Annotated in this window: 95 protein-coding genes (1 of these 95 cut by a window edge); 44 read left to right on the forward strand and 51 right to left on the reverse strand. The window is 71.6% G+C overall.

All coding sequences use genetic code 11. The annotated features are described in order from the left end of the window. Window positions 1-557: the 3' portion of a succinate--CoA ligase subunit alpha gene (sucD, locus tag BA062_RS23650; RefSeq protein WP_110340264.1), read on the forward strand. It extends 328 nt beyond the left edge of the window; 557 of the gene's 885 nt are visible here — the last part of the coding sequence; its start codon lies off the left edge, out of view; it ends in the stop codon at window positions 555-557. Between the two features lie 109 nt (window positions 558-666). Here the strand turns inward: sucD and BA062_RS23655 are convergent, their stop codons facing one another. From BA062_RS23655 to miaB, 3 genes are all read right to left on the reverse strand, one after another. Further along, the gene (locus BA062_RS23655) at window positions 667-2,037 is read right to left on the reverse strand and encodes an MFS transporter (protein WP_110340266.1); all 1,371 of its coding nucleotides are present in this window, start codon (window positions 2,035-2,037) and stop codon (window positions 667-669) included. Window positions 2,038-2,190: 153 nt separating this feature from the next. Then, on the reverse strand, window positions 2,191-2,685 hold the full coding sequence (locus BA062_RS23660) for an Rv2732c family membrane protein (RefSeq protein WP_110340268.1): 495 nt from the start codon (window positions 2,683-2,685) through the stop codon (window positions 2,191-2,193). Then, the gene (gene miaB, locus BA062_RS23665; protein WP_110340270.1) at window positions 2,682-4,163 is read right to left on the reverse strand and encodes a tRNA (N6-isopentenyl adenosine(37)-C2)-methylthiotransferase MiaB; all 1,482 of its coding nucleotides are present in this window, start codon (window positions 4,161-4,163) and stop codon (window positions 2,682-2,684) included. The genes BA062_RS23660 and miaB overlap by 4 nt, the downstream gene beginning before the upstream one ends. 270 nt (window positions 4,164-4,433) lie before the next feature. Here miaB and BA062_RS23670 point away from each other — a divergent pair, with 270 nt between their 5' ends. The 4 genes from BA062_RS23670 to BA062_RS23685 all read left to right on the forward strand — a co-directional run bounded on the left by BA062_RS23670 (window position 4,434) and on the right by BA062_RS23685 (window position 7,725). After that, entirely contained in the window at window positions 4,434-5,162 is a 729-nt protein-coding gene (locus tag BA062_RS23670; protein WP_210406981.1) for an amino acid ABC transporter ATP-binding protein, read from the forward strand. A 70-nt stretch (window positions 5,163-5,232) separates the two neighbouring features. Continuing rightward, on the forward strand, window positions 5,233-6,087 hold the full coding sequence (locus BA062_RS23675) for a glutamate ABC transporter substrate-binding protein (RefSeq protein WP_110340274.1): 855 nt from the start codon (window positions 5,233-5,235) through the stop codon (window positions 6,085-6,087). A gap of 85 nt (window positions 6,088-6,172) precedes the next feature. Continuing rightward, window positions 6,173-6,841, forward strand: coding sequence for an amino acid ABC transporter permease (locus BA062_RS23680; protein WP_110340276.1), 669 nt, complete (start codon window positions 6,173-6,175; stop codon window positions 6,839-6,841). After that, entirely contained in the window at window positions 6,838-7,725 is an 888-nt protein-coding gene (locus BA062_RS23685; protein ID WP_110340278.1) for an amino acid ABC transporter permease, read from the forward strand. The genes BA062_RS23680 and BA062_RS23685 overlap by 4 nt, the downstream gene beginning before the upstream one ends. A gap of 62 nt (window positions 7,726-7,787) precedes the next feature. On the opposite strand, the gene BA062_RS23690 is transcribed toward BA062_RS23685, so the two are convergent. Genes BA062_RS23690 through BA062_RS23705 form a run of 4 tightly spaced genes read right to left on the reverse strand, consistent with a single transcriptional unit; the run spans window position 7,788 to window position 11,584 of the window. After that, the gene (locus BA062_RS23690) at window positions 7,788-8,543 is read right to left on the reverse strand and encodes a succinate dehydrogenase/fumarate reductase iron-sulfur subunit (RefSeq protein ID WP_110340280.1); all 756 of its coding nucleotides are present in this window, start codon (window positions 8,541-8,543) and stop codon (window positions 7,788-7,790) included. After that, on the reverse strand, window positions 8,543-10,459 hold the full coding sequence (locus tag BA062_RS23695; protein WP_110340282.1) for a fumarate reductase/succinate dehydrogenase flavoprotein subunit: 1,917 nt from the start codon (window positions 10,457-10,459) through the stop codon (window positions 8,543-8,545). The genes BA062_RS23690 and BA062_RS23695 overlap by 1 nt, the downstream gene beginning before the upstream one ends. A 25-nt stretch (window positions 10,460-10,484) precedes the next feature. Beyond that, the gene (locus BA062_RS23700; protein WP_391359949.1) at window positions 10,485-11,303 is read right to left on the reverse strand and encodes a hypothetical protein; all 819 of its coding nucleotides are present in this window, start codon (window positions 11,301-11,303) and stop codon (window positions 10,485-10,487) included. Beyond that, window positions 11,300-11,584, reverse strand: a complete 285-nt coding sequence (locus tag BA062_RS23705; protein WP_110340286.1) for a hypothetical protein — start codon at window positions 11,582-11,584, stop codon at window positions 11,300-11,302. Before BA062_RS23705 ends, BA062_RS23700 begins: the two co-directional genes overlap by 4 nt. A 233-nt stretch (window positions 11,585-11,817) precedes the next feature. Between BA062_RS23705 and edd the strand changes: the two genes are divergently transcribed. The 3 genes from edd to BA062_RS23720 are packed head-to-tail and all read left to right on the forward strand — an operon-like array spanning window position 11,818 to window position 15,804. Next, window positions 11,818-13,704 (forward strand): phosphogluconate dehydratase, encoded by a 1,887-nt coding sequence (edd, locus tag BA062_RS23710; RefSeq protein WP_110340288.1) that lies wholly within the window; start codon window positions 11,818-11,820, stop codon window positions 13,702-13,704. After that, entirely contained in the window at window positions 13,701-14,327 is a 627-nt protein-coding gene (gene eda / locus BA062_RS23715; RefSeq protein ID WP_110340290.1) for a bifunctional 4-hydroxy-2-oxoglutarate aldolase/2-dehydro-3-deoxy-phosphogluconate aldolase, read from the forward strand. The genes edd and eda overlap by 4 nt, the downstream gene beginning before the upstream one ends. Before the next feature lie 25 nt (window positions 14,328-14,352). Continuing rightward, window positions 14,353-15,804 carry a lipase maturation factor family protein gene (locus BA062_RS23720; protein WP_110340292.1) on the forward strand — a complete coding sequence of 484 codons (1,452 nt, stop codon included), beginning with the start codon at window positions 14,353-14,355 and terminating at the stop codon, window positions 15,802-15,804. Here the strand turns inward: BA062_RS23720 and BA062_RS23725 are convergent. The 4 genes from BA062_RS23725 to BA062_RS23740 form a co-directional block, all read right to left on the reverse strand. Next, window positions 15,801-16,223 (reverse strand): Uma2 family endonuclease, encoded by a 423-nt coding sequence (locus BA062_RS23725; protein ID WP_110340294.1) that lies wholly within the window; start codon window positions 16,221-16,223, stop codon window positions 15,801-15,803. The genes BA062_RS23720 and BA062_RS23725 overlap by 4 nt on opposite strands. A gap of 36 nt (window positions 16,224-16,259) precedes the next feature. Next, entirely contained in the window at window positions 16,260-16,781 is a 522-nt protein-coding gene (locus BA062_RS23730; RefSeq protein ID WP_245959978.1) for a regulatory protein RecX, read from the reverse strand. Window positions 16,782-17,090: 309 nt separating this feature from the next. After that, window positions 17,091-18,131 carry a recombinase RecA gene (gene recA / locus BA062_RS23735; RefSeq protein ID WP_110340298.1) on the reverse strand — a complete coding sequence of 347 codons (1,041 nt, stop codon included), beginning with the start codon at window positions 18,129-18,131 and terminating at the stop codon, window positions 17,091-17,093. Between the two features lie 192 nt (window positions 18,132-18,323). Next, window positions 18,324-18,518, reverse strand: a complete 195-nt coding sequence (locus tag BA062_RS23740) for a DUF3046 domain-containing protein (RefSeq protein WP_110340300.1) — start codon at window positions 18,516-18,518, stop codon at window positions 18,324-18,326. A gap of 70 nt (window positions 18,519-18,588) precedes the next feature. Between BA062_RS23740 and BA062_RS41005 the strand changes: the two genes are divergently transcribed. Beyond that, window positions 18,589-18,711: a hypothetical protein gene (locus tag BA062_RS41005; RefSeq protein ID WP_281271652.1), complete on the forward strand. Its 123-nt coding sequence runs from the start codon at window positions 18,589-18,591 to the stop codon at window positions 18,709-18,711. Between the two features lie 3 nt (window positions 18,712-18,714). Here the strand turns inward: BA062_RS41005 and BA062_RS23745 are convergent, their stop codons facing one another. Beyond that, on the reverse strand, window positions 18,715-20,616 hold the full coding sequence (locus BA062_RS23745; protein WP_110340302.1) for an Hsp70 family protein: 1,902 nt from the start codon (window positions 20,614-20,616) through the stop codon (window positions 18,715-18,717). Between the two features lie 130 nt (window positions 20,617-20,746). Here BA062_RS23745 and BA062_RS23750 point away from each other — a divergent pair, with 130 nt between their 5' ends. The 3 genes from BA062_RS23750 to BA062_RS23760 all read left to right on the forward strand — a co-directional run bounded on the left by BA062_RS23750 (window position 20,747) and on the right by BA062_RS23760 (window position 26,848). Beyond that, the gene (locus tag BA062_RS23750) at window positions 20,747-25,366 is read left to right on the forward strand and encodes an ATP-dependent helicase (protein ID WP_168214082.1); all 4,620 of its coding nucleotides are present in this window, start codon (window positions 20,747-20,749) and stop codon (window positions 25,364-25,366) included. 48 nt (window positions 25,367-25,414) lie between these two features. After that, a complete protein-coding gene (def, locus tag BA062_RS23755) occupies window positions 25,415-25,915 on the forward strand; it encodes a peptide deformylase (RefSeq protein WP_110340306.1) in 501 nt (166 codons plus the stop codon). A gap of 303 nt (window positions 25,916-26,218) precedes the next feature. Beyond that, window positions 26,219-26,848, forward strand: coding sequence for a VldE C-terminal domain-containing protein (locus tag BA062_RS23760; RefSeq protein ID WP_452626080.1), 630 nt, complete (start codon window positions 26,219-26,221; stop codon window positions 26,846-26,848). 70 nt (window positions 26,849-26,918) lie between these two features. Here the strand turns inward: BA062_RS23760 and BA062_RS23765 are convergent, their stop codons facing one another. The 4 genes from BA062_RS23765 to BA062_RS23780 all read right to left on the reverse strand — a co-directional run bounded on the left by BA062_RS23765 (window position 26,919) and on the right by BA062_RS23780 (window position 30,138). After that, window positions 26,919-28,016 carry a GNAT family N-acetyltransferase gene (locus BA062_RS23765; protein ID WP_391359932.1) on the reverse strand — a complete coding sequence of 366 codons (1,098 nt, stop codon included), beginning with the start codon at window positions 28,014-28,016 and terminating at the stop codon, window positions 26,919-26,921. A gap of 116 nt (window positions 28,017-28,132) precedes the next feature. Next, the gene (locus BA062_RS23770; protein WP_110340310.1) at window positions 28,133-28,804 is read right to left on the reverse strand and encodes a VOC family protein; all 672 of its coding nucleotides are present in this window, start codon (window positions 28,802-28,804) and stop codon (window positions 28,133-28,135) included. Between the two features lie 54 nt (window positions 28,805-28,858). Next, complete coding sequence (locus BA062_RS23775) at window positions 28,859-29,623, reverse strand: maleylpyruvate isomerase family mycothiol-dependent enzyme (RefSeq protein ID WP_110340312.1); 765 nt, start codon at window positions 29,621-29,623, stop codon at window positions 28,859-28,861. Further along, on the reverse strand, window positions 29,623-30,138 hold the full coding sequence (locus BA062_RS23780) for an SAV_6107 family HEPN domain-containing protein (RefSeq protein WP_110340314.1): 516 nt from the start codon (window positions 30,136-30,138) through the stop codon (window positions 29,623-29,625). The genes BA062_RS23775 and BA062_RS23780 overlap by 1 nt, the downstream gene beginning before the upstream one ends. Window positions 30,139-30,376: 238 nt before the next feature. Here BA062_RS23780 and BA062_RS23785 point away from each other — a divergent pair, with 238 nt between their 5' ends. The 3 genes from BA062_RS23785 to BA062_RS23795 all read left to right on the forward strand — a co-directional run bounded on the left by BA062_RS23785 (window position 30,377) and on the right by BA062_RS23795 (window position 32,166). Beyond that, window positions 30,377-30,904: a YbaK/EbsC family protein gene (locus BA062_RS23785; protein WP_110340316.1), complete on the forward strand. Its 528-nt coding sequence runs from the start codon at window positions 30,377-30,379 to the stop codon at window positions 30,902-30,904. Then, window positions 30,901-31,467, forward strand: a complete 567-nt coding sequence (locus BA062_RS23790) for a GNAT family N-acetyltransferase (protein WP_110340318.1) — start codon at window positions 30,901-30,903, stop codon at window positions 31,465-31,467. The genes BA062_RS23785 and BA062_RS23790 overlap by 4 nt, the downstream gene beginning before the upstream one ends. 78 nt (window positions 31,468-31,545) lie before the next feature. Beyond that, complete coding sequence (locus BA062_RS23795; RefSeq protein ID WP_110340320.1) at window positions 31,546-32,166, forward strand: AAA family ATPase; 621 nt, start codon at window positions 31,546-31,548, stop codon at window positions 32,164-32,166. Here the strand turns inward: BA062_RS23795 and BA062_RS23800 are convergent. The 3 genes from BA062_RS23800 to BA062_RS23810 all read right to left on the reverse strand — a co-directional run bounded on the left by BA062_RS23800 (window position 32,145) and on the right by BA062_RS23810 (window position 35,871). Next, entirely contained in the window at window positions 32,145-33,047 is a 903-nt protein-coding gene (locus tag BA062_RS23800; RefSeq protein WP_110340322.1) for a DMT family transporter, read from the reverse strand. The genes BA062_RS23795 and BA062_RS23800 overlap by 22 nt on opposite strands. Window positions 33,048-33,300: 253 nt before the next feature. Next, window positions 33,301-34,968, reverse strand: a complete 1,668-nt coding sequence (locus tag BA062_RS23805) for a DUF885 domain-containing protein (RefSeq protein WP_110340324.1) — start codon at window positions 34,966-34,968, stop codon at window positions 33,301-33,303. An 18-nt stretch (window positions 34,969-34,986) separates the two neighbouring features. Continuing rightward, a complete protein-coding gene (locus BA062_RS23810; protein ID WP_110340326.1) occupies window positions 34,987-35,871 on the reverse strand; it encodes a methylenetetrahydrofolate reductase in 885 nt (294 codons plus the stop codon). A gap of 45 nt (window positions 35,872-35,916) precedes the next feature. Here BA062_RS23810 and BA062_RS23815 point away from each other — a divergent pair, with 45 nt between their 5' ends. From BA062_RS23815 to BA062_RS23830, 4 genes are read left to right on the forward strand one after another with little or no spacing between them, the layout of a single operon-like run. Then, window positions 35,917-37,008 carry a polyprenyl synthetase family protein gene (locus BA062_RS23815; protein ID WP_110340328.1) on the forward strand — a complete coding sequence of 364 codons (1,092 nt, stop codon included), beginning with the start codon at window positions 35,917-35,919 and terminating at the stop codon, window positions 37,006-37,008. Continuing rightward, window positions 37,008-38,498, forward strand: coding sequence for a phytoene desaturase family protein (gene crtI, locus BA062_RS23820; RefSeq protein ID WP_110340330.1), 1,491 nt, complete (start codon window positions 37,008-37,010; stop codon window positions 38,496-38,498). Before BA062_RS23815 ends, crtI begins: the two co-directional genes overlap by 1 nt. After that, window positions 38,495-39,373 (forward strand): phytoene/squalene synthase family protein, encoded by an 879-nt coding sequence (locus BA062_RS23825; RefSeq protein ID WP_110340332.1) that lies wholly within the window; start codon window positions 38,495-38,497, stop codon window positions 39,371-39,373. The genes crtI and BA062_RS23825 overlap by 4 nt, the downstream gene beginning before the upstream one ends. Continuing rightward, window positions 39,370-40,155, forward strand: coding sequence for an LLM class F420-dependent oxidoreductase (locus BA062_RS23830; RefSeq protein ID WP_110340334.1), 786 nt, complete (start codon window positions 39,370-39,372; stop codon window positions 40,153-40,155). The genes BA062_RS23825 and BA062_RS23830 overlap by 4 nt, the downstream gene beginning before the upstream one ends. A 489-nt stretch (window positions 40,156-40,644) precedes the next feature. On the opposite strand, the gene BA062_RS23835 is transcribed toward BA062_RS23830, so the two are convergent. Next, a complete protein-coding gene (locus BA062_RS23835) occupies window positions 40,645-41,013 on the reverse strand; it encodes an Rv2175c family DNA-binding protein (protein WP_110340336.1) in 369 nt (122 codons plus the stop codon). 117 nt (window positions 41,014-41,130) lie between these two features. Here BA062_RS23835 and BA062_RS23840 point away from each other — a divergent pair, with 117 nt between their 5' ends. Together BA062_RS23840 and BA062_RS23845 are read left to right on the forward strand one after the other, a co-directional pair. Further along, window positions 41,131-43,098, forward strand: a complete 1,968-nt coding sequence (locus BA062_RS23840; RefSeq protein WP_110340338.1) for a Stk1 family PASTA domain-containing Ser/Thr kinase — start codon at window positions 41,131-41,133, stop codon at window positions 43,096-43,098. 329 nt (window positions 43,099-43,427) lie between these two features. Further along, window positions 43,428-44,747, forward strand: coding sequence for a wax ester/triacylglycerol synthase family O-acyltransferase (locus BA062_RS23845; RefSeq protein ID WP_110340340.1), 1,320 nt, complete (start codon window positions 43,428-43,430; stop codon window positions 44,745-44,747). Window positions 44,748-44,752: 5 nt separating this feature from the next. On the opposite strand, the gene BA062_RS23850 is transcribed toward BA062_RS23845, so the two are convergent. From BA062_RS23850 to gltB, 7 genes are all read right to left on the reverse strand, one after another. Continuing rightward, window positions 44,753-46,156, reverse strand: coding sequence for a class II 3-deoxy-7-phosphoheptulonate synthase (locus BA062_RS23850; RefSeq protein WP_110340342.1), 1,404 nt, complete (start codon window positions 46,154-46,156; stop codon window positions 44,753-44,755). Next, the gene (locus BA062_RS23855; RefSeq protein WP_110340344.1) at window positions 46,128-47,264 is read right to left on the reverse strand and encodes a flavin-containing monooxygenase; all 1,137 of its coding nucleotides are present in this window, start codon (window positions 47,262-47,264) and stop codon (window positions 46,128-46,130) included. The genes BA062_RS23850 and BA062_RS23855 overlap by 29 nt, the downstream gene beginning before the upstream one ends. Before the next feature lie 116 nt (window positions 47,265-47,380). After that, window positions 47,381-49,000, reverse strand: a complete 1,620-nt coding sequence (locus BA062_RS23860; RefSeq protein ID WP_110340346.1) for a helix-turn-helix transcriptional regulator — start codon at window positions 48,998-49,000, stop codon at window positions 47,381-47,383. A gap of 51 nt (window positions 49,001-49,051) precedes the next feature. Beyond that, a complete protein-coding gene (locus BA062_RS23865) occupies window positions 49,052-49,990 on the reverse strand; it encodes a trypsin-like serine peptidase (protein WP_110340515.1) in 939 nt (312 codons plus the stop codon). A gap of 226 nt (window positions 49,991-50,216) precedes the next feature. Beyond that, window positions 50,217-51,401, reverse strand: a complete 1,185-nt coding sequence (locus tag BA062_RS23870) for an integrase core domain-containing protein (RefSeq protein WP_110338440.1) — start codon at window positions 51,399-51,401, stop codon at window positions 50,217-50,219. Window positions 51,402-51,554: 153 nt separating this feature from the next. Continuing rightward, window positions 51,555-53,063 (reverse strand): glutamate synthase subunit beta, encoded by a 1,509-nt coding sequence (locus tag BA062_RS23875; RefSeq protein WP_110340348.1) that lies wholly within the window; start codon window positions 53,061-53,063, stop codon window positions 51,555-51,557. Next, window positions 53,056-57,627: a glutamate synthase large subunit gene (gltB, locus tag BA062_RS23880; RefSeq protein ID WP_110340350.1), complete on the reverse strand. Its 4,572-nt coding sequence runs from the start codon at window positions 57,625-57,627 to the stop codon at window positions 53,056-53,058. The genes BA062_RS23875 and gltB overlap by 8 nt, the downstream gene beginning before the upstream one ends. A gap of 475 nt (window positions 57,628-58,102) precedes the next feature. Between gltB and BA062_RS23885 the strand changes: the two genes are divergently transcribed. The 5 genes from BA062_RS23885 to BA062_RS23905 all read left to right on the forward strand — a co-directional run bounded on the left by BA062_RS23885 (window position 58,103) and on the right by BA062_RS23905 (window position 62,910). Continuing rightward, on the forward strand, window positions 58,103-59,059 hold the full coding sequence (locus tag BA062_RS23885; protein ID WP_110340352.1) for an ABC transporter substrate-binding protein: 957 nt from the start codon (window positions 58,103-58,105) through the stop codon (window positions 59,057-59,059). A 6-nt stretch (window positions 59,060-59,065) separates the two neighbouring features. After that, window positions 59,066-60,112 carry a FecCD family ABC transporter permease gene (locus tag BA062_RS23890; protein ID WP_110340353.1) on the forward strand — a complete coding sequence of 349 codons (1,047 nt, stop codon included), beginning with the start codon at window positions 59,066-59,068 and terminating at the stop codon, window positions 60,110-60,112. Continuing rightward, on the forward strand, window positions 60,109-60,879 hold the full coding sequence (locus BA062_RS23895; RefSeq protein WP_110340355.1) for an ABC transporter ATP-binding protein: 771 nt from the start codon (window positions 60,109-60,111) through the stop codon (window positions 60,877-60,879). Before BA062_RS23890 ends, BA062_RS23895 begins: the two co-directional genes overlap by 4 nt. Before the next feature lie 172 nt (window positions 60,880-61,051). Further along, window positions 61,052-61,843: an SDR family oxidoreductase gene (locus BA062_RS23900; protein ID WP_110340357.1), complete on the forward strand. Its 792-nt coding sequence runs from the start codon at window positions 61,052-61,054 to the stop codon at window positions 61,841-61,843. Continuing rightward, window positions 61,840-62,910, forward strand: a complete 1,071-nt coding sequence (locus BA062_RS23905; RefSeq protein WP_110340359.1) for an NAD(P)H-dependent amine dehydrogenase family protein — start codon at window positions 61,840-61,842, stop codon at window positions 62,908-62,910. The genes BA062_RS23900 and BA062_RS23905 overlap by 4 nt, the downstream gene beginning before the upstream one ends. Here the strand turns inward: BA062_RS23905 and lgt are convergent. The 7 genes from lgt to BA062_RS23935 form a co-directional block, all read right to left on the reverse strand. Continuing rightward, a complete protein-coding gene (gene lgt / locus BA062_RS23910; protein WP_110340361.1) occupies window positions 62,854-63,882 on the reverse strand; it encodes a prolipoprotein diacylglyceryl transferase in 1,029 nt (342 codons plus the stop codon). The two genes, BA062_RS23905 and lgt, sit on opposite strands and share 57 nt — an antisense overlap. Window positions 63,883-63,911: 29 nt before the next feature. Beyond that, the gene (locus tag BA062_RS41010; protein ID WP_281271653.1) at window positions 63,912-64,046 is read right to left on the reverse strand and encodes a hypothetical protein; all 135 of its coding nucleotides are present in this window, start codon (window positions 64,044-64,046) and stop codon (window positions 63,912-63,914) included. Between the two features lie 31 nt (window positions 64,047-64,077). Then, complete coding sequence (trpA, locus tag BA062_RS23915; RefSeq protein ID WP_110340363.1) at window positions 64,078-64,869, reverse strand: tryptophan synthase subunit alpha; 792 nt, start codon at window positions 64,867-64,869, stop codon at window positions 64,078-64,080. After that, on the reverse strand, window positions 64,866-66,113 hold the full coding sequence (trpB, locus tag BA062_RS23920; protein WP_110340365.1) for a tryptophan synthase subunit beta: 1,248 nt from the start codon (window positions 66,111-66,113) through the stop codon (window positions 64,866-64,868). Before trpB ends, trpA begins: the two co-directional genes overlap by 4 nt. Next, a complete protein-coding gene (gene trpC / locus BA062_RS23925; protein WP_110340367.1) occupies window positions 66,092-66,901 on the reverse strand; it encodes an indole-3-glycerol phosphate synthase TrpC in 810 nt (269 codons plus the stop codon). Before trpC ends, trpB begins: the two co-directional genes overlap by 22 nt. A 145-nt stretch (window positions 66,902-67,046) precedes the next feature. After that, window positions 67,047-67,622 (reverse strand): Trp biosynthesis-associated membrane protein, encoded by a 576-nt coding sequence (locus BA062_RS23930; protein WP_110340369.1) that lies wholly within the window; start codon window positions 67,620-67,622, stop codon window positions 67,047-67,049. Then, window positions 67,615-69,171 (reverse strand): anthranilate synthase component I, encoded by a 1,557-nt coding sequence (locus tag BA062_RS23935; RefSeq protein ID WP_110340371.1) that lies wholly within the window; start codon window positions 69,169-69,171, stop codon window positions 67,615-67,617. The genes BA062_RS23930 and BA062_RS23935 overlap by 8 nt, the downstream gene beginning before the upstream one ends. Before the next feature lie 94 nt (window positions 69,172-69,265). Here BA062_RS23935 and BA062_RS23940 point away from each other — a divergent pair, with 94 nt between their 5' ends. Beyond that, window positions 69,266-69,883, forward strand: coding sequence for a TetR/AcrR family transcriptional regulator (locus tag BA062_RS23940; RefSeq protein WP_245959970.1), 618 nt, complete (start codon window positions 69,266-69,268; stop codon window positions 69,881-69,883). On the opposite strand, the gene hisI is transcribed toward BA062_RS23940, so the two are convergent. Then, window positions 69,850-70,230: a phosphoribosyl-AMP cyclohydrolase gene (gene hisI / locus BA062_RS23945; protein ID WP_110340375.1), complete on the reverse strand. Its 381-nt coding sequence runs from the start codon at window positions 70,228-70,230 to the stop codon at window positions 69,850-69,852. The genes BA062_RS23940 and hisI overlap by 34 nt on opposite strands. Then, on the reverse strand, window positions 70,227-71,000 hold the full coding sequence (gene hisF / locus BA062_RS23950) for an imidazole glycerol phosphate synthase subunit HisF (protein ID WP_110340377.1): 774 nt from the start codon (window positions 70,998-71,000) through the stop codon (window positions 70,227-70,229). Before hisF ends, hisI begins: the two co-directional genes overlap by 4 nt. A gap of 555 nt (window positions 71,001-71,555) precedes the next feature. Between hisF and BA062_RS23960 the strand changes: the two genes are divergently transcribed. From BA062_RS23960 to BA062_RS23975, 4 genes are all read left to right on the forward strand, one after another. After that, a complete protein-coding gene (locus BA062_RS23960) occupies window positions 71,556-73,295 on the forward strand; it encodes a hypothetical protein (RefSeq protein WP_110340381.1) in 1,740 nt (579 codons plus the stop codon). Window positions 73,296-73,489: 194 nt separating this feature from the next. Further along, on the forward strand, window positions 73,490-74,209 hold the full coding sequence (locus BA062_RS23965; protein ID WP_110340383.1) for an ABC transporter ATP-binding protein: 720 nt from the start codon (window positions 73,490-73,492) through the stop codon (window positions 74,207-74,209). Further along, window positions 74,206-74,940: an ABC transporter permease gene (locus BA062_RS23970; protein WP_110340385.1), complete on the forward strand. Its 735-nt coding sequence runs from the start codon at window positions 74,206-74,208 to the stop codon at window positions 74,938-74,940. The genes BA062_RS23965 and BA062_RS23970 overlap by 4 nt, the downstream gene beginning before the upstream one ends. Before the next feature lie 34 nt (window positions 74,941-74,974). Continuing rightward, complete coding sequence (locus BA062_RS23975) at window positions 74,975-75,361, forward strand: PPOX class F420-dependent oxidoreductase (RefSeq protein WP_110340387.1); 387 nt, start codon at window positions 74,975-74,977, stop codon at window positions 75,359-75,361. A gap of 6 nt (window positions 75,362-75,367) precedes the next feature. On the opposite strand, the gene priA is transcribed toward BA062_RS23975, so the two are convergent. The 6 genes from priA to BA062_RS24005 form a co-directional block, all read right to left on the reverse strand. Continuing rightward, window positions 75,368-76,105, reverse strand: a complete 738-nt coding sequence (gene priA / locus BA062_RS23980; protein WP_110340389.1) for a bifunctional 1-(5-phosphoribosyl)-5-((5-phosphoribosylamino)methylideneamino)imidazole-4-carboxamide isomerase/phosphoribosylanthranilate isomerase PriA — start codon at window positions 76,103-76,105, stop codon at window positions 75,368-75,370. Window positions 76,106-76,139: 34 nt separating this feature from the next. Beyond that, window positions 76,140-76,769 carry an imidazole glycerol phosphate synthase subunit HisH gene (hisH, locus tag BA062_RS23985; RefSeq protein WP_168214072.1) on the reverse strand — a complete coding sequence of 210 codons (630 nt, stop codon included), beginning with the start codon at window positions 76,767-76,769 and terminating at the stop codon, window positions 76,140-76,142. Window positions 76,770-76,778: 9 nt separating this feature from the next. Then, a complete protein-coding gene (locus BA062_RS23990) occupies window positions 76,779-77,900 on the reverse strand; it encodes an MFS transporter (protein WP_245959971.1) in 1,122 nt (373 codons plus the stop codon). 115 nt (window positions 77,901-78,015) lie between these two features. Next, the gene (locus BA062_RS23995) at window positions 78,016-79,023 is read right to left on the reverse strand and encodes a PHP domain-containing protein (RefSeq protein WP_110340393.1); all 1,008 of its coding nucleotides are present in this window, start codon (window positions 79,021-79,023) and stop codon (window positions 78,016-78,018) included. Between the two features lie 2 nt (window positions 79,024-79,025). Beyond that, the gene (locus BA062_RS24000; RefSeq protein WP_110340395.1) at window positions 79,026-79,526 is read right to left on the reverse strand and encodes a metallophosphoesterase family protein; all 501 of its coding nucleotides are present in this window, start codon (window positions 79,524-79,526) and stop codon (window positions 79,026-79,028) included. Window positions 79,527-79,547: 21 nt separating this feature from the next. Continuing rightward, window positions 79,548-79,799: a hypothetical protein gene (locus BA062_RS24005; RefSeq protein WP_110340397.1), complete on the reverse strand. Its 252-nt coding sequence runs from the start codon at window positions 79,797-79,799 to the stop codon at window positions 79,548-79,550. Window positions 79,800-80,035: 236 nt separating this feature from the next. On the opposite strand from BA062_RS24005, the gene BA062_RS24010 reads away from it, so the two are divergent. Further along, window positions 80,036-82,018, forward strand: a complete 1,983-nt coding sequence (locus BA062_RS24010; protein WP_110340399.1) for a VanW family protein — start codon at window positions 80,036-80,038, stop codon at window positions 82,016-82,018. Window positions 82,019-82,106: 88 nt separating this feature from the next. Then, window positions 82,107-82,298 (forward strand): DUF5302 domain-containing protein, encoded by a 192-nt coding sequence (locus BA062_RS24015; protein ID WP_110340401.1) that lies wholly within the window; start codon window positions 82,107-82,109, stop codon window positions 82,296-82,298. 133 nt (window positions 82,299-82,431) lie between these two features. Here the strand turns inward: BA062_RS24015 and BA062_RS24020 are convergent, their stop codons facing one another. After that, complete coding sequence (locus BA062_RS24020) at window positions 82,432-83,505, reverse strand: Glu/Leu/Phe/Val dehydrogenase dimerization domain-containing protein (RefSeq protein ID WP_110340403.1); 1,074 nt, start codon at window positions 83,503-83,505, stop codon at window positions 82,432-82,434. 170 nt (window positions 83,506-83,675) lie between these two features. Here BA062_RS24020 and BA062_RS24025 point away from each other — a divergent pair, with 170 nt between their 5' ends. Further along, a complete protein-coding gene (locus BA062_RS24025) occupies window positions 83,676-84,425 on the forward strand; it encodes an alpha/beta fold hydrolase (protein WP_110340405.1) in 750 nt (249 codons plus the stop codon). Here BA062_RS24025 and BA062_RS24030 read toward each other — a convergent pair. Then, complete coding sequence (locus BA062_RS24030) at window positions 84,422-85,210, reverse strand: tryptophan 2,3-dioxygenase (protein ID WP_110340407.1); 789 nt, start codon at window positions 85,208-85,210, stop codon at window positions 84,422-84,424. The genes BA062_RS24025 and BA062_RS24030 overlap by 4 nt on opposite strands. 18 nt (window positions 85,211-85,228) lie before the next feature. Here BA062_RS24030 and BA062_RS24035 point away from each other — a divergent pair, with 18 nt between their 5' ends. Continuing rightward, complete coding sequence (locus BA062_RS24035) at window positions 85,229-85,837, forward strand: creatininase family protein (protein ID WP_110340409.1); 609 nt, start codon at window positions 85,229-85,231, stop codon at window positions 85,835-85,837. 358 nt (window positions 85,838-86,195) lie between these two features. Here BA062_RS24035 and BA062_RS24045 read toward each other — a convergent pair whose 3' ends face one another. Further along, window positions 86,196-87,152 carry a helix-turn-helix transcriptional regulator gene (locus BA062_RS24045; RefSeq protein ID WP_110340411.1) on the reverse strand — a complete coding sequence of 319 codons (957 nt, stop codon included), beginning with the start codon at window positions 87,150-87,152 and terminating at the stop codon, window positions 86,196-86,198. Window positions 87,153-87,213: 61 nt separating this feature from the next. On the opposite strand from BA062_RS24045, the gene BA062_RS24050 reads away from it, so the two are divergent. Both BA062_RS24050 and BA062_RS24055 read left to right on the forward strand, forming a co-directional pair. Continuing rightward, on the forward strand, window positions 87,214-87,789 hold the full coding sequence (locus tag BA062_RS24050; RefSeq protein WP_110340413.1) for a DinB family protein: 576 nt from the start codon (window positions 87,214-87,216) through the stop codon (window positions 87,787-87,789). Between the two features lies 1 nt (window position 87,790). Continuing rightward, a complete protein-coding gene (locus tag BA062_RS24055; protein ID WP_110340415.1) occupies window positions 87,791-88,228 on the forward strand; it encodes a VOC family protein in 438 nt (145 codons plus the stop codon). Between the two features lie 49 nt (window positions 88,229-88,277). On the opposite strand, the gene BA062_RS24060 is transcribed toward BA062_RS24055, so the two are convergent. Beyond that, complete coding sequence (locus BA062_RS24060; RefSeq protein WP_110340417.1) at window positions 88,278-89,021, reverse strand: helix-turn-helix transcriptional regulator; 744 nt, start codon at window positions 89,019-89,021, stop codon at window positions 88,278-88,280. Between the two features lie 168 nt (window positions 89,022-89,189). Here BA062_RS24060 and BA062_RS24065 point away from each other — a divergent pair, with 168 nt between their 5' ends. Next, entirely contained in the window at window positions 89,190-89,669 is a 480-nt protein-coding gene (locus BA062_RS24065) for a COG4315 family predicted lipoprotein (protein WP_210406970.1), read from the forward strand. A gap of 48 nt (window positions 89,670-89,717) precedes the next feature. On the opposite strand, the gene BA062_RS24070 is transcribed toward BA062_RS24065, so the two are convergent. The 4 genes from BA062_RS24070 to BA062_RS24085 form a co-directional block, all read right to left on the reverse strand. Further along, a complete protein-coding gene (locus BA062_RS24070) occupies window positions 89,718-90,608 on the reverse strand; it encodes a lysophospholipid acyltransferase family protein (RefSeq protein WP_110340419.1) in 891 nt (296 codons plus the stop codon). Further along, window positions 90,605-91,375, reverse strand: coding sequence for a GNAT family N-acetyltransferase (locus BA062_RS24075; RefSeq protein ID WP_110340421.1), 771 nt, complete (start codon window positions 91,373-91,375; stop codon window positions 90,605-90,607). Before BA062_RS24075 ends, BA062_RS24070 begins: the two co-directional genes overlap by 4 nt. A 190-nt stretch (window positions 91,376-91,565) precedes the next feature. Next, the gene (locus BA062_RS24080; protein WP_110340423.1) at window positions 91,566-92,525 is read right to left on the reverse strand and encodes an electron transfer flavoprotein subunit alpha/FixB family protein; all 960 of its coding nucleotides are present in this window, start codon (window positions 92,523-92,525) and stop codon (window positions 91,566-91,568) included. Between the two features lie 20 nt (window positions 92,526-92,545). Next, window positions 92,546-93,328, reverse strand: coding sequence for an electron transfer flavoprotein subunit beta/FixA family protein (locus tag BA062_RS24085; protein WP_110340425.1), 783 nt, complete (start codon window positions 93,326-93,328; stop codon window positions 92,546-92,548). 225 nt (window positions 93,329-93,553) lie between these two features. Between BA062_RS24085 and BA062_RS24090 the strand changes: the two genes are divergently transcribed. The 5 genes from BA062_RS24090 (at window position 93,554) to BA062_RS24110 (ending at window position 97,440) form a co-directional block, all read left to right on the forward strand. Then, window positions 93,554-94,393: a DegV family protein gene (locus BA062_RS24090; RefSeq protein WP_110340427.1), complete on the forward strand. Its 840-nt coding sequence runs from the start codon at window positions 93,554-93,556 to the stop codon at window positions 94,391-94,393. Window positions 94,394-94,469: 76 nt separating this feature from the next. Beyond that, a complete protein-coding gene (locus BA062_RS24095; RefSeq protein WP_110340429.1) occupies window positions 94,470-94,652 on the forward strand; it encodes a hypothetical protein in 183 nt (60 codons plus the stop codon). A gap of 22 nt (window positions 94,653-94,674) precedes the next feature. Next, window positions 94,675-95,442 (forward strand): class I SAM-dependent methyltransferase, encoded by a 768-nt coding sequence (locus tag BA062_RS24100; protein WP_110340431.1) that lies wholly within the window; start codon window positions 94,675-94,677, stop codon window positions 95,440-95,442. Then, window positions 95,439-96,932, forward strand: a complete 1,494-nt coding sequence (locus tag BA062_RS24105) for a 1,4-alpha-glucan branching protein domain-containing protein (RefSeq protein WP_110340433.1) — start codon at window positions 95,439-95,441, stop codon at window positions 96,930-96,932. The genes BA062_RS24100 and BA062_RS24105 overlap by 4 nt, the downstream gene beginning before the upstream one ends. A gap of 79 nt (window positions 96,933-97,011) precedes the next feature. Beyond that, entirely contained in the window at window positions 97,012-97,440 is a 429-nt protein-coding gene (locus BA062_RS24110) for a hypothetical protein (protein ID WP_110340435.1), read from the forward strand. Here BA062_RS24110 and BA062_RS24115 read toward each other — a convergent pair. Then, window positions 97,407-99,194: a glycoside hydrolase family 2 protein gene (locus tag BA062_RS24115; RefSeq protein WP_110340437.1), complete on the reverse strand. Its 1,788-nt coding sequence runs from the start codon at window positions 99,192-99,194 to the stop codon at window positions 97,407-97,409. The genes BA062_RS24110 and BA062_RS24115 overlap by 34 nt on opposite strands. A gap of 71 nt (window positions 99,195-99,265) precedes the next feature. On the opposite strand from BA062_RS24115, the gene BA062_RS24120 reads away from it, so the two are divergent. Next, window positions 99,266-100,515: glycosyltransferase family 4 protein (locus tag BA062_RS24120; protein WP_110340439.1), on the forward strand; the 1,250-nt coding region annotated here is incomplete at its 3' end.

Consider the following 100,515-nt stretch of genomic DNA (forward strand, 5'->3'; position numbering starts at 1 on the left):
CCTACTTCTGGGCCCACGCCGTGGCCAAGGGAAACAAAACCCGGATCATCGGCCCGAACTGCCCCGGGGTGATCTCCCCGGGCAAGTCCAACGCGGGCATCATCCCCGCCAACATCACCGGCCCCGGCCACATCGGCCTGGTGTCCAAGTCCGGCACCCTGACCTACCAGATGATGTACGAACTGCGCGACATCGGCTTCACCACCGCGGTCGGCATCGGCGGGGACCCGGTCATCGGCACCACCCACATCGACGCCCTCCAAGCGTTCGAAGCCGACCCCGACACCAAGGTCATCGTGATGATCGGCGAGATCGGCGGCGACGCCGAAGAACGCGCCGCCGACTACATCAAGGCCAACGTCACCAAACCCGTCGTCGGCTACGTCGCCGGCTTCACCGCCCCCGAAGGCAAAACCATGGGCCACGCCGGCGCCATCGTCTCCGGCTCCTCCGGCACCGCCCAAGCCAAAAAAGAAGCCCTCGAAGCCGCAGGCGTCAAGGTCGGCAAAACCCCCACCGAAACCGCCGAGCTGGCGCGCAAGGAGATCCTGCGCTGACCCACCACAGTGGACTCACGTGCAGTGAAGGCCACCATCACTGCGTTGAACGCAGTGATGGTGGCCTTCACTGCGGTCGGGGCAGTCACCGCAGCAGGGGTTCGCGGCGTCAGCGGGTCAGCAGCGGCTCCGCCAGGCCCGGCAGGGGCAGCCTGGGGCGGCCGGGCTGGCGCAGGAACCGCACCAGGCCCGCACCGGTCAGGCTCAGCACCGCCGCCACCACGAACATCACCGGGTAGCCGTCGCTGCTCACGGCGTAGCCCGCGAATGCGACACCGATCAGCCCGCCGACCGACTTGGCCCCGTAGAAGATCCCGAAGTTCGGCAGGCCGGGCTGCTCGCCGAAGTGCCCCTCGACGAGGCCGGGCAGCAGCCCGTAGCAGGCGCCCGCGGCCCCTCCGGCGAGCGCGGCGCCGAGCAACAGCAGCGGAGCGTTGCCCTGCTGACCGGAGAAGAGCAGCAGCAACTGCGCCACTCCCCCCGCGTACAACGCGACGCGCACCACGCGGCGCCGTCCGAAACGGTCGCCGGCCCAGCCCTCCGCGGTACGCGTCGCACCGCTGGCCGCGGCGAGCACGGCGAGCGCGGCGGCGCCGAACTCCGCGCTCCAGCCGCTGGCCGTCGCGAACACCGCGAGGTAGGCGATGTCGAACAGGATCACCGCGGCCAGGCACGTCACCGCGAGGTACAGCAGGCCCGACTCGGGGCAGCGGACCATCTCGGCGGCCGAGTACCGGCGGATGGGCGGGCGGTTGTTGCGCAGCCCGGGGTTCACGGACTTGTCGAGTGCCCACGCCCTCGGGTCGACGTGCGCGGGCCACCAGTACCGCGGCGGGTCGCGCAGGATCAGCGCGGCGGCCCCCACGAGGAGCACCACGGCGAGGCCCGCCACGCCGAGGAACGCCTCGATGGACCCCGGGCGCGCGAACTGGCCCGCCAGCACCACGAACGGGATCGAGCCGTACGCGAACGCGCCGCTCACGAAAGCCGTGCGGGCAGGCCGCTCGGGGTACCACTTGGCGACCACGCCGAGGCACGTGCCGTACACGAGCCCGGCGCCGATACCGCCCAGCACGCCGTGGTTGAGCAGCACCACGACGAAACTCGTCGAACCCCCGAGCGTCACCAGTCCCGCGGCGCACAGCGAGGCGCCGACGAACATCGTGGCGGCCGGCGCGAGCCCGAGCCTGCTGCGCAGCCGTGCCGCGGGGTAGACGGTGCCGCTCTGGCAGAGGATCCACACCGCGAGCACCCAGCCGCCCTGCGCGAGCGTCCAGCCGTGAGTGGTGCCGAGCACGGGCATGAGCGCGCCGAAGCCGTACTGGCCGACGCTGGCGACCAGCATGGCCGTCCACGCCGCCCACAGCATCCAGCGACGAGAACGGCCCAGCAGGTCGCGATCGGTCTCGCCGACGCGATACCGCCGGCCGTAGAAGTCGCGGATCTCCCTCACCGGGGGAACGAAAGACACGCCGGACATACACCCACCCGCCATTGTGCATACAGTATGTAGTAGCCAGTATGGCAGCCTCAGGGTGTGATGTCGATAACATCGCGCACACCCAAGGGCACCTTGGTCGCATTCAAGGAGACCAAGGTGCCCTTGGGGGAGAGAGCCTCTTTCTCGCGGTACTCAGTTCCGCGACCAGGCGACGCGAACCCACTGCACGCCGAGCACGACCATGCAGACGACCGCGATGATCATGCCGACGCCGGGGCCGTCGCCCGGTGCGCCGCTGGCCGAGGACGACTGCTGCGACCAGATCGCCAGCAGCCCGTCGACGGCGGCGATCCAGCTGCCGATCGCGCAGACCCACGTCAGCCACCACCGCCGGGTCGCCAGAGCCAGCGCCGAGGCCGCGACGCCGAACACCGTCGACGTCGTCGCGAACAGCCGGGGAATGGCGCCGCCCTCACCGGCCAGCACCTCCCAGCCGAAGTGCTCGCCAACCCACGGCAGCACGAGTCCCACCACGAGACCGAACACGGCGACGGCGATCGCGAAGCCGCGCCTGCCGAGTTCGACGGTCCTGACGGCCTTGCTGACGGCCGCGTCCACGTCCGCACCCAGCTCCTCGAGGCCGGCGCCGTTGCCCTCGCGCGGCTCGTCGGGGTCCTTGTCGCTCACAGCGAGCACCCTCCCTGGACGGAGGCGGGCGCGGGCGGCGGGGCGCCGAACGAGGGCAGCCCGAGGCTCACGCCGTTGGTCGTGGGCCGCAGCCCGGCCTCGGCGTTGTCCCCCGCCCTCGTGCGGCGGTGCGACAGCAGGTCGCCGTCGGCCACCAGATGGTGGGGCGCCGCGTACGTCACGGTGGTCTCGACGACGTCACCGGGCCGGACGGCGCGGTCCACTGCCAAGCCTGCCGGCGTGAAGTGCACGAGCCTGCCGTCGCGGGCCCTGCCGCTCATCCGGTGGGTCTCGGCGTCCTTGCGGCCCTCCCCCGCGGCGACGAGCAGCTCGACCGTGCGCCCGACGAGCTTCTTGTTCTCCTGCCAGGCGATCTCGTCCTGCAGTGCGACCAGCCGGTCGTAGCGCTCCTGTACGACCTCCTTCGGCACCTGGCCCGCCATCCCGGCGGCCGGGGTGCCGGGGCGCTTGGAGTACTGAAAGGTGAACGCACTGGAGAACCGGGCCTGCCGCACGACCTCCAGCGTCGCCTGGAAATCCTCCTCGGTCTCGCCGGGGAAACCGACGATGATGTCCGTGGTGATCGCGGCGTCCGGCATCGCGGCGCGCACCTTGTCCAGGATGGACAGGAACCGGGACGAGCGGTACGAGCGGCGCATGTCCTTGAGTACCCGGTCGGAGCCCGACTGCAACGGCATGTGCAGCTGGTGGCACACGTTCGGCGTCTCCGCCATCGCGTCGATGACGTCGTCGGTGAAAGCCGCGGGGTGCGGCGAGGTGAACCGCACGCGCTCCAGCCCGTCGATCGAGCCGCACGAGCGCAGCAGCTTGCCGAAGGCCAGCCGGTCGCCGAACTCGACGCCGTAGGAGTTGACGTTCTGGCCGAGCAGCGTCACCTCCAGCACGCCCTCCGCGACCAGCGCCTCCACCTCGGCGAGCACCTCGCCTGGCCTGCGGTCACGTTCCTTGCCGCGCAGCGACGGGACGATGCAGAAGGTGCACGTGTTGTTGCAGCCGACCGACACCGACACCCAGCCCGAGTAGGCCGACTCCCTCCGCGCGGGCAGGGTGGAGGGGAACGTCTCGAGCGACTCCAGGATCTCCACCTGGGCCTCGGCGTTGTGCCGGGCGCGCTCCAGCAGGGTGGGCAGCGAGCCGATGTTGTGGGTGCCGAAGACGACGTCCACCCACGGCGCCCGCCTAACGATTTCGCCACGATCCTTCTGCGCGAGGCAGCCGCCGACGGCGATCTGCATTCCCGGCCGGTCCTGCTTGCGGGGCCGGAGGTGGCCCAGGTGGCCGTATAGTTTGTTCTCCGCGTTCTCGCGCACCGCACAGGTGTTGAGCACGACGAGGTCGGCGGCGCTCCCGTCCTCGGCCGCCACGTAGCCCGCGCTCTCCAGCTGCCCCGCGAGCCGCTCGGAGTCGTGCACGTTCATCTGGCAGCCGAAGGTGCGGATGTGATAGGTCCTGCTCACCCGATCTCCTGCTCACGCCGGTGGTACTGCACCCATCAGGGTAGGTCAGGCCGGTGTGAACACCTCACCAAGCCTGGTGAACGCGAAGTGGCTAAGGTTCGGAAACAGTGTCCCGCCTGCCCACCACGAGGGGTGGCCGGACACATAAGGTTGCGTTTTGGTTCGAATGTCATGCCGGGATTGCCCCAACGGTGTTGAATCCGGTTGTCCGCGACCCGAACAGCTCGCCGTGATGGAGGTTAGATGAGCACCGCGACATCCGCGCCGCCCATGATCAAGGCGAGCGGGGTGAACAAGTACTTCGGCGACCTGCACGTCCTGAAGGAGATCGACTTCGAGGTCCCGAGGGGCCAGGTGGTCGTCGTGCTGGGCCCGTCGGGTTCGGGCAAGTCGACCCTCTGCAGGGCCATCAACCGCCTGGAGCCGATCAACTCCGGCGAGATCCAGGTGGACGGCAAGCCACTGCCCGCCGAGGGCAAGGCGCTCGCCGCGCTGCGCGCGGACGTGGGCATGGTGTTCCAGCAGTTCAACCTCTTCGCGCACAAGACGATCCTCGACAACGTGACGCTCGCGCCGCAGAAGGTCCGCAAGGTCTCCTCCGGCGACGCGCGCAAGACGGCGATGGAGCTGCTGGAGCGCGTGGGCATCGCCGACCAGGCGCAGAAGTACCCCGCCCAGCTGTCGGGTGGCCAGCAGCAGCGCGCGGCGATCGCCAGGGCGCTGGCCATGCGGCCCAAGGTGATGCTGTTCGACGAGCCCACCTCCGCGCTGGACCCCGAGATGGTCCAGGAGGTGCTCGACACCATGACCTCGCTGGCCGACGAGGGCATGACCATGCTCGTGGTCACCCACGAGATGGGTTTCGCCCGGCGGGCCGCGCACCGCGTCGTGTTCATGTCCGATGGTGAGATCGTCGAGGACTCGACGCCGAGCGACTTTTTCACGGCTCCGAAATCCGAGCGCGCCAAGGACTTCCTTGGCAAGATTCTGACCCACTAGTCCCCCGCCCGTGGCCTGTCGGGCACCCCGACACGCGCGGGGAGATACAGATGGAAGGAACACGAGACAAATGCGGTTCAGCCGAGTATTACGTGTTGGCGCCGTGGTGGCGGCCACGAGCCTCGCCCTCGCCGCCTGCGGTGGCGGGAACGGCGGCGGCGGTGGCGACGAGGGCGGCAACGAGTCGCTGGTGCAGCGCGCCGAGTCCGGCCGGCTGACAGTCGGCATCAAGATCGACCAGCCGGGTCTCGGCCTGCAGACTCCGGACGGCGGCTACGAGGGCTTCGACGTCGACGTCGCCAAGTACATCGCCAAGGAACTCGGTGTCGAGGAAGGGGACATCGAGTTCAAGGAGACGCCGTCGGCCCAGCGCGAGAACGCGATCGAGAAGGGCGACGTCGACTTCATCGTCGCCTCCTACTCGATCACCGACGAGCGCAAGCAGAAGGTGGACTTCGCGGGCCCGTACTTCCTGGCCCACCAGGACCTGCTCGTCCGCGCCGACGACAACTCGATCAAGGGCGCCGAGGACCTCAACGGCAAGAAGCTCTGCTCGGTGAAGGGCTCGACCTCCGCGCAGAACGTCAAGGAGGACTTCGCCAAGGACGCGGACCTGCAGGAGTACGCCGGCTACTCCGAGTGCCTCACGGGCCTCGAGAGCGGTGCGGTGGACGCGCTGACCACGGACGACACGATCCTGGCCGGCTACGCGGCGCAGAACCCCGGCAAGTTCAAGCTCGTCGGCGCCAACCTGAGCGACGAGAACTACGGCGTCGGCCTGAAGAAGGGTGACACCGAGGGCCGCGAGGCGATCAACAACGCCATCAAGAAGATGCAGGACTCGGGCGAGTGGAAGAAGTCGGCCGAGAAGTGGTTCGGCCCGTCCGGCTACCAGGTCGGCGAGCCCCCTGCCATCGAGCAGTGATCCAGTAACAGCAACGCCGAACTAGTCCTGGGCCGGCCGGCGACGGCCGGCCCAGGTCGTTCGGGCAGCCTGAGGAGCACAGACAGTGTTCGATTTCCTGAGCGAGTACGACGTGCTCGGCGCGTTCTGGTTGACCGTACAGCTCACCTTCTTCTCCGCCATCGGCGCGCTCATCTGGGGCACGATCCTCGCCGGGATGCGGGTGAGCCCCGTGCCGCTCATGCGCGGGTTCGCCACCGCGTACATCAACCTGATGCGCAACACGCCGCTGACGCTGATCATCCTGGCGTGCTCGCTGGGCCTGAACCAGACGCTGGGCATGACGCTCGCGGGCCAGAACTTCGAGCAGCAGAACTACCGGCTGGCCATTCTCGGCTTCATCGCCTACACCGCCACGTTCGTCTGTGAGTCCATCCGCTCCGGTATCAACACCGTGCCGGTGGGCCAGGCCGAGGCGGCCCGCGCGCTGGGCCTCGGGTTCACCCAGGTGCTGGGCATCGTGGTGCTCCCGCAGGCGTTCCGTTCGGTGATCGGCCCGCTGACCAGCGTGCTGATCGCCCTCACCAAGAACACCACGATCGCCAGCACGATCGGCGTCGCCGAAGCGTCGCTGCTGATGAGCGAGATGATCGAGAACGAGAGCGACAAGATCTTCCTCGTGTTCGCCATCTTCGCACTCGGCTTCGTGATCCTGACCCTGCCCACCGGCCTGATACTCGGCTGGGTCGCCAAGAAAGCGGCGGTGAAGCGATGAGCGCCCCCTCTGTTCTCTACGACGCGCCGGGCCCCAAGGCGAAGGCCCGCAACGTCGGCTACACGATCGCCTTCCTCGCGGTACTGGCCGCGGTGCTCTGGTGGGTGCTGGCCACGATGGGCGAGAAGGGCCAGCTCGACTGGGACAAGTGGAGCCCGTTCTTCACCGACGCCAGGGTCTGGACCACGTTCATCCTGCCCGGCCTGCAGAACACGCTGATCGCGGCGGCGCTGTCGATCGTCATCGCCCTGCCGATCGGCGCGCTGTTCGGAATCCTGCGGCTCTCGGACCACGTCTTCGTCCGCTGGCCCGCGGCGACGATCGTCGAGTTCTTCCGCGCCGTGCCGGTGCTGATCCTGATGTTCTTCGCCAACGAGTTCTATTTCAACTTCACCGACGTCGACTCCGAGCAGCGGCCGCTCTACGCGGTGGTGACCGGCCTGGTGCTGTACAACGGCTCGGTGCTCGCCGAGGTGGTCCGCGCCGGCATCCTGTCGCTGCCGAGGGGCCAGACAGAGGCGGCGCAGGCGCTCGGGCTGCGCAAGACGCAGACGATGACCAACGTCCTGCTGCCGCAGGCCGTCACGGCGATGCTGCCCGCCATCGTCAGCCAGATCGTGGTCATCGTGAAGGACACCGCGCTCGGTGGCGCGGCGCTCGGCTTCGCGGAACTGCTCAGCCGCACACGCCCGATCTCCAACAACTACGGCGCCAACACCATCGCGACGCTCGTCATCGTCGCCGTGGTCTACATCGTCGTGAACTTCATCATCACCTCGATCGCGAGCTGGCTGGAGCAGTGGTCGAGGCAGCGCAAGAAGGGCGCGGGTGCCGTGGTGCCGGTCACCGCGGTCGACGACCAGGCCACCGGCCCGGCCGTCTAGCACCTCTCCGCGACGAAGGCCACCTTCCCCGGGCGGGGAAGGTGGCCTTCGTCGTGTCGGGCTCAGTTGTCGCCGCGGCGGAAGAGCTTGTTGCCGAGCCAGACGATCGGGTCGTAGCGGCGGTCGGCGACGCGCTCCTTCATCGGGATCAGGGCGTTGTCGGTGATGTGGATGTTCTCCGGGCACACCTCGGTGCAGCACTTGGTGATGTTGCAAAAGCCGAGCCCGTGGTCGGTCTGTGCCTCGTTGCGCCGGTCGGCCACGTCCAGCGGGTGCATCTCCAGCTCGGCGATGCGCATGAGGAACCTCGGCCCGGAGAACGCGGGCTTGTTCTCCTCGTGGTCACGCACGACGTGACAGGTGTTCTGGCACAGGAAGCACTCGATGCACTTGCGGAACTCCTGCGAGCGCTCCACGTCCACCTGCTGCATCCGGTACTCGCCCGGCGCCAGCCCCGCGGGTGGCGTGAACGACGGAACCTCGCGTGCCTTGGTGTAGTTGTACGACACGTCGGTGACCAGGTCCCGGATCACGGGGAACGTGCGCATCGGCGTCACGGTGATCACCTCGTCCTCGGCGAACACCGACATCCGCGTCATGCACAACAGCCGAGGCCTGCCGTTGACCTCCGCCGAGCACGAGCCGCACTTGCCCGCCTTGCAGTTCCACCGCACGGCGAGATCGGGCGCCTGCGTGGCCTGGAGCCGGTGGATGAGGTCGAGCACCACCTCGCCCTCGTTGGCCTCCACGGTGAAGTCCTGCAGCGCGCCGGAGCCGTTGTCGCCGCGCCAGACCCGGAGTTTCGCTTCGTAGCCCATCAGGCCGTCCTTTCCGGGTGGTCGGCGAGCTCGTCCTCGGTGTAGTACTTCTCCAGCTCGGAGAGCTCGAACAGCTCCAGCAGGTCCTGCCGCATCGGCTCCTGCGGTTTCGCCTCGACGGAGACGTCCGGTGCCAGCGGATCACCGCCCGGCGAGGTGCACACGAGCAGGGTGTTGCGCCACTGCGCGTCCATCTGCGGGTGGTCGTCGCGCGTGTGCCCGCCCCTGCTCTCGGTGCGCCGCAGCGCCGCCTGCGCCACGCACTCGCTGACCACGAGCATGTTCCGCAGGTCGAGCGCGAGGTGCCAGCCGGGGTTGTACTGCCGGTGGCCCTCGACGGTCACGCCGCGGATGCGCTGGCGGATCTCGGCGAGCTTGTCGATCGCCTTGGCGATCTCGTCGGCCTTGCGGATGATGCCGACCAGGTCGTTCATGCTCTGCTGCAGCTCGGTGTGCAGGGTGTACGGGTTCTCCTCGGCGACGCCGTCGGCCGGCGGATCGAACGGCGCCAGCGCGAGCTTCGCGGCGGCGGTGACGTCCGCGTCGTCCACCGCGGGCCGCCGGGTCAGCGACTCCACATAGGACGCCGCACCGAGACCGGCCCTGCGGCCGAACACGAGCAGGTCCGACAGCGAGTTGCCGCCGAGCCGGTTGGAGCCGTGCATGCCGCCGGAGCACTCTCCCGCGGCGAACAGGCCCGGCACGCTGGACGACGCGGTGTCGGGGTCGACCTCGATCCCGCCCATCACGTAGTGGCAGGTGGGTCCGACCTCCATCGGCTCCTTGGTGATGTCCACATCGGCCAGTTCCTTGAACTGGTGGTACATCGACGGAAGCCTGCGCTTGATCTCCTCGGCGGGCAGGCGGCTCGCGATGTCGAGGAACACGCCGCCGTGCGGGGAGCCACGGCCCTCCTTGACCTCCGCGTTGATGGCGCGGGCCACCTCGTCGCGGGGCAGCAGGTCCGGTGTCCTGCGGTTGTTGTCCGCGTCGTCGTACCAGCGGTCGGCCTCGTCCTCGCTGTCGGCGTACTGGCCCTTGAAGACGTCGGGGATGTAGCGGAACATGAACCGCTCGCCCTGGGAGTTCTTCAGCACGCCGCCGTCACCGCGCACGCCCTCGGTGACGAGGATGCCCTTGACGCTGGGCGGCCAGACCATCCCGGTGGGGTGGAACTGGACGAACTCCATGTTGATCAGGCTCGCCCCCGCCCGCAGCGCGAGGGCGTGGCCGTCGCCGGTGTACTCCCACGAGTTCGACGTGACCTTGAAGGACTTGCCGATGCCGCCCGTCGCGAGCACCACGGCCGGTGTCTCGAAGAGCACGAAACGCCCGGACTCGCGCCAGTAGCCGAACGCGCCGGAGATGCGGCCGTCGTCCTTGAGCAGCTCGGTGATCGTGCACTCGGCGAAGACCTTGACCCTGGCCTCGTAGTCGCCGAACTCCTTGTAGTCCTCCTGCTGCAGCGACACGATCTTCTGCTGCATGGTGCGGATCAGCTCGAGCCCGGTGCGGTCACCGACGTGCGCGAGACGGGGGTAAGTGTGCCCGCCGAAGTTGCGCTGGCTGATCCGGCCGTCCTTGGTGCGGTCGAAGAGCGCGCCGTAGGTCTCCAGCTCCCACACGCGGTCGGGCGCTTCCTTCGCGTGCAGCTCGGCCATGCGCCAGTTGTTGAGGAACTTGCCGCCACGCATGGTGTCGCGGAAGTGCACCTGCCAGTTGTCGTTGGGGTTCGCGTTGCCCATCGACGCCGCGCACCCGCCCTCGGCCATCACGGTGTGCGCCTTGCCGAACAACGACTTGCACACCACCGCGACACTCAGGCCCCGCTGCCGGGCTTCGATCACCGCGCGCAGGCCCGCGCCGCCGGCACCGATCACCACGACGTCGTAGCTGTGCCGTTCGACCTCGGTCATGAAATTGCCACCTCGGAAAACCTGTTCAGTTGATGAAACGCAGATCGGAGATCACGTCGGTGGACACGAGCCAGACGTAGAGGTCGGTGAGCACCAGCGTGCCCAGCGTCAGCCAGGCGAACTGCATGTGCCGCGTGTTGAGCCTGCTGACCTGTGTCCAGATCCAGTAGCGGACCGGGTTCTTCGAGAAGTGCTTGAGCCTGCCGCCGGTGACGTGTCTGCACGAGTGACACGAGAGCGTGTAGCACCAGAGCAGGACCACGTTGCCGACCAGGATCAGGTTCCCGAGCCCGAAGCCGCCCCTGAAGGCGACGATGGCGTCGTAGGTGTTGATCAGCGTGATCAGGAACGCGACGTAGAAGAAGTACCGGTGCGCGTTCTGCACGATGAGCGGCAGGCGCGTCTCGCCGGTGTACTTGGCGTGTGGTTCCGCGACCGCGCACGCGGGCGGCGAGAACCAGATCGAGCGGTAGTAGGCCTTGCGGTAGTAGTAGCAGGTGAGCCGGAAGCCGAGCAGGAACGGCAGCGACAGGAAGGCGAGCGGGATGAACCCCGGCAGCTCGCCGATCGGCGTGCCGAAGTGGGCCGAGCCCGGCAGGCACGAGTCGCTCAGGCAGGGCGAGTAGAACGGCGTCAGGTAGTGGTACTCGGCGTCCCAGTAGCCCGTGCGCATGAACGAGCGGATGCCGGCGTAGATGACGAACGTCGCGAGCCCGAGCGTGGTGAGCAGTGGTGGTACCCACCAGCGGTCGGTGCGCAGGGTTCGGGCGGCGATGCTCGCGCGCGAGCGGACGGGAGTGCGGGTTTCGGCGGGGCTTGCCACGTTGCCAGCCGCCGCCTTCAGCGCTGGTGGCGCTGGTAGCCGCCGACGCCCTCGTCGTCCGCGCCCTCCCACAGGGCGGGGTCGTACGGGGTGTCGGGCACCGGCACGACGTCCACGGGCCGGGCCTGTGAGGGCACGGGAGCCATCTGGTCGAGGTCGATGGCGTCGATGTCGAGCCGTTCGACGTCGTTGACGAGCCTGCGGACCGCGGGGGCCTCTCCGTAGCGCGCTCGCAGCGCACCGACGCACTGCCTCAGCTGCCCTATGGTCCTGCGGAGCTCGCTCATCTCTGTGGTGGACATCTTCCGTGACCTCCGAATCAGTCCGGTCGGGCTTATGGCCGACTCTGCCTTTCAGCGTTGAGTGTGACAAGTAGCACACCGGTAGTTTCGGGCGTGATCGGGGTCACTAATCGTGATCTTCTTAATCGATTTTGGTTCCTGCTGCGCTCATCTGTATCGTGTCAGTTGCCACGCCAGGCCGAGACGTCAGCGCCGTCGTCCGCCGCCTCCTATTACCAGTGCAGCGACCGGAGATGCTCGTGAGATCAAACACCGTCCATCCCGTCCTCGCCGACGTCACCGCCCGGATCACCGAACGCAGCGCGCGGACCAGGGCCGCCTACCTGTCCCGGGTCGCGGCCGCCGCGGGCGAGGGCCCCGCACGCAGCGGGCTCGGCTGCGGCAATCTCGCCCACGGCTTCGCCGCGTGCTCGCCGTCCGACAAGCGCGCGATCCGCGGGCTGCGCAAGCCGGGCATCGCGATCGTCTCCGCCTACAACGACCTGCTCTCCGCCCATCAGCCGCTTGACGAGTTCCCCGCCTGGATCAAGGACGCCGCCCGCGAGGCGGGCGGCGTCGCCCAGTTCGCGGGAGGCGTTCCCGCCATGTGCGACGGCATCACCCAGGGCCGACCCGGCATGGAGCTGTCCCTGTTCAGCCGCGACGTGATCGCCATGGCCACCGGTGTCGCGCTCTCCCACGAGATGTTCGACGGCGCACTGCTGCTCGGCGTGTGCGACAAGATCGTGCCCGGCCTGCTCATCGGCGCGCTCTCCTTCGGGCACCTGCCCGCGATCCTCGTACCCGCCGGGCCCATGACGTCGGGCCTGCCCAACAAGGAGAAGGTGCGCGTGCGCCAGCTCTACGCCGAGGGCAGGGCGACACGCGAGGACCTGCTCGACGCCGAGGCCGCCTCGTACCACTCGCCCGGCACCTGCACCTTCTACGGCACCGCCAACTCCAACCAGCTCGTGGTCGAGGTGATGGGCCTGCACCTGCCGGGGGCGAGCTTCGTGCACCCCGGCACGCCGCTGCGCCGGGCGCTGACCGAGGAGGCCGCCCGGCGCGTGGTCGCCATCTCGCGCGGCGAGGAGTACACGCCGCTCGCCGAGGTGGTCGACGAGCGGTCGGTCGTGAACGGGCTCGTCGCGCTGCTCGCGACGGGCGGCTCGACCAACCACACGCTGCACCTCGTCGCGATCGCCGCCGCGGCGGGCATCCAGCTGACGTGGGACGATTTCGCCGACCTCTCCGCCGTCGTGCCCCTGCTGGCGAGCGTCTATCCGAACGGCAGCGCCGACATCAACCACTTCCACGCCGCGGGCGGCGTGCAGTTCCTCGTCGGCACGCTGCTCGAGGCCGGACTGCTGCACGAGGACGTCCGCACGGTCGCCGGCACCGGCCTGCACCACTACCGGCGGGAGCCCATCCTCGACGGCGGCTCGCTGACGTGGCGCGAGGTGCCCGCCCACAGCCTGGACGAGGCCGTGCTCCGGCCGGCCGGCCGGCCGTTCGCGCAGGACGGCGGGCTGCGCATGGTGTCGGGCAACCTGGGCCGGGCGGTGATCAAGGTGTCGGCCGTGGCGCCGGAGCACCGCGTGGTGCGTGCGCCCGCCCGCGTGTTCGGCACGCAGGCGGAATTCGACCAGGCCTTCCGCGCCGGGGAGCTCGACCGGGACGTCGTGGTGGTCATCCGCAACCAGGGCCCCCGGGCCAACGGGATGCCGGAGCTGCACGGACTCACGCCCGCGCTCGGTGTGCTCCTGGATCGCGGCCACCGGGTCGCGCTCGTCACCGACGGCCGGATGTCCGGCGCGTCGGGCAAGATCCCGGCGGTGATCCACGTGTCGCCGGAGGCCGCGGCGGGCGGCCCGCTGGCCAAGGTCGCCGACGGCGACCTCGTTAGGCTGGACGCCGACGCCGGGGAACTGGACGTGCTGGTGGACACGGCCGAACTGGCCGGGCGGACGCCGCAGGACGGCCCTCCCAGCGAGGCGGACTGGACCGGAACCGGCCGGGAGCTGTTCGCCGCGCTCCGCCGCGCGGTCGGCCCCGCGGAGACCGGAGCGAGCGTGTTCGGCCCGGTGACACCAGGGCACTTCGGTGCCGTGACGGAGGTCGGTGTGGGAGGTACGAGGTGACGACCGGACGTGAACTGCTCGACCTGTCGCCGGTGCTGCCGGTGGTGGTGCTCGACCGCGCCGAGGACGCCGTCCCGGTGGCCGAGGCGCTGCTCGCAGGCGGCATCCGGGCGATCGAGCTGACACTGCGCACCCCGGTCGCGCTCGACGCGATCACGCGGGTGGCGTCGGCCGTGCCGGACATCGTGGTGGGCGCGGGCACGGTCACGCGGCCCGAGCACGCGCGGCAGGCGGCCGACGCGGGCGCCGCGTTCCTCGTGACCCCCGGCGCGACCGACTCCGTGCTGGACGGCGCGTTCGCCACCGGGCTGCCGTTCCTGCCCGGCGCGGCCACGGTGTCGGAGGCGATGCGCCTGGCCGAACGGGGCCTGGACACCCTCAAGTTCTTCCCCGCCGAGGCCAGCGGCGGCGCGCCCGCGCTGAGCGCGATCGCCGGCCCGCTGCCCGGCCTGCGCTTCTGCCCCACGGGCGGCATCACTGTCGCGAGCGCGCCGCGCTATCTCGCGCTGCCGAACGTAGGCTGTGTGGGTGGCACGTGGTTGACCCCCAAGGATGCTGTGGCCGCTCGGGACTACGCGCGGATCGAGGCACTGGCGAAGGAGGCGTCCGCGCTCGAGCGGTGAGGCTCCGTCAGGAGACGCACTCGCGGTGAGCTGGGATTGGTTCGGCGACCAGGACTACTGGGCCTCGCGCCTGGTGTTCCAGCGGATGCTGGCGGCGATCTACCTGCTGGCGTTCCTCGTGGCGCTCAACCAGTTCCGGGCATTGCTTGGAGAGCGCGGGCTGCTGCCGGTTCCGCGGTTTCTGAGCAGGACACGGTTGCGCGAGTCGCCGAGCGTGTTCCACGCGCACTACTCGGACCGGTTCTTCGTCGCGGTCGCCGGCACGGGCGCGCTCGTGTCGGCGGTGCTCGTGTCCGGACTCGCCGACGGCCTGCCGGTGTGGGCGCACCTGCTGTTGTGGGCGGTGCCGTGGGTGCTGTACCTGTCGATCGTCAACGTCGGGCAGGTGTGGTACTCGTTCGGCTGGGAGTCGCTGCTGCTCGAGACGGGTTTCCTGGCGATCTTCCTCGGCCCCGCGCACGTGGAGCCGCCGGTGCTGGTGCTGTGGTTGCTGCTCTGGCTGCTTTTCCGGGTCGAGTTCGGCGCCGGGATGATCAAGGTGCGCGGTGACCGGTGCTGGCGCGACCTGACGTGTCTGTACTACCACCACGAGACGCAGCCGATGCCCGGGCCGCTCAGCTGGTACTTCCATCACCTGCCGAGACCACTGCACAAAGTGGAGGTCGCGGCGAACCACGTGGCGCAGCTGGTGGTGCCGTTCGTGTTGTTCGCCCCGCAACCCGCCGCGACGGTCGCCGCCGGGGTCGTCATCGTCACCCAGGGCTGGCTGGTACTGAGCGGGAACTTCGCGTGGCTCAACGTCATCACGATCACCCTCGCGGTGTCCGCTGTGGACGGTGGCCTGTTCCCGCTGGCGCCGCCGGAGCCCGGCGAGACGCCGGGCTGGTACCGGGCGGTGGTGCTCGCGCTGACCGCGGCCGTGGTCGTGCTGAGCTACTGGCCGATCCGGAACCTGCTGGGGCGCGGGCAGATCATGAACTACAGCTTCAACCGCCTGCACCTGGTGAACACCTACGGCGCGTTCGGCACGGTGACCCGTGACCGGCACGAGGTGATCATCGAGGGCACCGACGAACCGGCCGTGACCCCGGAGACGACGTGGCGCGAGTACGAGCTCAAGGGCAAGCCGGGCGATCCGCGGCGCCGCCCGCCGCAGATCGCGCCCTACCACCTTCGGCTGGACTGGCAGCTCTGGTTCGTGTCGTTGTCGTCGCGCTACGGCGCCCGGTGGCTGCCCGAGCTGGCGACGAAGCTGCTGACCGCGGACCCACGCACCCTGAAACTGTTCCGCCGCAACCCCTTCCCCGGCTCGGCGCCCACGTTCGTCCGTGCCCGCCTGTTCCACTACCGCTACACCACCCGCCGGGAACGCCGTGAGACGGGCGCGTGGTGGGTCCGCGAGCCGGTGGGCATGGTGATCCGCACGTGCCGGCTCGCCGACGACGGCACGGCCGTGCCCGTGGGGTATCCCGACTAAAGCAGGGCGATGAGGTCGATCCGCACGGGCAACGGCTCGGTGGCGGTGAACGTCCCCGTCACGGCACCGTCGTCCTGGTAGCCGATGTCTCCGGCCAGGTGGCAGGCCACGAGCGAGACGGGTTCGGTGATGTCGACGATCCAGTGGTGCGGGATGCCGGCATCGGCGTACTCGCCGCGCTTCGCCACAGAGTCGGTGCGCTGAGAACCCGGAGCCACGATCTCGACCACCAGAAGTGCCTCCGACGCCCTGAGCAGGCCGCGCTCAGCGTGAACTCGCTCGACGGCCGACCGGTGCACCACCACGAGGTCTGGCCGACGTGAGTGGCCTGGTTGGTCGGCGGGCACCAGTTCCAGATCGAGATCGACGTGCTGGATTGCCTCGACGCTCCCCGGCAACTGCCGGTCGAGCTCCCGCATCGGCTCCTCACGCCCGGGCCGAGTGTCTCACGGAGGCTAGTCCAAGGTGACGTCGTCGAGCATGGTGGACTCGGCGCCCAGGTCGCGGAGCTCCTCGCGGACCACCGTGTAGGACAGGCCCTGCGGGTAACCCTTGCGGGCGAGCATGCCGAGCAGCCGCCGGGTCGCGGTCTGCTCGTCGACCTCGGTCATGGTGCGCAGCTTCTTGCGCACCAGCTGCCTCGCCCGGTCCTCCTCGGCGTCGCGGTCGATCTCGCCGGCCGCCTCCGCCGCCACCTCGCTGTCGACGCCCTTGCGCCTCAGCTCGGCCACGAGCGCGCGCTTCGCCAGCCCCTGGTAGGCGTGGCGGGACCGCACCCACATCTCCGCGAAGGCGGCGTCGTCCACGAGTCCCGCGTGGTCGAGCTTGCCCAGCAGCGTCTCGCTGAGCTCGTCGTCGAACCCCTTGCGGCGCAGCGCCTTGCGCAGCTCGTCCTTCGTGCGCGGCCGGGCGGCCAGGAGATCGAAACAGACCTCCTTGGCCTTCTTCCTGGCCTCCTCGGGGGCCAGCTCGGACACCGGGCGTGCCCGGGGCCGCCGTGCCCCGCCGGAGCTCGGCTCACTCACCGGCCGTGCCCCCAGAACGTGCCTCAGAAGCGACGAAGCCGCTTGGGGTGGCCGACAACCGGCACCGCAGCGGGTTCTCAGCCGCCTCCTCGCGGGGACAGCGACGACGTGGTGAATTGGCATTCATGAGGAGAAGCTCCCGGAGCCGCAGACGCTGTGGCGCGAAGCGCCTCGATGAGGGGCGGTGGTCGGGCTGGCGGGTGGGCGGCTGAGGTTCCGCCACCCGCACCGCCACGCAAACCCCACTTTGAAACACTCTCCCTAGAAGTCGACCGGCGCCGGAGCGGTGTCGTCGGCGTCGAGCTGGGCGCCGATACCGAGCTTCTCCTTGATGCGCTTCTCGACCTCGTTGGCGATGTCGGGGTTGTCGCGCAGGAACTTCCTGGCGTTCTCCTTGCCCTGGCCGAGCTGATCGCCCTCGTACGTGTACCAGGCACCGGACTTGCGCAGGATGCCCTGGTCGACGCCCATGTCGATGAGCGAGCCCTCGCGGGAGACGCCGTGGCCGTAGAGGATGTCGAACTCGGCCTGCTTGAAGGGCGGCGCCACCTTGTTCTTGACGACCTTCACACGGGTGCGGTTGCCGACGGCCTCACCGCCGTCCTTCAGCGTCTCGATGCGGCGCACGTCGAGGCGGACCGAGGCGTAGAACTTCAGCGCCTTACCACCGGTGGTGGTTTCGGGCGAGCCGAACATCACGCCGACCTTCTCGCGCAGCTGGTTGATGAAGATCGCCGTGGTGCCGGAGTTGTGCAGCGCACCGGTGATCTTGCGCAGCGCCTGGCTCATCAGGCGGGCCTGCAGGCCGACGTGGGAGTCACCCATCTCGCCCTCGATCTCGGCGCGCGGCACGAGCGCGGCGACCGAGTCGATCACCAGGATGTCGAGCGCGCCGGAGCGGATCAGCATGTCCGCGATCTCCAGCGCCTGCTCACCGGTGTCCGGCTGGGAGACCAGCAGCGCGTCGGTGTCGACGCCCAGCACCTTGGCGTACTCCGGGTCGAGCGCGTGCTCCGCGTCGATGAACGCGGCGATGCCACCCGCCTTCTGCGCGTTGGCCACGGCGTGCAGCGCGACGGTGGTCTTACCCGACGACTCAGGGCCGTAGACCTCGACGATGCGGCCGCGCGGCAGGCCGCCGATGCCCAGCGCGATGTCGAGCGCGATGGCGCCGGTGGGAATGACCTCGATCGGAGGGCGGGTGTCCTCACCGAGCCGCATCACCGACCCCTTGCCGAACTGCTTGTCGATCTGGGCAAGGGCTAGATCGAGCGCCTTGCCCTTGTCCGGTGCTGCTGGCATGGAATCCACCTCATTGGCTGTCGCGGTTGTGATCTGTTGGGCTCGACGTTACGGGCGGGGTCCGACAGTTCCCGGGCTCGGCGGAAATCTGTGGACAGACGACCCCGATGTGAACAACACGATAGACGAACACCTGTTCGAGGTCGAAGGTGACACACCCATCCCGTAGGATTTCCCGGCTCGTCCGGGCCGTCAGCGGCGCTCGGCGGGAATCTCGAACTCGGCGCAAACCTGCTGCCAGATCTCCTTCGCGGGCACCCCGGCCTCGAGCGCCTCGTCAACCGTGCGCCCGCCGAGGCCGCTGAGCACGTGGTCCTTGGCCAGCGTCTCCGAGCGCGCCGCGCCGAACTCGTCCGCCATCAGCCGTCGAAAAACCGTGATTCGCATCGGGACAAGGCTAACCACGGCGACGGTCCGGCCACGGTGCGGGACCGGCGTGCTCCCGTACCGTGGAGGCATGCAGCTCGCACAGACCTTCTCCGGGTTCGAGTCGACGGCGCTGGCGCTCGCCTCGATCGTGGCCGTGAGTGCGACACTGGTCGTGCTGGTGGTCAACTACCGCCGCAACCGGCGGAAGTGACGGCTACTCGCCCGGCTGCACGTTCCGCTCGAAGTAGTCGGCCAAGGCACCCGGCTTGGTCGACTCGCCCTCTCCCGTGGCGTTGACCTGGTAGATGAACCCGGACAGCGGGCGGTCGTCGACCGTGAACACCAGCACGGAGGAGTTCCGCCCCGCCGAGGCCGAGTAGCTGCCCTCGAGCGCGTTGCCACCCCAGTCGGCCTCCACCCGGTCGCCGCCGCCCGTGCGGTTCAGCAGCCCGTCGGTGTACTGCTTCAGCACGTCACGCGACGAGCCGTGCAGGTAGGTGACCTGCGCCCCCGCGAGGCCCGGCGCGGAGCAGGTCACGGTGACCCCCAGCTCCTCCTCGTTCGCCGCCGCGGCCGGGCCGGTCCCGGTGCCGGGGCCGCACTGGCTGGTGTCGGCGAGGTCGCCCGCGAGCTGCCGCAGGCAGCCCGTGAAGCCCTGCTGGTCGGTCTGGCCCGGCTCGCGGCACTCCTCCGCCGTGTAGGTCGTGACCGACGACGAGGGCCACAGGAAGAAGGCCGTCCCGGCCGCGATCAGCACCACGGCCGCGATCGCGGCCCCGATGAGCACCTTCCTCCGGTTCTTCCCTGCCTTGCCGTCGGGCGCCGCCGGGTACGACGGGAAGTTCGCCTGCGGCGCGTGCTGGGTGGCCAGCGCGGGCTGCGGGCCGCTGTTCGGGTACGCGGCCTGCTGCTGGTAGGGCGCGTATCCGGGCACCGCGGCGACCTGCGGCGGACGGTGCGGGCCGGTGGCGGCGGGGGCGGGCTGGGGCGGTGCCACGCCCGCCGAGGCGACCTGTCCCTCGACGTTCTGGGTGCGCATGCTGATGCCGTCGGAGGCCACGTGGTGCGCGCCGAGCGCCACGGCGGTCTCGGGCTGGTCGAGGCTGGAGGGCACCACGCCGAGCTTCTCCGCGAGGAGCGTGCCCACCAGCGGCAGCCTGCTCGACCCGCCGACCAGGTAGATGCCGGCCAGCCGGTCGGGGCTCAGCCCCGCCGCGCGGACCGTCCTGGCGAGCAGCTCGACACTGCGGAGCATGGCCGGCCGGACGAGCGCCTCCAGCTCCGCCCTGGTGACGAGCACGTCGGTGAACGGCTCCGGCATCGGGACCTCGGTCTGCGGCAGCCTCGACAGTGCCTCCTTGGCGGCCTTGACGTCCTCCTGGAGCGTGCGCCGGGTGCGCCGGTCGGCCGTGGACTCCGGGCGCAGAAGCCGCTGCCAGTGCTGCGGGTCGCGGTGGGAGACCTCGCGCCCGACGTGGACGAGCAATGCCTGGTCGACGTCCAGACCGCCGAGGTCGGGGAGCCCGTCCTCGGCCAGCACGGTGTAACCGTTCTGCGTGGCGCCGACGACGGCGACGTCGAACGTGCCCGCGCCCAGGTCGTAGACGGCGAGTGTCTGCCCGGGGCCGAGTGCCTTGCCGGGGAACGACGCGAAGTGCGCGGCGGCCGCCACGGGCTCGGGCACGAGCGAGACGGAGCCCGTCATGCCGGCCAGCCGCGCGGCCGAGAGCAGGACGTTGCGGCGGACGGGGCCCCACTGCGCGGGATGGGTCAGCCGGATCTCGTCGGGCTGCTCGCCGCCGAGCTGCCGGGAGGTCTCGTCGAGCACGCGCCGCAGGACCGCGGCCAGCGCCTCGTTCACCGGGACGACGTCGGTGCCGAGCAGCAGGGTCTGCTCGTCGACCCTGCGCTTCGGGTTGGGTTCGAACCGGGTCGGGTCCAGCCGGGCGCGCCGCTCGGCGTCCCTGCCCACGACGAGAGTGCCGTCCTCCTCGGCGAAGACCGCGGAGGGCATCGTGGCGGAACCGTCGACCTCGACGACGCGGGGCGGGCGACCGTGTGCGGACAGGACGGCGACGGTGTTGGACGTACCGAGATCCACGGACAGAATCCGCACAGTTCTCCCCTTGTTGATGTCGCGAAGCTCGCGGTGATGCTCCCACGTCCGCGCTCACGGCGTGGACCGACCCGGCGATTTCCCTGCTCAGGACGGGTACGCGCGGAAACTGTCGGTGGCCGGGCGCATCATGGGGAACGTGGGCACCGATGTTCTGGACCTCTTCTCCCCCGCGACCAGGGACTGGTTCGCGGGGGCCTTCGCCGAGCCCACACGCGCGCAGGCGGGAGCGTGGCGCGCCGCGCACGCGGGCGAGCACGCACTGGTGGTGGCGCCGACGGGCTCGGGCAAGACGCTGGCCGCGTTCCTGTGGGCGCTGGACCGGCTGGCGGTCGAGGGGCCACCTCGCACGCCGGAGAACCGGTGCCGGGTCCTCTACGTCTCGCCGTTGAAGGCACTCGCCGTGGACGTCCAGCGCAACCTGAGGGCGCCGCTCGCGGGGATCTCGCAGGCGTCGCACCGGCTGGGCCTGCCGGTGCCGGACATCACGGTCGGCATGCGCACCGGCGACACCACGGCGGCCGAGCGCCGCTCGTTCGCCCGCACGCCGCCCGACGTGCTGGTGACCACGCCGGAGTCGCTGTTCCTGATCCTGACCTCGTCGGCGAGGGAGGCGCTGCGCGGGGTCGAGACGGTGATCGTGGACGAGGTGCACGCCGTCGCGGGCGGCAAGCGCGGCGCCCACCTCGCGCTCTCGCTGGAGCGGCTCGACGACCTGCTGCCCGAGCCGGCCCAGCGCATCGGGCTTTCGGCCACGGTCCGGCCCGTCGACGAGGTGAGCTCGTTCCTGGCGGGCGGCAGGCCGGTGCGCGTGGTGCAGCCGAAGCTCGCCAAGACGATCGAGGTCAGCGTCGAGGTGCCGGTCGAGGACATGGGCGAGCTCGACGCGCCGGCGAGCCCGCCCACCGAGCCACTGCCGTTGCCCTCGGAGGGCGGGATCGGCACACAGGAGGAGATCTCGGGCGCCGCGGTGCGCAGGCCGTCGATCTGGCCCGCCGTCGAGGAACGCGTGCTGGAGCTGATCCGGCAGCACCGGTCCACCATCGTGTTCGCGAACTCGCGGCGGCTCGCCGAGCGGCTCACGGCGCGGCTCAACGAGCTCGTGGCCGAGCACACCGAGCTGGAACCGGGCCAGCGCTATCCCGCGGAGGCGATCGGCGAGTCCGGGCTCACGGTGGGAGCGGAGGCGACGGTCGCGAAGGCCCACCACGGCTCGATGTCGCGCGAGCAGCGCACCCACGTCGAGGAGGAGCTGAAGTCGGGACGGCTGCCGTGCGTGGTCGCCACGTCCTCGCTGGAGCTCGGCATCGACATGGGCGCGGTCGATCTGGTGGTGCAGATCGAGGCGCCGCCCACGGTCGCGTCCGGCCTGCAGCGGGTTGGCAGGGCCGGGCACCACGTCGGCGCGGTGTCGAGCGGGGTGATGTTCCCGAAGTTCCGGGGCGACCTGGTGTCGTGCGCGGTCGTGGCCGAGCGGATGACGAGCGGCGCCATCGAGGCGATCCGGTATCCCCGCAACCCGCTCGACGTGCTGGCACAGCAGATCGTCGCGATGGTCGCGCTCGAACCGAGGACGGTGGAGGAGATCGCCGCGACGGTGCGCAGGGCGGCCCCGTTCACGGCGCTGCCGGATGACGCGCTGCACGCCGTGCTCGACATGCTCGCCGGCCGATATCCCAGCGAGGAGTTCGGCGAGCTGCGGGCCCGCATCACCTGGGACCGGGTGACCGGGGAGCTGCGCGGCAGGCCGGGCGCGCAGCGGCTCGCCGTCACCTCGGGCGGCACGATCCCCGACCGCGGCCTCTTCACGGTGATGACGCCGGGCGATGGCGAACGGCCGGGTTCGCGTGTCGGCGAGCTGGACGAGGAAATGGTGTACGAGTCCAGGGTCGGGGACACGATCCTGCTGGGCACCTCGTCGTGGCGGATCACCGACATCACCCACGACCGCGTGATCGTGGTGCCCGCGCCGGGCGAGCCCGCGCGGATGCCGTTCTGGAAGGGCGACGCGCCGGGCAGGCCGCTGGAGCTGGGCAGGGCGCTTGGGAAGTTCCTGCGTGAGCTGTCCACATCGGACGACGAGAACGCCCGGCGACGGGCCGCCTCGGCGGGCCTCGACGAACGGGCCAGCACGAACCTGCTGGCGTACCTGGGCGAGCAGCGCGAGGCGACCCGGCACGTGCCGAGTGACCGCACGATGCTGCTGGAGCGGTTCCGCGACGAGCTCGGCGACTGGCGTGTGGTGGTGCACTCGCCGTTCGGGGCACAGGTGAACGCGCCGTGGGCGCTGGCGATCGCGGCGCGGCTGCGGGAGACGCGCGGCGTGGACGCGCAGGTGGCGCACTCCGACGACGGGATCGTGCTGCGGCTGCCGGAGGCGCTCGACGCCGACGGCAGGGAGATCATGCTCACCGCGGAGGACGTGCTCGTCGATCCCGACGAGGTCGAGTCGCTGATCGTCACCGAGGTCGGCGGCTCGGCGTTGTTCGCGGCGCGGTTTCGGGAGTGCGCGGCACGCTCGCTGCTGCTGCCGCGCCGGGATCCCCGCCGCCGCACGCCGTTGTGGCAGCAGCGGCAGCGGGCGGCGCAGCTGCTCGGGGTGGCCGCCAAGTACGAGCGGTTCCCGGTGGTGCTCGAGGCCATGCGGGAATGCCTGCAGGACGTGTACGACGTGGGCGGGCTGCGTGAGCTGATGGCCGACGTCAGGGCGCGGAGGGTGAAGGTCGTCGAGGTGGAGACGCCGTCGGCGTCGCCGTTCGCGCGGAGTCTGCTGTTCGGCTACGTCGGCATGTTCCTGTACGAGACGGACGCCCCGCTGGCGGAGCGGCGGGCCGCGGCGCTGTCGCTCGACTCGGCACTGCTCGCCGAGCTGCTCGGCACCGAGGCGATCCGGGAGCTGCTCGACGCCGACGTGGTGGCGTCGGTGGAGCGCTCGCTGCAGCGGCTCGACGACGACCGGCACGCCCGCGGCGTCGAGGACACGGCGGACCTGCTGCGCTTCCTCGGTGACCTGACCCTCGAGGAGGCCGCCGAACGCGGGGTGCAGGCCGGCTGGCTGACCGAGCTGGTCGCCGCACGGCGGGCGATCCAGGTGCGCATCGGGGGCGAGGAACGGTACCTCGCGATCGAGGACGCCGGGAGGGTGCGGGACGCGCTCGGCGTCGCGCTGCCGATCGGCGTTCCCGAGGTGTTCACGGAGCCGGTGGCCGACCCGCTGGGCGATCTGCTGATCCGCTACGCCCGCAGCCGAGGGCCGTTCGCGGCGGCACAGGCGGCGCGGCGGTTCGGGCTCGGTCCCGCGGTGGTCACCGGGATCCTCGACCGGCTGACGTCGGAGGGCAGGCTGGTCAGGGGCGAGCTGCGGCCGCAGCCGTACGAGCCTGGCGGCGTCGAGTACTGCGACGCGGCGGTGCTGCGCAGGCTCCGGCGCGCGTCGCTGGCGCGGCTGCGGGCCGAGGTCGAGCCGGTCGAACCGGCGGCGCTGGGCCGGTTCCTGCCCGGCTGGCACGGCATCGGTGGGCGCGTGCGCTCGGCACCGACGGCGGACGACGTGCTGTCCGTGGTCGAGCAGCTGGCCGGTGCTCCACTGCCTGCGAGCGCGCTGGAGTCGCTGATCCTGCCGAGCAGGCTGCCCGGCTACTACCCGGCGCTCATGGACGAGCTGACCACGGCGGGCGAGGTGACGTGGTGCGGCTGCGGCGCGCTGTCCGGAGGGGACGGCTGGGTCGCGCTGGCACCGTCCGATGTGGCCGATCTGCTGCTGCCCGATGTCGAGGAGAGCGCGCCGGAGAGCCCGCTGCACACCGCGATCGTGTCCACTTTGGAGCACGGGGCGCTGTTCTTCCGGCAGCTCGTCGACCGTGTGACACCGTTGGTCGACAAACCTCCGGACGACGGCGACGTGGTCGCCGCGCTGTGGGACCTGGTGTGGGCCGGGCTGGTCACGGGCGACACGCTCGGCCCGTTACGGGCGCAGGTGTCCGGGAAGGGCGCGGCGCACAAGCCGCGCCGCTCGCCGCCGAGGGGCCGCTACGCGCGGCTGCGCGCGGGCAGGCCCGCGATGCCGTCGCGCACCGGGCCGCCGACGGTCGCGGGCCGCTGGGGGCTGACGCCGGACCGGGAGGCCGACCCGACGCGGCGGACCCACGCGAGGACGGAGTCGTTCCTGGAGCGGCACGGGGTGCTCACGCGCGGAGCGCTGGACACCGAACGGGTCACCGGCGGTTTCTCCGGGATCTACAAGGTGCTGCGCGGCATGGAGGACTCTGGGCAGGTCATCCGCGGGTACGTGGTGGAGGGCCTCGGCGCGGCGCAGTTCGCGGCCCGTGGCGCGGTCGACCGGCTGCGGGCGCTGTCCGACGCGGGCGGGCCGCGCGCGCCGCAGGGCGCCGTGGTGCTGGCGGCCGCCGACCCGGCGCAGCCGTACGGCGCCGCCCTGCCCTGGCCCGTTCCGCTGGGCGCCACCAGGCACCGGCCCGCCCGCAAGGCGGGGGCGCTGACGGTGCTGGCCGACGGTGTGCCCGCGCTCTACGTGGAACGGGGCGGGCGATCCCTGCTGTCGTTCACCGAGGACGGATCGGTGCTGCGCACGGCGGCTCACGCGCTGTCCACGGCGGTCAAGGAGGGATGGCTCGGGCAACTGCAGGTGCAACGGGCGGACGGCGAGGAGGCACTGACCTCCGAGCTCGCGGACGTCCTGCGGGAGGCCGGTTTCCGGGCGACCCCGAAGGGGCTGCGGCTCCGGGCCTGACCACCCGCGTCCTAAGCTGCACGGCGACGTGTGGAAAGGACCCCGACGATGGCCATGCGCGACCTGCGCTACTTCGGTGACCCGGTGCTGAAGACCGTGGCGGACCCGGTGACCCGGTTCGACGCCTCGGTGAAGGCCCTGGTCGACGACCTCCTCGAGACCGTCGACCTGCCCGGCAGGGCGGGGCTCGCCGCGCCGCAGATCGGCGTGAGCCTGCGGGCGTTCAGCTACAACGTGAAGGGCGAGCTCGGCTACGTGCTGAACCCGGAGATCGTGGAGCTCTCCGAGGAGACGCAGGAGGTCACGGAGGGCTGTCTGTCGGTGCCCGAACTGTGGTTCACCACCGTGCGGGCGCGGCACGCGGTCGTCCGCGGCGTCGACCTGCGCAACGAGCCGGTGACCGTGGAGGGCAGCGGGCTCATGGCGCAGTGCCTGCAGCACGAGACCGATCACCTCGACGGCAAGCTCTACCTCGACCGGCTCGACAAGGACCAGCGACGGCAGGCACTGCGCGAAGCGCGCCAGCGCGACTGGTTCTGGTCCCGCTGACAAATCGCTCGACAACGCTCTGGAATAGTGATCTGACGGTGTGCGACCAGCGCACTTTATGAGTGCGTCGTGATCTGCCGGTTATACCGCCGAACGGCGTAACTCACTCGGGTAAAGTCCCAGGTTGCTTCGCCTGCCCTGTGGCCATCACCACTCGTTCGTGACTTCGCCGTTGTCAGTTCGTAATCTGGCCGAGCTCTTGCCGTAATCGATTTTTCGAGGACAGAAATGGCCGGCCGACATCGTGCGAAAAGATCGCCCTCCTGGGCAAAACCGACCGCGCTGGGCGTAGGCGCGGCGAGCATGCTCGCCTTCACAGTCTGGTTCACCAGTGGGCTGTGGGGCAACGACACCGAGAACGGCGGAGGCGGCGCGGCCGCGCTCGCCGCCTCCGCGGGACCGACCGAACAGCACCGGCTCGTGAAACCATCCCCCACCACGAGCCGGAAGCCGGTTCCGACCAGCACGACGACTACACCCCCGCCCTCCCCCTCCCCGACCCCGACAACGACCACGGAGAGCTCCAGCGAAGAGCCTCCGCCCCCGCCTCCTCCGCCACCACCGCCCCCGCCCGAGTCCTGCTCGACCGAGCTCGAGGGCACGCAGCCTCACGTCGCGCAGGTGGGCAACCACGTGCTGACGAAGTTCGAGGTCGACTCCGTCGGCGGCGTCGGCAGCCGGTCCGGCGCGAGCGACCACCCCTCCGGGCTGGCGCTCGACTTCATGGTCGACTCGGCCACCGGTGACCAGATCGCCGACTACGTCCTGGCTCACCAGGAGGAGTTCGGCGTGACCTACGTGATCTGGGAACAGCAGTACAACGACGGCAGCGGCTGGTCGATGATGGAGGACCGCGGCAGCGCGACCGCGAACCACTACGACCACGTCCACGTCTCCTTCGAGGAGAGCGCCGACGTGTCCGTCACCTGCTGACGAGCGGCGAGGAGCGCGCTGACCAACCGCTGCCCCTGCTGCGCGACGGGCGGGGTCGTTCAGCACGCTCCTAGAGGACGATCCGCAGGACACCTCTCTCATCGGGGGCGGGTGCAGGCGAGAGCCCTGCCCGGAGAGCTGTCCTGCGGATTCCGTCTTCCCCGGGCAGGCACAGCGCGACGAGCTCGCGGTGCCCTCGCGCGGCGGCGAGCACGGCCAGCCTGCGCAGGAGCGCGGTGCCGAGCCCGTTGCGCTGCCACGCGTCCTCCACGAGCAGTGAGATCTCCGCCGGGCCACCGCCCGGCTCGGGAATCAGCTGGCCGAGCGCGACCACGTCCCGTCCGCAAACGGCCACGACGCTGACCCCGCGCGGCGGGACCAGCAGCCGGTGCAGCCAGCGGCGCGGCACGGTGCGCAGGCCGGTGTGGTAGCGGTGGAACAGGGTCCGTGTCGAGCACCGGCCGTGCAGCGCCAAAAGTGCGTCGGCGTCACCGGGCCTGGCCTCGCGCAGCACGACGGTCGCACCGTCGGTGCAGGTCTCGACCGTGGGCCCGGAGACGTTGGCGCGCACGGCCGCCAGCAGTCCGAGCAGCGCGCCCGCCCTCGCCAGCTCCTGCTGCAGGAACGGCGCCCACAGCCTGCGGGCGACAAGCGCGTCACCCTCTCCCGCGGGGAAGACCGCGCGGTGCCCGCCCTCGGTCCGGCCCGGGTTGGCCTCGGCGGACGGCACCACGGTGACCAGATCCGCCGCGAGGACCTCCCGCACCGCATCGGCGAGGCCCGCCGGATCGGCGACGACACGGCCCGCCGCGGCCAGCCCGGCCGCCGACGAGTCGACCAGCTCCCGCACGTCGGCGTCGGTGATGCCGAGGCATTCGCAGTCCTCGTTCTCGATGGCCTCGACCAGGTGCGCGCGCGTCAGGCCCACGGCCGGCCTGATGACGATCTCGTCGAGCACCCCTTCCGGTACCGCCAGCACGGCGAGACCGAGGATGTTGCACTCCAGGTCCGCGAGCCGGATCGCGACCCGGGCCAGCGTGCCGGGCCGGTCGTCCATGCGGACGCGCAGCCTCCACGTGACCGAGGTCCGGTCGGCCTCCCGCACTTCGTCGAGCCAGGCACGGGGAATCTCCGAACGCGCGGTGGTCCGGGCACGGCGGATGTCCATGCCATCCACGCTCCCCGGACGTTGTTGCTGGTCGGCGGCAGAGGTGTTTCGCGCGTGTCAGCGTTGCCGCGGGTGCGCAACGCAACGGAAACACGCTCCGTGAGCAGATCCGAGGTTCAGACCGGAGCCACGACCGGGATCTCGTTACCCTCCGGATCGGTGACCCCCGCACCCGGCGACTCACCGGGCTCTGCGGACACGGCGAGGCGCCACCTCGACCCCGTGTGCTCGGCGTCCTCGTTGCGCAGCAGCTCCAGCCACGGTCCGCGACGGCCGGGCTCCCGCAGGCTCACAAACTGAGAATGACGCCGCACCACGTCCCAGCCGCTGACCGAGGACCAGAACTCCCCGAGCACCGCCGGTTCGCGCACGTCCACGACAACGGCCGCCAGCGCACCGGTGCCGGCGTACTCCTCACGCGGTTCGAGCACGCAGAACTCGTTGCCCTCGGGGTCGGCGAGCACCACCCACGGCACGGCGGTCTGCCCGATGTCGGCAGTGGTGGCGCCACGGGCAAGCGCATCGTCCACGATGGACCGTTGCCGCTCCGGGCTCGCACTGGCCAGATCGAGGTGAACCCGGTTCTTGGCCGTCTTGGGTCCCGGTGCGGGCACGAAGACCAGCGACAGCCCGCAGCCATCCGCCTTCGGCGCCCGCACCGTGACCGCACCCTCAACGTCCGCCTCGTCCTCAGGCACCACCTCCCAACCCAGGAGCCCGGACCAGAACGCGGCGAGCACCGGCGGCTGTCGCGCGTCCACCACGAGATGCGCCAGACGAGTTGCCATACGGGCAATCTAGCGACCGGCCACGACAACGGATGTTGCTTCCCCACAAACCCGTCATCGCGTCGCCAGCCTCATCAGCGCCCACAACTGCCCGACCGCGTCGTCGTCACCGTCCACGTGCACCGCGCCCAGCCGCTGCCTGCCCCACAGCCACAGGTAGACCGTGACCGGTGACTCGGAGACGACCGCGTCGGCCCGCGATGCTTCGGCATCGGAGCAGCGCCACGCGACCGTGTCCGTGGGCCCCGCCCTGGCGATCCAGCTGTACCCGCCGGTGCACACGCCCACCGAGCTCTCCCTGGTGCCGCTGAGGCCCAGCATCCCGAGCCGGTGGCCGAACCACACGGCGAGCGCCTCGTCGATCCCGTCGAGCGCGATGTCGTCGGCGATCTGACCGAGGTCGAACCCCGCCGCGTCCTCGACGTCGACGCGGTGGATCGTGGACTCGTGTGCCATGCGGCGGCACCAGAACCCGTATGTCGGATCCGCGGGCCACCACGTGGCCGCCCGTTCACCGGGACCGTGCCAGCGCAGCACCTCGTCCAGATCCACGAACCCCTGCCGCAGGTAGCTTTCGACCGTCTGGCCCGGCGCGGGATCCCGCTGCCACTCCGTGGGCCTGCGTCCCTCGACCAGCCACGCCAGCGCGACGCGGTAGACACTGCCCACGTGGCGGACCACCTCGCCGACCGTCCAACCCGGACTCATCGGCACCGGCACGTCGTGCGGCACCGCGCGCGCCGCCTCGATCAGCAGGTCGACCTCGTACCCCATCGCGTCCAGCAGCCTGCCGTGGTCGATCAGCGCCTGTCCCCGCATCATCCGCTCCGGCGCCGGTGAACGTGCGGCCGCGCACCGCAGTGGGCGGCCCGTTCCACGGGATGACCGTGCACCACGCGGCCCGCGATCGACACGAACTGACCCGCCCGCGCGGACAGCTCGTCCGCGGCCTCGGCGGTGATGCGCCGGGTGACGCCGGCCTGCGCCGCCGCCCGCCTCGCCGAATGCGCCGCGAAGAACCCAGCCCACTGCCGCAGCTCCGGCACGGCGCCCTCCAGCAGCGTCCACACGCTCTCCGGCTTCGCGCGGCCCCGGTGCGGGCGCCCGCGCGCGGCGAGGATCGCCGCCGCGGCCCGCAGCGCCGACAGGTACGCGGCGATGAACCGCTTGACCGGATCGGGCTCCCGGGCCGCCTCCGCCAGCCCGTGTTTCGCCTGGGTGAGCAGTGACACGGCGGCGGGCACCGCCGGCGGCCGCACCTCGAACGGCAGCGCGGGCTGCGTGGAGCCCTTGCGCGACCCCGGGCCACCGCGCGACGCGAACGCGACGGACATGGCCCACCTCCCTCTCTCGAACCGGAGATGGAGCGCGACGGCCGACAATGGTCCCGGCGCGCAGATGCTTCCCCCATCCACGCGCCGGGGACCGACCGGAGAGCGCTCCACCGGGTGTCGAACGTATGTTCGAACACCTCCAGATTAGCTCGCGGGCGGCGAGTGCTCAAGCCCAGGTGGGGTGGTCGACGGGCGATCTGCGTCGCACCCGACCGCCGTCCCGTGATCTCATACGTGTATGAGCACCCTCGACCACCCCGCGGTCGCCAAGGTCGCGGCTGCCCTCACCGAGGCCGGCCAGCACGCCGCCGCCGACGGCATCCGGATCCTGCCCGCCGACGCGCGCACGGCGGCACTGGCGGCCGAGGCACTGGGCGTCGAGGTGGGCGCGATCGCCAACAGCCTCGTGTTCCGCGCCTCGTTCGACGGCGAGCCCGACGCCCCGCTGCTCGCGCTGACCTCCGGCGCGCACCGCGCCGACCCGCGCACGCTCGCCGCGCTGACCGGGGCCACCGCGGTCGGCAAGGCCGACCCCGCGTTCGTCAAGGAGCACACCGGGCAGACCATCGGCGGCGTCGCGCCGGTCGGGCATCCCAGCAGGCTGATCACGCTGGTCGACACCGCGCTGCGGGCCTACGACGTGGTGTGGGCGGCGGCCGGGCACCCGAAGTCGGTGTACCCCACGACGTTCGAGGGTCTGCTCTCCGTCACCGTCGGCCGCGCGGCCGACGTCGCGGCCTCGCCCCCGGGGGACGGGCCGGCATGACCGCGATGTCCTCCGGCTACGCCAAGCTCGCCCACCTCTCCGGCGACGAGTTCCGCGCCCGCCTGCCCGAGGCGCTGTCGCTCTACGTCGCCGCCATGAACTACCCCGAGGGCACCGCCGAGCAGCGCGCGCCGATGTGGCTCACCCACGCGCTGCGGGACGGCTGGCGCTGCGTCGCCGCGCTCGACACCGACGACCGCCTCGTCGGCCTCGCCTACGGCTACCGCGGCACGCCCGGCCAGTGGTGGCACGAGCAGGTGCGCAGGGGCCTGTCGGGCCGCGAGGGCGACCAGGCCGCCGACGCGTGGCTCGGTGACTACTTCGAGCTGACCGAGATCCACGTCCGGCCCAGCAGCCAGGGCCGGGGTACCGGCGAGGACCTGCTGCGCACGCTCGTCGACGGCGTGCGGCAGCGGTACGTGCTGCTCTCCACGCCCGAGGGGACGAGCCGCGCGTGGAAGCTGTACCGCAGGCTCGGCTTCACCGACGTGCTCCGCGACTACTATTTCGCGGGCGATCCGCGCCCGTTCGCGATCCTCGGGCGCACGCTTCCCCTCGAGTAGCCTGTGCGTTTCCCGAGAATGTCCCGATCCGCTGGGTTTTCCGGAACGCGGGGTCACCCTCGGCGCGTTGGGCGGGGCATGAGCCTTACCGCATCCGGCCGTTTTCCCCTGCACGTCGAGCCCCACGCGCTGGTGGTGGTGGCGGGCCTGCCGGGTGCGGGCAAGAGCACACTACTGCGCGACATCGAGAGCGTCCCGCCCGTCACCGTGCTCGACACCGACCAGCTGCGCTCCCTGCTCCGCCGTGTCCTCCCGGCCGGGACGCCGTACGCCTGGTACCGGCCGCTCGTCCACGTGCTGCACCTGCTCCGGCTCGTCGTCGTGGCCGCAAGGGCACGGACCACGATCGTCGTGCACGATCCCGCGACGGGTGCGTTCGCCCGGTTCGCCTTCGTCGCGCTGGGTGTGCTGACGGGGCGGCCGAGGCATCTGCTGTGGATCGACTGCACCGTCGAGGAGGCACTGAAGGGCCAGCACCGGCGAGGCCGCGTGCTGCTCGGCTGGTCGTTCTCCCGGCACGCACGCCAGGCGCCCCGCACGCGTGACCGGCTGGTAGCGGGCGTGGTGCCCGCAGGGTGGCGCAGCGCGACGGTGACCGACCGCTCCGTCACCCGGCGGGGCCTGCTCGTGCTCGCGGAACCGGGTGGCGCGGCCACGGGGACACGCCATCCGGCCGGTCAGCGCTCGGGCCGCCAGTAGCTGACGCCGATCGCGGCGACCAGCAGCGCCGCGCCGCACCAGCCGGCCACGCCGAGCCGCTCGCCAAGCAGCACCGCCGCCAGCACGGCGGCCGTCAGCGGTTCCAGCAACGCCGACAGCGCGGCGAGCACCGGATGCGAGTTCGCGAGACCGCGGAAGTACGCCGCGTACGCCAGCGCCGTCGGCACGGCTCCCAGGTACACCGCGAGCGCGAGCACGTCAGCATTGAGCGGAACGGCCGCGCCGAACCACAACGCGGCCGGCAGCAGCGCCACGCCGCCGAGGAGACAGCCGAACGCGGTGGTACGCAAGGGATCCAGGCCCTCGACGGGCTTGCCGGTGGCGAGCGTCAGGGTGGCGAACCCGGCTCCCGCGCCGAGCGCGAACGCGAGACCGGCGATCGTCTCCCAGCCCTCACCCGCGCCGTCGGGGGACCACCTGAGCAGTACGAGGCCGAGCAGCGCGCCCGCGATGGACACCACGGTCGGCAACCGCGGGGCGCGCCGCAGGGCGACCGCCGTCGCGAGCGCCACGAACACCGGGACGCTGCCGATCGTGGTCATCGTGGCGATGCTCACCGACGTGAGCGACACCGCGGCGAAGTAGCACGCCTGGAACAGGCCGAGCAGGACACCGGCGAGCAGCAGCCGCACCACCGCGGCCCGCGTGCGCGGCAGTGCGCGCAGCCTGCCGGTGGCCCACAGGAACAGCACGGCGAAGGCGCCGCCGAGCAGCAGCCGGTACGCGGCCACGGCCAGCGGATGCAGCCCCGCCCGCTCGGACAGGAGGGAGCCGGCGAGGCCACCGGTGCCCCACAGCACCCCGGCGACGACCAGACTCACCGAGCCAGCGCGGGCGCGCGCGGCAACGGAAACGGACATGTGAACGCTCCAACGTCGAAGGGAAAGGGAAAGCCGACGACGCGGGGCGTGATCCGGATGGATGCAGAAAGAAACCGTGCGGCGACGAGACGGCCGCACGGCGTGGCTTCGTGCCTACGCCCCGCTCAGGAGCGCGGGGGCGGGGTGCTGCGGAAGACCCGGTGAATCATGGAGCCGATCATACAGGCGCCCACCGCACCCAAGGCCACCTTTGTTGCGTTCAACGCAACCAAGGTGGCCTTGGGGGACGGTGTCAGAGGAGGGCGAGCTGTTCGCGGAGCGTGTCGAGGCCCATGCCGCCCATGCGCAGTGCCCGCATGTGGAAGTCACGCATGTCGAACGCGGAGCCCTGGCGCGCCCTGACCTCCTCGCGCGCCTCCAGCCACAGCTTCTCGCCGAGCTTGTACGACGGCGCCTGGCCCGGCCAGCCGAGGTAGCGGTCGATCTCGTCCCGCACGTGGTCGGCGTCGGTGATGGTCCTGGTGAGCATGAACTCCAGCCCCAGTTCCGGCGTCCAGCGCTCGCCCTCGTGGAACCCGGTGCCCGCCGGGATCTCCAGTTCCAGGTGCATGCCGATGTCCACCACCACGCGCGCGGCGCGGAAGAGGTGCGCATCGAGCATGCCGAGCAGGTTGCCGTCGTCCTCCAGGTAGCCGAGGTCGCGCATCAGCCGTTCCGCGTACAGCGCCCAGCCCTCGGCGTGGCCCGAGGTGAACGCCAGCATCCGCTGGAACCGGTTCAGCGACGCGGCCTGGTGCACGGCGGTCGCGATCTGCAGGTGGTGGCCGGGAACGCCCTCGTGGTAGACGGTGGTGACCTCGCGCCACGTGGAGAAGTCCTCGCGGTCCTGCGGCACCGACCACCACATGGTGCCCGGCCGCGAGAAGTCCTCGTTGGGCCCGCTGTAGTACGCGCCGACCCCGCCGCCGGGCGGCGCGATGCGGCAGTCGAGCGCCATGAGCGCGTCGGGGATGTCGAAATGCTTGCCCCGCAATGAGTTCAGCGCGTCGTCGGAAAGCTTCTGCATCCACTCCTGGAAGCCGCGCTGCCCCCGCACGCGGTAACGCTCGTCCTCGTCGAGCGCCCGTGCGGCCCCGGCCAGTGACGCGCCCGGCGCGATCCGCGCGGCGACCTCCGTGGCCTCCCGCTCGACGCGGGCGAACTCCTCCCAGCCCCAGTCGTAGGCGGCCCGCGGGTCCAGGTTCGCGCCCACGAAGTACCGCGACCACAGGCGGTAGACGTCCTCGCCGACCGCGTCCTTCGTGGGTGCCTCCGGCGCCAGCTCGGCGCGCAGGAACCCGGCCAGCTCGGCGTAGGCCTCCTGCGCGGCGTGCGCGGCCCGGCCCAGTTCGGCGCGCAACGAGTCCGGCACGTCCCTGGCGCTGTCGGCGAAGGGCACGAAGAAGCCCGCGCCGCCGCTCAGCCCCGCCCACACCTCGGCCTGCTCGGCGACCTTGCTGATCTGCCGCAGCGCGGGCGCGTTGCCCGCGTCGGCCGCGGTGAGCAGCGACGTGCGCACGCCGTCGAGCGCGGCGGGGACCCGGGCCATCCTCGCGGCGATGTTCTCCCAGTGCTCGGTGGTCTCGGCCGGCATGAGGTCGAAGACCTGGCGCACGTTCTGGACGGGGCTCTCGATCACGTTCAGCGACGCCACGTCCAGGCCCGCGTCGTGGATCTCCGCCTCGAGGCCGATCCGTTCGAGGAACACGGCTTTCGCCACGCGCTCGCCGTCGTCCTCCGGCGTCGCCGCCTCGATCTCCCGCAGCGCCCGCTTCGCGAGCGAGGCGCGGGCGGCATGCCCCTCCGGGGAGTAGTCGGTGAGCTGGTCGTCGTAGCTCGCCACGCCGGACATCGTCGCCGCGACGGGGTCGGCCGCGGCGATGTCGTCGACGAACTTGTCGCAGATCTCGTGCACACGCATGGGCGGCACGCTACCGCGTCACGCGCGCGCCGGGACCAGCCCGAGCCTGCCCACCAGCTCGCGTGTCGCCTTGGAGCGGTTGAACGTGTAGAAGTGCAGCGCGGGAACGCCCTCGGCGAGCAGCCGCTCGCACAGCTCGGTGACGGCGTCGAGACCCTCGGCGCGGAACGCCTTCGCGTCGCCGGACAGCGGTTCGAGCCGGTCGAGCAGCGCGCGCGGGGCGTCGACACCGGACAGCTCGATGGTCTTGTGCAACGTCCTCGGCGTGGTCAGCGGCATGATGCCAGGGATGAGCAGCTTGTCGCAGCCCGCGGCGGCCACGCGGTCGCGCAGGCGGAGGAAGTCGTCGGCCTCGAAGAACAGCTGCGCGATGCCGAAGTCCGCGCCCGCGTTGAACTTCCGCACCAGGTAGCGCGTGTCGGTGTCGAGGTCGGGCGAACGGGGATGGCCGTAGGGAAAGGCCGACACCCCGACGCAGAAGTCGCCGAGCGAGCGCACGAGGTCGACGAGCTCCTCGGCGAAGCCGAGCCCCTCCGGGTGCGGGATCCACTCGCCGTAGGGATCACCGGGCGGGTCGCCGCGCAGAGCGAGAATGTTGCGCACCCCGACGGCGGCGTACCAGCCGATGACGTTGCGCAGCTCGGCGACGGAGTGGTTGACGGCCGTGAGGTGCGCCATCGGCACGAGCGTGGTCTCGGTCGCGACCCTGGCGATGCTGCGGATGGTGCCGTCGCGGCTCGATCCGCCGGCACCGTAGGTGATCGACATGTAGGCGGGGTCGAGCTGTTCCAGCTCGCGGATCGCGCGCCACAACACCGCCTCGTCGGCCTCGTCGCGGGGCGGGAAGAACTCCACTGAGAAAACGGGAGTGTCGCCCCGCAGCCGCTCGATCACCGACGTCATGCCGCACATGCTACTGGCGGAGTATCGACCTGCGACGATAGAGGCATGAGTGAGCCCGACTTCGACGCAGACCTGCCCGCGCACGTCAACGCCGCGCTGGCCGACTTCCTCCGGGACGCGAGCGAGGCCATCGGGCACACCGAGCCCACGTTCCGTCCCGCCACGGAGGCGCTGAGTGACTTCGTGCTCGGCGGGGGCAAGCGGTTGCGCCCCACGTTCGCGTGGTGGAGCTGGCGCGGCGCGGGCGGGGACCCCGCGGGCGACCACGCCGAGGGCGTGCTGCGGGTGGTGGCGAGCCTCGAGCTGATCCAGGCGTGTGCGCTGATCCACGACGACGTGCTGGACTCCTCCGACTCCCGCCGCGGCTCGCCCACCGTGCACGTCGCCTTCGCGGGCACGCACGCCGAGTCGGGCTGGCTCGGCTCGCCGGACAGCTTCGGGCTCGCCGCCGCCGTGCTCATCGGCGACCTCGCGCTCGCGTGGGCCGACGACATGTTCGCCGAGGCGCCGCTGCCCGCGCCGGTGCTGCGCGCCGCGCGGCCCGCGTGGCGCGCCATGCGCACCGAGGTGCTCGCGGGCCAGTACCTCGACGTCCACACGCAGGCCACCGGTGACGCGTCGGTGGAGGCGGCGCTGCGGATCGACCGGCTCAAGACCGCCGCCTACACCGTGCAGCGGCCGCTGCACCTCGGTGCCGCGCTCGCCGGTGCCGGGCCAGGGCTGATCGACCCGCTGATGGCGTTCGGCCGCGACCTCGGCGTCGCGTTCCAGCTGCGCGACGACATGCTCGGCGTCTTCGGGGACCCGTCCGTCACCGGCAAGCCCGCCGGTGACGACCTGCGCGAGGGCAAGCGCACCCTGCTGCTCGCACTGGGCCTGCGGTTTGCGGCGGAGCAGGAGCGGGAACAGGAGCACAAGGCGATCACCGCGGCGGTGGGCAACCCCGGCCTCACGCGTGCGGACGTGGACACCGTGCGGCAGGCACTGACCGACGTCGGTGCGGTCGCCGAGGTCGAGCGCCGCATCGACGAGCTGACCGACGCCGCGCTGACCACGTTGCGCGGCATCGAACTGGCCGAGCCGGCGGCGACGAGGCTGACCGAGCTGACGGCTGTGGCGACGCAAAGGAAGTACTAGTGCGGAGGGTTGCCGGGCGGACCGACCGGGTCGTCGTGGTGGGCGCCGGGCTCGCCGGTCTCTCCGCGACACTGCACCTGCTCGGCGAGGGCAGGCAGGTGACACTGCTGGAACGCGACCCGCGGCCCGGCGGGCGCGCGGGCGGGCACCGCGACCACGGCTACACGATCGACACCGGTGCGAGCGTGCTCACGATGCCGCAGCTGCTCGACGAGGCGTTCGCCGCCGTCGGCCGCGACACCGCCGACCTGCTCACGCTCGACCGGCTCGACCCGGCCTACCGTGCGCATTTCGCCGACGGCAGCACCATCCACCTGCACACCGACGCCGACGCGATGGAGGCCGAGATCCGCGCCGTGGCCGGTGCCGGGGAGGCTGAGGGGTACCGGAGGCTCCGGCGCTGGCTCACCGAGCTGTACGCGGTGCAGAAGGACCACTTCATCGGCGGCAACTTCGACTCGCCGCTGAACCTGGTGCGCCCGGAACTGGCGAAGCTGGCCGCGCTCGGCGGGTTCGGCAGGCTGGGACCGCGGATCGGCGGGTTCCTCCGGGACGAGCGCGTGCGCAGGCTGTTCTCGTTCCAGTCGCTGTACGCGGGGCTCGACCCGGGACACGCGCTGGGCGCCTACGGCGTCATCTCTTACATGGACACCGTGGGCGGTGTGTACTACCCGCGCGGTGGCATGGGCGCCATCGGCCGGGCGCTCGCCGCGGCCGCGGAGCAGGCCGGTGCGACGGTGCGGTTCGGTACGCAGGCGGCGTGGCTGGAGCGCGTCGGCTCCCGCGTGCGCGCGGTGCGGACCGGCCACGGCGAGCGCGTCGAGTGCGACGCGGTGGTGCTCGCCACGGAGCTGACCACGGCGTACGGCCTGCTCGGCATCCGCCCCCGCCGGGCGCTGCCGCTGCGGTTCTCACCGTCGGCGGTGGTGCTGCACGGGCGCAGCGGGCGCGCCTGGCCGTCCCGGCTGGCCCACCACACGATCTTCTTCGGCGAGCAGTGGGAGCGGACGTTCGCCGAGATCATCCGTGAGGGCAGGCTGATGAGCGACCCCTCGCTGCTCGTCACCCGCCCCACCGCGACCGATCCCGGGCTCGCGGCCGGCGGTGAGCAGGTGATCTCGGTGCTGGCACCGGCACCGAACCTGCACACGGGAACGCTCGACTGGGCGCGGCTCGGCCCCGCCTACCGCGACGAGCTGCTGCGCACGCTGGAGGCGCGGGGACTCGACGGCATCGCCGGCGAGCTGGAGGTCGCCGAGCTGGTCACGCCCGCCGGCTGGGCCGAGCGGGGGCTCGCCGCCGGTACGCCGTTCTCGCTGGCGCACACGTTCGCGCAGACCGGCCCGTTCCGGCCCGCGAACCTGGTGCGGGGCGCGGACAACGTCGTGCTCGCGGGGTGCGGAACGACGCCGGGCGTCGGCATTCCCCCGGTGCTGATCTCGGGCAGGCTCGCCGCCGCACGGATCGCGCCGCCGAGGGGCGCGCCATGACCACGCAGCTGCGCGGCGCGTACGCCGAGTGCCGCCGGATCAACGCCCGCCACGGGCGTACCTACTACCTGGCGACCCGCCTGCTGCCGCCGGACGCGCGGCCGGGCACGCACGCGTTGTACGGCTTCGCCCGCTGCGCCGACGAGATGGTGGACAACCCGCCGCGCGGCAGCGACCCGGAGTCCGGGCTCGAGGATCTCGGCGCCCGGCTGGACCGGGCGTTCGCCGGGGAGCGGCCCAGCGGCCCGGTGCTGCTGGCTCTCACCGACACGGTGCGCCGCTACGACATCGACCGGTCCCTGTTCGGCGCGTTCCTGCGCTCGATGCGGATGGACCTGCATGTGCGCGAGTACGCGACGTACGAGGCGCTGCACGAGTACATGTACGGCTCGGCCTGCGTGATCGGGCTGCAGATGCTGCCCGTGCTGGGCACCGTGGCGCCCCGCGAGGAGGCCGCGCCGTACGCCGCCGCGCTCGGGGAGGCGTTCCAGCTCACCAACTTCCTGCGCGATGTCGGCGAGGACCTCGCCCGTGGCCGGATCTACCTGCCACTGGCCGAGCTGAGCGCGTTCGATGTGGACCGTCACCTACTCGAATGGTCAGCGCGCACGGGCGGCACCGACCGCCGGATCCGCCGCGCGCTGGCCGCGCTCGTGGCCCGCAACCGTGCCGTCTACCGCCGCGCCCGGCCCGGGATCGCGTTGCTCCGCAAGGAGTCCCGGGCCTGCGTCGCCACCGCGTGCACGTTGTACGAGGGCATTCTGGACGAGATCGTCGCCGCGGGGTACGACGTGCTGCGCCGCCGCGTGGCGGTGCCGCGGTGGCGGCGCATCGCGGTCGCGGGCGGCGCGTTCCTGACTAGGGTGAGGGTATGACCACAGCCAACAGGCCCATCCGGATCGGACTGCAACTCCAGCCGCAGCACGCCGACTACGCCACCATCCGGCGCACGGCTTCCGAGGCCGAGGAGCTCGGCGTCGACATCGTCTTCAACTGGGACCACTTCTACCCGCTGTACGGGGCTCCCGACGGCAAGCACTTCGAGTGCTGGACGATGCTGGGCGCCTGGGCGGAGTCCACGTCCCGCGTCGAGATCGGCGCACTCGTGACGTGCAACAGCTACCGCAACCCCGAGCTGCTCGCCGACATGGCCCGCACGGTGGACCACATCAGCGACGGCAGGCTGATCCTCGGCATCGGCGCCGGCTGGTTCGAAAAGGACTACACCGAGTACGGCTACGAGTTCGGCACCGCGGGCAGCAGGCTCGCCGACCTCGCCGACGCGCTGCCGCGCATCGAGAGCAGGCTCGCCAAGCTCAACCCGGCGCCGACCCGCAAGATCCCGGTGCTGATCGGTGGCGGCGGCGAGAAGAAGACCCTGCGCATGGTGGCGAAGCACGCCGACATCTGGCACGGCTTCGGAGACGTCGAGGTCGCGGGGCGCAAGCTGAAGATCCTGGACCAGCACTGCGCCGACGTGGGCCGCGACCCGGCCGAGATCGAGCGGTCGGTCGGCGTACAGGGCGACCCGGAGGACTCCGGCGCCAAGCTGCACGAGCTGGGCATCACGATGTTCACCGTCGGCGTGGGCGGCCCCGACTACGACCTGAGCGCGCTGCGCAAGTGGATCGCCTGGCGCGACGCCCAGAACGGCTGAGCACCCCTCGTAGGCGGACGAAGCTCCTCACGGCCGACCGCAGTGAAGGCCACCCTCACTGCGTTGGTTGAACACAGCGGCGCGCAGCGTCTCCGTGTGGGCGGTGGTGGGAGACGGGTGGGCGCAGGCAAGGTGGCCTTCACTGCAGCCGCCCAGCGATCCGGCACCGCGAGGCGCCCGACGGCCCGCGGGCGCGGAGCTTCACCACCGGTGCCAGTCTCGAGATCACCGGCCTGGCGGCGGGTTCCGCGTGCGCGGAACCCGTGGCCGCGGCGTCACCGACGGCATGCCTGCTGGCCGCGGCGGGGTCCCAGGCCCTGGCCGCGGTGGTTCACCTGTCGGTACGGCTGAGGAGCGTGCTGAACAACCGCTGCCCTACTGCGCGACGCCCAGACGGCGCCTCGCTGCGTTGTCGGATCACCCAGGTACGGTCCAGTACGAGGGCGATCCTCCGCCTCGCGGGGTCACCGTCTGGATCGCCGCTCGCTCCTAGAACGCCATCGCCTGCGCGCGCCGTTTGACCTCGGTGCCGTGGCTGGTGCGCAGCGCGTTGATAGGGGTCACCCCGGGCAGGGACTCGTCCTCCGAGAACAGCCACCGCAGCATCTCCGTGCGGGTGAACCCGGCGTCCGAGAGCACCGTGATGGTCCCGGCGAGGCCCTTGATGACGCCGTCCTTGCCGAGGAAGTCGGCGGGGACGACCAGCTCGCCATCTCTGCGGACAGCGATCAGCTGCCCGTCCCGCAACATCTGCCGCACCTTGTTCAGCGACAGCCCGAGCACGCCTGCGACCTCCGCCACGGGGAGTACGGCCACTTCGGCATCGAGCACGTCGTCAGCGATAGGGATCGCACTCACGCCTACTACCTTGCCACATGCGGCAAGAGACACAGCGCCGGTGAGCAGGTCCAATCTAATGGCGTAACGGGGGCGCCGTAGCCGGAGCCAACGCCACCGACCGTAGGATCCAGCCCTGTGACACCCACGGAAACCGGCCTCACCGGCACGCTGCTCGATCGGCGGTACCGCGTCGACGGGCTGCTGGCCAGAGGCGGCATGTCCTCGGTGTACCGGGGTGTCGACACGCGGCTGGACCGGCCGGTCGCGATCAAGATCATGGACTCCCGGTTCGCCGACGACCGCACGTTCGTGGACCGGTTCGAGCGTGAGGCCCGCTCGGCCGCGCGGCTGCATCACCCGCACGTGGTCGCCGTGCACGACCAGGGCTTCGACACCTCCGCGGGACCGGAGGACCGGCGCGCGTTCCTCGTGATGGAGCTCGTCGACGGCGGCACGCTGCGTGACCTGCTCGACCAGCACGGCGCTCTCGACCTGCCGCTGGCCCTCACGATCGCCGAGCACGTGCTCTCGGCGCTCGCCGCCGCGCACGCGGCCGGGCTGGTGCACCGCGACGTGAAGCCGGAGAACGTGCTCATCGGCAAGGGCGGCAACGCGGGCGGGGTCGTGAAGGTCGGCGATTTCGGCCTGGTGCGCGCGGTCGCCAGCGCGGGCACCACGAGCACGAGCGTCATCCTCGGCACGGTCGCCTACCTTTCCCCCGAGCAGGTCACGGACGGGTCGGCGAGCGAGCGCGGCGACGTCTACTCGGCCGGGATCCTGCTGTACGAGATGCTCGCCGGCCGCGTGCCCTACACCGCGGACACGGCGCTGTCGGTGGCCTACCGGCACGTCAACGACGACGTGCCCGCTCCGAGCCAGGCGAGGGCCGACCTGCCGCCCGCGCTCGACGACCTCGTGCTGCGGGCCACGCGCCGCGACCCCGGGGCCCGGCCGCAGGACGCGGGCGTGTTCCTCGCCGAGTTGACCGAGGTCCGCAAGCAGCTGGGAATCCCCGTGGTGCCCGTTCCCGTGCCGGCGTCCCCGCGCGAGCAGGAGGAAGTGCCGGACACGGAGAAGACGCTGCCCGCGTTCCGGGCCGTGACCGTCCAGGCACCGGCGGGCGGCGGCCCGCGCGGCACACAGGCGCTGCCGCGCATGGCGCACCAGGCCGACACGCAGCAGCCGGTGCCGCCGCCGGGCGCGCCGGAGGAGGGCAGGCCGAGGCGCCGCGGTGTGTGGGTGACGCTGTGGGTGCTGGTGGGCCTGCTCGTCGCGGGCGGGATCGGCGCGGGCGTCTGGTGGTTCACCGGCGGCCGCTACGTGGACGTGCCGAAGGTCGCGGGCATGGACCAGGCCAGGGCCGAGCAGGTGCTGCGCCAGGCCGAGCTGACGCCGCGGTTCACCGAGGAGCGGCACAACACCGTGCCCAGCGGAACGGTGATCCGCAGCGACCCGGAGCAGGGCTCGCGCGCGCTGCTGGGCGACGAGGTGACCGTGGTGCTCTCACTCGGCAGGCCGGTGGTGCCGGACATCCCGCCCGGCTCGTCGGTGCGGCAGGCCGAGCAGGCGATCAAGGCGGTTCAGCTGGAGCCGAAACGCGACCAGGCGGCCGACCAGTACAGCGCCGAGGTGCCGGAGGGTGCCGTGGTGACGGTGTCGCCGCAGCCCGGCAGCCAGGCCAACATCGGTGACGCCGTGACGATCGTGGTCTCGAAGGGGCCGCCTCCGACCCCGGTGCCGTCGGTGGCGGGCATGAGCAGGGACCAGGCGTTCCAGACGCTCACCGCGGCCGGTTTCCAGCCCTACGACGCGGGCGAGGAGTTCTCCGGTGACGTGCCCGCGGGTCACGTGACCCGCACCGACCCGGCTGGCGGCGCGACGATCGAGGCCGGGAACCGTGTGGGCGTGTACGTCTCCAACGCGGTCGAGGTGCCGTCGGTGCTCGGCCGCTCCGGCGAGGAGGCCGTGCAGATCCTCTCCCAGGCCGGGCTCGCGGCGAGCGACGGCGGCCGGGGTGGGTTCAGTTTCGTGATCGGGCAGGATCCCGCTCCGGGAACCCTCGTGCCGAAGGGCACCACCATCAACCTCACGATCGTGCCGTGACACCCGATCTGAAATATGTGTGAAAGTTCGCGTTCGCGCGCGGAACTCCCACCCACCCGGATACTGGAACTTGTTGTCGTGCTTGAATGATCGTGGTACCCGAAGGTTTGTATTCGTTGCCGTAATGGCCTGAAAATTGCGGCGGCCTCTCGACATCTTGGTGAAATTCGCCGTACATTCTGTGGCCGTTGCAGGGGGGCGCGGGCGCCAGGCGACGTCACCGAAGGGTTAGCGGGTCGGTAACACTTCGACCACGCCGACGACATGTACGACTGGTGAACTACTCAACGGCAACCGACAAGCGAGCTACTCGCGGGGAGAGACCGCCGATGCCAGTGGACCGGCTCAGCGCACTCGATGTCGCCTTCCTCTGCCTGGAGGGTGAGAACACGCCCATGCACATGGGCGCGGTAGCGACTTTCCGACCACGACGTGAGCTCGAACCGCAGAAGATCGTCGCCCTGCTGGCCGAACGGGCGGCGGGGATTCCCAAGCTGCGCAGGCGGGTCCGGTCGGGACTGCCCCTGCTCGGCGGCGCGCAGTGGGAGGACGACCCGCGGTTCGACGCCGTGAACCACATCGGTGTGAGCAAGCTCTGCGACCTCTACGAGCCGGACCCGCTCGCCGAGTTCGCCTCGCACTGGATGGCCGAGCCACTCGACCTCGACGCTCCACTGTGGAATCTTCAACTGGTGACAGGGCTGCCGGACGGCGAGTTCGCGTTGCTCGTGAAGTTCCACCACGCGCTGACGGACGGCGCGGGCGCTGTCGAACTCGCCTTCCGCCTGCTCGACGAGGTGTCGGTGCCCGCGCAGCGCGACCACGGGCGGCGCGTTCCCGGGCCGAGGTCGCCGCTGCGGGAGCTGCGCGACGGCGCCACGGCGGCGATCAGCCAGGCGGCGGCCTCGGCGGGCATCGCGAGCGCGGTGCTGCGCGCGGCCCGCCCGTACCCGATCTCGCCCACGGTGACCATGAACTCGGCGACCCGCCGCCTCGGGCTGGTGCGCATCGACCTCGCCGACGTCAGGGCGATCCGCAAGGCACACGGCGGCACCACCAACGACGTCGTGCTGGCGGTGCTGGCCGGCGCGCTGCGGGACTGGATGATCAACCGCGGCCAGCGCGCCGACGCCCGCTCCCTGCGTGCACTGATCCCGGTGAGCCTGCGCGGGCGGGAGGCCGAGCGCGCGGGCGGCAACGTGCTCTCCGGTTACCTGTGCGACCTGCCGGTCGAGCTGGACGACCCCCTCGACCGGCTGCGGGCGGTCCGGACGGCGATGGAACGCAACAAGCAGGCAGGCCCCTCCCGGGGGGCGGGCGCGATCCCGATCCTCGCCAACCAGGTGCCCCCCGGCGTGCACCGCCTCGCGACGAAGGTGGCGAGCAGGGCCGCGCCCCTGCTGTTCGACACCGTCGTCACCAATGTGCCGCTGCCCGGCATCCCCCTGTCGCTGGGCGGAGCGCGGCTGCGGGAGGTCTACCCGTTCGTCCCGCTCGCCCCGCACCAGTCGGTGGGCATCGCGGTGAGCACCTACCGCAACTCGCTCCACATCGGACTACAGGCCAACGGGCAGGCGGTGCCCGACGTCGGCTCGCTCGCCGACGCCGTCACCAAGTCACTGGCCGGCCTGTACCAGCGCAGTCTGTAGCGCCGCTAGGCGCGGAGCATCTCCGCGACCAGGAAGGCCAGCTCCAGTGACTGCTGGGTGTTGAGCCTCGGGTCGCACGCGGTCTCGTACCGTCCGGAAAGGTCCAGGTCGGAGATCTCCTGGGCGCCGCCGAGGCACTCGGTGACGTCCTCGCCGGTCAGCTCGACGTGGATGCCGCCGGGGTAGGTGCCCAGCCGGTGGTGCACCTCGAAGAAGCCCTGGACCTCGTCGACGATGCGGTCGAAGTGCCTGGTCTTGTACCCGTTGGACGACTCGTGGGTGTTGCCGTGCATCGGGTCGCACTGCCAGATGACCTTGTGCCCCGAGCTCTCGACCTTCTCCACGATCGCCGGGAGCACCTCGCGGACCTTGCCGTTGCCCATGCGCGAGATGAGCGTGAGCCTGCCCGGCTCGTTGCGCGGGTCGAGCCGCTCCACGTACTCGACGGCCTGCTCGGGCGTGGTGGTCGGGCCGATCTTGAGCCCGATCGGGTTGGCCAGCAGCTCCGCGAAGGCGATGTGCGCGCCGTCGAGCTGGCGCGTGCGCTCCCCGATCCACAGGAAGTGGGAGGAGAGGTTGTACAGCTTCGCGTCGGGCGAGCCGGGGTTGTCGAGCCGCAGCATCGCCCGCTCGTAGTCGAGCAGGAGCGCCTCGTGGCTGGCGAAGATCTCGGTGGAATGCAGCGAACTGTCGCTCACCCCGCACGCCGACATGAACCGGAGACCGCGGTCGATCTCGGACGCCAGCGCCTCGTACCGCTCGCCCGCGGGCGAGGTGCGCACGAAGTCCTTGTTCCAGTCGTGCACCTGCGCGAGGTCGGCCATGCCCGCCCCCGTCAGCGCGCGCATGAGGTTCATCGCGGCACCCGAGTTGGCGTAGGCCCTGATCATGCGGCCGGGGTCGGGCACGCGCAGCTCCGGCTCCGCGACCAGGGAGTTGACGATGTCGCCCCGGTACACCGGCAGGCCCAGCGCGTCGGTGGAGTTGGACCTCGGCTTGGCGTACTGGCCCGCGATGCGCCCGACCTTCACCACCGGCAGGCTCGCGCCGTAGGTCAGCACCACGGCCATCTGCAGCAGCGTGCGCAGGTTGGCCCTGATGTGCGGCTCGGTGTTGGACTCGAACGTCTCCGCGCAGTCCCCGCCCTGGAGCAGGAACGCCTCGCCGCGCGCGACCATCGCGAGCCGGCCGCGCAGCCGGTCGATCTCGGCGGGCACGGTGATGGGCGGCACGCTCTCGAGCACGGCCCTGACCCTGCCGAGGATGTCACGGTCGGGCCAGTCGGGCTGCTGCGCCGCCGGGCGGGCCAGCGCGTCGTCGAGGCGGGCGCGCAGGTCCGCGGGCAGCGGCGGCAGCGAGGGCAGGGTGTCGATGGGGACGTCAACTGTCCAGTTCACGGCTTCCAGCATACGAAGCGGCCAGCGGCGCCCTCTTCCGGGACAGCATGTGCCTGACCACGTACTCACCGTCGCGGCCCGCGCCGCCGACCAGCATGGACGAGAACGCGTACTGGAACGCCAGACCCGTGAAGTACAGGCCCGGCGCCGCGGACACCACGCCCCGCTGTTCGAGCGGCCAGCCGTCCTCGCCGATCACGGGCAGGTCGATCCACGAGAAGTCCTGCCGGAAGCCCGTGCACCACACCACGTTGGTGACGTCGAGCACACGCCCGTCGGCGAGCATGGGCCTGCCGTCGCGCACGCCGATCGTGCGCTCCTCGGCGAGCTCGGCCCCGGCCGCGAGGAGGTCCGCTCGCTTCACCCGGATCAGCGGCCCGCCGTGGTGCCTGATCTCCTCGCGCAGCTTGCGCCCGATCGGCGTGCGCAGGGTGAGCACGTGCTGGGCGAGGAAGAACAGCACGGGCGCGATCGCGTACGCCGGCTTCTTGTTGATGTTGAACGGCAGCTCGCCGTTGATGTGGCCGCTGAGCACCGTGGGATGCCCCGCCTTCGCGACCTCGTACGCGATGTCGCCGCCCGAGTGGGACGCCCCGACCACGAGCACGCCGCCCGGCAGCAGCCCGGACGGGTTCTTGTATTCGCTGGAGTGCAGCTGCCGGATCTCCGGGTCCAGCCCGCCCGCGAAGTCCGGCACGTACGGCGTCCTGCCGAAGGTGCCCGAGGCCACGACCACGTTGTCGCACACGTACGACGCCCCGTCGGTGCGCACGACGTACTCGCCGTCCACACGCGACAGACCGGTCACGGTGACGCCGGTCCGCACGGGCAGGCCGAACGTCGTGGCGTAGGACTCCAGATAGTCGGCCATCTCGTCCTTGGTCGGAAAGGCCATTCTCGGCGCGGGGAACCGCATGCCGGGCAGGCCCTCCATGCGTGCGGGGCTGTAGAGCCGCAGCGTGTCCCAGTGGCAGCGCCAGTTGTCGCCGACGCGCGCGTTGGCGTCCAGGATCATGAAGTCGCGCTTGCGCTTCGCCAGGTGGTATCCCGTGGAGAGCCCGGCCTGGCCCGCGCCGATGATCACCGTCTCGGTGCGCTGGGTGCCGTTCGTCTCGGTCATGATGTCCTCCTCACCCCGTTCCGATCGCCTGACGCTACGGACGGCGGGACCCGCGCGGCATCGCACGCGTGTACCAAAACGGGCTGGTGCGGGCGTGGTCCGTTCGTGCCATCCGGTCACACGAGATGGTGCTGGACCACGTAGGTCGTGGCGGCGGCGCGGGAGGACACCCCGATCTTCGCGAAGGCGTTCTGCAGGTGCCGCCGCACCGTGTGCTCGCTGATGACCAGCTCCCCCGCGATCTCGCGGTTGGAACGGCCCGCCGCGACCAGTGCGAGCACCTGGAGCTCACGGCCGGTGAGCTCGCAGGCCGCCGACGCGAGGTCCCTCAGCCCCGCGACGCCTGGGGCGGCCCCGAGCTGAAGCAGTGTGCGCCGCGCGGCGTCCAGTTCGAACCGCGCGGTGTCGTCGTCGCCGAGCCCGCGGAACGCAAGGCCCAGCAGGATGTGCGAACGGGCGCCCTCGTAGGGCGCGCCGACCTCGGCCCAGAGCCGGCACGCGGCGCGTAGCGCCCCGATGGCGGCCACCGGATCGCCCTCCGCGAGCCGCAGCGCCCCCTCGGCGTGTGCCGACAGCGCGCGCAGCAGCGGTGCGTCGTGGGTGGTGGTGAGGCCGGCCAGTTCCTCGCCGGCCGCGCCCGCCGCCGCGGTGTCACCGGCCGCGAGCATGATCTCGACCCGCGCCGCGAGCGTGACGGCCCGCTGCTGCGGGGGCAGCGTCCCATCGGCGTGCCGGATCGCGGCCGCCGCCGCGGCGGTGCGGCCCTGCGCCAGGCGCAGCAGCGCGAGACCGGGCTGCGGCGGGTAGCCGCGCTCGCTCGCCTCGCCGTACCGCTGCTCGGCCAGCTGGAGCTCGCCACGCAGCCGGTGCAGCTCGGCCTGCTGGTAGAGGGCGACGCCGAGCGCGGGCTGTCCCGGCGGATCCGCGAGCCGCAGGCACGCGCGCTCGATCTCGGCCAGCGCGTCGGCCCACTCGCCTCGCAGGCGGAGCACCTCGGTGCGGTGCACGAGACACTGCCCGCGGAACGGCACGAGACCGGGCTGCTCCGCGCACCACGCGCTGAGCGCCGCCGTCCACTCCTGCGCCCTGGGCAGGTCCGCGACCTCCTGGCAGGCCTCGATGACGCTGCAGTAGATCATCCCGGACGGGATCGGGGACAGCTCGCCCGCGGTCACCTCCGCCATCACCTCGTCGAGCAGCGACAGGCCCGCGGCGGCGTCCCCCATGCCGATCATGGCGCGGCCCTGACCCTGGCGCGCCATCCCCACCAGGTCGGCGTCGCCGAACCGGTCGCCGATCTCCACGGCGGCGGTGAACAGATCGTAGGCCGTGAGGAAGTCCTTGCCCTGCGCGGACCGGATCCCGGTCGCGGTGAGCAGGTAACCGCGGGTGACACAGTCGAGGTCGCCGTCGTCGACGATCCGCTGGGCCCGCGCGAACCACCCGCCGCTGCGGGCCAGCTCACCGCGCAGCAGCAACCGCAGCGCGAGCCAGAACGCACTCGACGCCGCCCGCTCCGCGTCGCCGAGACGCAGATACTCGTGGAACGCCCGCTCGCCTGCCCGGTAGCTCTCGGCGTCGTGGCCGAGCAGGAACGCGGCGGCCGCGAGCCGCGCCAGGTCCTCAGGTTCGAGGGGCTCCTCCGCGTCGGCGGTCGACAGCCGCGTGAAGGCGTCCCGCCAGTCGTGCCGCTCGAAGCACTGCCGGGCGCGTCCGAGTTCCGTGGCCGTCGCCATTGGGGCCTCCCGCCGTCTATTGCACCTCACGGCGGGAGGCTTGGGAAGGCGCTAGGCGACCTGCGCGGTGTCGTAGAGTGCCTGTGCGTCGCTGCCGAAGTACGGGCCGAACATGTAGCCGGGCAGGAACGTGTACCCGAAGCTGTTCACCGACGCCTGCACGCCGAGGCCGGTCGCCTCGTCGAAGCCGAGGAACCACGGCCCGCCGCTGGAGCCGCCGGTCATGTCGCAGCGGAGGCCGTAGTCCTCACTGAAGAACGGGTCGGTGAACGTGGCCCCGCTGCAGTAGGTCAACGACTCCCCGTCGTAGGGGTCGGCCGCCGGGTAGCCGAAGGCGTACATGTCCTGGCCACGTTCGGTATTGAAGGCGACGCCCTGCGCGCCCACCACGTCGGTGAGGTGGTTACCGCCCAGCGGCTCGACGACGGCCGCGCCCACGTCGTAGTCGATGTCCTCGCTCGCCTCCCACTGCGGCGTGGTCAGCGTCCGGCTCGCCGTCCACTCGCCGAAGGGCGCGTTGCCGTTGTCGTAGCCGGGCACGAAGATCCAGTTGGTGTGCCAGGAACCCTCGTACTTCACGCAGTGGCCCGCCGTCAGCACCACGCTGCGGTTGGCACTCGTGACGGCGTTCCCGCTGCACGACGCGGGTGAGCCGTTGAAGTCGAAGAAGACCCGTCCCGCGGTCTCGGTGACCTCGCCGCCGCCGGTCCACGGATCCCCGGTGCTGTTCGCGGCCTGCGGGCGGATCACCGTCGGCGCGCCGCGCGCGACGTCACCGGCCGCCGGGACCGTCCTGTCGAGCAGGTCGTCCATGGGGATCGCCGCCCGCATGCGGTCGGCGGTCCAGTGTTCGGTCGTCTCGCTCGCCGCGCCGTCGAGCAGGTGCACCGCGACGTCCGGTTCCTGCGCGCCCGCGGGAGCGGCGAAGGCCGCCACCGCCGCCGCGCTCGCCGCCACCACCATCGCCGACCGCGCCAACCCTCGCCTCATGACGCCCTCCCACATCCTCCGTCATCACGGATCGTGAATTGGCAACCACAGCTGCGTAGGCCAGGTTCGCCCGAGCGGGCCCATGTGTGTACCGCCGCTTGGCCCAATCCGGAGGGGTGTCGTGAAGGGGTGACCAGATGCAGTGAAGGCCACCTTCACTGCGGTGACCGCAGTGTGTTGTCTCGGTAGATCTGTCGCAGGGTTGTCTCGGTTGTTGTGACACAGGTTAGGCGGCTGGGGTGAGTGTGCCCTGGTAGGTCTTGGTGTGGTCGAGGTGGATGTAGCCGATTGGGTCGCCGTTGCTGGTGTAGGCGGTGGCCCGGTCGTGGTCGGCGACGATGGTGATGGTCTGTGTGGCGTGGGCGGTGCCGACGCGGATGCGGTGGCGACGGCCGAGGTTGATGGTGCCTTGGGCGCTGACTTTGAGCTGGTGGATGGTGGCGTCGTCTTGGACGGGCAGGTGCTGGGGTCCGCCGAGGTGGGTGGCGGTGCTCCAGGTGTCGTGCGGGGTGCGGCGGCCCAGCGCGCTGTGGCGGCGGGTGTTGTAGTGCTCGCGGTAGGTGTCGAGCAGGGTCTGTAGCTCGGCCAGGGTTCTGGGCTGGGCGGGTTGGTGGGCGAGCCAGCGTTTGAGGGTCTGGTGGTGGCGTTCGACTTTGCCGCAGGTTTGCGGGTGATAGGGGCTGGAGTGGATGAGCCTGCTGCCCCAGCCGGTGACGGTGGTGGTGAACACTGAGGGCTTGGCGTTGAGGCGGTGCCGTGAGGTGAAGGCGGTTCCGTTGTCGGACAGCACGATCCCCGGTGCCCCGAACTCGGCGACGGCGGCGCTGATCGCGGCGACCGCGGCTGCGGCGGTCTCGGCCGGCGCGGCGTGGCAGGCCAGCAGCAGCCGGGTGCAGTCATCCAGCACCTCGAAGACCACCACCGTGGGGCCCCCGGCGAGGGTGATCTCGGTGGCGTCGATCTGGTAGCAGTCCCGCGGCCGGGCATAGGCGAAGCGGCGCAGGGATGCCTTGGGCCGTTTACGGGGATTGGTGTCCAGCAGACCGGCGCGGGCCAGGATCCGGTTGATCGTGGCCCGCGCGGGCACCCGCCAGCCCCGCTTGTCCCAGTCCTGCTCGACGGCCAGCACCTGCAGCGCGTCACCGATCGGGTCAGCGCCGTTGTCCGGGGCCAGCTCAGCGCGCAGCCGCACGATCTCGGCCACCACCGGTTCCGGCGTGGCCTGCGGGGAGGTCTTCGGCCGCCGGGACCGCTCCCGCCACTGCCCCTCGGCCAGGATCCGGGCACGGTGCCGATAAAACGTGCGCCGATCGACACCGTTGACCCGGCACCACTCCGACACGTTCTCCAGCTTCGGCTGGACCACCAACGTCGCGTCCATCAGCAGCATCTTCGCCCGCTTCCGCATCATGGTCAGCAACCACAACGCTGCTCAAGCGACAGACCCCGAAGATCACCCAACCCGGGTGTGTCACATGCCGAGAGACACAAACTGTGTCATATCAGCTGAGACTCAACACTGCGGTGACCGCAGTGAAGGTGGCCTTCACTGCGGTCAGCCGGGTCAGACCACCGCGAGTGGCAGCGCCGTCGGGTGGACCGGGCTCGGGAGGTCCGAGGCGCCCGTCAGGTAGGTGTCCACCGCGTTGGCCACGGACCGGCCCTCCGCGATCGCCCACACCACGAGCGAGGCGCCGCGGTGGGCGTCGCCGCAGACGAACACGCCCGGCGCCTCGGTCTGCCAGTCGGAGCCGCACGAGAGCGTGCCGCGCCTGGTCAGCTTCAGGCCCAGGTCGTCGACCAGCCGCATGTGCTCGACGCCCTCGAACCCGATCGCGAAGAGCACGAGGTCCGCGGGCAGCTCCTCGACCTCCTCGGACGTCGGCACCACCTCGCGGCGCCCGGTCTCCGGGTCCTTCTCCACGCGCACCTTGTGCAGTTCGATGGCCCGCACGTTGCCGTCGTCGTCGCCGATGAACCGCTTCACCGCCACGGCGAACCGGCGCTCACCGGTCTCCTCGTGCACCGGGTAGGTGCGCAGGATGTACGGCCACGTCGGCCACGGTGAACGGTCGTCGTCGCGTGTGGACGGTGGCTGCGGGTACTGGTCGAGCTGCGTCACCGACAGCGCGCCCTGGCGGATCGCGGTGCCGTAGCTGTCGGCGCCGGTGTCGCCGCCACCGATGATCACGACGTGCTTGCCGGCCGCGTCGATCGCGGGCGGGCCGTCGCCCTCACACTGCCGGTTGGCGGGCACCAGGTGCTCCATCGCCAGGTGGATGCCCCTGAGGTCCCGGCCCGGCGTGGTCGTGTCGTCCCGGCCCCGCAGCGCGCCGACGGCGAGCACCACGGCGTCGTAGCGCTCCCGCAGCTCCTCGACGGTGAGGTCGACGCCGACCTCGCAGCCCGTCACGAACGTGGTGCCCTCCTTCCGCAGCTGCGCGAGCCTGCGGTCGAGCACCTTCTTCTCCATCTTGAACTCGGGGATGCCGTAGCGGAGCAGGCCGCCGAGGCGGTCGTCGCGCTCGAACACGGTCACCTCGTGCCCGGCGCGCGTCAGCTGCTGCGCCGCCGCCAGCCCGGCCGGGCCCGAACCGACGACCGCCACGCGCTGCCCGGTCGACACCGTCGCCTGCTCCGGCTGCACGTAGCCGGATTCCCACGCCTGCGCGGAAATCGTCTCCTCGACCCGCTTGATCGCCACCGGCCCGCCGGACGCGGGCGAGATCGACAGCACGCAGCCCGCCTCACACGGCGCGGGGCACAACTTCCCGGTGAACTCCGGGAAGTTGTTGGTCGCGTGCAGCCGCTCGCTCGCCTCCGCCCAGTCGCCCCGGCGGACGAGGTCGTTCCACTCGGGAATGAGGTTACCGAGCGGGCAGCCCGCGCTACCGGAGTGGCAGAACGGGATGCCGCAGTCCATGCAGCGGCTCGCCTGCGTGCGCACCGCCCGGTTGCGCTCCTCCTGGCCGAGATCGGCGTAGACCTCCTGCCAGTCGTGGACCCGCTCGTCCTTCGGCCGCTTCGGCGGCTCGGCGCGCTCATACTTCAGAAAGCCCGTCGGGTCAGCCACGAGCCGCCTCCATGATCGCCTCGTCCACGTCCCGGCCCGCGGCGCGCGCGGCCTTGGTGGCCTCCAGAACTCGTTTGTAGTCGCGCGGCATCACCTTGGTGAACGACGCCGAGCGGCGCGGCCAGTCGCCCAGCAGCGACGCCGCCACCGCCGAGCGCGTCAGCTCGTGGTGCCTCGTGACGATCCGTTTGAGCCACGCCAGCTCGTCGGCCTCGGGCGTCAGCAGCTCCACCATGCCGACGTTCACCTGCCGCTCGTCGAGGTCGAGCACGTAGGCGAGCCCGCCCGACATTCCGGCCGCGAGGTTGCGGCCCGTGCGGCCGAGCACCACGGCACGGCCGCCGGTCATGTACTCGAACGCGTGGTCGCCGACGCCCTCGGCGACGATCAGGGCGCCCGAGTTGCGGACGCCGAAGCGCTCACCCACCTGCCCTCGGATGAACAGCTCACCGCTCGTCGCGCCGTAGGCGATCGTGTTGCCCGCGATGACCTGGCCCTCCGCCGCGAACGGCGACTCCGGATGCGGGCGGACGATCACCCGCCCGCCGGAGAGGCCCTTGCCGACGTAGTCGTTGGCGTCGCCCACCATGTCGAGCGTGACGCCCGGCGGCAGGAACGCGCCCAGCGACTGACCCGCCGAACCGGTCAGCAGCACGTGGATCGTGTCGTCCGGCAGCCCCGCGCTGCCGTAGCGGCGCGTGATCTCCGAGCCGAGCAGCGTGCCCACCGTGCGATTGACGTTGCGCACCGGGAGCTCCAGGCGCACGGGGTGCGCGTCCTCCAGCGACGCCTCGGCGAGCTGGATCAGCGTGCGGTCCAGCGCGTGCTCCAGCCCGTGGTCCTGCTCGCGCACCTTGCGCCTCGAACCGCCGTACGGGGACTCCGTGGGCACCGTGAACACCGGCGTGAGGTCGAGCCCCCGCGCCTTCCAGTGGTCCACGGCCTCGTCGACGTCGAGCACGTCCGCACGGCCGATCGCCTCGTCGAGTGTGCGGAAGCCCAGCTCCGCCAGCAGTTCCCGCACCTCCTGCGCCACGAAGTGGAAGTAGTTCACCACGTGCTCGGCCTGGCCGGTGTAGCGCTTGCGCAGGTCCGGGTTCTGCGTGGCGACACCCACGGGGCACGTGTCGAGGTGGCAGACGCGCATCATGACGCAGCCCGCGACCACGAGCGGGGCGGTGGCGAAGCCGTACTCCTCGGCGCCGAGCAGCGCGGCGACCACCACGTCGCGGCCGGTCTTCATCGCGCCGTCCACCTGCACGGTGATGCGGTCCCGCAGCCCGTTGAGCAGCAGCGTCTGCTGCGTCTCGGCCAGCCCGATCTCCCACGGAGTGCCCGCGTGCTTGAGCGAGTTCATCGGCGAGGCACCGGTGCCGCCGTCGTGCCCGGAGATCAGCACCACGTCCGCGTGGGCCTTCGAGACACCGGCGGCGACCGTGCCGACACCGAGCGAGCTGACCAGCTTCACGTGGATGCGGGCCCGCTCGTTGGCGTTCTTCAGGTCGTGGATCAGCTGCGCCAGGTCCTCGATCGAGTAGATGTCGTGGTGCGGCGGCGGGGAGATCAGCCCCACGCCCGGCGTCGAGTGCCGGGTCCGCGCGATCCACGGGTACACCTTGTTCGGCGGGAGCTGGCCGCCCTCACCGGGCTTGGCGCCCTGCGCCATCTTGATCTGGATGTCGTCGGCGTTGACGAGGTACTCGCTCGTCACCCCGAACCGTCCACTCGCGACCTGCTTGATCGCGCTGCGGCGCTCGGGGTCGTAGAGCCGCTCCGGGTCCTCACCGCCCTCACCGGTGTTGGACCGGCCGCCGATGCGGTTCATCGCGATCGCCAGCGTCTGGTGCGCCTCGGCCGAGATGGAGCCGTAGGACATGGCACCGGTGTTGAACCGCTTGCAGATCGACTCCACCGACTCGACCTCGTCGATGGGCACCGGCTGCCGGTTCTCGTCGCGGAACGCGAACATCCCGCGCAGCGCACCGCCCTCGCGGTTGAGCCGGTTCACCTCGTCCGCGTAGGCGCGGTACGCCTCGGTCCTGCGGGTCTTGCTCGCGTGCTGGAGCAGGAACACGGTCTCGGGCGTGAACAGGTGCAGCTCGCCCTCGCGGCGGTAGGCGTACTCGCCGCCGGTCTCCAGGCCGCGGTGCACGCGCTCGGTCGGGTTGTCCGGGTAGGCGCGCCGGTGCCGCATGGCGACCTCCTCCGCGAGCACGTCGAGCCCGACGCCGCCCAGCTTGGAGACCGTGCCGGTGAAGTACTCGTCGAGCACCTCCTGCGACAGGCCAAGCGACTCGAAGACCTGCGCGGCCGTGTAGGCGCCGACCGTCGAGATGCCCATCTTCGACATGATCTTGAGGACGCCCTTGGCGAGGGCCTGCACGTAGTTGCGGACGGCCTTCGCCGGCTCGATGCCGGTGATGGCGCCCTGCGCGATCATGTCCTCGATCGTCTCGAACGCGAGGTAGGGGTTCACCGCCGCGGCGCCGTAGCCCAGCAGCAGCGCGACGTGGTGCACCTCGCGGGCGTCGCCCGTCTCCACGACGAGCGCGACACGCAGCCGCTCCTTGGTGCGCACCAGGTGGTGGTGCACCGCGGAGACCAGCAGCAGCGACGGGATCGGCGCCATGCGGTGGTCGGCGTCGCGGTCGGAGAGCACGAGGGTGCGCGCACCGGCGGCGATCGCCTCCGACGCCTCGCGGCGCACGCGCTCGATCGCCTCGGCGAGCGCGGCGCCCCCGCCGTCCACTTCGTACAGTCCGGAGAGGACGGTACAGGCGAAGCCGGGCAGGTCCCCGTCGTCGTTGACGTGGATGAGCTTGGCGAGCTCGTCGTTGTCGATCACCGGGCACGTCAGCTGGATGTGCCTGCACGACGCGGGTCCCGGCTCCAGCAGGTTCTGCTCGGGCCCCATGATCCGGCTCATCGAGGTGACCAGCTCCTCGCGGATCGCGTCCAGCGGCGGGTTGGTCACCTGCGCGAAGCCCTGCTTGAAGTACTCGTACAGCGAGCGGGACCGCTGCGACAGCACCGCGGGCGGGGTGTCGGTGCCCATCGAGCCCACCGGCTCGGCACCGTTCGCGGCCATCGGGCCGAGCAGGATCTTCAGCTCCTCCTCGGTGTAGCCGAACGCGAGCTGGCGACGCAGCACCGAGGCGTGGGTCTGGGTGATGTGGTCGCGGTCGGGCAGCTCCGACAGCGTCAGCAGCCCCGCGTGCAGCCACTCCTCGTAGGGCGCCTCCGCGGCGAGCCCGGCCTTGATCTCGTCGTCGTTGACGATCCGGCCGGCCACGGTGTCCACGAGGAACATGCGGCCCGGCTTGAGCCTGCCCTTGGCGATCACGTCACCGGGCGGGACGTCGAGCACCCCGGCCTCGCTGGCCAGCACCACGCGGTCGTCGGCGGTCTGCCACCACCGCGCGGGCCGTAGGCCGTTGCGGTCGAGCACCGCGCCGACGAGCGTGCCGTCGGTGAACGTCACGCACGCCGGGCCGTCCCACGGCTCCATCAGGCTCGCGTGGAACTGGTAGAACGCGCGGCGCTGCTCGTCCATCGTGGTGTGGTTCTCCCACGCCTCCGGGATCATCATCAGCACCGCGTGCGGCAGGCTGCGCCCGCCGAGGTGCAGCAGCTCCAGCACCTCGTCGAACGACGCCGAGTCCGACGCCTCCGGCGAGCACACCGGGAACAGCCGCGTCAGGTCACCGGGCAGCAGGTCCGACTCCAGCAGCGCCTCGCGGGCGCGCATGCGGTTGCGGTTGCCGCGGATCGTGTTGATCTCGCCGTTGTGGGCCACGAACCGGAACGGGTGGGCCAGCGGCCACGAAGGGAACGTGTTGGTGGAAAACCGGCTGTGGACGAGCGCGATGGCGCTCACCAGCCGCTCGTCGCGCAGGTCGGGGAAGAAGGCGGGCAGCTGCCCGGGCGTGAGCATCCCCTTGTAGACCATCGTCCGCGCGGACAGCGACGGGAAGTACACCCCGCAACCGGACGACTCGCTCTCGTGCTCGGCCCGCTTGCGCAGGCAGAACGCGAGCCGGTCGAGCTCGATGCCGCTGGGCAGCTCGCCGTCGGCGTCGGCCTTGCCCGTGACGAACAGCATCGCGAAGTGCGGCATCACCGAGCGGGCCGTGGGCCCGATGTCGGCGCCGTCGGCGTCGGTCGGCACGTCCCGCCAGCCGAGCACGGTGAGGCCTTCCTCGTCGGCGATCCGCTCGACGAGCTCGACGGCCTTGCGGCGCTGCTCGGCATCGGTGGGCAGGAAGGCGATGCCGGCCGCGTAGTGGTGGTTGCCGAACGCGTCGGGTCTCGGCAGGTCGAACTCCCCCTCCGCCCGCAGCAGGGCGTCGGGCAGCTGCACCAGGATTCCCGCACCGTCGCCACTCGTGGGCTCGGCGCCGGCGGCGCCACGGTGGTCCAGGTTCGTGAGTGCGTTGAGACCGTCGGTGACGATGCTGTGGGAGCGGACACCACGGACGTGCGCGACCATGGCTACACCGCAGGAATCCTGTTCCGTCGCAGGGTCGTAGAGACCCTGTGGAGACGGAATCGCGGAGAAGATCAAGGGGACCTCCTGCGTCGTCTTCGTGCTCGATAAGTGCTGGGCACGGGACGACAATGGCCCGCTTATTAGCGCGACCTTAACATCTGGGAAACGTCAGGGCACCGGTTCGGAGTGGCCATTTCAGCTGTCGACTGTAACGATCTGGCAGCTCTGAACGACGTCGTTTCTGATGGGCACTGAGCTCTTGGCTCGCCCACCGAGTCTACCCGACGTCCGGGTTCCCGGGACTCACCTCGGTTTCGCCTGGTAGCGTCCTCCTTCGACGCGAGCGGCAGCGAAGTCCGGTGCGAATCCGGCGCTGTGCCGCAACTGTGATGCCCAGCCGTACCGGACCGAGCACGGGCCGTGACGGCGGGGCCGAGTCAGGTCGCCTGCACTCGCGCCGACGCCATCCACCTCCGGTCCAGGGGTTGCGGCGTCCAGGACCGCTCGCCGGCCGGGCGCGGCCAGGGCCGGCCGAACAGTCGAGGTCCTCATGTCCCGTGTCCCCCGCCAGCGGCGCAGGCCGTTCGCGCTGCTCGGTGTGCTCTCCGCGGTCTCGGTGCTCGCGCTCGCGGGCTGCGCAGACCGCGCGCCCGAGGAGCCCGCGCCGTCGTCGGCCGCCGGCGACTTCCCCGTGGAGGTGCGCCCGGAGGGCGCCCCCGCGGTGACGATCGATCAGCGCCCCGAGCGGATCGTCTCGCTGTCGCCGTCGACGACGGAGACCCTGTTCGCGGTGGGCGCCGGTGACCAGGTGGTGGCCGTCGACTCGGCCTCGACCTACCCGGAGGAGGCGCCGAAGACGTCGCTGTCGGGCATCAACGCCGACCCGGTGGCGATCGCGGGCCACAACCCCGACCTCGTCATCGTCGAGTCGGACCTCGACGGCAAGCTCGCCGAGACGCTCAGCAAGACCGGCACCAAGACCCTCGTGCTCCCCGCCCCGGCCACGCTCGACGCCGCGTACGAGCAGTTCGAGCTCGTCGGCAAGGCCACCGGCCACGCCGCCGAGGGCGCCGACCTCGCCCGGCGCACCAGGGAGGACATCGGCAAGCTCGTCGCCGACGCCCCGAAGCCGGAGGAGCCGCTGCGCTACTACCACGAGCTGGACCCGACGTTCTACAGCGTGACCTCGGCGACGTTCATCGGCCAGGTCTACGGCCTGTTCGGGCTCACCAACATCGCCGACCAGGGCGATCCCCACGCGCTCGGCGGCTACCCGCAGCTGTCCGCGGAGACCATCCTGCGGGAGGACCCGGACCTGATCTTCCTCGCGGACACCAAGTGCTGCGGGCAGAACGCGGACACCGTCGCGGCCCGGCCCGGCTGGGACACGCTCTCGGCCGTCAAACGGGACCGCGTCGTCGCGCTGAACGACGACATCGCGTCCCGGTGGAGCCCGCGCCTGGTGGAGCTCGTGCGCGCCGTCGCCGACGCCGTCTCCGGCACGTAGGTCCTGATGCTCCGCACCCGCTCCCGCCCGCCGACGACCCGCCTGCGCCCGCGCACGGTGGTGCTCGCGCTGCTCGTGCTGCTGGCCGCGATGGTGTTCGCGCTCGTGGCCGGGTCGGGCGCGCTGGGCTGGCAGCGGGTGCTCGGCGAGCTCGTCGCCCAGGTGACGGGCGGCACCTCGCCGCTGTCGGAGCGTGAGGCGGCGATCGTGTGGGAGCTGCGGGCGCCGCGCGTGCTGCTCGCCGGTCTCGTCGGCGCCGCGCTCGCCAGCGCGGGAGCGGCGTTCCAGGGCGTGTTCCGCAACCCGCTCGCCGACCCGTACCTGCTCGGCGCCGCCGCGGGCGCGGGCATGGCCGCGACGATCGTGGTGGTGTTCGTCCCGGCGGTGACGGGCTGGCTGATCGGCCCGCTGCCGCTCGCCGCGTTCGCGGGCGCGCTCGGCGGGGTGGGGCTGAGCTGGCTGCTCGGCCGCTCGGCGGGCGGCTCCGGGACGGCGACGCTGTTGCTGGCGGGCGTGGCGGTCACGGCGTTCCTCACGGCGATCCAGACGTTCGTGCAGCAGCTCAACACCGACACCATCAAGCAGGTCTACACGTGGACGCTCGGCGGGCTGAACGTGACGGGCTGGCGGGACCTGTGGCTCGCGCTGCCCTACGTCGCGGTGGCCGCCGTGGTGCTGTGCGGCTGTGCGCGGCTGCTCGACGTGCTGACGCTCGGCGACGCCGAGGCCGCCTCGCTCGGCATCCGGCCGGGCCGGGTCCGGCTGGTGCTGCTCGCCGCCGCGTCCCTCGCGACGGCAGCGGCCGTCGCGGTGAGCGGGCTGATCGGCTTCGTCGGCATCGTCGTGCCGCACATCGTGCGCCTGCTCGCGGGCGCGAGCTATCGCGTGATCCTGCCGCTGTCGCTGATCGGCGGCGCCGTGTTCCTGGTGCTGGCCGACTTCGTGGCCCGCACGGCGCTGCCGGGTGAGCTGCCCCTCGGGGTGGTGACGGCGTTCGCGGGCGCGCCGTTCTTCGCGGTGGTGCTGCGCACGAGCAGGGGGCGGACGCCGTGACGGAACTGCGGTTGCGGGGCGTGAGCGCGGGCTACGGCGCGACACCGGTGGTGCGCGGTGTGTCCGCGGAGGTGTCCAGCGGCGGGTGGTTCGCGATCGTGGGCCCCAACGGGGCGGGCAAGTCGACACTGCTGAAGGCCATCGCCGGGCTGGTGCCCTGTCAGGGCAGGGTGGAGCTGAACGGAAAGGCCCCGTCCCGCAAGGAGAAGGCCCGCGTGCTCGGGTACGCGCCGCAGAACCCGGTGCTGCCGGACGGGCTCACCGTCACCGACTACGTCCTCTTGGGACGGACGCCACACCTCGGCCTGCTGGCACGGGAGAGCGCCGCCGATGTGTCCATTGTGGAGGAAACGCTGGAACGGCTCGACCTGACCGCGCTGGCGGGCCGGAAGCTGCGCACGCTCTCGGGCGGCGAGCAGCAGCGCACGGTGCTGGCCAGGGTGCTCGCGCAGCGGACGTCGTTGCTGCTGCTGGACGAACCGACCACGGGCCTGGACGTCGGGCACGCGCAGGCCCTGCTCGAACGGCTCGACCTGCTGCGCCGCGAGGACGGCACGACAGTGGTCTCGACCCTGCACGACCTCACCTTCGCCGCCCAGTACGCCGATGAGCTCCTGCTGCTCGACGGCGGCGAGGTGGCCGCGTCGGGGAAGCCGGCGGAAGTGCTGACCCCGCAACGGCTCCGCGACCACTACGCCGCCGAGACCGAGGTCCTGCACACCGCGGACGGCCACCCGGTGGTGGCGCCGGTCCGCCGCCCCACATAACCCCGCGAGTCGTGCACTCAGAACCGCGAGTCGTGCACTCAGGACCGCGAGTCGTGCACTCCGGACCGCGAGTCGTGCACTCAGGACCGCGAGTCGTGCGCTCCGGACCGCGAGTCGTGCGTTCCGGGCGTAACCGCGCCCGCACCGAGGTAGAACGTGTTACAGTTTCGGCGTGATCCTCGATCGTTTCCGGCTGACCGGCAAGGTCGCCGTCGTGACCGGCTCGGGGCGCGGGATCGGCGCGGCCACCGCCTTGGCACTCGCCGAGGCCGGCGCCGACGTGGTGCTCTCCGCCCGTACCAGGGAACAGCTCGACGAGGTCGCCGCGCGGATCGCCGACGCGGGCCGCAAGGCGCACGTGGTGCCGGCGGACCTCACCGGCCCCGCCGCCGCGGGCATGCTCGCCGACGCCGCCGTCGAGACGTTCGGCAGGCTGGACGTCGTGGTGAACAACGTCGGCGGCACCTTCCCCCGCCCGCTGGCCGACACCTCCACGGAGTTCCTCGAGGAGGCGTTTCGCTTCAACGTCGGTACGGCGCACGCGCTCACCCGCGCGGCCGTGCCCGCGCTGCTCGAAGCGGGTGGCGGCGCGATCGTCAACGTCTCCTCGGTGATGGGCCGCGTCAGCGGCCGCGGCTTCCTCGCCTACGGCACCGCGAAGGGAGCGCTCGCGCAGTACACGCGGCTGGCCGCGGCGGATCTCGCGCCGAAGATCCGCGTCAACGCGGTCGCGGTGGGCTCGGTCGCCACCTCGGCACTCCAGGTGGTGGTGGACAACCCCGCACTGCGCGAACGCATGGAGGCCGCCACCCCCCTGCGCCGCATCGGCGACCCCGAGGACATCGCCGCCGCCATCCTCTACCTCACGTCGCCCGCGGGCTCGTACGTCACCGGCAAGGTGCTGCAGGTCGACGGCGGACAGCAGGCACCCAACCTCGAACTCGGACTCCCGGACCTGACATGACCCTTCGCGTGGTGCAGTGGAGCACCGGAAACGTCGGCCGCCACGCCATCGCCGGCATCGACGCCCGCCCCGACCTGGAGCTGGCGGGTGTGTGGGTCTCCGACCCCGCGAAGGCGGGCAGGGACGCCGGGGCGCTCGCCGGGCTCGGCCGCGACCTCGGGGTCACCGCGACGACCGACGCCGACGCGCTCCTGTCCCTGCGTCCCGACTGCGTGGTCTACACGGCGATGGCCGACGACCGCATCACCGAGGCGCTCGACGACCTGTGCCGCATCCTGCGCGCCGGCGTCAACGTGGTCTCCAGCAGTCCCGTCTTCCTCCAGTACCCCGACGGCGTGGTGCCGAAAGAGCTGTCGGACCCCGTGCGCGAGGCGGCGGCCGAGGGCGGCGTGTCCCTGTGGGTCAACGGAATCGACCCCGGGTTCGCCAACGACTGGCTGCCGCTCGTGCTCACCGGCGTGTGCGAGCGCATCGACGAGGTCCGCTGCCTGGAGATCCTCGACTACTCGACCTACGACAACCGCAAGGTCCTCTTCGACATCATGGGCTTCGGCTCGCCGATCGACGAGAAACCCCTGCTGCTGCAACCGGGTGTGCTGACGCTCGCGTGGGGCAGCGTCGTGCGCCAGCTCGCGGCCGGGCTCGGCGTGGAGCTCGACGCCGTGGAGGAGCACCACGAGCGGCTCCCCGCGCCGGAGACGTTCCACATCCCGTCCGGCACGATCGAACGCGGCACCGCCGCCGCGCTGCGGTTCGAGATCAGGGGCATGCTCGGCGGCAGGCCCGCCTGCGTGCTGGAGCACGTGACCCGGCTGCGGCCCGACCTCGGCCCCGACTGGCCCCAGCCCTCCGGCCAGGGGTGCTACCGCGTCGAGGTGACCGGCGAGCCGGACTACACGCTGGACCTGCGCCTGCTCGGCACCGACGGCGACCACAACACGGCGGGGCTCAAGGCGACCGCCATGCGGCTGGTGAACGCCGTGCCCGCCGTCGTGGCCGCCGGGCCCGGCCTACTGACCGGGCTCGACCTTCCGCTCGTCACCGGCAGGGGACTCCTCCGCCGCTGAGTCGGCGTTTTTCTCGTCCCCGTCCTTGCCGTCGGGGGCGTCCTGGTCCGACGGCGGTTCCGCGGCGGCACCCGTGTCGTCGTCCGGCTCGTCGGTGTTGAGCGTCTCCGGATCCTCGCGGGAGCCGAGCTTGCGGGCGTAGAGGAAGTAGGCCACGGCGCCGACGAAGAGGATCATCGAGGTCCACACGTTGACGCGCAGGCCCAGGATCTCGTTGGCCTGGTCGGTGCGCATGAGCTCGATCCAGAACCGGCCCGCCGTGTACCCGGCGACGTAGAGCGCGAACACCCGGCCGTGCCCGAGCCGGAACCTGCGGTCCGCCCACACGATCAGCAGCGCGACCCCGAGGTTCCACAGCAGCTCGTAGAGGAACGTCGGGTGCACGACCTCCACGGGCACGTCACTGATGGCGACACCGTTCAGCGGGTCGTCGACGAGCGGGTTGTCGGGGTCGACGCGCCGGTAGATCTCCAGGCCCCACGGCAGGTCCGTCGGCCCGCCGTACAGTTCCTGGTTGAAGTAGTTGCCGAGCCTGCCGATCGCCTGCGCGACGACGATCCCGGGCGCGATGGCGTCGGCGACGGCCGGCAGCGGGATGCCCCTGCGGCGGCACGCGATCCACGCGCCCACGCCGCCGAGCGCGATCGCGCCCCAGATGCCGAGCCCGCCGTCCCAGATGTAGAGCGCCCTGATCGGGTCCTTGCCCTCACCGAAGTACAGCTGGTTGTCGGTGATGACGTGATAGAGCCGCCCGCCGACGAGGCCGAAGGGCACCGCGAACACCGCGATGTCGACGATCGTGCCCTTGCTGCCACCGCGTTGCACCCACCGGCGATCGCCCCACCAGATGGCCACGATGATGCCGACGATGATGCACAGCGCGTACATCCGCAGCGGAATCGGACCGAGGTGGTACACCCCACGGTCCGGGCTCGGGATGTTCGCGAGGATGAATGCCGACGCGGTGTTCACGGGGCAACCGTAGCGTGAGCGCCGACGCCTCAGCCGTCGAGGCTCACCTCGGCGGGACACGGCCTCGACACCACCGGCTTGCCGCCCTCACTCTTGGCGATCCGCGGGCACGCACCGTCCGCGAGCCCGAACAACGACGCCTGCGCCCCGGTCCAGCCGAACACGGAGGTCAGGCCGCCACGACCTTCGACGGTGTCAGGCGGGCACGGCGGGGCGGCGGACGCCCTCGGCCAGCTCGGCGGCCAGCGCGCCCAGCGCGGCGGTGCCGTCGGCCGCCTTGGTCACCAGCGCCGAGCCGACGATCACCGCGTCGGCGAACGCGGCCACCTCGGCGGCCTGGTCACCGGAGCGCACGCCGAGGCCGACGCCGATCGGCAGGTCGGTGTGCTTACGGGTGCGTCCCACCAGGTCGGCCGCGCTCGCGCCGACCGACTCGCGGGCACCGGTCACGCCCATCACCGCGGTCGCGTAGACGAAACCGGTGGTCGCCTTGGCCGTCAGCGCGATGCGCTCCTCCGACGACGAGGGCGCCACCAGGAAGATCCGGTCCAGCCCGTGCTGGTCGGACGCGGCGAGCCAGTCGCCGGCCTCGTCCGGCGTCAGGTCCGGCGTGATGAGGCCGAGGCCGCCCGCGGCGGCGAGGTCCCTCGCGAACCGGTCGACGCCGTAGTGGAACACCGGGTTCCAGTAGGTCATCACCACGGCGCGCCCGCCGCGCGAGGCGACCGACTCGACCACCTCGAACACGTGCCTGAGGCGGAAGCCGTTGCGCAGCGCGGTGTCGGCGGCGGCCTGGATCGTGGGGCCGTCCATCACCGGGTCGGAGTAGGGCACGCCCACCTCGACCAGGTCGGCGCCCGCGTCGATGGTGGCGGCCAGCAGGTCCTTCGACTCGCCGACGGTCGGGTACCCGGCCGGCAGGTAGCCGACCAGCGCGGCCCGCTTCTCCGCGCGGGTCCCCTCGAACAGCTGGGCCAGCCGGCTCACACGTCCTCCACGAGCTTGAAGTACCGCGCCGCGGTGTCCACGTCCTTGTCGCCCCTGCCGGAGAGGCTCACGAGGATGTGGCCGTCCTCGCCGAGCTCGTGGCCGAGCTTGAGCGCACCGGCCAGCGCGTGGGCCGACTCGATGGCGGGAATGATGCCCTCGGTGCGCGAGAGCAGCTGGAACGCCTCCATCGCCTCGGCGTCGGTGACCGCGCGATACTCCGCCCGCCCGGTGTCCTTGAGCCACGAGTGCTCGGGGCCGACGCCGGGGTAGTCGAGACCCGCGGAGATCGAGTACGCCTCGATGGTCTGCCCGTCCTCGTCCTGCAGCAGGTACGACAGCGCGCCGTGCAGCGTGCCGGGCGTGCCCTCGGTCAGGGTCGCGCCGTGCTCGCCGGTCTCGATGCCCTTGCCGCCCGGCTCCAGTCCCACCAGGCGCACGCCCGGGTCGTCGATGAAGCCGTGAAAGATGCCGATCGCGTTGGACCCGCCGCCGACGCACGCGGCGACCGCGTCGGGCAGCCGCCCGGTCAGCTCGAGGATCTGCTTGCGCGCCTCCTCGCCGATGACCTTGTGGAAGTTGCGCACCATGACCGGGAACGGGTGCGCGCCCGCGGCCGTGCCCAGCAGGTAGTGCGTGGTGTCCACATTGGTCACCCAGTCGCGCAACGCCTCGTTGATGGCGTCCTTGAGCGTGCGGGAGCCCGTTTTCACCGGGATCACCTCGGCGCCGAGCAGCCGCATTCTGGCGACGTTGAGCGCCTGCCGCTCGGTGTCGACCTCGCCCATGTAGACCACGCACTCGAGGTCGAGCAGGGCGCACGCGGTGGCCGTGGCCACGCCGTGCTGACCGGCACCGGTCTCGGCGATCACGCGCTTCTTGCCCATGCGCTTGGTGAGCAGCGCCTGGCCCAGCACGTTGTTGATCTTGTGGGAGCCGGTGTGGTTCAGATCCTCGCGCTTGAGGAAGATCCGCGCTCCCCCGGCGTGCTCGGCGAACCGCGGCGCCTCGGTGAGCAGCGACGGCCTGCCCGCGTAGCCCGAGAGCAGCCGGGCGAACTCGCCGGTGAACTCGGGGTCGAGCCTGGCCTTGTCGTACTCGGCCGACAGCTCGTCGAGCGCGCCCATGAGCGCCTCCGGCAGGAACCGGCCGCCGTAGGGGCCGAAGTGGCCCCGCTCGTCCGGATCGTGGCTGGTGCGCTGCTGTTTGGGGTCCTTCTCGGTCACCGGCTCGGCCTCGGGCATGCCGGGTGCGATCCCGCGGTCACCAGCTTGACGAGCGCGCCCTTCGGGTCGTCCGTGGCGACCAGGCCCTCACCGACGAGCACGGCGTCCGCGCCGTGGCCCGCATAGGCCATCAGGTCGCCGGGACCGCGCACGCCCGACTCGGCGACCTTGTACGTGTCCATCGGCAGCCCGGGGGCGAGCCTGCCGAACACGTCGCGATCGACCTCGAGGGTGTGCAGGTTCCGCGCGTTGATGCCGATCACCGACGCACCCGCCTCGAGCGCGCGGTCGGCCTCCTCCGCGTTGTGGACCTCGACGAGCGCGGTCATCCCGAGCGACTCGACGCGGTCGAGCAGCGCGACGAGCGCGTTCTGCTCCAGCGCGGCCACGATCAGCAGCACCAGGTCGGCGCCGTGCAGCCGCGCCTCGTGCACCTGGTAGGGGCTGACGATGAAGTCCTTGCGCAGGACCGGCACGTCCACCGCGGCGCGCACGGCGTCCAGGTCGGCGAGCGAGCCGCCGAACCGGCGCTGCTCGGTGAGCACGCTGATGACCCGCGCTCCGGCGTCCTCGTAGTCCTTCGCCAGCGACGCCGGGTCGGCGATCGCGGCCAGGTCGCCCTTCGACGGGCTCCGGCGCTTGACCTCGGCGATCACGCCGATGCCCGACTCGCGCAGGGCCGCCATCACGTCCCGCGGCGGGGCCGCGGCCGCGGCACGCCGCTTCAGCTCGTCGAACGGCAGTGCCGCCTCACGCTCGGCGAGGTCGGCCCGCACGCCCGCGACGATGTCCTCGAGAATGCTCACCGGGCAACCTCACCGGCTGTGTGTTCACTCGCAAGGTGGCTCACAAAAACCTTCCCCTTCCCGCCGAAATGATGCTAACCCTCGCGGTTCGCCACACCGGCTCCGGGTCGGAATTGCCTTGTCCACCAGTGGGAAAGAGCCGGAGCTAACTCCGCGTGGTCGGATCCTCGCCGTCGGAGAGGGCGTCCCACAGTTCCTTTTCGGTGTCCTTCTCGGCCCGCCGGCCGCCCGGAGCGGAGTATTTGGCGCCCATGCGGGGCATGCGGTGACCACGCCACGTGAGCAGGGCACCGGCGAGCAGCACGAGCACCCCACCCGCGACGGCCGCCGCGGGGCCCCAGAACGTCCGCTCCGGGCTTCCCGCCGACTCGTCGTAGCCGGGGGCCCAGCCCGACCAGGCCACGTCGTAGGCGTCGCCGTTGAGCGCGAGGTAGAGGATCAGCGCGCCCACGACCACGAGCAGCACGCCCAGGATCCGCCTGGCCACGCCCCGGACGGCGAGCACGGCGGCCACGGCCGCGAGCGCGAGCAGCGCCAGCGGCACCGGCCACGTCATGAGGTCGCCGCCGGAAAGGTCGTCGGCGAGCCTGCCGTCGATCGTGAGCCCGCGCGGCACGTCGATCCACGTCAGCCCCGACGCGCCCCAGAGTGCGGCGGCGCCGAGCAACAGCGCGACCACCACTATCCACAGTGGACGCTTGCTGGCCTGGCTCTCAGACACGGGTGGTGTCCAGGGAGGTCGCGGGGGCCAGCGTGTTGGCGGCGGCGACGGCGGAGAGCACGGTGCGGGCCTTGTTGAGCGACTCGTTGTCCTCGTACCCGGCGTCCGAGTCGGCGACCACGCCGCCGCCCGCCTGCACGTAGGCCACGCCGTCCTTCATGAGCGCGGTGCGGATCGCGATCGCGGTGTCGGCGTCGCCCGCGAAGTCCAGGTAGCCGACCACGCCGCCGTAGAGACCCCGCCGCGTGGGCTCCAGCTGTTCGATCAGCTCCATCGCGCGCACCTTGGGCGCGCCGGAGAGCGTGCCCGCCGGGAAGCACGCGAGCACCGCGTCGAACGCCGTCGTGTCCTCGGCGAGCTCGCCCGTGACGGTGGAGACGATGTGCATCACGTGGCTGTACCGCTCGATCGCGAAGAAGTCGACGACGTGCACCGAACCGGGGCGGCAGACCTTGCCGAGGTCGTTGCGCCCGAGGTCGACGAGCATGAGGTGCTCGGCGCGCTCCTTCTCGTCGGCGAGCAGGTCCTTGGCGAGCTGCGCGTCCTCCTCGGGGTCGACACCGCGCCAGCGCGTGCCCGCGATCGGGTGAGTGGTCGCCCTGCCATCGCGCACGGTGACCAGCGACTCCGGACTGGAGCCGACGATGTCGAAGCCCTCCAGCCGCAGGAGGTACATGTACGGGCTCGGGTTCGACGTGCGCAGCACCCGGTAGACGTCCAGCGCGTCGGCACCCGTGCGCATCTCGAACCGCTGCGAGGGCACCACCTGGAACGCCTCGCCCGCGTGGATCGCCTCGCGGGCCGCCTCGACGGCCGCGTGGAAGTCCTCCTTCGCCCGTCGCCGCGTGAACTCGGGCGCGGGCCGCTCGAACACCGCGTTGGTCGCGGGCGCGGGCGCGGCGAGCAGCCGGGTCATCTCCTCGATCCGGCGGACGGCGTCGTCGTAGGCGGCGTCCACGCGCTCGGGCGAGTTGTCCCAGTTCACAGCGTTGGCGATGAGCGTGACGGTGCCCTCGTGGTGGTCGAACGCCGCGAGGTCCGTCGCCAGGAGCATCGTCAGCTCGGGGATGTCGATGTCCTTCTCGGCCAGCTCGGGCAGCCGCTCCAGCCAGCGAACCGTGTCGTAGCCGATGTAACCGACCATGCCGCCGGTGAGCGGGGGCATGCCGGGCAGCGGCTCGGTGTGCAGGGTCGCGAGGGTCTCGCGCAGGACCGTCAGCGGGTCGCCCTCGGTGGGCAGGCCGACGACGGGCGTGCCGGTCCAGACGGCCTTGCCGTCACGCACGGTGAGCGCGGCGGGGCTGCGCACGCCGATGAACGACCAGCGCGACCAGGACTCCCCGTTCTCCGCCGATTCGAGCAGAAACGTGCCGGGGCGGTCCCCGGCCAGCTTGCGGTAGAGCGCGACCGGGGTGTCCGCGTCGGCGAGCAGCCGACGGACCACCGGGATGACGCGCCGGTCCTCCGCGAAGGCACGGAAGTCCTCCCGGCTCGGGCTGATCGCCCCGAGCCCGGAGCCACCGGTGTCGACAGAACGGGCAGTTACCATGCGGTTATTGTGCCGCCGCGGCTTTCGGCGCCACCCACCGGGGATTAATTCACTATTCGTTGAATTCCTGACCTCGGTGGTTCATGATGACGGTGTGACCACCGCAGAGGAGCCCGCCCGGCGCAGGGGCCGCCGCCCCGCGGGCGAGGACACGAAGACCGCGCTGCTCGAGGCGGCGAGGGCCGTGTTCGCCGAGAGCGGCTACGACGGCGCCACCGTCAGGACCATCGCGGGTCGCGCCGGCGTCGACCCCGCGATGGTCAACCACTGGTTCGGCGGCAAGGAGGGCCTGTTCGCCAAGGCCGTGCTGCACGTGCCGTTCGACCTCAACGAGGTGGTCGAGACGGTGACGGCAGGCGGCCCCGACAAGCTCGGCGAGAACATCGTGCGCACGTTCCTCACCCGCTGGGACGGCGCGGGCGGCGAGTCGTTCGTCGCCCTCATCCGCAGCGTCACCACCAAGCCCGAGGCCATGCAGACGCTGCGGACCATCCTGGTCAACAGGATCTTCACCGACGTCGTCAGGACCGCCGACAGCGACCGCCCCGAGCTGCGCGCCGGCCTGGGCGCGACCCAGATGATCGGCCTCGGCATGGCCCGCTACGTCGCGCGGATCGATCCGGTGGCCTCGGCCGACATCGAGACGCTCGTGGCCGCCGTCGCCCCGAACCTGCAGCGCTACCTCACCGGCGAGCTGGACCTTCCTGGCTGATCGTCGGCGAGCAGCAGGCGCTCGTCGGTGTCGAAGCACGTGTGAGTGCCCGTGTGGCAGGCGGGGCCCGTCTGGTCCACGCGCACCAGCAGGGTGTCGGCGTCGCAGTCGAGGCGCACCTCGCGCACGTGCTGGGTGTGCCCCGACGTCTCGCCCTTCACCCACAGCCGCTGCCTGCTGCGCGAGTAGTACGTCGCGCGCCGCGTGGTGAGCGTGCGCTCCAGCGCTTCGTCGTTCATCCACGCCACCATGAGCACCTGGGACGTGCTGTGCTCCTGCACGACGGCGCACACGAGGCCGTCGGGGGTGCGCGTGAGCCGGTCGGCGATGGCGGGATCGAGCGTCACCGGACCACGACCCCCGCCCCGCGCAGGGCGTCCTTGACCTCGCCGATCTTGAGCTGGCCGAAGTGGAAGACGCTCGCGGCGAGCACCGCGTCGGCGCCGGCCTCGACGGCGGGCGGGAAGTGCTCGACCGCCCCTGCGCCGCCGCTCGCGATCACCGGCACGCGCACCGCCGCGCGGGCGAGACGGATCAGCTCCAGGTCGAAACCCGCCTTCGTGCCGTCGGCGTCCATCGAGTTGAGCAGGATCTCGCCGACGCCCAGCTCCTCGCCCCGCGCGGCCCACTCGACCGCGTCGATCCCGGTGCCGTTGCGGCCACCGTGCGTGGTCACCTCGAAGCCGGACGCCGTGGGCTCGCGCCCCTCCGGCACCCGGCGCGCGTCGACCGACAGCACGACGCATTGCGCGCCGAAGCGGTGCGACGCCTCGCGCAGCAACTCGGGCCTGGCGATCGCGGCGGTGTTGACGCTGACCTTGTCGGCGCCCGCGCGGAGCAGCCGGTTCACGTCGTCCGTGGTCCGCACGCCGCCGCCGACGGTCAGCGGGATGAACACCTGCTCGGCGGTGCGGCGCACGACGTCATAGGTGGTCTCGCGGTTGCCCGACGACGCGGTGACGTCGAGGAAGGTCAGCTCGTCGGCACCCTCCGCGTCGTACGCGCGCGCCAGCTCCACCGGGTCGCCGGCGTCCCGCAGATCCGCGAAGTTCACACCTTTGACGACCCGTCCCGCGTCCACGTCGAGACACGGGATCACCCTCACCGCAACGGACATGTGCCCAGCTTAAGGTCCGTCGCCGACAGCGGGCCCGGCAGCCGTGCGGGGCCCCCGGACATATCTACTCGGTAACGGTTTCATGGTGCCCGCCTTCACCGGGCGATGGCGGCCGAGCCAGGCGGGAACCCGCGCCGCCGCACCGTTTCCCCGGCACGAAACGGTAACTCTTCGCCGCGGCGAAAAATGCTCCGCTCGCCTCGGCGGACGGAAACCCGCAGGTCCTGAATGGACCCGGAGCGGAGGGAGCCCGTCCCGTGCGTATGATTCCGCGATTATGGGCAGAACCGGACACCAGGGCACCGTTCGTCGCCCTCCTCCGGTTCCTGACGTCGGCGGCGGCCCGGATGATGAGGGCCGCCCTGTTGCGCTACGTTTTCGAGGTACCGCCGACGGCGACCGAGGACGAGACCGTCGCACTGGTCGGCCCGGCGATTCGGTACTACCTCGATGGCGGGCAACCGCCTGCGGCTTCGCAGCGTTAGCTTCACACGGGTTGGGGAAACCTTTCATGGTGCGAGACTGGTCGGCACGAAGACTCCTTAGGGTGCCCGCATGACAACGGTCGCGATGGGGGAACAGACCGCCTCCGAGACGCCGGACGCCGAACCGGCCGCCGCGAAGCCGAAACGGGCCGCGCGGCTGCTTCCGGTCGCCTCCGTGGCGGGCGGCACCGCCCTCATCGGCGCGCACGCGTCCCTCTACGGCAACTGGATCATCGACGACGCCGCGATCACGTTCGCGTACGCGCGCAGCTTCGCGGAGGGCCTCGGCCCGGTGGTCCAGCCCGGCGCCGAGCCCGTCGAGGGCTACTCGAACCCGACGTGGACGGCGCTGCTCGTGCTCGGCAGGCTCGTCGGCCTTTTCGACCGCGGAACGATCTTCGGCATCCCCGACTACGTCCTCTTCCCCAAGGCGCTGTCCCTGCTGCTCGTCGCGGGCATCCTGTGGGCGTGCCACCTGGCTGCGGCCAGGGTCACGAAGCGGCCGTGGCTGGCGACCCTCGCGGTCGGCGTGCTGCTCGCGGTCACGCCGTCGTTCGTCATCTGGACCTTCTCCGGCCTGGAGAACCCGCTCTACGCGCTGATCATCACGTGGATGGCGGTGCTGTCGTTCCGGGCGGTACTCGACGACCGGCTACTACGGGTCAAGCTCGCGGTGGGCATGGGCCTGCTGGCGGCGGCCGCCGCGCTCACGCGTCCGGAAGGACTCATCTACGCGGGCGTCTACCCGCTCGTGGTGCTCGGCACGCTGCGCAAGCCCAGGATCGCGGCGAGCGTCAGGCACGTCCTGCTGTCCGTCGCCGCGTTCGCCGTGCCCGTCGGGGCGTACTTCGTGTGGCGGCACGCGACGTTCGGCCTCTGGCTGTCGAGCCCGTCGATCGCGAAGCGGCAGGACCTGCCGACCCTGCAGGAGCTGACCAGGCCCGGTGAGCTGGTCGGCTACGCGGGCGCCCCGGCCGTGCTCGTGGCCGTCCTGTTCGTGGGCATGGTGCTGGCCAGGCCGGCGTGGTGGCGGCGGGGGCTGCTCGCGCTGCTGGTGCCGCTGGGCCTCGCCGTGGTGGCGTTCTCGGTGCTGGAGCCGGACTGGATGTCGCAGCTGCGCTTCGCCACCCCGGTGTGGGTGCTGGGCTCGCTGGTCGCGACGCTCGCCGCGGCCGACGTGCTGCGCCACGCCAAGCTGCGTGGCCGGGTCTGGATCGTCGTCGGGCTCGTGGCCGTGCTGCTGCCGACCGGCGCCGCGTTCGGCGCGGTGGCCAAGGACTTCCGCACGGAGCCGGACATCTCGGCGTGCTACGTCGCCGACCGCTTCGGGCGCATCTTCAACGGCTACGCCGACGTGATGGGCGTCCAGAACGCGTCGCTGCTCATCCCCGACCTCGGCGGCTCGGCGCTGACCAGCAGGCTGCACCTGGTGGACATGGCGGGTCTGACCAACCACCGATTCGCCGAGCTGGTGCGCGACCACGACCTGCGCGGCCAGCAGGACTACGTCTACGACGAGGTCAAGCCGACCTTCATCCACACGAGGGAACCGTGGAGCACGGGCAACGGGCTCGGCTACGACCCGCGCCTGGCCCGCGACTACTACCCGATCCACTACGACATCTACCAGGGCGCGCCGCACGGCGACTGGGTCCGCAAGGACGCGGTGCGCGACGAGCGGATGCTGGAGAACCTGCGCGCCTACGCCCGCGTGCACACGGTCCAGGTGGAGCGGGACATCCCGAACTGGCCCCGCAGGCACTGCGGCGACACGCTTCGCGCCGGCCAGACCGAAACCGGCGAGGCGTAACCACCCAACCCCACCCCACCCAACCCAACCCGCCCGCAGTGAAGGCCACCATGCCTGCGCCCACCCGTCTCCCACCACCGCCCAAACGGAGACGCTGCGCGCCACTGCGTTGGTTCAACGCAGTGAAGGTGGCCTTCACTGCGTTCGGGGAGCGGTCTTGACGGCGGAAACTCAACGCTCGCAGAATTAAGCGCATGGCCAGTTCAGCGGTCTCGATCCAGGGCCTGCGCGTGCGCCGGGGTGGCCGGGAGGTGCTGCGCGAAGTCAGCTGCGAGATCGCGCCCGGCACCGTCACCGGCCTGCTCGGCCCCAGCGGCTGCGGCAAGACCACACTCCTGCGCTCGATCGTGGGCGTGCAGCTGGTCGAGGCTGGCACCGTCACCGTGCTCGGCAGGCCGGCGGGCAGCCGGGAACTGCGCGACCGGCTCGGCTACGCCACGCAGAACCCGGCGATCTACCCGGATCTCACGGTCGCCGAGGCACTGCGCTACTTCGCGGCCGTGCTCCGCGCACCGAAGTCCGATGTGGACAGAGTGATCGCGGAGGTGGACCTCACCGACCACGCCGACGTGCTCATCGGCAGGCTCTCCGGGGGACAGCGCAGCAGGGCCAACCTCGCCGTCGCGCTACTCGGCGAGCCCGAGCTGCTCGTGCTCGACGAGCCGACCGTCGGCCTCGACCCCGTGCTGCGCGACGAGCTGTGGGGCCTCTTCGGCAGGCTCGCCGCGCACGGCTCGACGCTGCTGGTCTCCAGTCACGTCATGGACGAGGCCGCCCGCTGCGGGCAGCTGCTGCTCATGCGGCAGGGCAGGCTGCTCGCCCACGACGAGCCGGACGGGCTGCTGCGCCGCACCGGCACCCCCGACCTCGAACAGGCCTTCCTGCGGTTGATCAGGGAAGGAGCGCTGCTGTGAGCCTCCCCGTCACGCTGGCCACCAACCGGCGCATCCTCACCCAGCTGCGGCACGACCCGCGCACGGTCGTGCTCATGCTCGTGATGCCGACGCTGCTCATGGTGCTCCTGCGTTACGTCTTCAACTCCACGGCCCAGTTCAGCGCCATCGCCCCGGCCCTGCTCGGCATCTTCCCGTTCACGATCATGTTCCTGATCACCTCGGTCACGACGCTGCGCGAGCGGACCTCGGCGACGCTGGAACGGCTGATGACGCTGCCGATCGCCAAACCCGACCTGCTGTTCGGCTACGCGCTCGCGTTCGGGCTCATCGCCGTGGCGCAGGTCTCGATCGCGGCACTGGTGTCGGTGACGTGGCTCGGGCTCGACGTCGCGAGCTCGGTCTGGCTGCTGCTGCTCGTCGCGGTGCTCGACGCACTGCTCGGCACGGCACTCGGCCTGTTCGTGAGCGCCTTCGCCCGCACCGAGTTCCAGGCCATCCAGTTCATGCCGGTGATCGTGCTACCGCAGTTCCTGCTGTGCGGACTGCTCCAGCCGAGGGACGAGATGGGCTGGCTGCTCAGCTGGGTCTCCGACGTGCTGCCGCTGTCGTACGCGGTGGACGCGCTCAACCACGTGACCCACTCGGCCGAGGTCGACGGCACGCTCGTGCGCAACATGGCCATCGTGGCGGGCAGCGCGCTGCTCGCGCTGCTGCTCGGCGCCGCGACGCTGCGCCGCCGCACACCGTAGAAACCTCTCAGCCCGCACCGGATACGTTGATCGGATGGGAGCAGAACTGCAGCGGCTGGCCGCCGAGAAGTACGTACTGCTGACGACGTTCCGCACGTCGGGCGACGCCGTGCCCACCCCGGTGTGGATCGCGGCCGACGACGGCGAGCTGGTGCTGTTCAGCGTCCGCACGGCGGGCAAGGTCAAGCGGATCCGGCGCGAGCCGCACGTCGAGGTGGTGGCGTGCGACTTCCGGGGCAGGGCCACGCACGGCCGCACGGTCACCGGCATGGCGCGCATCCTCGACGACGACGCGACCGAGCGCATCCGTCGCGTGATCGCCCGCAAGTACGGCATCACGGGCCGCGTCACGATGTTCTTCAGCCGCCTGCGCGGCGGCCCTCAGCGCACCGTGGGCATCGCGGTGAAGCTCGACGAGTGACGGAGATCAGACCCGCGCGACGGCGGCGAGCGCCTCGGGCAGCGTGAACGCGCCCGCGTACAGCGCCTTGCCGACGATGGAGCCCTCGACGCCGTCGCGCTCCAGCCGCGCCAATGCCTTCAGGTCGTCCACACTGGACACTCCACCGGAGGCGATCACCGGCGCGTCGGTGCGGGCGGTGACCTCACGCAGCAGGTCGAGGTTCGGACCACGCAGCGTGCCGTCCTTGCTGACATCGGTGACGACGTAGCGCTGGGCACCGTCGCGGTCGAGCCGCTCGAGCACCTCCCACAGGTCGCCGCCGTCCTGCGTCCAGCCGCGCGCGGCGAGCCGGTGCCCGGCCTCGGTGATCCGCACGTCGAGGCCGATCGCGACGCGGTCGCCGTGGGTGGCCACCACCTTGGCGGCCCACGCGGGGTCCTCCAGCGCGGCCGTGCCGAGGTTCACCCTGCGCGCACCCGTGGCGAGCGCCGCGGCGAGCGACTCGTCGTCCCTGATGCCGCCGGAGAGCTCCACCTGCACGTCGAGCTTGCCCACCACCTCGGCGAGCAGCTCGCGGTTGGAGCCCTTGCCGAACGCGGCGTCGAGGTCGACGAGATGGATCCACTCCGCGCCGTCGCGCTGCCACTGCAGCGCCGCGTCCAGCGGCGAACCGTAGGAGGTCTCGGTGCCGGCCTCGCCCTGGACGAGGCGGACCGCCTGGCCATCGGCCACGTCGACGGCGGGAAGGAGGGTGAAGGTCACCGGGCCACTATAAAAACCGGCGGCGCGCCGGGGCTCAGAGGGTGCGCAGCCAGTTCCGCAGCAGCTGTGCTCCGGCGTCGCCGGACTTCTCCGGGTGGAACTGCGTGGCCCACAGCGGGCCGTTCTCGACGGCCGCGACGAAGTCCTCACCGTGGTGGGCCCACGTGACCTTCGGCTGCCTGCCCGCGAGCTCGGAGTCCAGCTCCCACGAGCGTGCCGCGTAGGAGTGCACGAAGTAGAACCGCGCGTTCTCGTCCAGCCCGGCGAACAGCTCGGAGCCCTCCGGCGCGCGCACGGTGTTCCAGCCCATGTGGGGCAGCACGTCGGCGCCCAGGCGGTCGACGGTGCCCGGCCATTCGCCGGTGCCCTTGGCCTCCACCCCGTGTTCGACGCCACGCTCGAACAGGATCTGCATGCCGACGCAGATGCCCAGCACCGGCCTGCCGCCGGCGAGCCGGGTGCCGATGATCTTGTCGCCGCCCACCGAGAGCAGGCCCTCGATGCACGCGGCGAACGCGCCGACCCCGGGCACCACCAGCCCGTCGGCCTCCCTCGCCGCATGCGGGTCGGCGGTGACCTCCACGTCGGCACCGGCTCGCTGTACGGCGCGTTCGGCGGAGCGGAGGTTGCCGGACCCGTAGTCCAGGATCACTACTCGAGGCACGGCTCCAGGTTAACCGTTGCGCCGTGCCAGCAGCGCGACCGGCAGCAGTGCCGCGGCCGCGGCGGCAAGCAGGCCGAACGCCGAGCCGAAGCTCGTCCACGACACGATCGCTCCCACGGCGACCGCGCCGAGTCCCTGGCCCGCGTCGAACGCGACGTTCCAGGCGACGCTCGCCGAGCCCGCCCGCGCCCGCGCGAACATCGCGACCAGCGCGTCGTTCTGCACCACGCCGAAGCCGAGCCCGAACACGGCCACGGCCACCACCGCCGGAACCGGGTGGTCGGCGAGCAGCGCGAACCCGGCGAGCCCGGCGGCGGAGACCGCGAGCCCGCCCGGCAGCATCCGGCCCGGCCCCGCCAGCCGGTGGCCGAGGTGCCCCGCCGCCCAGCGCGAGAGCATCGCCACAGCCGGCGTGACGAACAACGCGACCGCCGAGGCCGGGGACGACACCACGATCGGCAGGAAGGTCGCGAGCGCGCCGAAGCCGGTGGAGACGGCGAGCATCGGCAGCCACGGCTTCCACGTGGCGCGCACGAGCGCGCGCGGCCCCGAGCCGGTGCCCGGCTCGTGCCGTGGCAGGAGCCTCGGCAGCAGCAGGATCGGCACGAGCGCGCACAGCGGCAGCGCCGTGGCGAGCACGAAGACGTGCGGGAAGCCCCAGTGCTCGGCGACCCACGTGCCGACAGGGAGCCCGGCCAGCTGCGGCACACCGGCGGCGAGGCCGTAGAGCCCCGAGCCGCGCGCGAGGGACCCCGTGGGCAGCAGTTCGGCGATGAGCGCGCTGCCGCACACGGTGAGCAGCCCGAAGCCGATGCCGCGCAGCAACGAGATGCCGAGGATCTCCCACGCACCGGCCGAGGCGATCAGCAGCGGCGTGGGAGCGCCGAGGAACAGCGCGCCCAGCAGCATCGCCGCGCGGTAGCCGTGGCGGCGGACGAACGCCGACGTGGCGAACTGAGTGAGCACCGTGCTGGCCATGAACACGCCGGTGGAGGCACCGGCCGCGAACGTCCCCGCCTCCTGCCGCACGGCCCACAGCGGCACGACGGGCAACAGCAGCGCGTAGCCGGAGAACGCGGCGGTGGAGGCGAGCAACGTGAGCCGGAAGTTGCGGTGCCGCAACGGGGACACCGGCCTCTCCGGGACCACCGCCGACCGCGTCACACCCACCGTTCTAGTACGCGCGTACCTGTTTTGTCCACCACTGCGGTGAAGGCCACCTTCACTGCGGCTCGGCGGATGATGGTCACCTGCGGGCGGCCCACGCGACGAGGTCGTCGGCGCTCATCGTGTTGATCACGTCGTCCTCGGTGACGCCGCATTCGGTGGCCCGCACGCAGCCGAACGGCAGCCAGCCGAGCTGGCCCGGCGCGTGCGCGTCGCTGTCGATCGAGAACCGGCAGCCGATCTCCCTGGCCAGCCGCAGCAGCCGCCTCGGCGGGTCGAGCCGCTCGGGCCGCGAGTTGATCTCCACGGCGACATCGTGCTCACGGCACGCCGTGAACACGGCCTCGGCGTCGAACTGCGACTCCGGCCTGCCCCGGCCGGTGACGAGCCGCCCCGTGCAGTGCCCCAGCACGTTCACGCGGGGGTTCTCGATGGCCCTGAGCATGCGCGGGGTCATCTCCGCGGCGGGCTGGCGCAGCAGCGAATGGACGCTCGCCACCACGACGTCGAGCTCCTCCAGCAGCTCCGGGTCCTGGTCGAGGGTGCCGTCGGCGTGGATATCGACCTCGATGCCGGTGAGGACGCGAAAGGGCGCGAGCTCGGCGTTGATCTCGCGCACCACGTCGAGCTGCCTGCGCAGGCGTTCCGCGCTGAGCCCGTTCGCGACGGTCAGCCGGGGCGAATGGTCCGTGAGCACGAGGTACTCGTGGCCGAGCGCCCGTGCCGCCTCGGCCATCTCCGCGATGGGGCTGCCGCCGTCGGACCAGTCCGAGTGGGTGTGGCAGTCCCCGCGCAGCGCCGCGTGCAGCGCCCCGCCGTCCGGGATGCCCGGCGCGCCCCGCGACTCCAGATCGGTGAGGTAGGCGGGCTCGCGGCCCTCGACCGCGTCCACGATCACCGCGGCGGTGGTCTTGCCGATGCCGGGCAGCGCCGTCAGCGTGCCGCCGCGGATCCGCTCGGCCAGCTCGCCCTCGGGCAGCTCGTCCACCACCGCGGCGGCCTTGCGGAACGCCCGCACGCGATAGCTGGGCTCCCCCGCCCGTTCCAGGTGGAGCGCGATCTGCCGGAGAACCTTGACCGGATCCATCCTCACCTCGGTGGCAGTGTGTGCAGTTCGACGCCGGAGAGCTCGCCATCCGCGACCGTCGCCGTCAGGTACGTGCAGTGCGGCTGCCTGCGGCGGTCGGTGGGCGAGCCGGGGTTGAGCAGGCGCAGACCGGTGTCCGCGACGGTGTCCCATGGGATGTGGCTGTGCCCGAACACGAGCACGTCCGTGCCGGAGAAGTCCCGCGCGCACCGCTGCTCGCGGCCCGTGGCCGCGCCCGTCTCGTGCACCACGGCCAGGCGCAGGCCCTCCAGCTCGGCGCGCGCGACCTCGGGCAGCCGCGCGCGCAGCGCGGCGCCGTCGTTGTTGCCGTAGACGCCGATGAGGCGGCGCGAACGGGACTCCAGCTCGTCGAGCAGGCCGACAGTCACCCAGTCACCGGCATGTACCACCACGTCGGCCTGACCGACCTCGGCCCAGACCTCGGCCGGCAGGTCCTTGGCGCGCTTCGGGACGTGTGTGTCGGCGATGATCAGCAAGCGCATGCCGCGAGCCCTCCTCTCGCCTCAGCCGCCCAGGTTGCTCACCCCGGCCTCGATCCCGGCCGCCAGCTCCTCGAGCTCCCGCTGCGACGGCCTGTGGTCCCCCAGCTGCCCGCGCAGGCCCGCGGCGGTGGCCACGACCAGCGCCCCAGCGTAACGCGGGGATTCCAGGTCGGCGCCCGCCAGCAGCAGGATCTCGCCCTCCCGCAGGGCGAGCGCCGCTCCTTGCAGCTCCGAGTCCAGCAGGGAACGAACGTGTTCGGCGGTGATCCGCATCGGTGCTCCTCTCGCTCGTCCACCCGGGGTACCCGCACGGCACGGAAGCGATCGAGATCGAATCGGTACCTCGGCCCGCACGGGCGTCACACCGTCACCCGAACGGCCCAGAAGTTGTTGATCACCAGGGGAAACACGGTCACGAGCAGGCGGGGGGCCGAGTGCGGGCCTGCCGTGAGCGGCAACTATCTTGACGCGAGTCCTGGCCCGTCACCGCCGGACGTGGAGGGGTTGTCTTGCCACAGGATCGCCAGTGGCCCGAGTCGCACGCCGAGCAGACCGATGTGCTGCCGGCCGTGCCCGCACATCCCGGACCTGCCCGTGGCGGGCACGGCGCCGGGGAGGTCACGCAGCACATCGCGACGGCCAACGAGGTCACCCAGCACCTCGCGACCGGCAACGAGGTCACGCAGCACATCGCCGCGCAGAGCAGCGGCGACCTTCCCACGCAGCAGATCTCGGTGCCGCCCCCGCCGCGCGGTGACGAGCCGCCCGCCGGCGCCGGGGACGGCGACGGGAACGGCAAGGCGGGGCGGTTCCGCAAGCCCGCGCTCATCGCGGGTGCCGTGTTCGGGGTGCTCGCGGTCGCCTACTTCGCCGATCTGCTGGTGACCAGCGGTGACGTCCCGCGCGGCGTGGTCGTCGCAGGAGTCGAGGTCGGCGGGCTCAGCCACTCGCAGGCCGAGGAGAAGCTGCGCGCCGAGCTCGAACCGCGCCTGACCCAGCCGGTGAAGTACACGGCGGGCGAGGTGCGGGACTCCTTCCACCCGAAGGACGCCGGCCTGCGCCTCAACTGGTCCTCGACGCTCGACCAGGCCGGTGACCAGCCGCTGAACCCCTTCACGCGCATCGCGTCGTTCTTCAGCGACCGCGAGGTCGGCGTGGTCACCGAGGCCGAGCCCAACCAGCTCGAGAACGCGATGGCCGGGCTCGAGCAGCGGATCAACCAGGCGCCGGTGGAGGGCAACGTCGTCTTCGAGGGCGCCGTGGCCAAGGCCGTGGAGCCGAAGAACGGCCAGGAGCTCGAGGTCGAGGCCGCGCAGGCGCGGATCCTCGCCCAGTGGGCGTCCGGCAAGCAGCTCAACCTCCCGGTGCACAGCACGCCGGTGACGGTCACGGCCGAGGCCGTGCAGGCCGCGCTGAAGAACATCGCCGAGCCCGCCGTGTCCGGGCCGGTGATCGTGCACGGCGAGGGCGCCGACGGCACGCTCGAGCCCGAGGAGATCGCCGCCGGGCTCTCCTTCGCCGCCGAGAACGGCAGGCTCGTGCCGAAGGTCGACCAGAAGAAGATCATCGAGGGCGTCGGCCCCGAGCTCGCCCACACGGAGAGGGAGGGCAAGGACGCCCAGATCGTCTTCGACAGCGGCGCGCCGACGGTGGTGCCCTCCGAAGACGGCAACAAGATCAAGTGGGACACCACGCTGCAGCCGCTGCTGGAGACCCTCAAGAAGCGCGACGGCCGTGAGCTGACCGCGAACTACGAGAAGCAGCCCGCCAAGGTCACCACGGAGGCCGCCAACCAGCTCGGCATCAAGGAGGTCATCGGCGAGTTCACCACCGGTGGCTTCAAGCCCGACTCCGGCGTGAACATCCGGAGGGTGGCCGAGGAGGTCAACGGCGCGATCGTCAAGCCGGGCGAGACGTTCAGCCTCAACACCCACACCGGGCCGCGCACCGCCGCGGAGGGCTACGTCCCCGCGGGCATCATCCAGGACGGGGCGCCCGGCGAGGCCGTCGGCGGCGGCATCTCGCAGTTCGCGACCACGCTCTACAACGCCTACTACTTCGCAGGCATGAAGGACGCGGGGCACCAGGAGCACAGCTACTACATCAGCCGCTACCCCGAGGGCCGCGAGGCCACGGTGTTCCAGAACCCGGACGGCTCCAGCGTCATCGACCTGGCGTTCACCAACGACGCGCCGACCGGTGTCGCGATCCAGACGATCTGGACCGAGTCGAGCATCACGGTGCGGCTGTGGGGCACGAAGCGCTACGACGTCGAATCGGTGACCGGTGAGCGGACCAACTTCGTGGAGCCGCAGGTGAAGGAGGGTCCGGCCGAGAACTGCCACCCCAGCAGCGGTTCACCGGGCTTCACGGTCACCGACACGCGGGTCCTGCGCGACGTCTCGACGGGCGCGGTGGTGAGCGAGGAGTCCAGGACGGTCAAGTACAACCCGCAGAACACGATCGTCTGCGGGCGCAAGAACGGTCACTGAGCACCGCGCCGCGGGAAATGCGGTGGCCGTGCGCGCCGCGGCCTGCCAGGCTGAGAGTGCACGGCAACGTCGTACCCCGGGAGGTTCCATGACCGAATCAGCACCGTCGAAGGACAACAGCGGCCCGGAGGACGACGTCAAGCGCCGGTTCCGCGAGGCGCTGGAACGCAAGCAGGCCAAGGCGAAGGCGGGAGCCGCCCACGAGGACCTGGGCTCCAAGGTCAACCACGCCCACGGCCCCGCCTCGCACAAGCGCACCTTCCGCCGCAAGAGCGGCTGACCTCTCGCGGCGACCCTTCGGCCCCCAAGGCCACTTTGTCGTCACAGCGACGCGCAGCGTCTCCGTCTGGGTGGTGGCGGGAGACGGGCGGGCGCGTTGAACGCAACAAAGGTGGCCTTGGGGGCCGGTTGCGTCAGGGGGTGAGGATGCTCTTCAGGCGGGAGATCTCGGCGATGCGGCGCTCGGCGAGCCGGTCGGCGGCGGTCACCGGCGGCACTCCTTCGTCGGCCGCGAGCGCGAACACAGACCTCGCCGTGTCGTAGAGCGCGGTCACCTTGCGCTTGGCCCGCTCGAAGTCGAAGCCGTGCAGCTCGTCGCTGACCTGGATCACGCCGCCCGCGTTGACGAGGTAGTCGGGCGCGAACAGGATCCCGCGCTCCTGCAGCAGCTTCTCGACGCCGGGATGCGCGAGCTGGTTGTTGGCCGCGCCGCACACCACCTTCGCCCGCAGCACGGCGACGGTGTCGTCGTCGAGCACCCCGCCCAGCGCGCACGGGGCGAAGACGTCCAGGTCGGCGCCCACCAGCGCGGCGGCGCCGGGGACGACCTCCACACTCGGATGCGCCGCGACGACCCGCTCGATCGCGCGCTCGTCGACGTCGGTGACCACGACGTCGCAGCCAGCCTCCACGAGGTGACCGACGAGCAGGTGCCCGACCTTGCCGACGCCCTCGACACCGACCCGCTTGCCGCGCAGCTCGGGGCTGCCCCACACGTGCTCGGCCGAGGCCCGCATGCCCTGGTAGACGCCGTAGGCGGTGAGGACGGAGGAGTCACCCGCCCCGCCGTCGTCGCGGGAGCGGCCGGTGACGAACCGCGTCTCCCGTGCGATCACGTCCATGTCGCGCACGTAGGTGCCCACGTCGCACGCGGTGATGTACCGCCCGCCGAGCGACTGCACGAAGCGGCCGTAGGCGCGCAGCAGCGCCTCGGACTTGACGGTCTCGGGGTCGCCGATGATCACGGCCTTGCCGCCACCCAGGTCGAGCCCGGCGAGCGCGTTCTTGTAGGTCATACCCCTGGACAGGGCGAGCACGTCGTCGAGTGCGTCGCTCTCGGAGGCGTAGGCGTGGAACCGGGTCCCGCCGAGCGCGGGCCCGAGTGCGGTGGAGTGAACCGCGATGACGGCCTTGAGCCCGGTGTGGGCATCGTGGCAGAAGACGACCTGTTCATGACCGCTGTCGCGGCCGAATACACCTTCGGTCACGGTGGTGACTCCCTTGTCAGCCCCCGGCTCACGACTTGTGGACGCGGCCGGCGGTGTTGTCGGTTGCTGGCGGCTCCCGGCCGGAGAGGTCGTCTCCCGCTGATCACCGCTGTGGCTCAACCTATGCTCGCCGCCGCCGAAAAGCCACCGGTTGCGGCAGGATCGGCAGGATGACCGACGAAAGCCCGCTTCTCCTGCTGTTGCACGGTCTCGGCGCCAACCGCCACGTCTGGCGGGGCCTCGAGGAGCAGCTCCCCGGGCGCTGGCCCGGTGACTGGCTCGCCCCCGATCTGCCCGGCCACGGCGAGGCGCCGCCGCTGCGCACGTACTCGTTCGGCTCACTCGCGGCTGAGGTCGCCGAGGTCGCCGAGGCCGCGGCGGGCGGGCGGCGCGTGGTGGTGCTCGGCCATTCGCTCGGCGGGGTGGTCGCGCTGACACTCGCGTCGGGCTGGTTCCGGGTACCGGTCGCGGCGGCCTGCGGGCTGGGCATCAAGCTGCGCTGGTCGCCGGGTGAGCTGGCCAAGGCCGCCGAGGTGGCCGCGCGCCCGGCGCGCGTGTTCGGCACCCGCGCCGAGGCGGTACAGCGCTGGCTGCGCGGCGCGGGCCTCGACGGGCTCGTCGGCGAGGACTCCCCCGCGGTCGGCGCGGGCGTCGCCGAGACCGCGGACGGCTGGCGGATCACCGTCGACCAGCGGGCATTCGCCGTCGGCGCGCCCGACCCGGCCGGGCTGCTCGCGGCGAGCCGGGCCGAGGTGGTGCTGGCCGCCGGGGAGCACGACCCGATGTGCCCCGCCGAGCACCTCGGCGACGTCACGGCGGATCCGGTGGTGCTGCGGGGCCTCGGGCACAACGCCCACGTCGAGGATCCGGCCGCGCTGTGGCCCCTGCTCGACCGCCTCGCCGAAGCCGCGCACGCCTAGAGTTCGCTGCGCACGGCCCACAGGTCCGGGAACACCGGCGCGGACAGGGTCGTGCGCAGGTACGCGGCGCCCGAGGAGCCGCCGGTCCCCGGCTTGTCGCCAATGGTCCGCTCCACCATCTTCACGTGGCGGTACCGCCATTCCTGCACGCCCTCGTCGAGATCCACCAGGTGCTCGCACACCGATGCCGGTCCCGAATCGTCCCGGTACACGCGCAGCAGAATGGCCTGGACCTCCCGTGAGGGCTCGACGGCCAGGGTGACGTCGGGCCGCGCGGGCACGTCGTAGCCGTGTGCCCGCAGGTAGGCGAGGAAGGAGTCGAACAGTGAGGGCCGCGCCATCGCGGCGGCGATCCGCGCGCGTGCCTCGCTGCCCTCGGGGTAGTGCTCGGCCACCGCGGCCTCACGCCTGCCGAGCACGGCCTCCAGCTCGCGGAACTGGCCGGACTGGAAACCGCTCGCCGCGTCGAGCCGCGCGCGGAAGCTCGCGAACTGGCTCGGGGTCATGGTCTCCAGCACGTCGATCTGGGCCACCACCACCTTGAGGATCGTGAGGATCCGGCGCAGCGTGCGCACCGCGTGCGGGGTGTCGCCGTCCTCCAGCCTCCGCTGCAGGAACTCCAGCTCGTGCAGCAGTTGTTTGAACCACAGCTCGTACACCTGGTGGATGACGATGAACAGCAGCTCGTCGTGTTCGGCCGAGCGCGGTCGCTGCGCGCCGAGCACCTCGTCGAGCGCGAGGTAGGAGGTGTAGGTCAGCGCCGCGTGCTGGTCGCCCTCGCTCATGCTGAGTAGCTTAAGCCCGTGTACTTCGCCGAGCTCTCGTCTCCGCAGGTGGCAGCGTTACGAGAGAGCGGGCGGGTGCCGGTGCTGCTGTTGCCGGTCGGTGCGGTGGAGGCCCCGGGCCCGCACGCCCCGCTCGGCACCGGCCCGCTGATCGCGCGGGGCGTGTGCGAGCGGGCTGCGGCCCGCCTCGCCGGTGACGAGCGGGTGCGTGCGCTGATCCTGCCGATGCTGTCCTACGGCGTCACCGGGACCGCGGAGCCGGGCACGCTGCCGATCGGCGCGGAGACGCTGCACGGTCTCGTCGTGGACGTCTGCACGGCGCTCGCCCGCCAGGACCTGCCGCGCGTCGTGGTGGTCAACAGCCATCCCGGTTCCGCTCACCGCGCGGCCTTGCGCAGGGCCGTGGACACGGTGGAGAGCCGGTGCGGGCGGCGGATCGCCCACGTCGACCTCGACGGTGGCCCGGCGGGCGGCTGTTCCGTGGCCTCGCTCGTGCTCGCGGAGCGGCCTGAGCTCGTGGACACCGAACGCACCGGGGCGAGGGGCACCGACGGTGTCGCCGCGTTCGAGGCGCTGACGGTGCGGCTGGTGGACGTGATCCGCGACCTCGCGCTGACCGCCGGTTGAGACTGTCGAGGTCCCGTCGTCTCACTGTCCGACCCCGAGACTTCGTGACGGAGTCGACCGAGCTGCTCCGCAACGACCTGTTCGCCCGGCCGGCCGGGCACGGCTCCGCTCCATCGCACTGGAACCGACCACGGGGCGGCGCTCGCCGTGCACGACTTCGTCCACAATGGAACCGGGACGCCCGGGAACGCGATGCGGGAAGGCTTCTCCCACGCCTCGGTTCGACACGCCCACCGAGCGCGCCCAGCCCGGCCATATCTGGAACACGCCCGTGACTACCTCGGACTCGATCTCGACATCGCCGGCCTCGCCGGGGACGACGAACGGTGGAGCCGGACGGCGGCGGTGCTGCACGTCGTCAGCCAGCGGCCATCGCGGCGACGCGGCGGGCGAGCCGGGCGGCGGCCTCGCGCAGCTCCGGCGGGTCCAGCACCCGCGCCTCGACACCGAGGCGCGCCACGTGCATCGCCAGCCAGTCGAGGTCGTCGCCGCCGACGGCGAGCACGCACCACCCGTCGCGGTCCTCCTCGACGCGGCCCACCTGGGGCGGCACCAGCGCGCGCACCTCGTCGGCACCCGCGCGCAGGCGCACGCGCACGAGATGGCGGTACGGCGCCGCGGTGACGGCTCGCTGCACATAGGTCACCGGGTCCGGGTGATCCCTGGGCCGGAATCGCCAGGTCGTCGCCACCGGCTCCCGCATCCGGTCCAGGCGGAAGGTGCGCCAGTCGCCACGGTCGACATCCCACGCCATGAGGTACCAACGGCGGCCGGTGGCGACCATCCGCACCGGCTCCACCGTGCGTTCCGTCCGCTCGCCGTCGCGGCCCGCGTAGGCGAACCGTACCCGCACGGCGTCGCGGCAGGCCCGCGCGAGCGTCACCAGCACCTCGGCATCGATCTCGACGCCGGGGCCGACGAGGGTCTCGGTCGCGCCGTGGACCGCCCGCACCTCGGCGCGCAGGCGGGGCGGCATCACCTGGTCGAGCTTGGCGAGCGCCCGCAGTGCCGCCTCGCCCGCTCCGGCGACCGTGCCGCCCGACGCGAGCCGCAGCGACACCGCCGTCGCGATCGCCTCGTCGTCATCGAGCAGCAGTGGCGGCAGGCGGGTGCCCGCGCCGAGCTGGTAGCCGCCGCCGACACCCGCCGTCGCGTGCACGGGATAGCCAAGCGCGCGCAGCCGTTCCACGTCGCGGCGCACCGAGCGGTCGGTGACCCGCAGCTCGGCGGCGAGCTCGGCGGCGGTCCAGGACGGCCGCCGCTGGAGCAGCGCCAGCAGCCGCAGTACCCGTTCGGTGGTCGCCTCGACGGTCATTCTCCGATCGTTCCACAGATCACGGAACGAAACTGTCCGCTATTCACGGCAGGCTGTGCTCATGACCTGGAACGCCCTCCTGCGAGACCAGACCGACTGGCACTGGACCCACCAGCTGCGCGGCCGCCTCGACGGGCTCACCGACGACGAGTACTTCTGGGAGCCGGCACCCGGATGCTGGAACGTGCGCCCGCGCGGCACGAGCACCGCACCGGTACAGGCCGGATCCGGCGCGATGACCATCGACTTCGCGATGCCGCAACCGGACCCGCCGCCGTTCACGACGATCGCCTGGCGGCTCGGGCACGTGATCGTCGGCGTGCTCGCGATGCGCAACGCCTCCCACTTCGGCCGCCCGCCCACGGACTACGGCTCGTTCGCCTACGCCGCGACCGCCGCGGGGGCGCTGGCCCAGCTCGACGCGGAGTACGCCACGTGGCTGGCCGGGGTCGAGTCACTCGGCGAGGACCGCCTGTCCGAGCCGTGCGGCGAGGCGGAGGGCCCGTACGCCGACCATCCGCTGGCGGCACTCGTCTTGCACATCAACCGAGAGCTCATCCACCATCTGGCCGAGGTGTGCCTGCTCCGCGACCTCTACGCGCACACCCACCAGCTGACCCGGCAGGAGGCGAGCTGACATGGCCCGCGACGTCCAGTTCACGATCGACTGCGCCGACCCGGCCGCGCTCGCCGCCTTCTGGGCCGAGGCGCTCGGCTACCGGGTGCAGGCCCCGCCGCCCGGCTTCGGCTCGTGGGACGAGGCGCTGGAGGCGTGGGGCGTGCCGCCCGAGCGCCGCAACGACGCCTCCGCGGCCGTCGACCCCGACGGCAACGGGCCGAGGCTGTTCTTCCAGCGCGTCCCGGAGGGCAAGCAGGTCAAGAACCGCGTGCACCTCGACGTCCGCGCGGCTCCGGGATTGCAGGGCGACGAGCGGATGGCGGCACTGGAGGCCGAGGCCGAGCGGCTGATCGCCCTGGGCGCCAAGCGGCTCGGACGGCACGAACCCGCTCCCCCGCTCGCGTTCGGTCACCTCGTGCTGGCCGACCCCGAGGGCAACGAGTTCTGTTTGGACTGACCCGTGGCGGCGCGGGAGCGCTTCCGAGCCCTGCCGACGCCGACCGGGGTCAGGCAGGGGCCTCGAGCGGACCTTCCGCCGTGACCCTCACACAGCAGCCATCCGGGTTCGGTTCGAGGCTCGTCACGAGTCCGCCGGCGTGGATGCCACGCAGTACGCCGTCGATGAAGGCCTCGTTGATGGCGCAGACGAGGCCCGGGTTGCGGGACGCCAGTGAGCGAAACGGGCAGTTGGTGAGGGTGAGGCTGCCGGGGCCGTCGAAGTGCGGCGCGTACCCGTAGCCGGACAGGACCGCGGCCGCGGGATGGAGAGCGGCGAGGTCGCGGGACGACGCCGAGCCCGAGTCCCACTCGGCGCCGAGCCGCTCCCCGAGCCTGCGGGCCACGGCCCGGGCGCGCGCGTTCAGCGCGCCGGGATCCGGGGTGTGGTGCTCGTCGAGGGCGTCGACGAGGATGCGGCCGATGAGGTCGTAACGTCGTTCGGGGATCGAGACGTCGATCTCCACGCCGGAGGGCCGGTAGTACTTCGAACTGCGCCCCGCACCCGGCCCCGAGCGTCCCGGCTTGCGGGCGTAGTGAGCCCGCAACAGCCCCTTGTCGACGAGCTTGTCGAGGTGGACGGCGGCGAGGCGGCTGGACACTCCGACGGCGGCGGCCGCCTCATCGCGAGTCGTCGGATGCGCCTGCCCGGTCACGTACTCGTACAGCTGCCTGCGGACCCTGTCGTCGAGCACCGCCAGGTGACCGACCGCCTGGTTCAGCCACCGCACCACTCCGTCGCCGGGTTCGGGCATCGACCGTGCCTTTCCTCTTCCGCCCTCCGTTGCCGCGTCCTATTCTAATGGAAACAAGCAATGTCGTTAGAACCTACCGGCTATCTGGCTCCGTTGCTCCCTGGATCGGCGGTTACGTGGTCGCGGCATGGCCGGCCGGCATCATGAGACCCGACGGGGATGATGACCGTGAACAGATTGCTCCCACTGGTACTGGCGGCGGGGTTGCTGCTCGGGGCATGTGGTGGCGACGGTGGAGACGAGGAGGCCCCTCAGCCGGGTGGCGGCCCCACTGTGTCCACAGCAGACACGGACCTCGGTGAGATCCTGGTGGACGGCAAAGGGATGACCGTGTACCTGTTCGAGAAGGACGGGCCGGGCACGAGCCGCTGCGACGGGGCGTGCGCGCGGGTCTGGCCGCCGCTGCTGACGAAGGGCGAGCCGCGGGCGGGCGGCGACGCCGACGAGGCCCTGCTGGGCACCACCAAGCGCGGTGACGGTTCCGCCCAGGTCACCTATGACGGACATCCCCTCTACCGGTTCGTCAAGGACTCCGCTCCCGGAGACGTCAACGGCAACGAGGTCGAGGGGTTCGGGGCCGAGTGGTACGCCGTGACTCCGGCCGGAGGCAAGCCCCAGGAGGAGACGGGGCAGAACAACGGATACTGATCGCGTGGACCCGGCCCGCGCGACACGACCCGCCGGCTTTCCCTCGGGTCACCTGGTGCCGGCAGACCTCGAGGGCAACGAGTTCCGGGTGGACCGATCCGCGGCCGCGGCGCGCGGGGCGGGAATCCCCGGCAGGACACCGGCGGTGCCGAGCGCGGAGCAGACGGCGGCCTCGGCGAGCGCGGCCAGCTCGCGCCGGCCCCCGGCGCGGCCCGGCGCGATCTCCGGGCATACGAACACCTCCAGCACGAGCCCGCGCAGCCGGGCAACCCTCCGCAGGGACTCGACCAGCGACTCGGGTCCGATGAACGCGGGCTCCGTCGTCTCCCTGCCGTCGGCGAACCGGTAGCGCAGGGCCACCGGCCGCACGGGCACGCCGCCGTCGATGGCGGCCTGGAACGTCGCGGGCCGGAACCGGCCCGACGCGCGGCCGCACCACGTGGTGCCCTCGGGCGTGACGCTCACGAGCGAGCCCGCGCGCAGCACGCGGGCCAGCTCGGCCACGGTCGCGGGCAAAGTGGACAGTCGCTCGCGGTCGAGGAAGATGTTGCCGGCGCGGGAGACCAGGCCGCCGAGCACCGGCCAGCCCGCGATCTCCTTCTTCGCGAGCGCCCGCATCGGCCGGACGGCGTTGAGGCCGACGATGTCGAGCCACGAGATGTGGTTGCTGACCACCAGCGCCCCACGCCCGCTGCCGTCGAGGTCGCCGTGCACCACGAGCCGCACGCCGAACGCGGCGAGCACGCCGCGGAACACGAGCCGTGCCACGCGCTGCCTTCCGGGCAGCACCACGAGCAGCGGCGCGACGAGCAGCGCCACGAGCACCACGCCCAGCGCGGCGCACAGCCTCGCCGTCCTGCGCACCACCCCGACGGAGGGTGCGCCGGAGGTCAGGCAGCCGTCCCCGCACGGGGAGACCGGCATCCAGGCGTGGCTCACAGCTCCACCCCGAGGAAGAACTTCAGATACCGCGCGTCCATGCGGTGCAGGTCGAGCAGCACGAAGAAGTCGGCGACGCCGAACGCGGGGTCGTGGGCCGGCGGACCACACACCTGGGCGCTCAACCGGACGTAGCCCTTGAGCAGAGGCGGAAGCACCGGCCGCGCGGGGCGCGCGATGTGGTCGCACTCCCACGGCCGCAGCGGCGTGACCCGGTGCGACTCGGGCGCGTAGTACCTGGTCCGGGCCAGATCCCACACCCCGGCCGCCATCGAGCCGCCGTCGTCGAGCGGCACCGACGCACACCCGGCGAGGTAGCGGTGCCCCGACAGCAGCATGTACCGCGCGATGCCCGCCCACACCAGGCTCACGACGGCGCCGCTGCGGTGGGCGGGGTCGACGCACGAGCGCCCCGTCTCCACGAGGGAGGGCCGCAGCGCGGCGAGGTTGGCGAGGTCGAACTCGGTGTCGGCGTAGAGCGTGCCCGCGCTCGTCGCGCGGTCCGGCGGCAGCATCCGGTAGGTGCCGACGATCTCGCCGGTGGAGTCGTCCCTGACCACCAGGTGGTCGCAGAACTCGTCGAAGTGGTCGACGTCGAGGCCGGGTTCCAGGGAGTCGAGGGTGGCCCCCATCTCCTCGGCGAACACCCGGTTGCGGAGCCGCTGTGCGGCGAGTACCTCGGCGTTGTCGTTGGCGACGAGCAGCGAGTACTTCGCCGTGCCCTCGCCCGTCCGGTCAGTGCTGGCCAGTAGCTGCGACCGCGTCATGCCCCGAATGGTCGCCCCGCGAGGGAAACCGCGAAGGGGTCCGGCCGTGACCGAGGGCTGCACAGTGCGTTAACGGCGAGTTCTCAGCCTTTTCTCAGCCTCACTCCGGCACGCCCCTGAATGCACCCAAGGCCACCTTTGGTGCGTTGAGCGCAACAAAGGTGGCCTTGGGGGACGTTGGCGAAAGGGGTCAGCCCTTGCGCTTGGCGACCTCTTCGGTCAGCTGGGGGGCGACGTTGAACAGGTCGCCCACCACGCCGAAGTCGGCGATCTCGAAGATCGGCGCCTCGGGGTCCTTGTTCACCGCGACGATCGTCTTCGAGGTCTGCATGCCGGCGCGGTGCTGGATCGCGCCGGAGATGCCCAGCGCGACGTACAGCTGCGGCGACACGGTCTTGCCGGTCTGGCCCACCTGGAACTGCGCCGGGTAGTAGCCGGAGTCGACGGCGGCGCGCGAGGCGCCGACGGCCGCGCCGAGGGCGTCGGCCAGCTTCTCGACGACCTCGAACTTCTCCGCGGAGCCGACACCGCGGCCGCCGGAGACGACGATCGACGCCTCCGTCAGCTCGGGACGGTCACCGCCGACGACCGGCTCGACACCGGTGATCTTCGCGGACTTCGCGGCGTCCACCGCGGGCAGCGACACGGCCTCCTCGGCCGCGGCACCCTCGGCGGGCTCGGCCTCCACGCCACCGGGGCGCACCGAGATGACCGGGGTGCCCTTGGCGGCCTTGGCCTTCACGGAGAAGGCGCCACCGAAGATGGACTGGTCCACCGAGCCGTCGGAGTTGACGCCGACCGCGTCGACCAGCAGGCCGCCGCCGAGGCGGATCGCGAGCCTGCCGGCGATCTCCTTGCCCTCGGAGGTCGCGGCCACGAGCACTGCGGCGGGCGAAGCCTGCCCCGCGACGGTGGACAGCGCGTCGACCTTCGGGGTCACGAGGTAGCCGTTCGCGTCGTCGGACTCCGCGACGTACACCTTCGCGGCGCCGTAGGACGCCAGCGACTCCTTCACCTTGCCCGCCGTGCCGGGGGCGCCGACGACGACCGCGGACGGCTCGCCGACGGCACGGGCCGCGGTCAGCAGCTCGTAGGTGACCTTCTTGACCTCACCGTCGACGTGGTCGACGAGCACCAGTACTTCAGCCATGAGTTCGTCTCCTTGTCGTCTCAGATGAGCTTCTGGCCGACCAGGTACTCGGCGACCTTCGAGCCACCGTCACCCTCGTCCTCGACCCGCTGGCCCGCGGTGCGCGGCGGCTTCGGCGAAGCCTCCAGCACGGTCGACCAGGCGTTGCCGAGCCCGACCTCGCCCGCGTCGACCCCGAGGTCGGCGACGGTGAGGGTCTCCACCGGCTTCTTCTTCGCGGCCATGATGCCCTTGAACGACGGGTACCTCGGCTCGTTGATCTTCTCGGTCACGCTCACGACGGCGGGCAGGCTCGCCTCGAGGTGGGTGAGGCCCTCCTCGGTCTCGCGGTCGACCTTGATGCTGGTGCCCTCGACGGTCAGCTGCCGCGCGTGGGTCAGCTGCGGGAGGCCGAGCAGCTCGGCGAGCATCGCGGGGATGGCTCCACCGCGGCCGTCCGAGGCCTCGTTACCGGCGATCACCAGGTCGTACTCGGTCTTGCCGAGCGCGGCGGCGATGACCTTGGCGGTCGCCACCATGTCGGAGCCGTGCAGCGACTCGTCGGAGACGTGGATCGCCTTGTCCGCGCCCATCGAGAGGGCCTTGCGGATGGCGTCGGTGGCGCGGTCGGGGCCGACGCACAGGACGGTCACCTCGCCCTCGCCTGCCTCCTTGATCTTGAGCGCCTCCTCGACGGAGCGCTCGTTGATCTCGTCGATCACGGCGTCGGCCGACTCACGGTCCAGGGTGTGGTCACCCTCGGAGAGCTTGCGCTCCGAGTACGTGTCCGGCACCTGCTTGACCAGGACAACGATGTTGGTCATGGATCTCCTTAGGCGCACGCAGGGCGTTACTGGGCGGTAGATTATTCGGATTTTCCGTGGCTGGCGCGCCGAGGTGACGGCCTTCACCTGGATTCGCGATTTATTAGGACCATAGTCCCACTAGTCGGGCACGTGCCACGAAGACTACATCGGGTACCCGTTCCAGCGCCGAAAGTCGCAACCGGCTACTTCTAATGGGTGGATGCAGGGTCTAGCCTCCGGGACGTGCCCGTTGCAGTGATCACCGACTCCACCGCCTGTATCCCGGAGCAGCTGGCGGCCCAGTGGGGCATCGCCGTCGTCCAGGTCCAGATCGTGGCCGGCGACCGGATCGACGACGAGTCCCGGTTCGACCGGGCCGAGCTGATCGAGCTGCTGCGCTCCGGACAGCACGTCAGCACGAGACCGCCCGACCCCGGCGCCTTCTTCTGGACCTACCAGGACGCCGTGAGCGCGGGCGCCGACGCGATCATCAGCCTGCACATCTCCAGCAAGATGTCGGCGACGCTCGAGGCCGCGCGGGAGGCGGCGCAGCAGGTCAAGGTGCCCGTGTACGTCCTGGACAGCGCGACCACGAGCATGAGCCTCGGCTTCGCCGCCCTCTCGGCCGCCCGCACGGCGGCCGCGGGCGGGCAGGTGCAGCGTGTCATGGAGGCCGCCGACCGCAGGGTCAGGGCCAGCAGCGAGCTGATCTACGTCGACACGCTGGAGTACCTGCGCCGGGGCGGGCGGATCGGGGCGGCGTCGGCGATGCTCGGCACGGCACTGTCGATCAAACCGCTGCTGACCGTGGACAACGGCCAGGTCGCGCCGCTCTCGCGGGTGCCGGGGACCAAGCGGGCGCTGAACAAGCTCGCCGACCTCGCCGTGAAGCGGGCCGGGGAGCACAAGGTGGACATCGCGGTGGCGTGCGCGACGCCGTCGGACCGCGAGCTGACCCTGGTGCAGCAGCTGCGCAGCCGCGTGCCCGCGCTCAACGACATCATGCTCGTGCAGGCGAGCACGGTGATCGCCGCGCACGTCGGCCCCGGCGCGCTGGGCGTCACGGTGTCCCCCGCCACCTGAGCGGAACTCCTCTCGGTGCGCCCACGTTGGATAATCGTCCGTGACCGGACAGACCCGCCCCGCCGAAAGGACCACGATGGCATCGCTGTTCAACAAGGTGGCCCGCTTCGCGAAGAGCCCGCAGGGCCGTCGCATGATCGCCGAGGCGCAGCGGATGGCCAAGGACCCGCACAAGCGCAAGCAGGCCATGAACGCGCTCAACAAGCTCCGCGGCAAGGGACCCAAGGGCGGCGGCACACCGCCGTACCGGCCCCACTGATCGCCGCCGCTACCCTCGGCGCGTGACGACCACACGCGCCGAGGCACTGCATCTCACCGGTGAGCGCACCGTGCCGGGGGTGCCGGAGGAGAACTACTGGTATGCCCGGCACGAGGCCGCCTATCGCGCGCTGCTGCCGTACTGCACGGACGCGACGGTGCTGGAGGCGGGCTGCGGCGAGGGCTACGGCGCCGCGCTCATCGCCCGCCACGCCCGGCGCGTACTGGCGCTCGACTACGACGAACAGGCCATCGCGCACGTCGGGCGCCGCTACCCCGGTGTCGGCCCGGTGCGGGGCAACCTGGCGTTCCTGCCCGTCGGCACGGCCACCGTCGACGTCGTCGCCAACTTCCAGGTGATCGAGCACCTCTGGGACCAGAACGGTTTCCTCGCCGAATGCCTGCGCGTGCTGCGCCCCGGCGGCAGGCTGCTCGTCACCACGCCGAACCGGCTCACGTTCACCCCCGGCAGCGACACCCCGCTGAATCCCTATCACACCAGGGAACTCGCACCGTCCGAACTGGACGGACTACTGCGGGCGAACGGCTTCGAGGTCGAGCTGCTGCACGGTCTGCACCACGGCGAGGCCGTGCGCGCGCTCGACGAGCGCTACGGCGGCTCGATCATCGACGCGCAGCTCGACGTCGTCATGGGCAGCCTGCCGGGGCAGGCGAGCTGGCCCGAGGGGCTGCTGGCCGACGTCGCGGCGATCAGGGCGGAGGACTTCGCGATCCACGGCGACGACCTCGGCGCGAGCCTCGACCTCGTCGCGGTGGCGGTGCGGCCGTGAGCGAGCGCGAGGGAACGTTCTGCCTGGTCCTGCACAGTCACCTGCCGTGGCTCGCGCACCACGGGAACTGGCCGGTCGGCGAGGAATGGCTGTACCAGGCGTGGGCGCACTCGTACCTGCCGATCGCGGACCTGCTGCGGCGGTTCGCCGACGAGGGCAGGCGGGACGTGCTCACGCTCGGCGTGACGCCGGTGCTCGCCGCGCAGCTCGACGACCCCTACTCGCTGCGCGCGTTCCACGACTGGCTCGGCCACTGGCAGCTGCGCGCCGAGCACGCGGCGACGCTGTGGCGGGGCGAGCCGCTGCTGGCCGACCTCGCCGCGCGGGAGCACCGGGCCGCCACGCGCGCGCTCGGCGACTTCGAAACACGGTGGCGCCACGGGTTCTCCCCCCTCCTGCGCTCGCTTGTGGACAGTGACGTGGTCGAGCTGCTCGGCGGCCCGCTGACGCACCCGTTCCAGCCGCTGCTCGACGAGCGCGTGCGCTCCTTCGCACTGCGTGGCGGGCTCGCCGACACCGCGCTGCGCACCGGGCACCGCCCCGCGGGCATCTGGGCGCCCGAATGCGGGTACGCGCCGGGCATGGAACGCGGCTACGCCGGCGCCGGGGTGGAGCGCTTCCTCGTGGACGGCCCGTCGCTGCGCGGCGACACCTCCGCCGCGCGCACGGTCGGCGAGTCGGACGTGGTGTGCTTCGGGCGCGACCTGGAGGTCACCTACCGGGTGTGGTCGCCGAAGGCCGGCTACCCCGGGCACGCGGCGTACCGCGACTTCCACACGTGGGCGCACGAGGTGGGGCTCAAACCCTCGCGCGTCACCGGCAAGCACATCGAGCCCTCCGGCAAGGCGCCCTACGATCCCGCGCTCGCGGCGGACACGCTGCGCGTGCACGTCAAGGACTTCGTCGACACGGTGGTGTCGCGGCTGCGGGAGCTGCGCGCGCAGCACGGGCGCGAGGCGCTCGTGGTGGCGGCCTACGACACCGAGCTGTTCGGCCACTGGTGGCACGAGGGACCGGCGTGGCTGGAGGGCGTGCTGCGCGCGCTGCCGGAGGCCGGGGTGCGGGTCACGACGCTGCGCGGCGCCGTGGCGGCCGGGCACGTCGCAGGCCCGGTGGAGCTGCCCGCGTCGTCGTGGGGCTCCGGCAAGGACTGGCGGGTCTGGGACGGCGAGCAGGTCGCCGACATGGTGGCCGCCAACACGGAGCTGCAACAGCGGCTGCTCGCGCTCGACCTCTCCGGCGCCGGCCGCGACCCGGTGGCCGACCAGCTGGTGACCGAGGCGCTGCTGGCGCTGTCCAGCGACTGGGCGTTCATGGTCACCAAGGACTCGGCCGCCGACTACGCGCGCAGGCGCGCCCGCGAGCACACCGAGCGCTTCGACGAGCTGGCCGGGCTGCTGCGCTCCGGCAGCCCGTCGGGCGCGGAACGCGCGGCGGTGTTCCGCACGCTGGCCCACCCGTTCGGCCACGTCGACGCACGCGCGCTCTGATCACCCACGCGGGCGGCTGACGTGGGCCATTAGCGGGATTAACCGGTCCGGCGCGGCGTCGCGGTGGTCCACTTCGATCATGGTCAGGACATCGTCACCACGCAGGCTCCGGCTCCTCACGGCGCTGCTCGCCTGCCTTGTCGTGTTCGCGGCGCCCGCCACGGCGGCGGCGTCGGCAGGTCCCAAGGGACAGCTCAAGGTCCACGCCACAGTGGACAAGAGCGTCGTCAAGGTCAACGAGAAGGTGAAGATCAAGGGAGGGCTCGACGTCCTCTCCGGCAAAGGCGGCGGCCACGACGCGGCGGGCGGGCTCGAGCCCGTGCTGGTGCAGTCGCTGCAGGCCGGGGTGTGGGTGAACGTGAGCACGGGCTGGTGCAGGCCGAACGGCGGCTTCAACCTCAGCGTCAGCTTCGATCTCGCCGCGTCGCTGTCGCTGCGGGTGTTCCATCCGGAGACCGACCTCTACGCGTCGGCCTACTCCGGGGTGTTCTCGCTCGTCGTCACCTGACCGCCGGAGGCCGCGGAGCCTGCCGCGATCACCGCGCGGTTGCGCTCCGCGGCCACCGGCAGGGTCACCTTCACGACCCTGCGGTCGTAGGTGAGCAGCCCGTTCACCTCGTTCTCCACGTCGGTGGTCTGCGTGTAGATCGCGCCGGAGAGCCCGAGCCCGCGCACGACGGACTCCAGGTCCTCGCTCACCTCCACGTACCGCCGCGTCAGCTCCTCCCGGCTCGCCGTCAGCTCGTAGGCGACCGGCTCGCCGGGCCACACGTGGCCCTCCAGGACCAGGCCCAGCCCGCCGTACTCGCCGTCGACCGTGGCGCGGTGGTCGTGCACGAGCGGGCGGCCGGGGCCGACGTAGGTGTGGTCGTCGTAGACGTCGCCCGCGCCCGAGTCCGGATGCGAGTGGCAGCAGTTCACGCCGCTGTCGGCGACCACGAGCCGCGCGGGGTCCGTCTCCTTCAGCTCCTTGGCGACGCGGGCGGTGTCGTACTCGCCCCAGCCCTCGTTGAACGGAACCCACGCGACGATGGACGTCACCGCGCGCAGCTGGGCGACGATCGCGGCCAGCTCCGCCTCGAACCGCTGCCGGGCGAGCTCCACCGGCGGCGCCTGCGGGCCCGGCGGGTTGTCCAGCACCACCGGCAGCGACGGGATGTCCTGCCACACCAGCAGGCCCAGCCGGTCGGCCCAGTGGTACCAGCGCGCGGGCTCCACCTTCACGTGCTTGCGGACGGTGTTGAAGCCCAGTGCCTTCGTCTGCTCCAGGTCGAAGCGCAGCGCCTCGTCCGTCGGCGCCGTGTAGATCCCGTCCGGCCAGTAGCCCTGGTCGAGCGGACCGTGCTGGAACGTGATGCTCCCGTTGACCGCGATCCGCGGCCTGCCCTCCGCGTCGGGCACCAGGCTCGCCGTGCGCAGCCCCGCGTAGCTCGTGACCTCGTCGACCACGTCGGTGCCCAGTACGCGCACGGTGAGGTCGTACAGGTACGGGTCGTCAGGGCTCCACAGGTGCGGGTCCGGCACGTCGAGCCGGATCGCCTCGCCGGGCACACCGCTCGCCCGCGCGACCTCGGCACCGCGCGGCTCGCTGACCACGGCCTCCACCCGCTCGCCGTCCGCGTGCGCCACGTGCGCCGTGACGTCGAGGCCGCGCACGTCGGAGCCGATGTCGAGCCGCTCGACGTAAACCCTCGGCACGGCTTCGAGCCACACGGTCTGCCAGATGCCGGAGGCGCCGGTGTAGAGGATCCCGCCGGGCTGGTTGGCCTGCTTGCCGACGGGGAACGTGCCGCTGTTGCCGTGGTCGTCGGCGCGCACGACGATCTCCTGCTCGCCCTCGGGCCGCAACACGTCGGTGACGTCGGCGCTGAACGCCGTGTAGCCGCCCTCGTGCCGCGTGACGAGCTGGTGGTTCACCCACACCGTCGCCACCTGGTCCACGGCGCCGAAATGCAGCAGCACGCGCCCGCCGCGCCAGCCGTCCGGCACCTCGAAGGTCCTGCGGTACCACAGCTGTTCGGCCCGGCGCCCGACCCCGGACAGCACCGACTCGGGCGGGAACGGCACGACGATGTGCCCGCCCCGCTCCACCTCGCCCCCGGCGGTGCGGGCGGAGAACTCCCACCGGCCGTTGAGGCTGCACCAGCGCTCGCGCACCAGCTGGGGGCGGGGATGCTCGGGCAGCGGGTCCGCCGGGTCCACCCGGCCGGTCCACGGCGTGGTCAGCACTGGTGACGGTGTGGTCCCTGTCGTCCGTGTCATCGACCCCGATACTGGCAGAGCCAACGCGGAGGTGTCGCACACGCGATGCGACTCGTGAGTAACCTCCACGTATGCGCGTGCTGATGCTCTCGTGGGAGTACCCGCCCGTGGTGGTCGGCGGGCTCGCCCGGCATGTCCACGCACTGGCCCGTCACCTCGTCCGGGACGGGCACGACGTGACCGTGCTGTGCAGGCACGCGGCAGGCACCGACGCCGAGACCCACCCGGCGACCGACCGTGTGGTCGAGGGCGTGCGGATCATCCGCGTGGCCGAGGACCCGATGCACGTGACGTTCGAGCGCGACCTGGTGGCGTGGACGCTGGCGATGGGCCACGCGATGGTGCGCGCGGGTACCGAGCTGCTGCGCACGTGGCGGCCCGACGTCGTGCACGCGCACGACTGGCTGGTCACCCACCCCGCCATCGCACTCGCCGACGCCGCGCGCGTACCGCTCGTCGGCACCATCCACGCCACCGAGGCGGGCAGGCACTCCGGCTGGCTCTCCCACCCGCTCAACCAGCAGGTGCACTCGGTCGAATGGTGGCTGGCCAACCGCTGCGACGAGCTGATCACCTGTTCGCAGGCCATGCGCCGCGAGGTGGCGCACCTGTTCGAGGTCTCCCCCGACGGCATCACCGTGATCCACAACGGCATCGAGGAACGCACCTGGCAGGTCCCCGCGGACGAGATCGCCGAGGCCCGTGACCGGCACAGCCCGGAGGGCGCGCCGCTGCTGCTCTACTTCGGCAGGCTCGAATGGGAGAAGGGCGTGCAGGACCTGCTCGCCGCGCTGCCCGCGATCCGCAAGCGCCATCCCGGGACGCGGCTCGTGGTCGCGGGCAAGGGCAGGCACCTGGAGGAGCTCGTCGAGCAGGCACGCAAGCTGCGCCTGGTGCGGGCGGTGGACTTCGTCGGCCACCTCACCGACCGGGAGCTGCGGGCCGTGCTGGCGGCCTCCGACGCCGTGGTGCTGCCCAGCAGGTACGAGCCGTTCGGGATCGTCGCTCTGGAGGCCGCCGCCGCGAAACGCCCGCTCGTGGCCTCGACGGCGGGCGGCCTCGGCGAGGTGGTGGTGGACGGCGAGACGGGCCTGGCCTTCGAGCCCGGCGACGTCACCGGCATCGCCGACGCCGTGGACACCGTGCTCGCCGACGCCGAGGCGGCGGGCGAGCGCGCACTGGCGGCGCAGTCGCGGCTGGCCGCCGACTTCGACTGGGCCAGGATCGCCGCCGCCACCGCCCGCGTGTACCGCCGAGCCCGGGTCGGCGAGCCGCAGGTGCTGGGCCGCCCCAAGATCGCCACCGGCAACGCCTTCGAGCC

Origin of the sequence: Prauserella flavalba (assembly GCF_003202235.1) — a bacterium.
Lineage (GTDB): Bacteria > Actinomycetota > Actinomycetes > Mycobacteriales > Pseudonocardiaceae > Prauserella_A > Prauserella_A flavalba.

Bases quoted from the DNA above. Each gene is read 5' to 3' on its own strand.
- BA062_RS23655 (WP_110340266.1), bottom strand. From the start codon at position 2,037: ATGTCCGGCGTGTCTTTCGTTCCCCCGGTGAGGGAGATCCGCGACTTC.
- BA062_RS23670 (WP_210406981.1), top strand. From the start codon at position 4,434: ATGATCAAGGCGAGCGGGGTGAACAAGTACTTCGGCGACCTGCACGTC.
- BA062_RS23675 (WP_110340274.1), top strand. From the start codon at position 5,233: ATGCGGTTCAGCCGAGTATTACGTGTTGGCGCCGTGGTGGCGGCCACG.
- BA062_RS23685 (WP_110340278.1), top strand. From the start codon at position 6,838: ATGAGCGCCCCCTCTGTTCTCTACGACGCGCCGGGCCCCAAGGCGAAG.
- BA062_RS23690 (WP_110340280.1), bottom strand. From the start codon at position 8,543: ATGGGCTACGAAGCGAAACTCCGGGTCTGGCGCGGCGACAACGGCTCC.
- BA062_RS23695 (WP_110340282.1), bottom strand. From the start codon at position 10,459: ATGACCGAGGTCGAACGGCACAGCTACGACGTCGTGGTGATCGGTGCC.
- BA062_RS23705 (WP_110340286.1), bottom strand. From the start codon at position 11,584: ATGTCCACCACAGAGATGAGCGAGCTCCGCAGGACCATAGGGCAGCTG.
- edd (WP_110340288.1), top strand. From the start codon at position 11,818: ATGCTCGTGAGATCAAACACCGTCCATCCCGTCCTCGCCGACGTCACC.
- BA062_RS23725 (WP_110340294.1), bottom strand. From the start codon at position 16,223: ATGCGGGAGCTCGACCGGCAGTTGCCGGGGAGCGTCGAGGCAATCCAG.
- recA (WP_110340298.1), bottom strand. From the start codon at position 18,131: ATGCCAGCAGCACCGGACAAGGGCAAGGCGCTCGATCTAGCCCTTGCC.
- BA062_RS23740 (WP_110340300.1), bottom strand. From the start codon at position 18,518: ATGCGAATCACGGTTTTTCGACGGCTGATGGCGGACGAGTTCGGCGCG.
- BA062_RS41005 (WP_281271652.1), top strand. From the start codon at position 18,589: ATGCAGCTCGCACAGACCTTCTCCGGGTTCGAGTCGACGGCGCTGGCG.
- BA062_RS23750 (WP_168214082.1), top strand. From the start codon at position 20,747: ATGGGGAACGTGGGCACCGATGTTCTGGACCTCTTCTCCCCCGCGACC.
- def (WP_110340306.1), top strand. From the start codon at position 25,415: ATGGCCATGCGCGACCTGCGCTACTTCGGTGACCCGGTGCTGAAGACC.
- BA062_RS23760 (WP_452626080.1), top strand. From the start codon at position 26,219: ATGCTCGCCTTCACAGTCTGGTTCACCAGTGGGCTGTGGGGCAACGAC.
- BA062_RS23765 (WP_391359932.1), bottom strand. From the start codon at position 28,016: ATGGACATCCGCCGTGCCCGGACCACCGCGCGTTCGGAGATTCCCCGT.
- BA062_RS23770 (WP_110340310.1), bottom strand. From the start codon at position 28,804: ATGGCAACTCGTCTGGCGCATCTCGTGGTGGACGCGCGACAGCCGCCG.
- BA062_RS23775 (WP_110340312.1), bottom strand. From the start codon at position 29,623: ATGCGGGGACAGGCGCTGATCGACCACGGCAGGCTGCTGGACGCGATG.
- BA062_RS23780 (WP_110340314.1), bottom strand. From the start codon at position 30,138: ATGTCCGTCGCGTTCGCGTCGCGCGGTGGCCCGGGGTCGCGCAAGGGC.
- BA062_RS23785 (WP_110340316.1), top strand. From the start codon at position 30,377: ATGAGCACCCTCGACCACCCCGCGGTCGCCAAGGTCGCGGCTGCCCTC.
- BA062_RS23790 (WP_110340318.1), top strand. From the start codon at position 30,901: ATGACCGCGATGTCCTCCGGCTACGCCAAGCTCGCCCACCTCTCCGGC.
- BA062_RS23795 (WP_110340320.1), top strand. From the start codon at position 31,546: ATGAGCCTTACCGCATCCGGCCGTTTTCCCCTGCACGTCGAGCCCCAC.
- BA062_RS23800 (WP_110340322.1), bottom strand. From the start codon at position 33,047: ATGTCCGTTTCCGTTGCCGCGCGCGCCCGCGCTGGCTCGGTGAGTCTG.
- BA062_RS23805 (WP_110340324.1), bottom strand. From the start codon at position 34,968: ATGCGTGTGCACGAGATCTGCGACAAGTTCGTCGACGACATCGCCGCG.
- BA062_RS23810 (WP_110340326.1), bottom strand. From the start codon at position 35,871: ATGACGTCGGTGATCGAGCGGCTGCGGGGCGACACTCCCGTTTTCTCA.
- BA062_RS23815 (WP_110340328.1), top strand. From the start codon at position 35,917: ATGAGTGAGCCCGACTTCGACGCAGACCTGCCCGCGCACGTCAACGCC.
- BA062_RS23825 (WP_110340332.1), top strand. From the start codon at position 38,495: ATGACCACGCAGCTGCGCGGCGCGTACGCCGAGTGCCGCCGGATCAAC.
- BA062_RS23830 (WP_110340334.1), top strand. From the start codon at position 39,370: ATGACCACAGCCAACAGGCCCATCCGGATCGGACTGCAACTCCAGCCG.
- BA062_RS23845 (WP_110340340.1), top strand. From the start codon at position 43,428: ATGCCAGTGGACCGGCTCAGCGCACTCGATGTCGCCTTCCTCTGCCTG.
- BA062_RS23850 (WP_110340342.1), bottom strand. From the start codon at position 46,156: ATGCTGGAAGCCGTGAACTGGACAGTTGACGTCCCCATCGACACCCTG.
- BA062_RS23855 (WP_110340344.1), bottom strand. From the start codon at position 47,264: ATGACCGAGACGAACGGCACCCAGCGCACCGAGACGGTGATCATCGGC.
- BA062_RS23860 (WP_110340346.1), bottom strand. From the start codon at position 49,000: ATGGCGACGGCCACGGAACTCGGACGCGCCCGGCAGTGCTTCGAGCGG.
- BA062_RS23865 (WP_110340515.1), bottom strand. From the start codon at position 49,990: ATGAGGCGAGGGTTGGCGCGGTCGGCGATGGTGGTGGCGGCGAGCGCG.
- BA062_RS23870 (WP_110338440.1), bottom strand. From the start codon at position 51,401: ATGATGCGGAAGCGGGCGAAGATGCTGCTGATGGACGCGACGTTGGTG.
- BA062_RS23885 (WP_110340352.1), top strand. From the start codon at position 58,103: ATGTCCCGTGTCCCCCGCCAGCGGCGCAGGCCGTTCGCGCTGCTCGGT.
- BA062_RS23890 (WP_110340353.1), top strand. From the start codon at position 59,066: ATGCTCCGCACCCGCTCCCGCCCGCCGACGACCCGCCTGCGCCCGCGC.
- BA062_RS23905 (WP_110340359.1), top strand. From the start codon at position 61,840: ATGACCCTTCGCGTGGTGCAGTGGAGCACCGGAAACGTCGGCCGCCAC.
- trpB (WP_110340365.1), bottom strand. From the start codon at position 66,113: ATGCCCGAGGCCGAGCCGGTGACCGAGAAGGACCCCAAACAGCAGCGC.
- BA062_RS23935 (WP_110340371.1), bottom strand. From the start codon at position 69,171: ATGGTAACTGCCCGTTCTGTCGACACCGGTGGCTCCGGGCTCGGGGCG.
- hisF (WP_110340377.1), bottom strand. From the start codon at position 71,000: ATGTCCGTTGCGGTGAGGGTGATCCCGTGTCTCGACGTGGACGCGGGA.
- BA062_RS23960 (WP_110340381.1), top strand. From the start codon at position 71,556: ATGACAACGGTCGCGATGGGGGAACAGACCGCCTCCGAGACGCCGGAC.
- BA062_RS23965 (WP_110340383.1), top strand. From the start codon at position 73,490: ATGGCCAGTTCAGCGGTCTCGATCCAGGGCCTGCGCGTGCGCCGGGGT.
- BA062_RS23975 (WP_110340387.1), top strand. From the start codon at position 74,975: ATGGGAGCAGAACTGCAGCGGCTGGCCGCCGAGAAGTACGTACTGCTG.
- BA062_RS23995 (WP_110340393.1), bottom strand. From the start codon at position 79,023: ATGGATCCGGTCAAGGTTCTCCGGCAGATCGCGCTCCACCTGGAACGG.
- BA062_RS24000 (WP_110340395.1), bottom strand. From the start codon at position 79,526: ATGCGCTTGCTGATCATCGCCGACACACACGTCCCGAAGCGCGCCAAG.
- BA062_RS24005 (WP_110340397.1), bottom strand. From the start codon at position 79,799: ATGCGGATCACCGCCGAACACGTTCGTTCCCTGCTGGACTCGGAGCTG.
- BA062_RS24015 (WP_110340401.1), top strand. From the start codon at position 82,107: ATGACCGAATCAGCACCGTCGAAGGACAACAGCGGCCCGGAGGACGAC.
- BA062_RS24025 (WP_110340405.1), top strand. From the start codon at position 83,676: ATGACCGACGAAAGCCCGCTTCTCCTGCTGTTGCACGGTCTCGGCGCC.
- BA062_RS24030 (WP_110340407.1), bottom strand. From the start codon at position 85,210: ATGAGCGAGGGCGACCAGCACGCGGCGCTGACCTACACCTCCTACCTC.
- BA062_RS24045 (WP_110340411.1), bottom strand. From the start codon at position 87,152: ATGACCGTCGAGGCGACCACCGAACGGGTACTGCGGCTGCTGGCGCTG.
- BA062_RS24050 (WP_110340413.1), top strand. From the start codon at position 87,214: ATGACCTGGAACGCCCTCCTGCGAGACCAGACCGACTGGCACTGGACC.
- BA062_RS24055 (WP_110340415.1), top strand. From the start codon at position 87,791: ATGGCCCGCGACGTCCAGTTCACGATCGACTGCGCCGACCCGGCCGCG.
- BA062_RS24060 (WP_110340417.1), bottom strand. From the start codon at position 89,021: ATGCCCGAACCCGGCGACGGAGTGGTGCGGTGGCTGAACCAGGCGGTC.
- BA062_RS24075 (WP_110340421.1), bottom strand. From the start codon at position 91,375: ATGACGCGGTCGCAGCTACTGGCCAGCACTGACCGGACGGGCGAGGGC.
- BA062_RS24080 (WP_110340423.1), bottom strand. From the start codon at position 92,525: ATGGCTGAAGTACTGGTGCTCGTCGACCACGTCGACGGTGAGGTCAAG.
- BA062_RS24085 (WP_110340425.1), bottom strand. From the start codon at position 93,328: ATGACCAACATCGTTGTCCTGGTCAAGCAGGTGCCGGACACGTACTCG.
- BA062_RS24095 (WP_110340429.1), top strand. From the start codon at position 94,470: ATGGCATCGCTGTTCAACAAGGTGGCCCGCTTCGCGAAGAGCCCGCAG.
- BA062_RS24110 (WP_110340435.1), top strand. From the start codon at position 97,012: ATGGTCAGGACATCGTCACCACGCAGGCTCCGGCTCCTCACGGCGCTG.
- BA062_RS24115 (WP_110340437.1), bottom strand. From the start codon at position 99,194: ATGACACGGACGACAGGGACCACACCGTCACCAGTGCTGACCACGCCG.